The 111,846-nt window shown below is 72.7% G+C and carries 102 protein-coding genes, 2 pseudogenes and 2 riboswitches (1 of these 106 only partly in view); of the genes and pseudogenes, 34 read left to right on the top strand and 70 right to left on the bottom strand.

Going from position 1 to position 111,846, the window contains the following annotated elements:
• The 4 genes from ACIQUT_RS29985 to ACIQUT_RS29970 form a co-directional block, all read right to left on the bottom strand.
• Positions 1-564, bottom strand: partial view of a branched-chain amino acid aminotransferase gene (locus ACIQUT_RS29985; RefSeq protein ID WP_403567350.1) — the 5' portion only. It extends 522 nt beyond the left edge of the window; only the first 564 of its 1,086 coding nucleotides appear in the window; its start codon is at positions 562-564; its stop codon lies off the left edge, out of view.
• 228 nt (positions 565-792) lie between these two features.
• The gene (locus ACIQUT_RS29980) at positions 793-1,833 is read right to left on the bottom strand and encodes a 3-isopropylmalate dehydrogenase (RefSeq protein WP_403567348.1); all 1,041 of its coding nucleotides are present in this window, start codon (positions 1,831-1,833) and stop codon (positions 793-795) included.
• Between the two features lie 90 nt (positions 1,834-1,923).
• Complete coding sequence (locus ACIQUT_RS29975) at positions 1,924-2,058, bottom strand: hypothetical protein (protein ID WP_403567347.1); 135 nt, start codon at positions 2,056-2,058, stop codon at positions 1,924-1,926.
• Between the two features lie 256 nt (positions 2,059-2,314).
• Positions 2,315-3,223, bottom strand: a complete 909-nt coding sequence (locus tag ACIQUT_RS29970; protein ID WP_403567345.1) for a LysR family transcriptional regulator — start codon at positions 3,221-3,223, stop codon at positions 2,315-2,317.
• Positions 3,224-3,324: 101 nt separating this feature from the next.
• Between ACIQUT_RS29970 and ACIQUT_RS29965 the strand changes: the two genes are divergently transcribed.
• A complete protein-coding gene (locus ACIQUT_RS29965; RefSeq protein WP_403567343.1) occupies positions 3,325-4,338 on the top strand; it encodes an NADP-dependent oxidoreductase in 1,014 nt (337 codons plus the stop codon).
• A gap of 137 nt (positions 4,339-4,475) precedes the next feature.
• On the opposite strand, the gene ACIQUT_RS29960 is transcribed toward ACIQUT_RS29965, so the two are convergent.
• A complete protein-coding gene (locus ACIQUT_RS29960; protein ID WP_403567341.1) occupies positions 4,476-5,027 on the bottom strand; it encodes a GNAT family N-acetyltransferase in 552 nt (183 codons plus the stop codon).
• Positions 5,024-5,731 (bottom strand): tyrosine-protein phosphatase, encoded by a 708-nt coding sequence (locus tag ACIQUT_RS29955; protein WP_403567339.1) that lies wholly within the window; start codon positions 5,729-5,731, stop codon positions 5,024-5,026. Before ACIQUT_RS29955 ends, ACIQUT_RS29960 begins: the two co-directional genes overlap by 4 nt.
• Before the next feature lie 87 nt (positions 5,732-5,818).
• On the opposite strand from ACIQUT_RS29955, the gene ACIQUT_RS29950 reads away from it, so the two are divergent.
• A complete protein-coding gene (locus tag ACIQUT_RS29950) occupies positions 5,819-6,520 on the top strand; it encodes a nitroreductase family protein (RefSeq protein ID WP_403567337.1) in 702 nt (233 codons plus the stop codon).
• Between the two features lie 114 nt (positions 6,521-6,634).
• Here ACIQUT_RS29950 and pruA read toward each other — a convergent pair whose 3' ends face one another.
• Together pruA and ACIQUT_RS29940 are read right to left on the bottom strand one after the other, a co-directional pair.
• Positions 6,635-8,266, bottom strand: a complete 1,632-nt coding sequence (gene pruA, locus ACIQUT_RS29945; protein ID WP_403567335.1) for an L-glutamate gamma-semialdehyde dehydrogenase — start codon at positions 8,264-8,266, stop codon at positions 6,635-6,637.
• Positions 8,267-8,286: 20 nt separating this feature from the next.
• Positions 8,287-9,213 carry a proline dehydrogenase family protein gene (locus tag ACIQUT_RS29940; RefSeq protein ID WP_403567333.1) on the bottom strand — a complete coding sequence of 309 codons (927 nt, stop codon included), beginning with the start codon at positions 9,211-9,213 and terminating at the stop codon, positions 8,287-8,289.
• A 201-nt stretch (positions 9,214-9,414) separates the two neighbouring features.
• On the opposite strand from ACIQUT_RS29940, the gene ACIQUT_RS29935 reads away from it, so the two are divergent.
• The gene (locus tag ACIQUT_RS29935; RefSeq protein ID WP_403567330.1) at positions 9,415-10,776 is read left to right on the top strand and encodes a PucR family transcriptional regulator; all 1,362 of its coding nucleotides are present in this window, start codon (positions 9,415-9,417) and stop codon (positions 10,774-10,776) included.
• 103 nt (positions 10,777-10,879) lie between these two features.
• Here ACIQUT_RS29935 and ACIQUT_RS29930 read toward each other — a convergent pair whose 3' ends face one another.
• Positions 10,880-11,512 carry a TetR/AcrR family transcriptional regulator gene (locus ACIQUT_RS29930; RefSeq protein WP_403567328.1) on the bottom strand — a complete coding sequence of 211 codons (633 nt, stop codon included), beginning with the start codon at positions 11,510-11,512 and terminating at the stop codon, positions 10,880-10,882.
• Positions 11,513-11,601: 89 nt separating this feature from the next.
• On the opposite strand from ACIQUT_RS29930, the gene ACIQUT_RS29925 reads away from it, so the two are divergent.
• Positions 11,602-13,176: an MFS transporter gene (locus ACIQUT_RS29925; protein ID WP_403567326.1), complete on the top strand. Its 1,575-nt coding sequence runs from the start codon at positions 11,602-11,604 to the stop codon at positions 13,174-13,176.
• A gap of 126 nt (positions 13,177-13,302) precedes the next feature.
• On the opposite strand, the gene serA is transcribed toward ACIQUT_RS29925, so the two are convergent.
• From serA to ACIQUT_RS29895, 6 genes are all read right to left on the bottom strand, one after another.
• Positions 13,303-14,895 (bottom strand): phosphoglycerate dehydrogenase, encoded by a 1,593-nt coding sequence (gene serA, locus ACIQUT_RS29920; RefSeq protein ID WP_403567324.1) that lies wholly within the window; start codon positions 14,893-14,895, stop codon positions 13,303-13,305.
• A 327-nt stretch (positions 14,896-15,222) separates the two neighbouring features.
• On the bottom strand, positions 15,223-16,224 hold the full coding sequence (ilvC, locus tag ACIQUT_RS29915) for a ketol-acid reductoisomerase (RefSeq protein WP_403567323.1): 1,002 nt from the start codon (positions 16,222-16,224) through the stop codon (positions 15,223-15,225).
• A gap of 115 nt (positions 16,225-16,339) precedes the next feature.
• Positions 16,340-16,864, bottom strand: coding sequence for an acetolactate synthase small subunit (gene ilvN, locus ACIQUT_RS29910; protein ID WP_403567321.1), 525 nt, complete (start codon positions 16,862-16,864; stop codon positions 16,340-16,342).
• A 31-nt stretch (positions 16,865-16,895) separates the two neighbouring features.
• Positions 16,896-18,782: an acetolactate synthase large subunit gene (locus ACIQUT_RS29905; protein WP_403567320.1), complete on the bottom strand. Its 1,887-nt coding sequence runs from the start codon at positions 18,780-18,782 to the stop codon at positions 16,896-16,898.
• Between the two features lie 204 nt (positions 18,783-18,986).
• Positions 18,987-21,941, bottom strand: coding sequence for a putative bifunctional diguanylate cyclase/phosphodiesterase (locus ACIQUT_RS29900; protein ID WP_403567318.1), 2,955 nt, complete (start codon positions 21,939-21,941; stop codon positions 18,987-18,989).
• A gap of 273 nt (positions 21,942-22,214) precedes the next feature.
• A complete protein-coding gene (locus ACIQUT_RS29895; RefSeq protein WP_403567317.1) occupies positions 22,215-23,162 on the bottom strand; it encodes a 2-hydroxyacid dehydrogenase in 948 nt (315 codons plus the stop codon).
• Between the two features lie 72 nt (positions 23,163-23,234).
• On the opposite strand from ACIQUT_RS29895, the gene ACIQUT_RS29890 reads away from it, so the two are divergent.
• The 3 genes from ACIQUT_RS29890 (at position 23,235) to ACIQUT_RS29880 (ending at position 25,879) form a co-directional block, all read left to right on the top strand.
• Positions 23,235-24,242, top strand: a complete 1,008-nt coding sequence (locus ACIQUT_RS29890; RefSeq protein ID WP_403567315.1) for an aldo/keto reductase — start codon at positions 23,235-23,237, stop codon at positions 24,240-24,242.
• A 120-nt stretch (positions 24,243-24,362) separates the two neighbouring features.
• Positions 24,363-25,658: a PQQ-dependent sugar dehydrogenase gene (locus ACIQUT_RS29885; RefSeq protein ID WP_403567314.1), complete on the top strand. Its 1,296-nt coding sequence runs from the start codon at positions 24,363-24,365 to the stop codon at positions 25,656-25,658.
• A gap of 41 nt (positions 25,659-25,699) precedes the next feature.
• Positions 25,700-25,879 (top strand): DUF6191 domain-containing protein, encoded by a 180-nt coding sequence (locus ACIQUT_RS29880; RefSeq protein WP_403567312.1) that lies wholly within the window; start codon positions 25,700-25,702, stop codon positions 25,877-25,879.
• Here ACIQUT_RS29880 and ACIQUT_RS29875 read toward each other — a convergent pair.
• From ACIQUT_RS29875 to ACIQUT_RS29820, 12 genes and pseudogenes are all read right to left on the bottom strand, one after another.
• Positions 25,842-26,441, bottom strand: coding sequence for a LuxR C-terminal-related transcriptional regulator (locus ACIQUT_RS29875; RefSeq protein ID WP_403567310.1), 600 nt, complete (start codon positions 26,439-26,441; stop codon positions 25,842-25,844). The two genes, ACIQUT_RS29880 and ACIQUT_RS29875, sit on opposite strands and share 38 nt — an antisense overlap.
• Positions 26,442-26,700: 259 nt before the next feature.
• A pseudogene (locus tag ACIQUT_RS29870) lies at positions 26,701-27,295 on the bottom strand (ATP-binding protein); the annotation flags it as partial.
• Positions 27,296-27,375: 80 nt separating this feature from the next.
• A complete protein-coding gene (locus ACIQUT_RS29865) occupies positions 27,376-27,528 on the bottom strand; it encodes a hypothetical protein (RefSeq protein WP_403567308.1) in 153 nt (50 codons plus the stop codon).
• Positions 27,529-27,728: 200 nt separating this feature from the next.
• Positions 27,729-28,922, bottom strand: a complete 1,194-nt coding sequence (locus tag ACIQUT_RS29860) for an argininosuccinate synthase-related protein (RefSeq protein ID WP_403567306.1) — start codon at positions 28,920-28,922, stop codon at positions 27,729-27,731.
• A 43-nt stretch (positions 28,923-28,965) separates the two neighbouring features.
• Positions 28,966-30,225 carry an MFS transporter gene (locus ACIQUT_RS29855; protein ID WP_403567304.1) on the bottom strand — a complete coding sequence of 420 codons (1,260 nt, stop codon included), beginning with the start codon at positions 30,223-30,225 and terminating at the stop codon, positions 28,966-28,968.
• The gene (locus tag ACIQUT_RS29850; protein WP_403567302.1) at positions 30,218-31,381 is read right to left on the bottom strand and encodes a hypothetical protein; all 1,164 of its coding nucleotides are present in this window, start codon (positions 31,379-31,381) and stop codon (positions 30,218-30,220) included. Before ACIQUT_RS29850 ends, ACIQUT_RS29855 begins: the two co-directional genes overlap by 8 nt.
• A gap of 23 nt (positions 31,382-31,404) precedes the next feature.
• The gene (locus ACIQUT_RS29845; RefSeq protein ID WP_403567301.1) at positions 31,405-32,922 is read right to left on the bottom strand and encodes an AMP-binding protein; all 1,518 of its coding nucleotides are present in this window, start codon (positions 32,920-32,922) and stop codon (positions 31,405-31,407) included.
• A 74-nt stretch (positions 32,923-32,996) separates the two neighbouring features.
• Entirely contained in the window at positions 32,997-33,245 is a 249-nt protein-coding gene (locus ACIQUT_RS29840; protein ID WP_403567299.1) for a phosphopantetheine-binding protein, read from the bottom strand.
• A gap of 57 nt (positions 33,246-33,302) precedes the next feature.
• Entirely contained in the window at positions 33,303-34,580 is a 1,278-nt protein-coding gene (locus ACIQUT_RS29835; RefSeq protein WP_403567297.1) for a condensation domain-containing protein, read from the bottom strand.
• Complete coding sequence (locus tag ACIQUT_RS29830) at positions 34,580-35,368, bottom strand: aldo/keto reductase (protein ID WP_403567295.1); 789 nt, start codon at positions 35,366-35,368, stop codon at positions 34,580-34,582. Before ACIQUT_RS29830 ends, ACIQUT_RS29835 begins: the two co-directional genes overlap by 1 nt.
• 2 nt (positions 35,369-35,370) lie before the next feature.
• Complete coding sequence (locus tag ACIQUT_RS29825; RefSeq protein ID WP_403567293.1) at positions 35,371-35,994, bottom strand: hypothetical protein; 624 nt, start codon at positions 35,992-35,994, stop codon at positions 35,371-35,373.
• A complete protein-coding gene (locus ACIQUT_RS29820) occupies positions 35,991-37,133 on the bottom strand; it encodes an FAD-dependent oxidoreductase (protein WP_403567291.1) in 1,143 nt (380 codons plus the stop codon). Before ACIQUT_RS29820 ends, ACIQUT_RS29825 begins: the two co-directional genes overlap by 4 nt.
• Positions 37,134-37,659: 526 nt before the next feature.
• Between ACIQUT_RS29820 and ACIQUT_RS29815 the strand changes: the two genes are divergently transcribed.
• Positions 37,660-38,925, top strand: a complete 1,266-nt coding sequence (locus tag ACIQUT_RS29815) for an ATP-grasp domain-containing protein (protein WP_403567289.1) — start codon at positions 37,660-37,662, stop codon at positions 38,923-38,925.
• 44 nt (positions 38,926-38,969) lie between these two features.
• Here ACIQUT_RS29815 and ACIQUT_RS29810 read toward each other — a convergent pair whose 3' ends face one another.
• The 3 genes from ACIQUT_RS29810 to ACIQUT_RS29800 all read right to left on the bottom strand — a co-directional run bounded on the left by ACIQUT_RS29810 (position 38,970) and on the right by ACIQUT_RS29800 (position 42,429).
• Positions 38,970-39,524 (bottom strand): GNAT family N-acetyltransferase, encoded by a 555-nt coding sequence (locus ACIQUT_RS29810; RefSeq protein ID WP_403567287.1) that lies wholly within the window; start codon positions 39,522-39,524, stop codon positions 38,970-38,972.
• Between the two features lie 39 nt (positions 39,525-39,563).
• Entirely contained in the window at positions 39,564-41,813 is a 2,250-nt protein-coding gene (locus ACIQUT_RS29805; protein WP_403567285.1) for an MMPL family transporter, read from the bottom strand.
• Between the two features lie 226 nt (positions 41,814-42,039).
• Positions 42,040-42,429, bottom strand: coding sequence for a signal peptidase I (locus ACIQUT_RS29800; protein ID WP_403567282.1), 390 nt, complete (start codon positions 42,427-42,429; stop codon positions 42,040-42,042).
• Between the two features lie 60 nt (positions 42,430-42,489).
• Between ACIQUT_RS29800 and ACIQUT_RS29795 the strand changes: the two genes are divergently transcribed.
• The 4 genes from ACIQUT_RS29795 to ACIQUT_RS29780 all read left to right on the top strand — a co-directional run bounded on the left by ACIQUT_RS29795 (position 42,490) and on the right by ACIQUT_RS29780 (position 46,758).
• Positions 42,490-43,299: a GNAT family N-acetyltransferase gene (locus ACIQUT_RS29795; RefSeq protein ID WP_403567377.1), complete on the top strand. Its 810-nt coding sequence runs from the start codon at positions 42,490-42,492 to the stop codon at positions 43,297-43,299.
• A 202-nt stretch (positions 43,300-43,501) separates the two neighbouring features.
• Entirely contained in the window at positions 43,502-44,002 is a 501-nt protein-coding gene (locus ACIQUT_RS29790; RefSeq protein WP_403567280.1) for a DinB family protein, read from the top strand.
• Between the two features lie 84 nt (positions 44,003-44,086).
• Positions 44,087-46,150: a penicillin acylase family protein gene (locus tag ACIQUT_RS29785; protein ID WP_403567278.1), complete on the top strand. Its 2,064-nt coding sequence runs from the start codon at positions 44,087-44,089 to the stop codon at positions 46,148-46,150.
• Complete coding sequence (locus ACIQUT_RS29780) at positions 46,147-46,758, top strand: GNAT family N-acetyltransferase (RefSeq protein WP_403567276.1); 612 nt, start codon at positions 46,147-46,149, stop codon at positions 46,756-46,758. Before ACIQUT_RS29785 ends, ACIQUT_RS29780 begins: the two co-directional genes overlap by 4 nt.
• Positions 46,759-46,866: 108 nt before the next feature.
• Here the strand turns inward: ACIQUT_RS29780 and gatB are convergent, their stop codons facing one another.
• The 10 genes from gatB to ACIQUT_RS29730 form a co-directional block, all read right to left on the bottom strand.
• Positions 46,867-48,318, bottom strand: coding sequence for an Asp-tRNA(Asn)/Glu-tRNA(Gln) amidotransferase subunit GatB (gene gatB, locus ACIQUT_RS29775; protein ID WP_403567375.1), 1,452 nt, complete (start codon positions 48,316-48,318; stop codon positions 46,867-46,869).
• Between the two features lie 73 nt (positions 48,319-48,391).
• Positions 48,392-48,631 (bottom strand): hypothetical protein, encoded by a 240-nt coding sequence (locus tag ACIQUT_RS29770; RefSeq protein ID WP_403567274.1) that lies wholly within the window; start codon positions 48,629-48,631, stop codon positions 48,392-48,394.
• Entirely contained in the window at positions 48,628-50,127 is a 1,500-nt protein-coding gene (gene gatA, locus ACIQUT_RS29765) for an Asp-tRNA(Asn)/Glu-tRNA(Gln) amidotransferase subunit GatA (RefSeq protein WP_403567273.1), read from the bottom strand. The genes ACIQUT_RS29770 and gatA overlap by 4 nt, the downstream gene beginning before the upstream one ends.
• Before the next feature lie 5 nt (positions 50,128-50,132).
• Entirely contained in the window at positions 50,133-50,429 is a 297-nt protein-coding gene (gatC, locus tag ACIQUT_RS29760; RefSeq protein WP_403567271.1) for an Asp-tRNA(Asn)/Glu-tRNA(Gln) amidotransferase subunit GatC, read from the bottom strand.
• A 182-nt stretch (positions 50,430-50,611) separates the two neighbouring features.
• Positions 50,612-52,810 (bottom strand): putative bifunctional diguanylate cyclase/phosphodiesterase, encoded by a 2,199-nt coding sequence (locus tag ACIQUT_RS29755; RefSeq protein WP_403567270.1) that lies wholly within the window; start codon positions 52,808-52,810, stop codon positions 50,612-50,614.
• A gap of 387 nt (positions 52,811-53,197) precedes the next feature.
• Positions 53,198-55,399 (bottom strand): NAD-dependent DNA ligase LigA, encoded by a 2,202-nt coding sequence (ligA, locus tag ACIQUT_RS29750; protein ID WP_403567268.1) that lies wholly within the window; start codon positions 55,397-55,399, stop codon positions 53,198-53,200.
• Between the two features lie 31 nt (positions 55,400-55,430).
• On the bottom strand, positions 55,431-56,414 hold the full coding sequence (locus ACIQUT_RS29745; RefSeq protein WP_403567266.1) for a methionine synthase: 984 nt from the start codon (positions 56,412-56,414) through the stop codon (positions 55,431-55,433).
• Entirely contained in the window at positions 56,411-57,100 is a 690-nt protein-coding gene (locus ACIQUT_RS29740; protein WP_403567264.1) for an SDR family oxidoreductase, read from the bottom strand. The genes ACIQUT_RS29745 and ACIQUT_RS29740 overlap by 4 nt, the downstream gene beginning before the upstream one ends.
• A complete protein-coding gene (locus ACIQUT_RS29735) occupies positions 57,085-57,252 on the bottom strand; it encodes a hypothetical protein (protein WP_403567263.1) in 168 nt (55 codons plus the stop codon). The genes ACIQUT_RS29740 and ACIQUT_RS29735 overlap by 16 nt, the downstream gene beginning before the upstream one ends.
• The gene (locus ACIQUT_RS29730; RefSeq protein ID WP_403567261.1) at positions 57,249-58,229 is read right to left on the bottom strand and encodes a GlxA family transcriptional regulator; all 981 of its coding nucleotides are present in this window, start codon (positions 58,227-58,229) and stop codon (positions 57,249-57,251) included. Before ACIQUT_RS29730 ends, ACIQUT_RS29735 begins: the two co-directional genes overlap by 4 nt.
• Positions 58,230-58,342: 113 nt before the next feature.
• Between ACIQUT_RS29730 and ACIQUT_RS29725 the strand changes: the two genes are divergently transcribed.
• Complete coding sequence (locus tag ACIQUT_RS29725) at positions 58,343-59,263, top strand: NADP-dependent oxidoreductase (protein ID WP_403567259.1); 921 nt, start codon at positions 58,343-58,345, stop codon at positions 59,261-59,263.
• 75 nt (positions 59,264-59,338) lie between these two features.
• On the opposite strand, the gene mnmA is transcribed toward ACIQUT_RS29725, so the two are convergent.
• The gene (gene mnmA, locus ACIQUT_RS29720; protein WP_403567258.1) at positions 59,339-60,472 is read right to left on the bottom strand and encodes a tRNA 2-thiouridine(34) synthase MnmA; all 1,134 of its coding nucleotides are present in this window, start codon (positions 60,470-60,472) and stop codon (positions 59,339-59,341) included.
• Between the two features lie 69 nt (positions 60,473-60,541).
• On the opposite strand from mnmA, the gene ACIQUT_RS29715 reads away from it, so the two are divergent.
• Both ACIQUT_RS29715 and ACIQUT_RS29710 read left to right on the top strand, forming a co-directional pair.
• Positions 60,542-61,225 (top strand): N-acetylmuramoyl-L-alanine amidase, encoded by a 684-nt coding sequence (locus tag ACIQUT_RS29715; RefSeq protein WP_403567256.1) that lies wholly within the window; start codon positions 60,542-60,544, stop codon positions 61,223-61,225.
• Between the two features lie 93 nt (positions 61,226-61,318).
• A complete protein-coding gene (locus tag ACIQUT_RS29710) occupies positions 61,319-62,068 on the top strand; it encodes a hypothetical protein (RefSeq protein ID WP_403567254.1) in 750 nt (249 codons plus the stop codon).
• Here the strand turns inward: ACIQUT_RS29710 and ACIQUT_RS29705 are convergent.
• The 11 genes from ACIQUT_RS29705 to ACIQUT_RS29655 form a co-directional block, all read right to left on the bottom strand.
• Complete coding sequence (locus ACIQUT_RS29705) at positions 62,065-63,228, bottom strand: cysteine desulfurase family protein (protein ID WP_403567252.1); 1,164 nt, start codon at positions 63,226-63,228, stop codon at positions 62,065-62,067. The two genes, ACIQUT_RS29710 and ACIQUT_RS29705, sit on opposite strands and share 4 nt — an antisense overlap.
• Positions 63,229-63,528: 300 nt before the next feature.
• Positions 63,529-64,383 (bottom strand): thioesterase family protein, encoded by an 855-nt coding sequence (locus ACIQUT_RS29700; RefSeq protein WP_403567249.1) that lies wholly within the window; start codon positions 64,381-64,383, stop codon positions 63,529-63,531.
• 58 nt (positions 64,384-64,441) lie between these two features.
• On the bottom strand, positions 64,442-65,098 hold the full coding sequence (locus ACIQUT_RS29695; protein WP_403567247.1) for a trimeric intracellular cation channel family protein: 657 nt from the start codon (positions 65,096-65,098) through the stop codon (positions 64,442-64,444).
• A gap of 95 nt (positions 65,099-65,193) precedes the next feature.
• Positions 65,194-66,312 (bottom strand): ABC transporter ATP-binding protein, encoded by a 1,119-nt coding sequence (locus tag ACIQUT_RS29690; protein ID WP_403567246.1) that lies wholly within the window; start codon positions 66,310-66,312, stop codon positions 65,194-65,196.
• Positions 66,309-67,448, bottom strand: a complete 1,140-nt coding sequence (locus tag ACIQUT_RS29685; RefSeq protein ID WP_403567244.1) for an ABC transporter ATP-binding protein — start codon at positions 67,446-67,448, stop codon at positions 66,309-66,311. Before ACIQUT_RS29685 ends, ACIQUT_RS29690 begins: the two co-directional genes overlap by 4 nt.
• Complete coding sequence (locus ACIQUT_RS29680) at positions 67,445-68,446, bottom strand: ABC transporter permease (protein WP_403567242.1); 1,002 nt, start codon at positions 68,444-68,446, stop codon at positions 67,445-67,447. The genes ACIQUT_RS29685 and ACIQUT_RS29680 overlap by 4 nt, the downstream gene beginning before the upstream one ends.
• A 141-nt stretch (positions 68,447-68,587) precedes the next feature.
• The gene (locus tag ACIQUT_RS29675; protein WP_403567240.1) at positions 68,588-70,351 is read right to left on the bottom strand and encodes an ABC transporter substrate-binding protein; all 1,764 of its coding nucleotides are present in this window, start codon (positions 70,349-70,351) and stop codon (positions 68,588-68,590) included.
• Positions 70,352-70,392: 41 nt separating this feature from the next.
• Complete coding sequence (locus tag ACIQUT_RS29670) at positions 70,393-71,385, bottom strand: ABC transporter permease (RefSeq protein ID WP_403567238.1); 993 nt, start codon at positions 71,383-71,385, stop codon at positions 70,393-70,395.
• 662 nt (positions 71,386-72,047) lie between these two features.
• Positions 72,048-72,788 (bottom strand): enhanced serine sensitivity protein SseB C-terminal domain-containing protein, encoded by a 741-nt coding sequence (locus ACIQUT_RS29665; protein ID WP_403567236.1) that lies wholly within the window; start codon positions 72,786-72,788, stop codon positions 72,048-72,050.
• 73 nt (positions 72,789-72,861) lie between these two features.
• Positions 72,862-73,596 (bottom strand): enhanced serine sensitivity protein SseB, encoded by a 735-nt coding sequence (locus ACIQUT_RS29660; protein ID WP_403567234.1) that lies wholly within the window; start codon positions 73,594-73,596, stop codon positions 72,862-72,864.
• Positions 73,597-73,983: 387 nt separating this feature from the next.
• Positions 73,984-74,649, bottom strand: coding sequence for an AAA family ATPase (locus ACIQUT_RS29655; protein ID WP_403567233.1), 666 nt, complete (start codon positions 74,647-74,649; stop codon positions 73,984-73,986).
• 265 nt (positions 74,650-74,914) lie between these two features.
• Positions 74,915-75,018: riboswitch (glycine riboswitch) on the top strand.
• 182 nt (positions 75,019-75,200) lie between these two features.
• Between ACIQUT_RS29655 and gcvT the strand changes: the two genes are divergently transcribed.
• The 6 genes from gcvT to ACIQUT_RS29625 all read left to right on the top strand — a co-directional run bounded on the left by gcvT (position 75,201) and on the right by ACIQUT_RS29625 (position 81,070).
• Positions 75,201-76,316, top strand: a complete 1,116-nt coding sequence (gcvT, locus tag ACIQUT_RS29650; RefSeq protein ID WP_403567232.1) for a glycine cleavage system aminomethyltransferase GcvT — start codon at positions 75,201-75,203, stop codon at positions 76,314-76,316.
• Between the two features lie 107 nt (positions 76,317-76,423).
• On the top strand, positions 76,424-76,804 hold the full coding sequence (gene gcvH, locus ACIQUT_RS29645; RefSeq protein ID WP_403567230.1) for a glycine cleavage system protein GcvH: 381 nt from the start codon (positions 76,424-76,426) through the stop codon (positions 76,802-76,804).
• A gap of 19 nt (positions 76,805-76,823) precedes the next feature.
• The gene (gene glyA, locus ACIQUT_RS29640) at positions 76,824-78,080 is read left to right on the top strand and encodes a serine hydroxymethyltransferase (protein WP_179176244.1); all 1,257 of its coding nucleotides are present in this window, start codon (positions 76,824-76,826) and stop codon (positions 78,078-78,080) included.
• A gap of 296 nt (positions 78,081-78,376) precedes the next feature.
• Positions 78,377-79,759 carry an L-serine ammonia-lyase gene (locus ACIQUT_RS29635; protein WP_360636027.1) on the top strand — a complete coding sequence of 461 codons (1,383 nt, stop codon included), beginning with the start codon at positions 78,377-78,379 and terminating at the stop codon, positions 79,757-79,759.
• Positions 79,760-80,059: 300 nt separating this feature from the next.
• Positions 80,060-80,371 carry a hypothetical protein gene (locus tag ACIQUT_RS29630; RefSeq protein ID WP_403567228.1) on the top strand — a complete coding sequence of 104 codons (312 nt, stop codon included), beginning with the start codon at positions 80,060-80,062 and terminating at the stop codon, positions 80,369-80,371.
• Between the two features lie 171 nt (positions 80,372-80,542).
• Positions 80,543-81,070: a hypothetical protein gene (locus ACIQUT_RS29625; protein WP_403567227.1), complete on the top strand. Its 528-nt coding sequence runs from the start codon at positions 80,543-80,545 to the stop codon at positions 81,068-81,070.
• A gap of 74 nt (positions 81,071-81,144) precedes the next feature.
• Here the strand turns inward: ACIQUT_RS29625 and ACIQUT_RS29620 are convergent, their stop codons facing one another.
• Positions 81,145-81,900 (bottom strand): flavodoxin family protein, encoded by a 756-nt coding sequence (locus ACIQUT_RS29620; protein WP_403567226.1) that lies wholly within the window; start codon positions 81,898-81,900, stop codon positions 81,145-81,147.
• Between the two features lie 17 nt (positions 81,901-81,917).
• Complete coding sequence (locus tag ACIQUT_RS29615) at positions 81,918-82,499, bottom strand: hypothetical protein (protein ID WP_403567225.1); 582 nt, start codon at positions 82,497-82,499, stop codon at positions 81,918-81,920.
• Between the two features lie 336 nt (positions 82,500-82,835).
• A riboswitch (cobalamin riboswitch) is annotated at positions 82,836-83,033 on the top strand.
• Between the two features lie 27 nt (positions 83,034-83,060).
• Between ACIQUT_RS29615 and ACIQUT_RS29610 the strand changes: the two genes are divergently transcribed.
• Genes ACIQUT_RS29610 through ACIQUT_RS29590 form a run of 5 tightly spaced genes read left to right on the top strand, consistent with a single transcriptional unit; the run spans position 83,061 to position 86,362 of the window.
• Positions 83,061-83,753 (top strand): energy-coupling factor ABC transporter permease, encoded by a 693-nt coding sequence (locus tag ACIQUT_RS29610; protein ID WP_403567224.1) that lies wholly within the window; start codon positions 83,061-83,063, stop codon positions 83,751-83,753.
• A 5-nt stretch (positions 83,754-83,758) separates the two neighbouring features.
• The gene (locus ACIQUT_RS29605; protein ID WP_403567373.1) at positions 83,759-84,160 is read left to right on the top strand and encodes an energy-coupling factor ABC transporter substrate-binding protein; all 402 of its coding nucleotides are present in this window, start codon (positions 83,759-83,761) and stop codon (positions 84,158-84,160) included.
• 3 nt (positions 84,161-84,163) lie between these two features.
• Positions 84,164-84,913, top strand: coding sequence for a cobalt ECF transporter T component CbiQ (cbiQ, locus tag ACIQUT_RS29600; RefSeq protein WP_403567223.1), 750 nt, complete (start codon positions 84,164-84,166; stop codon positions 84,911-84,913).
• Entirely contained in the window at positions 84,910-85,731 is an 822-nt protein-coding gene (locus tag ACIQUT_RS29595) for an energy-coupling factor ABC transporter ATP-binding protein (RefSeq protein ID WP_403567222.1), read from the top strand. Before cbiQ ends, ACIQUT_RS29595 begins: the two co-directional genes overlap by 4 nt.
• 34 nt (positions 85,732-85,765) lie before the next feature.
• Positions 85,766-86,362, top strand: coding sequence for a PadR family transcriptional regulator (locus ACIQUT_RS29590; RefSeq protein WP_403567221.1), 597 nt, complete (start codon positions 85,766-85,768; stop codon positions 86,360-86,362).
• A gap of 100 nt (positions 86,363-86,462) precedes the next feature.
• Here the strand turns inward: ACIQUT_RS29590 and ACIQUT_RS29585 are convergent, their stop codons facing one another.
• Positions 86,463-86,675, bottom strand: coding sequence for an EF-hand domain-containing protein (locus ACIQUT_RS29585; RefSeq protein WP_403567219.1), 213 nt, complete (start codon positions 86,673-86,675; stop codon positions 86,463-86,465).
• A gap of 401 nt (positions 86,676-87,076) precedes the next feature.
• On the opposite strand from ACIQUT_RS29585, the gene ACIQUT_RS29580 reads away from it, so the two are divergent.
• Positions 87,077-87,418, top strand: coding sequence for a tRNA-dependent cyclodipeptide synthase (locus ACIQUT_RS29580; RefSeq protein WP_403567371.1), 342 nt, complete (start codon positions 87,077-87,079; stop codon positions 87,416-87,418).
• Here the strand turns inward: ACIQUT_RS29580 and ACIQUT_RS29575 are convergent.
• The 7 genes from ACIQUT_RS29575 to ACIQUT_RS29545 form a co-directional block, all read right to left on the bottom strand.
• Complete coding sequence (locus ACIQUT_RS29575) at positions 87,415-88,608, bottom strand: YncE family protein (RefSeq protein WP_403567216.1); 1,194 nt, start codon at positions 88,606-88,608, stop codon at positions 87,415-87,417. The genes ACIQUT_RS29580 and ACIQUT_RS29575 overlap by 4 nt on opposite strands.
• On the bottom strand, positions 88,605-89,411 hold the full coding sequence (locus ACIQUT_RS29570) for a polysaccharide deacetylase family protein (protein WP_403567214.1): 807 nt from the start codon (positions 89,409-89,411) through the stop codon (positions 88,605-88,607). The genes ACIQUT_RS29575 and ACIQUT_RS29570 overlap by 4 nt, the downstream gene beginning before the upstream one ends.
• Positions 89,412-89,795: 384 nt before the next feature.
• Positions 89,796-90,299 (bottom strand): ATP-binding protein, encoded by a 504-nt coding sequence (locus ACIQUT_RS29565; RefSeq protein WP_403567212.1) that lies wholly within the window; start codon positions 90,297-90,299, stop codon positions 89,796-89,798.
• A 249-nt stretch (positions 90,300-90,548) separates the two neighbouring features.
• The gene (locus tag ACIQUT_RS29560) at positions 90,549-91,316 is read right to left on the bottom strand and encodes an enoyl-CoA hydratase/isomerase family protein (protein WP_179175537.1); all 768 of its coding nucleotides are present in this window, start codon (positions 91,314-91,316) and stop codon (positions 90,549-90,551) included.
• 107 nt (positions 91,317-91,423) lie between these two features.
• Positions 91,424-92,647 carry an Ig-like domain-containing protein gene (locus ACIQUT_RS29555; RefSeq protein ID WP_403567369.1) on the bottom strand — a complete coding sequence of 408 codons (1,224 nt, stop codon included), beginning with the start codon at positions 92,645-92,647 and terminating at the stop codon, positions 91,424-91,426.
• A 142-nt stretch (positions 92,648-92,789) separates the two neighbouring features.
• Positions 92,790-93,764: a collagen binding domain-containing protein gene (locus ACIQUT_RS29550; RefSeq protein WP_403567210.1), complete on the bottom strand. Its 975-nt coding sequence runs from the start codon at positions 93,762-93,764 to the stop codon at positions 92,790-92,792.
• A 170-nt stretch (positions 93,765-93,934) separates the two neighbouring features.
• Positions 93,935-95,155, bottom strand: a complete 1,221-nt coding sequence (locus ACIQUT_RS29545; protein WP_403567366.1) for an Ig-like domain-containing protein — start codon at positions 95,153-95,155, stop codon at positions 93,935-93,937.
• Between the two features lie 179 nt (positions 95,156-95,334).
• On the opposite strand from ACIQUT_RS29545, the gene glgX reads away from it, so the two are divergent.
• A complete protein-coding gene (gene glgX / locus ACIQUT_RS29540) occupies positions 95,335-97,611 on the top strand; it encodes a glycogen debranching protein GlgX (RefSeq protein WP_403567208.1) in 2,277 nt (758 codons plus the stop codon).
• A gap of 12 nt (positions 97,612-97,623) precedes the next feature.
• Here the strand turns inward: glgX and ACIQUT_RS29535 are convergent, their stop codons facing one another.
• The 3 genes from ACIQUT_RS29535 to ACIQUT_RS29525 are packed head-to-tail and all read right to left on the bottom strand — an operon-like array spanning position 97,624 to position 101,776.
• The gene (locus ACIQUT_RS29535; protein ID WP_403567207.1) at positions 97,624-98,841 is read right to left on the bottom strand and encodes a hypothetical protein; all 1,218 of its coding nucleotides are present in this window, start codon (positions 98,839-98,841) and stop codon (positions 97,624-97,626) included.
• Positions 98,838-100,574, bottom strand: a complete 1,737-nt coding sequence (locus tag ACIQUT_RS29530; protein WP_403567205.1) for a lipopolysaccharide biosynthesis protein — start codon at positions 100,572-100,574, stop codon at positions 98,838-98,840. The genes ACIQUT_RS29535 and ACIQUT_RS29530 overlap by 4 nt, the downstream gene beginning before the upstream one ends.
• Complete coding sequence (locus ACIQUT_RS29525; RefSeq protein WP_403567364.1) at positions 100,571-101,776, bottom strand: glycosyltransferase; 1,206 nt, start codon at positions 101,774-101,776, stop codon at positions 100,571-100,573. Before ACIQUT_RS29525 ends, ACIQUT_RS29530 begins: the two co-directional genes overlap by 4 nt.
• 157 nt (positions 101,777-101,933) lie before the next feature.
• On the opposite strand from ACIQUT_RS29525, the gene ACIQUT_RS29520 reads away from it, so the two are divergent.
• Complete coding sequence (locus tag ACIQUT_RS29520; RefSeq protein ID WP_403567203.1) at positions 101,934-102,431, top strand: adenylyltransferase/cytidyltransferase family protein; 498 nt, start codon at positions 101,934-101,936, stop codon at positions 102,429-102,431.
• Here the strand turns inward: ACIQUT_RS29520 and ACIQUT_RS29515 are convergent.
• On the bottom strand, positions 102,412-103,134 hold the full coding sequence (locus tag ACIQUT_RS29515; protein WP_403567201.1) for a CDP-alcohol phosphatidyltransferase family protein: 723 nt from the start codon (positions 103,132-103,134) through the stop codon (positions 102,412-102,414). The genes ACIQUT_RS29520 and ACIQUT_RS29515 overlap by 20 nt on opposite strands.
• A gap of 64 nt (positions 103,135-103,198) precedes the next feature.
• Positions 103,199-104,485: an MFS transporter gene (locus tag ACIQUT_RS29510; protein ID WP_403567199.1), complete on the bottom strand. Its 1,287-nt coding sequence runs from the start codon at positions 104,483-104,485 to the stop codon at positions 103,199-103,201.
• 72 nt (positions 104,486-104,557) lie between these two features.
• Between ACIQUT_RS29510 and ACIQUT_RS29505 the strand changes: the two genes are divergently transcribed.
• Positions 104,558-105,061: a MarR family winged helix-turn-helix transcriptional regulator gene (locus ACIQUT_RS29505; RefSeq protein WP_403567197.1), complete on the top strand. Its 504-nt coding sequence runs from the start codon at positions 104,558-104,560 to the stop codon at positions 105,059-105,061.
• A gap of 77 nt (positions 105,062-105,138) precedes the next feature.
• Here the strand turns inward: ACIQUT_RS29505 and ACIQUT_RS29500 are convergent, their stop codons facing one another.
• Positions 105,139-106,668 (bottom strand): hypothetical protein, encoded by a 1,530-nt coding sequence (locus ACIQUT_RS29500; protein ID WP_403567195.1) that lies wholly within the window; start codon positions 106,666-106,668, stop codon positions 105,139-105,141.
• A gap of 97 nt (positions 106,669-106,765) precedes the next feature.
• On the opposite strand from ACIQUT_RS29500, the gene ACIQUT_RS29495 reads away from it, so the two are divergent.
• The 4 genes from ACIQUT_RS29495 to ACIQUT_RS29480 all read left to right on the top strand — a co-directional run bounded on the left by ACIQUT_RS29495 (position 106,766) and on the right by ACIQUT_RS29480 (position 110,631).
• The gene (locus ACIQUT_RS29495; RefSeq protein ID WP_403567193.1) at positions 106,766-107,305 is read left to right on the top strand and encodes a WcaF family extracellular polysaccharide biosynthesis acetyltransferase; all 540 of its coding nucleotides are present in this window, start codon (positions 106,766-106,768) and stop codon (positions 107,303-107,305) included.
• Positions 107,302-108,420 (top strand): glycosyltransferase, encoded by a 1,119-nt coding sequence (locus tag ACIQUT_RS29490; RefSeq protein ID WP_403567192.1) that lies wholly within the window; start codon positions 107,302-107,304, stop codon positions 108,418-108,420. Before ACIQUT_RS29495 ends, ACIQUT_RS29490 begins: the two co-directional genes overlap by 4 nt.
• A gap of 131 nt (positions 108,421-108,551) precedes the next feature.
• Entirely contained in the window at positions 108,552-109,196 is a 645-nt protein-coding gene (locus tag ACIQUT_RS29485) for a hypothetical protein (RefSeq protein ID WP_403567190.1), read from the top strand.
• 31 nt (positions 109,197-109,227) lie between these two features.
• Complete coding sequence (locus ACIQUT_RS29480; RefSeq protein WP_403567188.1) at positions 109,228-110,631, top strand: CoA transferase; 1,404 nt, start codon at positions 109,228-109,230, stop codon at positions 110,629-110,631.
• A gap of 184 nt (positions 110,632-110,815) precedes the next feature.
• Here ACIQUT_RS29480 and ACIQUT_RS29475 read toward each other — a convergent pair whose 3' ends face one another.
• Both ACIQUT_RS29475 and ACIQUT_RS29470 read right to left on the bottom strand, forming a co-directional pair.
• Positions 110,816-111,493, bottom strand: coding sequence for a hypothetical protein (locus tag ACIQUT_RS29475; protein ID WP_403567186.1), 678 nt, complete (start codon positions 111,491-111,493; stop codon positions 110,816-110,818).
• Between the two features lie 91 nt (positions 111,494-111,584).
• Positions 111,585-111,846 (bottom strand): annotated as a pseudogene (locus tag ACIQUT_RS29470) (hypothetical protein); the annotation flags it as partial.

Below are 111,846 nucleotides of genomic sequence, written 5' to 3'. Positions count from 1 at the left end.
CTCCTCGGAGAGCCAGACGGAGACGGGCTTGACGCCGCCGGCGAAGTAGGCGCCCGCCGGGGAGGCGATGACCATGAAGAGGAACTCGTTGGCCGGGCGGACGCCGAGGCCGACCTCGGTGGCGAACATGAACGGCCGCAGGTAGAGGGAGGCCTCACCGGAGGAGGGCACCCAGGCGCTGTCCTGCTTGATGAGCGCGTCGCAGGCCTCGATGAACAGCTCGGTCGGCAGCTCCGGCATCGCCATGCGGCGGGCGGAGGCCTGGAAGCGCTCGGCGTTGGCCTCCGGGCGGAAGGTGGCGACGCTGCCGTCGGGCTGGCGGTAGGCCTTGAGCCCCTCGAAGATCGTCTGCGCGTAGTGCAGGGTCATGTTCGCCGGGTCCATCGACAGCGGCGCGTACGGGACCAGCTCCGCGTCGTGCCAGCCGCGGCCCTCGGTCCACTTGATCGTCACCATGTGGTCGGTGAAGTGGCGGCCGAAGCCGGGGCTGGCCAGGATCGCCTCGCGCTCCGTGTCGGACAGCGGGTTCGAGGAGGGCTTGAGCTCGATCGTGGGCATCGTCATGAGTGCATGTCCTTCACCGGTTGTGTATGGCGGACCGCGCTCACGGCGTACAGGACGTCCGAGCTTCCCCGCATTCCGCGGTCTCGCGTTCGATTATCGCGCGCGAGCCGTCCGCGGAGAAGCGGGGAGTGCGGCCCAGGGGAGATGGTGGCACCCGGGACCGCACAGGAAAAGCCGCCGGGTGCGTCAGTCGCGCGACCCGGCGGCTTCCTGGGTGGGGCTGCCGGGTCAGCCGGCTACTCGTGCGGCGATCGCGTCGCCGATCCGGTCGGTCGTGCGGAAGGTGCCGTCACGCTCCGCGAGGTCGGCGGAGACGGCGTCCTCGATGCGGGCGGCGCGGTCCTCGTGGCCGAGGTGGCGCAGCAGGAGGGCGACGGACAGGATCGCCGCGGTCGGGTCGGCCTTGCCGGTGCCGGCGATGTCCGGGGCCGAGCCGTGGACGGGCTCGAACATGGACGGGAAGGCGCCGGTCGGGTTGATGTTCCCGGAGGCGGCGAGGCCGATCCCGCCGGTCACGGCGGCGGCCAGGTCGGTGAGGATGTCGCCGAAGAGGTTGTCCGTGACGATCACGTCGAAGCGCTCGGGCTGGGTGACGAAGAAGATCGTCGCGGCGTCGACGTGCAGGTAGTCGGTGGTGACCTCGGGGTACTCCCGGCCGACCTTGTCGAAGATGCCCTTCCACAGGTGGCCCGCGTACACGAGGACGTTGTTCTTGTGGACCAGCGTCAGCTTCTTGCGCGGGCGGGCGTTGGCCCGCTCGTACGCGTCGCGGACGACGCGCTCGACGCCGTACGCGGTGTTGACGCTGACCTCGGTGGCCACCTCGGCGGGCGTGCCGGTGCGCAGGCTGCCGCCGTTGCCGGTGTACGGGCCCTCGGTGCCCTCGCGGACCACGACGAAGTCGATCTCCGGACGGCCGGCGAGCGGGGTCGCCGTGTTCGGGAAGAGCTTCGAGGGGCGCAGGTTGATGAAGTGGTCGAAGGCGAAGCGCAGTTTGAGCAGCAGCCCGCGCTCCAGGACGCCGGACGGGACCGACGGGTCGCCGATGGCGCCGAGCAGGATCGCGTCGTGCTGCTTGAGCGCCTCCAGCTCCGCGTCCGGGAGGGTCTCACCGGTGCGGTGCCAGCGGCGGGCGCCGAGGTCGTACTCCTTGGTCTCCAGCTTCACATCCTGGGGCAGGACCGCGGTAAGGACCTTGAGGCCCTGAGCCACGACTTCCTGGCCGATGCCATCACCGGGGATCACTGCGAGATTGATGCTGGTCGACATGTCGGAACCGTACTCCCTGTCCCAAGCTTCAGACATATTGCGTCCACCATGCGGACGCAATATGTCCCGCCCGGGTGGGGTGCGACGGGGTCAGTGGCCGGCCGAGCCGCCGTTGTCGCGGCGGTCGAGGGCGCGCTGCAGGGCGGCGGCGGCGTTCTTGCGGTCGGCGTCGGCCGTGGCGGAGCGGCGGACGCGGCGGGCGGAGGCGGGGGAGGTCTTCGTCATGGTGATCGACTCCTTGAGAGCGCGGCACGAGGGGCCGCATGAGGGAATCCTTCAAGGCGCCGGAAAGGGCGGGAGCGCTGCGCCGCAGGGGTTGCCTGCCGGGGGCGCGCGTCGTCGGCCGCCATTCGCCTGATCAGCGAGACGTTCGGCTCCTACAAAGCTAGGGCAGGTCCCGCTGTATGTCTCCGCAATTACTCGGACTTCCTACTATCTGAGACGCGCACGCCCTCGGAAGGATCTCCCCGGGCATCCGTTTTCAGGCCGTGGCGGAGCGAAGTTCCCTGATCAGAGCCCTGACGGCGAGAGTGGCAGCGGATTCCGGGGCAGTGACGTATCCCACGCGTCTCACCGGCCCCGACGGGCCCAGACCGGTGATGCCGACGGAGTCGTCCGCCTCGCGCAGCGACAGCTCGGGCATGATCGCCATCCCGATCCCGCGCCCGACCATGGTGAGCACCATCCCGTCGTCCTCCGCCTTGACCGTGGCGCAGGGGATCCAGTCCTGGGCCCGCCACCAGGCGCGGGTGTACGAGCCGCAGTTCTCGTCCCAGTCCAGCAGCGGCAGCGACCTCGGGTCGGCGTGTCCCGCCGGGTGGACCAGGGCGTACGCCTCCTCCACCAGCACCCCGCTCAGCAGGCCCGGCGGCAGCCCGGAGCCGTCCGCGTTCAGGGTGGCGACGGCCAGGTCGGCGCGGCCGGCGGCCACCTCCCCCGCCGTGCCGGCGCCGATCTCGCGCACCACCCGCACCTCCGGTCGGATGCCGGGGTACCGGGCCGCGAGCCGGTCCAGGGCGGGCGGCAGCAGGTGCAGGGCCGCGCTGCGGAAGGCCGCGATGCGCAGCACGCCCCGGAGGGCGTCGCGGTCGCCGCCGCCGGCCGCGGCCCCGGCTGCGCGCACCTCGGAGCCGAGGGTCTCGTACAGCCGGAGGATCCGCCGGGCGAGGGCCACGGCCCGCTCCCCCGCGGCGGTGGGCGAGGCACCGGCGCGGCCGCGGTCGAAGAGGACCGCGCCGATCTTGGCCTCGCTGCCGCGCACCGAGTGGGAGACGGCCGACTGGGTGAGGCCGAGGCGGACGGCGGCGGCGGAGAAGCCGCCGGTCTCGGCGACGGCGACCAGGATCCGCAGTTCGCGCGGGGCGAGTTCGGCCGGTCCGGGTGCGGTCATGGGGTCTCCCACCTCGTCCTGTGAGCAGGTTTCATGGAACTGCGACTTCCATGATCGCAACCCTCTGCCCGGCCCGCCGATTCCTTCCTACGGTCCTTCCCATGACCGCGAACACCGCTTACGCCGTGCACCAGACCGCCCGCCCCACCGGCTTCCCCGCCGCCTCCGACTTCGCCCTCGTGCGCACCGCCGTCCCGGAGCCGGCCCCGGGCACCGCCCTGGTGCAGAACCTGCTGCTCTCCGTGGACCCGTACCACCGCGGGCTGATGGACGGCGGCGAGGACGGCTTCGAGCTGGGCACCCCGCTGGAGGGCCGCTCGGTGGGCCGCGTGCTCGCCTCCCGCGACCCGGGGCTGCGCGAGGGCGACCTGGTCTTCCACCGCGAGGGCTGGCGCACCCACGCCCTCGTCACCCTCGGGGTGGAGGGCACCCGCCTCCTGCGGCCGTACGAGGGGGTCCCGCTGGAGGCGTACCTGAGCATCCTCGGCGGCACCGGCCTGACCGCGTACGCGGCCCTCACCCGGACCGCGGCCCTGCGCGAGGGCGAGGACCTCTTCGTCTCTGCCGCGGCGGGCGGCGTCGGCACCGCCGTCGGACACCTCGCCCGGCTGATGGGCGCCCGCCGGATCATCGGCAGCGCGGGCTCCGCGGCGAAGGTCCGGCACCTGACCGGGGTGCTCGGCTTCGACGCCGCCTTCGACTACCACGACGGGCCGGTCGGCGAGCAGCTGGCGCAGGCGGCTCCCGACGGCATCGACGTCTACGTGGACAACGTGGGCGGGGACCACCTGGAGGGCGCGATCGGCTCGCTGCGCGAGTTCGGGCGGATCGCCTGGGTCGGCGGCATCTCCATGTACAACGGCGACCGTTCGCCCGCCGCGCCGCGCAACCTCTTCGAGGTGGTGCACAAGTCACTGCGCCTGGAAGGGGTGCTGGTCCGCCACCACACCGATCTGCAGGAGGAGCTGGAGGAGTTCGTCGTCCCGCACCTGCGCAGCGGCCGCGTCGGCACCGACACCACCGTCGTCCAGGGGATCGACCGCACGGTGGAGGCCTTCCTCGGCGTGCTCCGCGGGGACAACACGGGCAAAATGCTGGTCCGTCTCGACGACTGAGACCGGCAGTCCGCAGCGGAGTCGACGGCGGTGCGGTACCGCGCCCCGCAAGGGGCGCGGGGAGCTGCGCGACCGGCCCCCACCGGCCCGCGGTTGTATGCCCGGACCACCGGCATGACCGGACCACCGGCGGAGCGTCAGAGCACGTCCCCGTCCCGCCAGTCGAACCACAGCCCCTCGGCGGGGTCCGGCAGGGCCGCGCCCTTGGGCACCCACACGTACGTCGTCCCCTCCTCCTCGGCGAGGCGGACCGGCCCGTCGGGCGAGAGCGCCCCGATCCGCCCGCCCCACACCGTCCAGCCGCGGCTCTCGTACAGCGCGGCCCCCTCGTCGGAGGCGGAGAGGGCGCCGAGCACGTACGCCCGGGCCGCGACCTCCTCCAGCTCCGCCATGACGGCGCCGCCCAGGCCCCGCCGCCGCGCCCCGGGGCGTACGGCCACGGCCTCGACGTAGCCGCAGCGCAGCGCCCGCCCGGCGTGCAGCACCCGCCGCTGGACGATGCTGCCGTGCGCGAGCAGTTCCCCGCCCGGCCCGTACGCCAGGGCGTGCATGCCGCCGAGGGCGTGCTCGAAGTCCTCCTCGCCGAAGTCCCCGTCGAAGGCCTCGTCGAGCAGCTGCCTGATCCCGTCGAGCTCGTCCTCCCCCAACTGCGAGGTGTGGGCGAGCCGTATCACCGGCGTATCGCTCATCCCCCCAGTCTCCGGCACAACCGCAGCAGCACCGGCGTGCTCAGGCCACCCGCGCGCAGGTACGGCCCGGGGTCCAGCCACCGCGCGGTGTCGCGGGCGAGCCGGTGCACGGTGGTTCCGAGCCCGGCGACGTACTCCTCGATCTCGGTGCTGTCGTACGCGCGCCCCCGCGCGGCGTACATCGCGCGGACCCGGGGCTCGCTCAGCCCGTGGTCGTCGGCGATCTCCCCGGGGTCCGCGCCCATCAGGCGCAGCAGCACGAGGGCGATGATGCCGGTGCGGTCGCGGCCCAGGCCGCAGTGGAAGGCCACGCCTCCGGGCGGGGCGTCGGCGACGGCCTCGGCGACGGCGGCGACACGCTCGGGGAAGCGGGAGAGGAAAGGCCGGAAATAGGCGGGGGTGCCGAAACCCGGACGCCCCCACCACTCGTCCCAGAACTCCCGGTCCTCGATCCCGTCGAGCGGGATGCGGACGGTCCTCAGCCCGGCCGGGCGGGGTGCGCGGTCCGCTTCCGCCTCGCCGTCGTTGCGCAGGTCGACGACGGTGCGCACCCCGTGGTCGGCCAGCGCGGTCCAGCCGCGGGCGGTGAGCCGGTCGAGGGCGTCGGCCCGGACCGCCCGGCCCGGCGCCACCTTCCCCAGGCCGCCCAGCTCGCGGACGTTGAAGCAGCCTTCCCAGTCCAGGAAACGGCCGGTGCTCGTCATCGCCAATACCCCCCTGTCGTCACACAACGGACAGACGTTCGGGACGCGGTCCTGGCCCGTGCGGTTCCCCCTCGGCACACTCGCCCCATGTCACCTAGCGCCCAGCACTGGACCCCGACCCACGGCGAGCCGTACCGGCCCGTCGCCTACCGGCCCGAGCGGATGCCGAGCAGCGAATCCCTGGTGCGCGCCGCCGAGTTGCGTACGCGGATGGACGAGCGGCGCACCGTACGCCACTTCTCCTCCGACCCGGTACCCGAGCAGGTCGTCCGCGATGCCGTCGCGTGCGCGGCGACCGCGCCGTCCGGGGCGCACCAGCAGCCGTGGACCTTCGTCCTGGTCAAGGACCCGGCCGTGCGCCGGCGGATCCGCGCCGCGGCCGAGCAGGAGGAGGAGATCTCCTACGACGGCCGGCTCGGCGACGAGTGGCTGGCGGCGCTGCGCCCCCTCGGCACGGACGCGGTCAAGACCCACCTCACCGATGCCCCGGCCCTGATCGTCGTCTTCCAACAGCGCTACTGGCTGGGCGCCGACGGCGAGAAGCGCAAGCACTACTACGTGGACGAGTCGGTCGGCATCGCGGTCGGGATGCTCCTGACGGCCCTGCACCTGTCGGGCCTGGCCGCCATGGTCCACACGCCGAGCCCGATGCGCTTCCTCTCCCACGTGCTGGGCCGCCCGGAGAACGAGAAGGCCTTCGCCGTGATCCCGGTCGGCTACCCGGCCGACGACTGCGAGGTCCCCGGCCTGGTCCGCAAGTCCCTGGACCAGGTCCTGTTCGAGGTCTGAGCCGCACCACGGCGGGGTGGGCGGGCCCGGAAATGGATACCGCCCCCGCTCCGGGCTTGGGGGTACCGGAGCGGGGGCGGGGTTCGGCGGGGCGGTCGGCCCTGCCGAGGACGGTCAGCCCATGTGGGGGTAGCCGTACTCGGTCGGCGGGACCAGGGTCTCCTTGATGGAGCGGGTGGAGACCCAGCGCTGCAGGTTGCTCGCGGCGCCCGCCTTGTCGTTGGTGCCGGAGGCGCGGCCGCCGCCGAAGGGCTGCTGGCCGACGACGGCGCCGGTGGACTTGTCGTTGATGTAGAAGTTGCCCGCGGCGAAGCGGAGCTTCTCCATCGCGTCGGCGGCGGCGTGGCGGTCGCCGGCGATGATCGAGCCGGTCAGCGCGTAGGCGGACACCGACTCCATCTGGGCCAGCATCTCGTCGAACGTGTCGTCCTCGTAGACGTGCACGGCGAGGATCGGGCCGAAGTACTCGGTCGTGAAGACCTCGTTCTCCGGGTCGGTGCACTCGATGACGGTCGGGCGGACGAAGTAGCCCTCGGAGTCGTCGTACGTGCCGCCGGCGACGATCGTGCAGGTCGGGTCGGCCTTGGCGCGGTCGATCGCGGCCTTGTTCTTCGCGAAGGAGCGGTCGTCGATGACGGCGCCGATGAAGTTGGTCAGGTCGCGGACGTCACCCATGGAGATGCCGTCGACCTCGGCCGCGAAGGCCTCCTTGAAGCCGTCGTTCCAGATGGAGGCCGGGACGTAGGCGCGCGAGGACGCCGAGCACTTCTGGCCCTGGAACTCGAAGGAGCCGCGGGTCAGGGCGGTCTTCAGGACGGCGCGGTCCGCGGAGGGGTGCGCGACGACGAAGTCCTTGCCGCCGGTCTCGCCGACCAGGCGCGGGTAGGACCGGTAGTTCTCGATGTTGTTGCCGACCGTCTTCCACAGGTACTGGAAGGTCTTGGTCGAGCCGGTGAAGTGGATGCCGGCGAGCTCGGGGTGGTTCAGGGCCACCTCGGAGACGGCGATGCCGTCGCCCGTCACCAGGTTGATGACGCCCTTGGGCAGGCCGGCCTCCTCCAGGAGCTCCATCAGGAGGACCGCGGAGTGGGTCTGCGTCGGGGACGGCTTCCAGACGACCACGTTGCCCATGAGGGCGGGGGCGGTCGGCAGGTTGCCGGCGATGGCGGTGAAGTTGAACGGGGTGATCGCGTACACGAAGCCCTCGAGCGGGCGGTGGTCGCTGCGGTTCCACACGCCGGCGGAGTTCGCGACCGGCTGCTCGGCCAGGATCTGGCGGGCGAAGTGGACGTTGAAGCGCCAGAAGTCGACGAGCTCGCAGGGGGTGTCGATCTCGGCCTGCTGGGCGGTCTTCGACTGGCCCAGCATGGTGGACGCGGCCAGCTTCTCGCGCCACGGGCCGGCCAGCAGCTCGGCGGCGCGGAGGATGATCGCGGCGCGGTCGTCGAAGGACAGCGCACGCCAGGACGGGGCGGCCGCGAGGGCGGCGTCGATGGCCTCCTGGGCGTCGGCCCGGTTGGCGTTGCCGTAGGTGCCGATCACCGACTTGTGGTCGTGCGGCTGGACCACGTCGAAGCGCTCGCCGCCGCCCATCCGCTTGATGCCGTTGATCGTCATCGGCAGGTCGATCGGGTTCTCGGACAGCTGCTTGAGCTGCGCTTCGAGACGCGTGCGCTCGGCGCTGCCGGGGGCGTACGAGTGGACCGGCTCGTTGACCGGCGCGGGGACCTGGGTCACAGCATCCATGGGTCGGGTAACTCCTTGACCTAGTTCTTGGTGATCATCGAGCGGAGGAAGAAGAGCAGGTTGGCGGGCTTTTCCGCCAGGCGGCGCATGAAGTAGCCGTACCAGTCCGTCCCGTACGCGGTGTAGACGCGCATGCGGTGGCCCTCGGCGGCGAGCCGCAGGTGCTCCTCGCTGCGGATGCCGTACAGCATCTGGAATTCGTACTCGTCCAGCTTGCGCCCGGCGGCCCGGGCGAGCTCCTGCCCGATGGCGATCAGGCGCGGGTCGTGCGACCCGATCATCGGGTAGCCCTCGCCGTCCATCAGGATCTTCAGGATGCGGACGTACGCCTTGTCGATCTCGCCCTTGTCCTGGTACGCGACCTCGGCGGGCTCCTTGTAGGCGCCCTTCACGATGCGGACGCGGCTGCCGTTGGCAGCCAGGCGGCGGGCGTCGGCCTCGGTGCGGAAGAGGTACGCCTGGATGACGCATCCGGTCTGCGGGAAGTCCTTCCGCAGCTCCTCGTGGATGGCGAACATCGAGTCGAGGGTCGTGTGGTCCTCGGCGTCGAGGGTGACGGTGGTGCCGATCGCGGCGGCGGCCTCGACGACCGGGCGGACGTTGGCGAGGGCGAGCTCGTGGCCGCCCTCCAGCGCCTGGCCGAACATGGAGAGCTTGACCGACATCTCGGCCCGCTCGCCCAGCTCCAGCTCCTTCAGCCGGCCGATGAGCTCCAGGTAGGCGTCACGGGCGGCGTAGGACTGCTCCACCGTGGTGATGTCCTCGCCGACCACGTCGAGGGTGACCTCCAGCCCCTTCTGCGCGAGGTCCTCGACGATCGGGATGACCTGGTCGACCGTCTCGCCGGGGATGAACCGGGTCACCACGGGCTTGGTCACCGGGGCGGCAGAGACGATTCGGCGCATCTTGTCGCTGCGCGAGGCGGCGAGGATCGCGGGACCCAGCACGGGGCACCTCCAACAGGTGGCAGAAGCGGCGTCCGGCACCCCGTCGGGGGTGGCGCGGAGGCCGTCAGGAAAACGCAAGCAAAACCACCGTGAAACCTAAGGATGGACCCGATCCTCGGCCATCGACAGCTGTCACGCATCCGTGGCCGCGATCTCATACATGTGTCTGAAGCCCCTGCTCCGCGGTGGGAGAATGTCCGGGTGAAGGGCGATTACCAGGATCTGGTGGACGAGATTTCGGCGCTGCTCGGCGCCCCGGCGACGCTGGAGAACCGGGACTTCCGCCTGATCGCCTTCGGCGCGCACGACAGCGACGACGACCTCGCCATGGACCCGGTGCGCACCCGCTCGATCCTGACCCGCCAGTCCACGGCGGCCGTGCGGTCCTGGTTCGAGGGCTTCGGCATCGCCCGGGCCACCGGCCCGGTGCGGATCCCGGCGGCGCCGGACGCCGGGGTCTTCCGGGGGCGGATCTGCCTGCCGGTGCGCTACCGCGGGATCGTCCAGGGCTACGTGTGGCTGCTCGACCGGGAACCCGGCCCGGGCCCGGAGGCGCTGGCCGCCGCCATGGAGGTGGCCGACCGGATCGGGGTCCTGCTCGCGCAGGAGGCGAAGGCCGGGGCCGACCTGTCCCGGGAGTTCCTGGCCGTCATCACGGCCGGGCGGGGCTGGCAGCAGGACATGGCCGTGGCCGCGCTGCGGGCCGCCCTGGGCCCCGCTGCGGCGGACGGGCTGCACGCGGTGGTGTGCGTGGCCCCCTGGTCCGGCGAGGCCCCGGCGTCGGTGCCGGGCGCGGCCGCGGTGTGCGTGGTTCCGGGGCGGGGGCGCGGCGAGGGCGCCGCCGCCGCGGTGGGCGGCCCCGAGCAGGCGCTGGCGGTGCTGGTCCGGCTGCGCTCGGCGGACGTCCTCACCCCGGCCGAGGCGGTCGCGGCCCGGCTGCTCCCGCCCGGCACCGGCCCGGGAGCCGCGGGCGGCGCCCGTACCGCCGCGGCCCCGGCCGCCCGGGCGGCAGCGGCGGCGCACGCGGCCGCCCCCGGCAGCCCGGCCGGAGCCCCGGCCCGTACGCCGGCCCCGGAGCGGGCGGCGGGGGCCGCGGGCACGTCCCCGGCCGGAACCGGGCCGGCGGCCGGGATCGCCGAGCCGTCGGCGGGGCTGGCGCGGCTGGCCGACGCCTGGGAGCAGGCCGCGGCGGCGGCCCGGGCGGCCGCTGCCCAGCCGCGGCTCGGGCCGGTGGCCCGCTGGTCGCAGATCGGCCCGTACCGGATGCTGTCCGCGCTGGCGGCCGCGGAACCGGCGGACGACCCGGCGGTCCGCACCCTGCTCTCCCCCGCCCACGGGGAACTGGTCCGCACCGCCGAGGTGTTCCTGGACTGCGCCGGCCAGGCGGGCCGCGCGGCGGCTGCGCTGGGCATCCACCGCCAGACCCTGTACTACCGGCTGTCCCGCGTGGAGCAGCTGACCGGGCTCGACCTGGACGAGGGCGAGGACCGCCTGCTGCTCCACATGTCCCTCAAGACGTCCCGCCTGCACGGCCACCAAAACCCGCAGCCACGCCAACGCTGAACCGGCAGCACCCCTCAGGGGCGCGGGGAACTGCGCGCCCAGCCCCCACCGGCCCGCAGTGTCATGACCGGACTCCCCGCGGAGCGCACAGACCGACGGCCCGTCAGCCCTCAACGCCCCCCTCACCCTTGGCGCCCACGGCTCCCTCGGCTCCCTTGGCCCCCTCGACACCCACCACGCCTTCCGCCACCCGCCGCATCGCCTCGGTCAGCTCCTCCGCGGTGACCGCGCTCTCGGGGTCGTACAGCCACTGCGCCATGACGCCGGTCAGCAGGGCCTGGTACAGCCCGCCGAGCGTGCGCACGTCCCGCTCTTCGAGCTCGTCCTCCGGAATCCCGGTGAACATCGAGGCCAGCCCCCTGCGGCCCTCCGGCTCCGCCGCCAGGAGCATCTCGCGCAGTTCCGGCAGCGCGTCGCGGCTGAGCGCGATCTCCATGCTGGCCGCCCACATGGGGGCCGCCTGCTCGCGCCGGCCGAGGATGCCGTCCCAGACGGACCGGAAGCGCTCCAGCGATCCGCCCTCACCCGTGACGTCCGGCGTGAAGGCGTCGCCCCATTCCTGGGCGAGCTCGACGAACGCCTGCGTCAGCAGGGCGTCCTTGGAGCCGTAGTGGTAGCCGATCGACGCGAGGTTCGCGCCCGACGCATTGACGATGTCCCGCGCGGTCGTCCGCACGAAACCCTTCTCGGCCAGGCATTTCTTGGCGCCTTCAAGGAGGTCTTCGCGGTGTCCCATGCGCCCACCGTAGCAAGACAAGCGTCCAAGACAAACGATCCACACAGACGTCCTAGACAAGCGTTTATGACGCTTGTACATTTCTCGTCATGACGAACTCCGCCGTACGCCGCGCCGGCCGCCGGGAATGGACCGCGTTCACCGTCCTCCTGCTGCCCCTGCTCCTGGTTTCGATGGACGCCTCCGTCCTCTACTTCGCCATCCCGGCCATCACCCGGGAGCTCGACCCGAGCGCCACCCAGCAGCTCTGGATCTTCGACAGCTACGCCTTCGCCCTGTCCGGACTGCTCATCACCATGGGCTCGCTCGGCGACCGGATCGGCCGCCGCAGGCTGCTGCTGATCGGCGCGGCCGCCTTCGGCCTCGCCTCCGTGCTCGCCGCCTACGCGCCCAGCGCCGAACTCCTCATCGCCGCCCGCATCCTGCTCGGCATCGGCGGTGCGACCCTGATGCCCTCCACGCTCGGCCTCGTCCGGAACCTCTTCCCCGACGACCGGCAGCGCGCCCAGGCCATCGGCATCTGGTCCGCGGCCATGACCGGCGGCATCGCGCTCGGCTCGGTCATGAGCGGCGTCATGCTGAACCACTTCTGGTGGGGCTCGATCTTCCTCGTCAACGTGCCCGCGATGCTGCTCCTGCTGACGCTCGCCCCTGTCCTGGTGCCCGAGTTCAAGGACCCGGCGCCCGGCCGGTTCGACCTGCTGAGCGTGCCGCTGTCCATGGGCGCCGTCCTGCCCGTCGTGTACGGCCTCAAGGAGATCGCCGCCGAGGGCTTCACCGCGGCCCGGGGCCTGTGCATCGGCGCCGGCCTGGTCGTCGGGTACGCCTTCCTGCGCCGCCAGCGCAGCCGCGAGGACGCCATGATCAACCGGTCGCTGTTCCGCAGCCGGGTCTTCGGCACGGGCATCGCACTCAACGCCGTCGCCGCGTTCGCCGCCCTGGGCTCGGCCTACTTCACCACCCAGTACCTGCAGTCGGTGCTCGGCATGGGCACCCTGGAGGCCGCGCTCTGGAGCCTCGCGCCGTCGGTCGCCATCGGCGCCGCCGCACCCGTCGCCGGCGTCCTCGCCCGGAAGACCGACCGGGCGTACGTCATCGCCGGCGGCTTCGTCCTCGCCGCCGCCGGCTTCGCCATGATCAGCCTGGTCGGCACCGACTCCCTGTGGCTGCTGCTCACCGCCGCCGGAGTGCTGTCCTCCGGCATCGTCACGGTGATGTCCCTGGTCTCGGACCTGGCCCTGGGCGCGGCCCCGGCCGAGAAGGCCGGCTCGGCCGCCTCCCTGCTGGAGACCGGCACGGAGTTCGGCGGCGCCCTGGGCATGGCCCTCCTGGGCAGCATCGGCACCGCCGTCTACCGGGCCGACCTGGCCGGCGCCGACCCTGCCGCACGGGAGACCCTCGGCGGTGCGGTCGCCACCGCCCAGCGGCTCGGCGGTCCCGCCGGCGAGCGGGTACTGGCCCTGGCCCGCGAGGCCTTCGTGCACGGGATGGCGTACGCGGCCCTGGGCGGAGCGGCCCTGCTGCTGGTGACGGCCGTGCTCGCGGCGGCGCTGCTGCGCCGGTCCGCCGGTCCCGCCGCGGCTGCCGAAGGCCACGCCGCAGGGATGCCCGCCGCCGAGGCCCCCGCCGCCGGAGCGCCCGGCCTCGCGGAGGCCGCCCGCTGACCGGCCACGGCGAGCAGGCCGCGGCGAGCGCGTACACGCGGGAAGGGCCCGGGGACACTCCCCGGGCCCTTCCCGTATGCCGATGCCGATCGATACCGCCCGCGGCGGGCCGCGGTCGGCGCGCCGTCAGGCGACCAGGTTCACCGACCGGGCCGAGGTGGCGCCGATCTCCTCCGCGATCTCCGTGAGCACGGCCTGCGGAACGGTGTCGTCCACGGTGAGGACGGCGAGCGCCTCGCCGTGCTCCTCCGCACGGGCCACCTGCATGCCCGCGATGTTCAGCCCGCCCTCGCCGAGGATCCGGCCGACGGTGCCGACGACGCCCGGGCGGTCGGTGTAGCGCAGGACGACCATGTGGTCGGCGAGCGCGAGGTCCACGTCGTAGTCGCCGACGCCGACGATCTTCTGCAGGTGCTTGGGGCCGGCCAGGGTGCCGGAGACCGAGACTTCCTGACCGTCCGACAGGGTGCCGCGCACGGTCACCACGTTGCGGTGGTCCGGGGACTCCGAGCTGGTGGTCAGGCGGACCTCGACGCCGCGCTCCTGTGCGAACAGCGGGGCGTTGACGTACGAGACGGTCTCGTCGACGACGTCCTCGAACACACCCTTGAGGGCGGAGAGTTCCAGCACCTTGACGTCGTGCTGGGTGATCTCGCCGCGGACCTCCACGTCCAGGCGGACCGAGACCTCGCCCGCGAGGGCCGTGAAGATGCGGCCGAGCTTCTCGGCGAGCGGCAGGCCCGGGCGGACGTCCTCGGCGATGACACCGCCCTGGACGTTGACCGCGTCCGGCACGAGCTCGCCGGCGAGCGCGAGGCGCACCGACTTGGCGACCGAGATGCCGGCCTTCTCCTGGGCCTCGTCCGTGGACGCGCCGAGGTGCGGGGTGCAGACGACCTGGTCGAGCTCGAAGAGCGGGGAGTCCGTGCAGGGCTCCTTCGCGTACACGTCGAGGCCGGCGCCGGCGACGCGGCCCTCCTTCAGCGCCGCGTACAGGGCGGCCTCGTCCACGATCCCGCCGCGCGCGGCGTTCACGATGCGGACGGACGGCTTCACCTTGTGCAGGGCCTCGTCCCCGATGAGACCGATGGTCTCGGGGGTCTTGGGCAGGTGCACCGTGATGAAGTCGGCGACCTCCAGCAGCTCGTCCAGCGTCAGCATCTTGACGCCCATCTGGGCGGCGCGCGCGGGCTGCACGTACGGGTCGTAGGCGACGACCTTCATGCCGAAGGCGGACATGCGCTGGGCGACCAGCACGCCGATGCGGCCGAGGCCGACGACGCCGAGGGTCTTCTCGCTGAGCTCGACGCCGGTGTACTTGCTGCGCTTCCACTCGCCGTTCTTCAGGGCCGTGTTGGCCTGCGGGATGTGGCGGGCAGAGGCGACGAGCAGGCCGCAGGCGAGCTCGGCGGCGGTGACGATGTTGGAGGTCGGGGCGTTCACGACCATCACGCCGGCCTTGGTGGCGGCGGAGACGTCGACGTTGTCGAGGCCGACGCCGGCGCGGGCGACCACCTTCAGCTTCCGCGCGACGGCGATGGCCTCCGCGTCGACCTTGGTGGCCGAGCGCACGAGGATGGCGTCGACGTCGGCGATCGCCGGGATCAGCTCGGCGCGGTCGGCGCCGTTGCAGTGTCGGATCTCGAAGTCCGGGCCGAGCGCCTCGACGGTGGCGGGCGACAGCTCTTCGGCGATGAGTACGACAGGTTTCGAGCTCACGTGGGTCCTCACAAGTCCAGTGCGGACGGCCGTCCCGACGGCCGCAGGCGGTGGAGGGGGTAGCCGCGTGGAAGACGCACGACACTGTGGGCCTGACGCGTTGTGTTGAGCAGTGTAGTAGCGGATCCCGACCGGATTTCCGCCTGTGCGGAAGGATCACCCGTCCGAGCTTGGCCGGGGTGGACAAGCCGCACTACAGGATGTCCATGTTCTCGGCGTGTCGGCGTAGTGGCGCGGCGGCGCAGCGGCATGTCCGCGCGTCAGCGTGTCGGCGCGCCGGAATGCGGCGCGGGGCCGGGACGGCAGGCGTCCCGGCCCCGCGGGCGATCAGCTCTCCTCGCTGTCGACCCAGCTCATCAGCTTGCGCAGCTTCTTGCCGGTGGTCTCCAGCAGGTGCTCCTCGTCGGCCTTCTTGTACTCGTTGTACTTCGGCAGACCGGCCTTGTACTCGGCCATCCAGGTGTTGGCGAACTCGCCGTTCTGGATCTCGGCGAGGACCTTCTTCATCTCGGCCTTGGTGGCGTCGGTGATGATGCGGGGGCCGGTGACGTAGTCGCCCCACTCGGCGGTCTCGGAGACCGACCAGCGCATCTTCTCCAGGCCGCCCTCGTACATGAGGTCCACGATGAGCTTCAGCTCGTGCAGGCACTCGAAGTAGGCGATCTCCGGCTGGTAGCCGGCCTCGGTCAGGGTCTCGAAACCGGCCTTGACCAGGGCGGAGGCGCCACCGCAGAGGACGGCCTGCTCACCGAACAGGTCGGTCTCGGTCTCCTCCTTGAAGGTGGTCTTGATGACGCCGGCGCGGGTGCCGCCGATGCCGGCCGCGTAGGAGAGCGCGAGGTCGAAGGCCTTGCCCGTGGCGTCCTGCTCGACGGCGGCGATGCACGGAACGCCGCGGCCCTCCTCGTACTGGCGGCGGACCAGGTGGCCCGGGCCCTTCGGGGCGACCAGGGCGACGTCCACGTTGGACGGGGGCTTGATGAAGCCGTAGCGGACGTTGAAGCCGTGGCCGAAGAAGAGCGCGTCGCCCTCCTTCAGGTGGTCCTTGACGGACTCCTCGTAGATCTCGGCCTGGAGCGGGTCCGGCGTCAGGATCATGATGACGTTCGCCCACTCGGCGGCCTCCGCCACGGGCAGGACCTTCAGGCCCTGCTCCTCGGCCTTGGCCTTGGACTTCGAGCCCTCCTTCAGGCCGACGACGACATCGACGCCGGAGTCGCGCAGCGACAGCGCGTGGGCGTGGCCCTGGCTGCCGTAGCCGATGACCGCGACCTTGCGGCCCTGAATGATGGACAGGTCGGCGTCGTTCTCGTAGAACAGCTCGGCCACTGGGATATCTCCTTGGTGCGCTGGTGTTGCTCCCACCGTACGGCGGGGAACGTGGACGAAGTTTCCTGGTCTCGCCATGCGAGAGGCAAAGAGGCGCGGGCCTCCGGACGGACGGTCAGGCGCTGCGGTCGAGGGCGCGCAGGCTGCGGTCCGTGATGGACCGTCCGCCGCGCCCGATGGCGATCGTGCCCGACTGGACGAGTTCCTTGATGCCGAACGGCTCCAGCATCTTGAGCATGGCGCCCAGCTTGTCGGCGCCGCCGGTGGCCTCGATGGTGACCGCCTCAGGCGAGACGTCGACCGTCTTGGCGCGGAACAGCTGGACGATCTCGATGATCTGGGACCGGGTCTCGTTGTCGGCCCGGACCTTCACCAGCACGAGTTCGCGCTCGATGGCACCGGACGGCTCCAGCTCCACGATCTTGAGCACGTTGACCAGCTTGTTCAGCTGCTTGGTCACCTGCTCCAGCGGGAGGTCCTCGACGTTCACGACGATGGTGATGCGCGAGATGTCGGGGTGTTCGGTGACGCCGACCGCGAGGGAGTCGATGTTGAACCCGCGGCGGGAGAACAGGGCGGCGATCCGGGCGAGGATGCCGGGTGTGTTCTCGACCAGGACGGAGAGCGTGTGCTTGGACATGTGAGGCGTTCTCTCTCTCGGCTCTCTCGGCTCAGTCGTCTTCGTTGTCGCCGAAGTCGGGACGGACGCCCCGGGCGGCCATGACCTCGTCGTTGGAGGTGCCGGCGGCGACCATCGGCCACACCATGGCGTCCTCGTGGACGATGAAGTCGATCACGACGGGCCGGTCGTTGATCGCGTTGGCCTCGGCGATGACCTTGTCCAGGTCCGCCGGGTCCTCGCAGCGCAGCGCCACGCAGCCCATGGCCTCGGACAGCTTGACGAAGTCCGGGACGCGGGTGCCCTTGCGGGGGGCGGTGGACTCGCCGACCTGGGAGCCGACCGTGTCGTGGCCGGTCTCGTCGGCGTGCAGCACCGTGTTGGAGTAACGCTGGTTGTAGAACAGGGTCTGCCACTGACGGACCATGCCCAGCGCGCCGTTGTTGATGATCGCGACCTTGATCGGGATGTCGTTCAGCGCGCAGGTGACCAGTTCCTGATTGGTCATCTGGAAGCAGCCGTCGCCGTCGATCGCCCAGACGGTGCGCTCCGGCATGCCGACCTTGGCGCCCATCGCGGCGGGGACCGCGTAGCCCATGGTGCCGGCGCCGCCGGAGTTCAGCCAGGTGCGGGGCTCCTCGTAGTCGATGAAGTGCGAGGCCCACATCTGGTGCTGGCCGACGCCCGCCGCGAAGACGGTGTGCTCCGGGGCGAGTTCGCCGATGCGCTGGATGACCTGCTGCGGGGAGAGCATGCCGTCGTCGGGGGTCTCGTAGCCCAGCGGGTAGGTCTCGCGCCAGCGGTTGAGGTCCTTCCACCAGGCAGAGTAGTCACCGGCGTTGCCCTCGGTGTGCTCGGCCTGGAGCGCCTGGATCAGGTCGGCGATGACCTCGCGGGCGTCGCCGACGATCGGGACGTCGACCTCGCGGTTCTTGCCGATCTCGGCGGGGTCGATGTCCGCGTGGATGACCTTGGCGTAGGGCGCGAAGCTGTCGAGCTTGCCGGTGACGCGGTCGTCGAAGCGGGTGCCGAGCGCGATCAGCAGGTCGGACTTCTGCAGGGCGGTGACGGCGGTGACCGAGCCGTGCATGCCGGGCATGCCGATGTGCAGCGGGTGGCTGTCGGGGAACGAGCCCAGGGCCATCAGGGTGGTGGTGACCGGGACACCGGACAGCTCGGCGAGGACCTTCAGCTCGGCGGTCGCGCCGGACTTCATCACGCCGCCGCCGACGTACAGGACGGGGCGCTTGGACTGGCAGATGAGCTTGGCGGCCTCGCGGATCTGCTTGGCGTGCGGCTTGGTGACCGGCCGGTAGCCGGGCAGGTCCTGGCTCGGCGGCCAGGAGAAGGTGGTCTTCGCCTGCAGCGCGTCCTTGGCGATGTCGACGAGGACGGGGCCGGGGCGGCCGGTGGAGGCGATGTGGAACGCCTCGGCGATCGTCCTCGGGATGTCCTCGGCCTTGGTGACCAGGAAGTTGTGCTTGGTGATCGGCATGGTGATGCCGACGATGTCCGCCTCCTGGAAGGCGTCGGTGCCGATCGCCTTGGAGGAGACCTGGCCGGTGATGGCGACGAGCGGGACGGAGTCCATGTGGGCGTCGGCGATCGGGGTGACCAGGTTGGTGGCGCCCGGGCCGGAGGTCGCCATGCAGACGCCGACCTTGCCGGTGGCCTGGGCGTAGCCGGTCGCGGCGTGGCCGGCGCCCTGCTCGTGCCGGACCAGGATGTGGCGGACCTTGGTGCTGTCCATCATCGGGTCGTACGCCGGGAGGATCGCTCCGCCCGGAATGCCGAAAACGGTGTCGCACCCCACCTCTTCGAGAGAGCGGATGAGGGACTGGGCACCCGTGACGTGCTCAACTGCGGCGGGCTGTGCTCCGCCGGAACGGGGCCGCGGCTGCGGATGCTGGGCCCCGGAGGCCTGCTCGGTCATCGGCATTCTCTTCTCGAAGCTGAGGGTTTTACGACGGTTCGAAGGTGTGCCAGTGCAACAAAAAACCCCTCGTGCCGGATGGCAAGCGAGGGGAGCGCGTCGGGTGCACGGAGCGGGGATGTAGGGGTCCCGGCTTCAGCCGACGCGCTTTCCAAGTACGAGAATTCGGGTGCGCATGGCACTGACCCTCCCTCCGGCGGGAGGGCGATGTCAAGTGGGTGGGACGGGCGTCTCATTATGTGAGCCTCTCCGGATGGCCATCGAGCCCCCGGACGAACCACCGGCCAAGGCGGGCTGGACCGCCCCGCCCGGTACTGGGAACGTACCGCGCACGAGCGCCCGGCGCAGCCTGTACTCGTCGAGGGGGCCGGAAAACGCCAGTCCCTGGCCGTGTGTGCACCCCATGGCGCGCAGGGCCAGGACCTGCTCGGGCAGGTCCACCCCCTCGGCCACCGACTGCATGCCCAGGTCATTTGCGATGCGCAACAGGCCTGCGGTGATCTTGCGGAGGCGGGCGGACTCGACCACGCCCTCGACCAGGCCCCGGTCGAGCTTCAGGACGTCCACCGGCAGCCGCCGCAGGGCGCTGACGGCGGCATAGCCGCTGCCGAAGCCGTCCAGGGCCACCAGGACGCCGAGGCGGCGCAGGGCCGCGAGGCGGCGCTCCAGCTCATCGAAGGGGACTCTGGGGTCGCTGTCGGCGAGTTCGATCACCAGGGCGCCGGGGGGCAGCCCGTGCCGGCCCAGCAGCGCTTCCACGAAGCCCGGGGACATCGCCACGTCGGCCGCGCCCGGCGGTGTCCCCGGGTCGAGCAGCCGCTGGGCGCTCGTCCGGACGGCCACCTGTACGCCGTGTCCGGCGCGGTGCCGTTCGGCGGCCTGGGCGACGGCCTGCTCCAGTACCCAGCGCCCGAGCTCCTCGGCGCGGGCGGGGGCGGGGGACCCGGCCGCGGGGCCCGCGGGGCCGGGTGGGCCCGGTGGGCCGTCCGGGCGGGCCGCCGCCGGGGCCCCCCGGTGGTCGGCGATCCGGAAGAACTCGGCCGGGGTGAAGAGGATGCCGCGGGTGGAGCGCCAGCGGGCCACTGCCGCCGCGGCCGTGACCTCGCCGGTCTCCAGCGAGACCACGGGCTGGTGCAGCAGGGCGAACTCGCCGTCGTGGAGTGCGGTGCGCAGCCGGCCCGCCCGCTCCGCCTTGCGTACGACCTCGTCCTGCATCTGGGGGACGTACAGCTCGACCCGGTCCTTGCCGCCGGCCTTGGCCCGGTACATCGCGAGATCCGCGTTGCGCATCAGGTCCGAAGGGGTGATGCCGGGGTCGGCGAAGGCCACGCCGATGCTGGCGGCGACCCGGACCTCGCTCCCGCCGATCCGGTACGGCCGGGCGAGCGTGGCGCGCAGCCGGTCCGCGATCTCGTGGACCTGGTACTCGCGGGCGCTGCGGTCGCGGCTGCCGTCGCCGAGGATGAGCGCCGCGAACTCGTCGCCGCCGAGGCGGGCGGCCGTGTCCCCGGCGCGGACGGAGTCCTGGAGCCGGCGCGCGGCCTCGACCAGGAGTTCGTCGCCGGCCTGGTGGCCGATGGTGTCGTTGACCGCCTTGAACCCGTCGAGGTCGATGAAGAGCACGGCGGTGCTGTGGTCGCCCGCGCGGCGGCCGCTCAGCGCCTGGCGGACCCGGCGGGTGAACAGGGCCCGGTTGGGCAGGTCGGTCAGCGGGTCGTGCTCGGCGCTGTGCTGGAGCTGCGCCTGGAGGCGGACCCGCTCGGTGACGTCACGGCTGTTGAGGATGAGGCCGCCCTGGTGGCGGTTGACGGTGGACTCCACGTTGAGCCACTCGCCGCTGCCGGACTTGAAGCGGCACTCGATCCGGGTGGTGGGTTCCTCGGTGGGCGGCGAGGCGAGGAAGCGGCGCACCTCGTGGACGACGCGGCCGAGGTCGTGCGGGTGGATGAGGCTGGCGAGCTCGGTGCCGACGAGTTCCTCGGCGTCGCGGCCGTACACCCCGGCGGCGGCGGGGCTGACGTAGTGCAGGGTCCCGGTGGGGGCGGCGATCATGATGACGTCGCTGGATCCCTGGACCAGGGAGCGGAAGTGGTTCTCCTTCTGGGCCAGTTCCTGGGTCAGCGCGATGTTGTCGAGGAGCATGATGCCCTGCCGGATGACGAGGGCGAGCACGACGGTGCAGCCGGTGAGGACGACCACCCGGTCGACCTTCCGGCCGTCGACGACGTTGTACAGGATCCCCAGGGTGCAGACGGCGGCCGCGAGGTAGGGAGTGAGGGCGGGCAGCGAGCCGGTGATGGGACGGCTGACGGACCGCTCGGCGCGCGGGGGGCCGGGGGTGCCGGCGGCCGCGGGCAGGCGCCGGGCGCCCCAGGGCGCGTAGGCGAGGAGCAGCGAGCCGGCGAACCAGCCGGCGTCGAGCAGCTGCCCCGACTGGTAGCCGGCGCTGAGCAGCGGCGAGGTGAACAGGGCGTCGCTGAGCACGGTCAGCGCGAGGGCGGCGATGGCGGTGTTGACGGCGGAGCGGTTGATCTCCGAGCGCCGGAAGTGCAGGACGAGCACCATCGAGACGAGGGCGATGTCGAGCAGCGGGTAGGCGAGGGAGAAGGCGGCCTGCGGGACGCTGCCGGAGGTGCCGGACTGGGCGGTCCGCGCGGCGTTCGCGAGGGCCAGGCTCCAGGACAGGGTGAGCAGGGACCCGCCGATGAGCCAGGAGTCGAGCGCGAGGCAGACCCAGCCGGCCCGGGTGACGGGCCGCTTGGCGAGGACGAGCAGGCCGACGATGGCGGGCGGGGCGAAGCAGAGGAAGGCGACGTCGGCGAGGGAGGGTTTGGGCATGGGCACGCCGAGGATCACCTCGTACCAGCCCCAGACGGCGTTGCCGCAGGCGCCCATGAGGGAGGAGAAGGCGAACAGCAGCCAGGCCGGGCGCTCGCGGCTGTCGATGGTCCGCGCGTAGGTGTAGCAGGAGACGGCGGCGAGCAGCGCGGCCGCACTGAGCCCGAAGTCGCCCATGATCTCGGCGAGTTCCTCGGAGCCCCAGCCCAGGGCGGCGCCGACGGCGTATGCGGCGCTGACGACGGCGAGGAGCAGCTGCATCGCCAGGCTTCTGCCCCCGTTCGAGGCGGCCTGCCGGACCGGCAGGGCCGCCCCTTGTGCACTCACCGGTCCCCCTCGCCGGCTGGTTCCGGCGCACCCCATCGTCGCCCCCGGCGGCTGTACCGCAGCGGATCCTTCGTCCATTGGCCGTGCATCGCCCGTCGCCCCCCAAAGTGTCCGATCATCCCAGCGCCAGACGTTCGTGGCGCAGCCCCTTGTTCCCGGACGATACACCACTTTCGTCACTCAGGGACATAGATGGCCTACTCTCCGTGACCACATGGGGAGTTGATGCCACTGTGCGCATCCGGACGGATGCGGAGCGTGTCGGTCGGTGGGTCAGTCGGTGATCAGGACCGTGTTCTCCAGGGGCTCCCCCGCGGCGAACCGGGTGAGCTGGCGGGCCACCAGGCGCTTGGCCCGCGGCTCGAACGCCGAGCTGCTGCCGCCGACATGGGGCGTGATCAGGACGTTCGGAGCATGCCACAGAGGGTGGCCGGCGGGCAGCGGTTCCGGGTCGGTGACGTCGAGCGCGGCGCGCAGCCGGCCCGACTCCAGTTCGGCCAGCAGGGCGGCGGTGTCCACGACGGGGCCGCGCGCCACGTTCACGAGCAGGGCGCCGTCCTTCATGCGCTGCAGGAAGTCGGAGCCGGCCAGGCCGCGGGTCTCGTCGGTCAGCGGCGTGGACAGGATCACCACGTCGGCCTCCAGGAGGAGCCGGGGCAGGTCGGCGAGTCCCTCGACCGGGCCGCGCACGGTGGTGCGCGCCGAGCGTGCGACCCGCGTGATCCGCGCGCACTCGAAGGGCGCGAGCCGGTCCTCGACGGCCGCGCCGATGGATCCGTAGCCGACGATGAGGACGGACTTGTCGGCGAGGGCGTCGTAGAAGCCGGAGAGCCACTGCTCGCCGTCCTGGCCGCGCACCATGCCGGGGATGCCGCGCAGGGAGGCGAGGGTCAGGGTGAGCGCCAGCTCGGCGGTGCTCGCCTCGTGGACGCCGCGGGCGTTGCACAGCCGTACGCCGGGACGCAGCAGGTCGAGGCCGCCGAGGACGTGGTCGACGCCGGCGGTGAGGGTCTGCACGACCTCCAGGTCGGGCATGGCCGCCAGCGGGCGCAGGGTGACCTCGTCGGACTTCATGTAGGGGGTGACGTAGAAGGTGCAGGCGGCCGGGTCGGCCGGGAAGGTCTCCTCGCCGTCCCAGTGGTGGTAGCGGAAGGAGTCGGGGAGTCCTTCGACCTGCTCCGCGGGGAACGGGAGCCACACGTCCGGGGTCTTTGCAGTCATGATCACGAGGCTATGCCAAGGGATCCTGATCAACCCGTTACTTTGATGGCCGGATGTGAGGGGGACACACGGGTGGAGCGCAGGTCGATCGGGGCGGGGGCGCTGGCGGTGGGCGCCGTCGGGCTCGGGTGCATGCCGATGAGCTGGGCGTACGCGCCCTCCCGGCGGCGCGGCGAGGAGTCGCTGGCCGCGGTGCACACGGCCCTGGACCTGGGGGCCAGCCTGCTCGACACGGCGGACCTGTACGGGCCCTTCACCAACGAGCTGCTGCTGGGGCGCGTGCTGCGGGAGCGCAGGGCCGAGGCCTTCGTGTCGGCCAAGGTGGGGCTGCGGGCGGGCGAGCAGCACGTGGTGGCCTGCGGGCGGCCCGAGTACCTGCGGCGGGCCTGCGACGCGTCGCTGCGGCGGCTGCGGACGGACGTGATCGACCTCTACCAGCTGCACCGGGTGGACCCCGAGGTCCCGGTGGAGGAGACCTGGGGGGCCATGGCGGAACTGGTGGGCGCCGGGAAGGTGCGGGCGCTGGGGTTCTGTGCGCTGGGTGCGGGGGCCGGGCCGGGAGCGGGGCGGCGGGGAGACCGGGAGTACCGGACGACGCTGCGCCACCTGGAGCGCGTGCAGCAGGTGTTCCCGGTCAGCGCCGTGCAGGCGGAGCTGTCGGTGTGGTCGCCGGAGGCGGCGCGGCAGCTGCTGCCGTGGTGCGCGGCGCGCGGGGTGGGGTTCCTGGCGGCGATGCCGCTGGGCAGCGGGTTCCTGACCGGGACGCTCACCCCGGGGGAGGGCTTCGAGTGGGAGGACGTCCGGGCCCGGCACCCGCGGTTCACGGCGGAGGCGATGGCGACGAACCAGGTGCTGATCGCGGGGCTGCGGCGGGTGGCCCGGCGGCACGGGCCCGCGGCGACGGCGGCGCAGGTGGCGCTGGCGTGGGTGCTGGCGCAGGGGCCGCAGGTGGTGCCGGTGCCGGGGGCGGACCGGGCGACCTGGGCTGCGGAGAACGCGGCCGCCGCCGAGGTGCGGCTGACGGCCGGGGACCTGGCCGAGATCGCCGCGCTGCCGGCGGCGGTGGGGGCCTGGGACTGAACCCACAACCACTCGATCGGGTGTACGAGTGGCGGAACTTCGGGGGCCGCGCTGTCTGTTGAGACGGATGACGGGCACGATCGCGGAGGGCGGTCGCGCGGACCGGAGGGGAGCAGGGCGATGCGACAGCGGCGGTGGGACGGACACCGGTTCGGCCGGGCGTACGGCGGCGGGGCCGGTGGCGGGGCGTACGGCGGTGGGCTCGACGGCGGGGCCGGCCGTGGGGCGTTGGGGCGGGGCCGCGGGGGTCCGGCCGGCGCGCTGCTGGCGGGGTGTGCGGTCCTGCTGGCGGCGGGGTGCAGTCCGGCGGGCGGCCCCGGGGCCGCGCCGGGGAGCTCGCCACCGCGGGGCGCGCCCAGCGCGTCGGCTTCGGGCTCGACGGGCGGCGCGTCCGGTGCGGCGCAGAGCCCGGGGCCGCCGGCCAAGGGCTCGGTGACGGTGACGGGGGAGATCGCCAAGGACCTCGCCTCCCCGTGGGGGGTGGCCCCGCTGCCCGACGGGGACCTGCTGGTCGCCTCGCGGGACAAGGGCACGATCAGCAGGGTCGCCCCGGAATCGGGGAAGGTGACGCAGATCGGAGAGGTGCCGGGGGTGGACCCCGGCGGCGAGGGCGGCCTGCTGGGCCTGGCGGTGTCCCCGTCGTTCGCCTCGGACCGGATGGTGTACGCCTACTTCACGACGGCGTCGGACAACCGCATCGCCCGCATGCGGTACGACGAGCACCGGGACCCCGGGCAGCAGCTGGGCGCGCCGGACACCGTGCTGCGCGGCATCCCCAAGGGCGTCTTCCACAACGGCGGCCGGATCGCCTTCGGCCCGGACCGGATGCTGTACGCGGGGACGGGGGAGACCGGTGACCCCGGGCTCGCGCAGGACAGGAAGTCGCTGGGCGGCAAGATCCTGCGGATGACGCCGGACGGGAAGCCGGTGCACGGCAACCCCGAGGCCGACTCGGTCGTCTACTCGTACGGGCACCGCAATGTGCAGGGCCTCGCCTGGGACCAGGACAAGCGGCTGTGGGCCTCCGAGTTCGGCCAGCACACCTGGGACGAGCTGAACCTGATCGAGCCCGGCGGGAACTACGGCTGGCCCGAGGCGGAGGGCAAGGCGGGCAGACCTGGCCTGCGCGACCCGGTGGCGGTGTGGAGACCGGACGAGGCCTCGCCGAGCGGGATCGCCTGGGCGCAGGGCTCGGTGTGGATGGCCGGGCTGAAGGGCGAGCGGCTGTGGCGGATCCCGATGGCGGGGGCTGTGCCGGCGGCCGCGCCGGAAGCCTTCCTGGAGGGGAAGTACGGCCGGCTGCGCTCGGTGATCGCCCTCGGCGGGGACAGGCTGCTGCTGGTGACGAGCGAGACGGACGGACGCGGATCGCCGCAGGCCGGCGACGACAGGATCCTGACACTGACGGTGCGGTGACGGCACGCCCTGCGGGGAGGGGCGGCAGGAGGGGTGGGCACGTGTTCAACATGTTCGAGGAGCTCTTCAACCCGGGACGCAAGCACACGGACGAGGAGCGCAAGCGGCTGGAGCTGTCCCGGACCGACGTGAGCGACGGCGATCCGGGACGGGGTCCCATAGACCTGGACTCCGGGAAGGTGCTCATACGCGTCGAGGAGGAGCCCCCGCCGCAGCCGTGACGGACCCCAACAGGCGCAGCCGGTGCGCGAGGACGGCCGCCTCGCCCCGGCCGGCGACGCCCAGCTTGGCCAGGATGTTCGACACGTGCACGCTGGCCGTCTTCGGGGAGATGAAGAGCTCCTCGGCGATCTGGCGGTTGCTGTGGCCCGCCGCGACCAGCCGCAGGACGTCGCGTTCGCGGCTGGTCAGGCCCAGGGCCTCGACCGGGTCGGCGTCCGGGGCAGGTGTGGTCGCGGGGGTGCCGGCCGCGGGGGTGTCGGTCGCGGTGAGCGGGAGTCGTGCGCGCTGGGCGAGCAGGGACAGGTCCTCGCGCAGCCGGCGTGCGCCGAGTTGCCCGGCGGTAGCGTAGGCCTCGCGGAGCAGGGTGGTCGCGGGCTCCCGGTCGCCGCCGGCGGCCAGCGTCGCCTCGGCGAGCCGGTGGCGGACGCGGGCCAGCAGGTACGGACGCTCCAGCGGGCGGACGGCCTCCTCCACCTCGGCCCAGTGGGCGACGGTGTCCCCGGCCTCGGCGCGCAGCAGCTCGGCGCGGAAGAACTCGGCGTGCGCGACCCACACGGGCACGGGGGTGGCCAGGGTGCGGGCGACCGCGCGCAGGGCGGCCAGGGCGGCTTCGCGTCCGGCGTCGGCGACGGGCAGTCCCCGGGCGTCCGCCTCGGCGGAGGCGGCGGCGAGCAGCAGCGGCCAGGCGTAGCGGTGCTGCCCGAGCGGGAAGCCGTAGTCGATCGCGGCGGCGGTCTCCGTGCGGACGTCGGCGATGCGGCCCTCCCCCGCGTCGATGCCGATGGCGAGGCGGAAGAGCGGTATGCGGTGCTGGGGCTGGCAGCGGGTGGCGGCGGTGGACGTCGTCCGCGCGGTAGGTGGCGACGAGGACCAGCCAGCCGCTGGTGAGTGTGCGGAACAGGTAGGACAGCAGGTGCCGGGTGGAAGTGTCGGCCCAGTGCAGGTCCTCCAGGACGAGGACGACGGTGCGGTCGGCGGCGAGTCTTTCCAGCATCCGCGCCGTCAACTCGAAGAGCCGGGCGGTGCTTTCCTCGTCGGGGGGCCGCGCGGCGTGTCGCCGAGTTCGGGCAGGATCCGGGCGAGTTCGTCCTCCTGGCCGGCGCCCGCGGCCGCCAACTCCCCTGGGAGCAGCCGGTGCAGGGTGCGCAGGGCGGTCGAGAACGGGGCGAAGGGCAGCCCCTCCGTCCCGATTTCCACGCAGCCTCCGACGGCGACCACGGCACCACTGCGGGCCGCCTCGCCGAGGAACTCCTCGGTGAGGCGGGTCCTTCCGACTCCGGCCCCTCTCCCCCGATGAGCAGCGCCTGGGGCTCCCGGTCGGCGGCGCGCCCCAATGCGTCGGCGAGGACGCCCAGTTCGCCGGCCCGGCCGACCGACACCGGGCTGACAGTCCTGCTCTCCACGCCGCCGAGCATCGCACAGGACTCCTGGCCGGCGGCACCCGATATCGCCGTGTCGCGGCCGGTGCGCCGGTCACCTCGGAGGGCGGCGCCGTTCACGCGGCGCGGACGAAGCGGCTCCGGTTTCTGCTCACCGGCCCTTCATGGTCCTGGCCGCGCGAAGAGGCGCGGTGCGCCTCCTCGGCCTCGCGGATCCGGCGGTACCGGTCGGCCTCGCGGATGAGGTCGGCGCGGCGGGCGGCGGCCATCTCCTACTCGAACGTACTGTTCTCCCGGGCTGCGGATTCTCGGTCACCTCGTTCGGTGTGGTCCGAGTCTCGCCCGCCGGGTGGTGCCAGCACATCGGGAGGATGCCGCATCCATGAGGGGCGCGGGTCCTTGGGTCCGGCCGGACGGATCCCGAGGCCGCGCTCACCGCAGACCGGCCAGCCCGGCGGATGGCGTGCGCCTAAGCCATGGCGTAGGGCTCGTTCTCCGTGAGGACCGACTGCTTTTCCCACGCCTCCCTGTCCCTCAGGTAGCGAGGGTCGTCGGCCACGATCGCGCGGGTCTCCGCCGTGCCGGGCGTCAGCTTCCAGCGCACCGTGCCGGTAACCCGCAGGGCGCAGGTGTCCATGAAGCACTGGAGGGCGCCGCGCAGCTCGCCGAACCAGCGGCCTTCCAGGGCTTCGCGCACCCAGAGCTGCTCCAGGTGCATCTTCTCCCGGATCGTTTCCGCGCCGAGGACGGCGGTCTCCAGGTGGCGGTAGGAACGCAGCAGCAGCCATGCCGCCGGCATCTCGCGGATCTCCAGCACCTTCTCGCCGTTGTCGAGGTGTTCGAGGCCGCTGTAGCGGCCGAGCCCGAACGCCCCCACCCGCCCGTTCAGGTGTTCGATCACGTCGAGGAGAGGCATCTCCACACCGTCGACGGCCGTGGGAACGCCTTCCCGGAAGCGCACCTCGACCGTGTCGGAGGCGTCGGGCGCACCCACTGCGCTCCAGCGGTACATGTACTCCGGGACGGCGTGGTCCTCGGGATCGTCGAGGATGCCGGACTCGAACTCGCGGCACCACAGGTTCGAGTCCCCGCTGACGATGCGCTCGCTCATCCGATCCAGGCCGGCTTCCTTGAGCTCCTGGATCTTCTCGTCGCGGTCGACGGGGTCGAGGTCGTACGGGCTGCCGTACCGGCCGTCGAAGCCCAGGAGGGCGAGGGCTCCGTTCAGGCGGCGCAGGGTGTTCTGTGACCGGTTCGCGGTGTGCAGAATGGCTGCCGCGCCCAGGTTCCGTGCCAGGTCCACGGCGAAGCGGGCGATGAGCGGGCGGCTCAGGGTCGAGCTGACCGGGTGGGTGCCGAGGTAGACGGCCTGCGCGCTGATGGCGGCGCGGACGAACTCGCCGGCGAAGGCCTGGCGCCCGTCGATGATGTGGAGCGTCGCACCCAGCGCGTCGGCGATCTGCTGCTTCTCCTGGCTGCTTTCGTCCTCACCGAGGTCGACGCTGACGGCGTGGATGTTGCGGAAGCCGGCGTTCTTGAGCCTGAGCAACAGATAGCTGCTGTCGAGGCCGCCGCTGAACAGGGTGACGATGGGCAAGTCCGGTGCCAGGACGTCGGTCCTGAGCTGGCGGAACGAACGGATGAGTTTTCCTTGATGGCGCACGGGACACTTTCCGGGTCGGCGTCGGAACGGATGAACAGGGTGGTTACGTCCGTGTGGTGACGCGGGCATCACGCTGCGTACGGGTGAGCAGCAGCGTGAACAGGCAGAAGGAGAGGATCAGTCCGAGACAGGCGCACGCGATGGACGTCCGCAGGGAGAGCGCTTCGGCCAGGACGCCGGCGAACCCGGCGCCCAGGGCCACCGAGGAGAAGGCGCTGGTACGGAAGACGGCGGCGAGACGGCCCTGCAGCTCCCGCGGGGCGAGCTCGTGGCGGATCGTGTTCGAGTGGACGTTGAAGACGGTGAGCCCGAATCCGTAGAAGCAGAACGTGATGCTGCTCATGACCATGGCGAGCACGGTCGAACCTTGCGGGATGAGGGGCAGGAGGACCGGGGTGACGGAGGCGAGTCCGATCGACAGGATCAGGATCTGAGTCACTCCCTTCGCGGTCTTGAACCTGGGGGCGACGGCGGCGCCGACGACGGAACCGACGGCCCCCGCTCCGAGCACCAGGCCGACCTGTGCCGAGGTCAGCCCCAGGTCGCGCAGGGCGAACAGCATGAAGAGGGTGATCACCGCCTGTTCGAAGAAGTTGAACAGGGTCATCTGCAGCAGCAGCACCCACAGGGTCGTGGTCTGCCGGACGAAGCGTGCTCCTGCCGCGAACGACCGGAGCCACGGCTCCCTCGTCCGGTCCGTGTCCGCTACCCGGGGCACACGGGTACGCATGATCATCACCGCGGCCAAGGCGAAGGCCGCGGCGATGGCGAACAGCACCAGGTCGCCCGAGAAGGCGAGCAGAAGGCCCGCGAGGGAGGGCCCGATCACCTGGGTGACCGACATGGACAGCTGGAGCCTGCTGTTGGCCTTCGCCACTCCCCCCTCGGGGGCAAGGTCGGGAACGAGCGCCATGGTGCCCACGCTGGCCAGGGCGTTGAGCGCGCCGGCGAGCAGCACGGTGCCCCAGAGCACGGGCGCGGTGAGGTGGCCGGCCCCTGCCAGCAGTCCCGCCCCCAACAGGAGCAGTCCGCGGACCGCGTGGGACAGCTGTACCAGCCTGACCCGGTGGACCCGGTCGACGATCAGGCCGGCGATCGGGGTGATGACGAGGTACGGGATGAACTGGAGCGCTGTCGTGGCGGCGACCTCCGACGGCCGCAGCTTCAGGAATTCGGCCGCCAGCAACGGGAAGCCGACATTGAGCACCTGCCCCGCGGCCTGGGCGAATGACTGGCTCACCCAGTAGCGGTTGAATGCTCCCCAGCCAACGGGCGTCTCCGGGGCCGTGGTGGTGCTAGTCATGGTCGACCGCCCAATGTGAGATCGATTCCGCAGAGAGCTTGGGAATCGTCGCGCTGATGTCCGCGAGGCGTGCGCGGTCACCGCCCGGCACCCGCTCCACCGGGAGGCCGTCGGGGAGCCTCACGAGGCTGTACAGCGGCACGGCCCGGGCTCCGCGCAGCAGCTTGGCGAAGAGAGCGCCGGTGCCGAGGTCGATGACGCCCACGCCCGACCGCATGGCGTACAGCAGCGGCTCGTACATCAGCAGCCGGGGATACTCCTTCGGCCGCTCGCCGAGGCTCTCGTAGTCGAAGCCGGTGACCCGCACCGACATGAGGTTTTCGTCCTGGACGGCCAGTGAGAAGGCCTTCGGCCGTGTCGTCCCGCCGGTGAGGAACAGCTGCGGCTGGAGGCCGGAGTGGGCGGTCGCCCGGATGTAGGAGGCCATGCTCGCCTCGTCGGCCGGCTGTCCGTGCCGCCGGTGGAGGTTTGCCAGGAGGGGGGCCAGGACCGGGGCCAGCCGCTCGATGGCCGCGGCGTCCTCGATCCTGTCGACGGGGTCGTCCTCGACGCCGCGCAGTTCGGCGCGGATGCGCCCCCGGGCGCGGCTGTCGGCAACGGTGGACAGGAAGGACCCGATGCCCGACCCCGCGGCCGGGACGGCCAGTTCGCCCGCCGCGTCGACGAAGTAGCCGTCCCAGTCCGGGAGCTCGGCGGTCAGCGCCCGCATCAGTTCGCGGTCCAGGTACAGCATGCCCACCACACTCGAGCGGTGGGCGTCCGCGATGGCGGTCAGCAGCTTGCCTGCTGCCCCGTCGCAGGGACGGCCCGAGGACACGAAGCCGTTGTGCTGGCCGTTGCGCGTACCGATGAGCACGTGCGGGCGGGACCGGTGGTCGCTCCCGGCAGCCGGGACGAGGTCGCGCCGGTGCAGTGACCACACATCGTACGTGTAGCGGGCGGGGGCCTCGGGGTAGATGTGCACCGGGATGCCGAGCAGGCAGCCGCCGGCATCCCGGACGGCCCAGAACTCCACGGGCACACGGTCGTTCGAGCTCCGCAGCGTCAGACTCCAGCCGCGCGAGGTGAACAGGGAGCGGCTGTGCGAGAGGTCGGCCCACACCTGGGCCGGGACCTCTTCGATCCGCTCGAACCTCAGAATTTCTAGATCGTTCACTGGGGTACCTCTTCGGCGGCGGGTCAGCTGCGCGGGGAGAGACGCATCTTGTGATTCGCGTCCAGAACCGCCTCGGTGAACCGGACGGCCGAGGGAACTGCGTGTCCGGGCAGTTGGGCGGAGAGGTGCCGGCGGAGCTCCGGTGCGGTGACCGCCTCCGGTTCGCCCGCCACCACCTGGAGCGCGAGGACGTCTCCGAGTGGTCCCGTGCGGAAGGTCGCCTCGGCGTGTGCGACCGCCGGGTGCCGCAGGGCAGCGGCCTCGACCTCCTCCAGGGCGACCCGGTGGCCGTTGACCGACACCTGCCGGTCGGCCCGGCCGGCGACGTACAGCTCCCCGTCGGCGCCGCGCGTGCCGAGGTCCCCGGTGCGGTAGACGCGATAGCCGGGTTCGCCCGCCGGGTCCGGCATGAACCGGTCGTTCGACCGCTCTGTGCCGACATAGCCGACGGCAAGGCTCCTGCTGCGTACGACGATCTCGTCGGCTGCGGCCGCGGTACCGGGCAGTTCGCGTCCGAGGACGACCGATGCGCCCGCGACACCGGTGCCGATGGGAAGCAGATCCCCGTCCGTCCCCTCGGCACAGACCGGTGGACGCACCTCGTGGGCCGCTGCGATCTGCGGTGTCTCGGTTGCCCCGTACACGTTGAGCAGCCTGGCTGACGGCCAGCGGAGCAGGACCCGGGCCGCGAGTCCGCGGGAGAGCGGCGCGCCGCCGGACAGGATGAGGCGCGGCCCTGCCGTGCCGGCGTCCGGTTCCGGGCCGCTCAGGAGTCCGAACTCGATGAGTGCGGGGGTGGCGTGGAGGATCGTGGGACGGGTCGCGGCCGACCACTGGGCCAGCCGTCCGGGGACCTGGAGCACGGCCTGCTCGGGAATGACGAGTGTGGCTGCGCCCATGAGGGCGGCCGTCACGTCCCGCAGCAGCGGATCGTGGCCCAGGCCGCCCAGCAGCGCGACCCGGTCGTCGTGCCGCGGGGCGAACTTGCTCCCGTACCAGTGGGCCATGGAGCGGAGCGGCCCGTCGGTGACCGCCACGGCGGCCGGCCGGCCCGTAGTCCCGGAAGTGAACAGGATGTGGCTCAGCGGATCCGGGGTGCTGTCTTCCGGCCCTTCCGCGCGGTCCTGTTCCGGGCAGTCCCCATCGTGCCGTTGCAGGTCCGGTCCGGTGCTGCCGTCTGCGCCGAGGTCGGAGGAAGCGGTCCACCGGGCCTGCGCCGCGGTCTCGTACGCGCGGATCCTGGCAGGGGGATGCCCGCCGTCGACCGGGGCCGGAACGGCCCCTGCCCGCCACGCCGCGAGCAGGGTGATGACGAACACGGCCGTCCGCTCGCCCTTCAGGACGATCCGGTCCCCCGGCCGGACGCCCGATGCGGTCAGCCGGGCGGCTGTGCGCTCGACCCTGGCTGCGAGTTCGCGATACGTGATGCCGTCGGCGGACGTCTCGATGGCCGGCCGGTCCGGATGGGCGGCGACGGCTGCGTCGAGATGGCCGAGAACGGAATGTCCGCCGGATGACGGTACGCGCTGGTGCGCGGTCAAGTGGATCCCCCGTTGCGCTCGTGGGACGGGTACCTGTCGGTCGGTGGTACCCGTCGGTCGGTCGTACCTGCCGGTCAGAGGACGCGGGCGCCCAGTTCTGTCAGGGCGGCGGCCATGCCGCGCGGCGTCGGGTTGTCGAAGACCACCCCGATGCTCGGCTCGACCCCGAAGCGGTCGGCGATCACGGGCAGCAGACGGATCGCCGTGATGGAGCTGCCTCCGAGGTTGAAGAAGTCCTCGTCGGCACCCACGCTGTCGAGCCCGAGGGACTCGGCCCACAGCTCCGCGATTTCCTTCTCGATGATGTCCAGGTCGGATGCCATGCGTGCTCTCCTTGTTCGGCCTGCCGCGGCGGGCAGGCAAGTGTGGTTCGGGTGCGTTCAGTCGGTGACGGCGAGGGCGGCGAGCGCTTCGAGGCGCTGCCCGAAGCCGTCGACGAGGCGGGCCGCCTGCTCCTCGCCGAGGGCGTCGGAGCGGACGATCACGGTGGCGGTCACCGCGTCGTCGTCGTAGGAGCCGATGAAGTTGACCGGCCGGCGTGCGGACAGGCTCTTCTTCGCCGGGCTGACCTTCCGGGTCTGCAGTCCGGGCAGCTTGAGCTGCCGTTCGGTCAGCTCGGCTGGCTGGAAGGCGAACTTCACGGGGTAGAGGTCTTCCGCCCCGTATCGGGCCAGGTGGTCTTCCCACTGGATGCGCGGCGCGTTGTACCAGCGGCGGAGTCCGCCGCTGACGGCTGCGATCAGATCCTCGACGTGCTCGTGGGCATCGAGGTCCTCGCCCACGAACAGCGTCGTCGAGTAGTAGCCGACGGCCCCGGTGGCGGCCGCCGTGGTACGGCCCGCGTAGGCGGAGCCGAACATCGTCTGGGAGTCCCCGAAGGTGTCCCCGAGTGCCTGGAGCATCGCGACGGACGCAATGGCGAAGGGGGTGACGGAGAAATGCCTGGCCGCCGCCGCGACCCCCGCGGACAGTCCTGCCCAGCTCCGGCGGTGCACAGCGCCTGGGCCCTTCGGCGATTCGGCGGCGGCGTCCAGTGCACGGATGGCCCGGTAGCCGCGGTCGAAAAGTTCTCCCCAGCCTTCGAGGGCGGCCGGGTCCGGGGCGGCCTGTGCCTCGGCGTACTGGCGCGGGCGGGTCCGCACGCTGCCGCCTGCCCGTACGCCGCGGTACTCCGCAGCCAGGTCCTCGTAGAACAGCATGAACGTCCATGCGTCGAACACCAGGTGGTGTCCGCAGACGATCACGGCGGTCGTGTCCTCGTCGAGGGAGCTCAGCCAGACGCGGAGCGGCGGCTCCTTGTCGAGCCGCATCGGCCGCGCCGCTTCCTCCAGGCCGGCCGCGAATGCTTCGTCGGCCGAGGTGTACGCGCGGTCGCGGGCCTCGGTCCAGACAGTGCCGATCAGCTCCGCACCCGTGCCGGCGACGGCGTAGCCATCGCGGTCCGGCGGGTACACCGCACGGAGCACATCGTGCCGGTCCAGGACGTTGCCCAGTGCGGCCCGCAGGGCAGCGACGTCGAGTTCGCCGGTGAGCACGAACGCTTCCGTCATGAGGTAGTACGAGTCCACCCGGCCGCCGATGAATTCGAGCATCGTCCGCTGCTGCGTCGTGAGCGGGTGCAGGGGGACCGCGGCCTCCTGGGTGTGATCGGCGGTCATCAGAACTCCTTGGGTGACGGCACGGCCGCGACCGCCTCGTCGAAGAGGGCCTTGTTCCTGGCGAGGTGGACCGTGTTCGTGGTGCCGGTCAGGACGACCCCACGGCGGAACGTGTCCGCGTGGAACCGGAACGGGTTGGGCGAGTCCGCGAGTGCTCCGGATGCCATCGGCCGGTTCAGGAGCGGCAAACAGCCGGTGCTCTCCTGGGCATAGGCTTCGGAAAGCACCGTGCCGGACTGGTTCGCCGGGAACTGGACCGTGTCGAAGACCTCCGTTGCCACCGCAGCACGCAGTGCCTCCGGAGTGGAGACGCTGACGCCGATGGCGCCCACCCGCCCGGCAGCTCTCAGCGAGGTGAACCATGCGAGGAGGGAGTCGTCCCGCATGTCGTCCACGGTGCACTTGTGCAGCTGCAGCAGATCGATCCGGCCCAGCAGCCCGGCCGACCGGTCGAAGCTGGCCTCCAGGGCACCGATCGAGTGGTCGACGGCGTCGGCCTCGGCTTTGGGCCACACCTCACCGCATTTCGTGGCGATCAGCAGTTCCGCGCGCTGTTCCCCGGGGATGGTGCGGAGGTATTCGCCGAGGACGCGCTCACTGCTTCCGTAGGCTGCTGCCGTGTCGAAGAAGCGGATGCCCAGTCCGATGGCCTGATCGAGCAGTGTCCACGCCTGCTCGACGGAGCAGACGGCGTCCTCGTCGCGGGGCCAGGGCCGGCCTATGCCGATGAGCCCGAGTCCCAGCTCGAGCCGGGGGGTGTCTTCCGGGTGCGGCACGGTGTCCGGCACGTTCATCCTGTGGCCCTCGGGTGGTAGGAAAGCTGGCGTTCGACGGGTGCCGCGGCGAAGTCCCCGGCTCCGTTGGCGACATCGCCCACGCCGAGGCGAATGCCCCGGGCGAGGCCGAAGCCCTTGAGCACGGCGCCGCGGGTGTCCGGGTCCGGCCCCTCGAAGTCGTCGCCCCCGGCGAGCGACACGCTCTGCGCCGCTACGGCGCCGATGATCTGGGAACCGCTGCCGAGCGTGCTGGAGCCGACGACCTCGGCTCCGTTGAGCACGCGGACACGGTCGCCGACCTGCAGATCGGTCCCGGGCCGGTTGGCCTTGAACTGCACACCGCCCGGTCCGAACGTGCATCCGTCACCGATGGTGATCCGGCCGCCGGCTTCCGCGAGGAGCAGGGTCGACGGGAAGAAGGTGTTGTCCCGTCCGATGGTGCAGGCGCCGCCGTCGCAGCGGACGATGACACCGGGGTAGAAGGTGTTGCCCGGCCCGATCTCGGCTTCCTTGGCGATCAAGGTCGAGCCGAGGTCGAAGAAGGTGTTCGTCTCCGCGAGTTCCGCCATTTCGGCGACGGTGCGGAATCCGTGGCGGCGGCGGTGCTCGTCGATCCGTTCGTGTGCCGTGGCATTCATCGGACGGCTGCCTGCCCGACGAGTTCGTACGAGTCCATGGGCCGCCCGGTCACGCTGCCCTGGCCCAGCATGTCGAAGACGTGGCTGGCGACGACGTTCGCGCTGAAGGGCGCCTCCGTCATCTTGCCCGGCAGGACGACCACGGCGTCGCCCGTCACCGGCAGCATCCGGACGTTCAGCGACCGGGCGCTGTTCGCGTCGGGCGCGTAGTCCACCTTGACGCAGGCGGTGCGCCGCGTCGCTTTCATGTCGGCCGCGGGGAAGCGCCGGCGGACGGCTTCCTCCAACCGGTCGGCCACGGCGGGGTCGACCTCGAACGTCGGTGCGTCGACGACGGTCGCGTCCTCGTTGAAGCCGATGATGCTCCATGCGCCGTGGTTGATCATCGCTGCCTGCTGCGCGGCCACCCCGAACACGGAGAGCGGGGCGACCCGGGGCAGCGTGACGAGGTGGCTGCGCCAGAGGCGGACCGGTGTCGGCGGCAGGCCGAGCTGGGCGCAGGCGCGCTCCGTCGAGTAGCCGGCGGCGCACACGACGAACCGGTGCTCCAGTGCGTGCGTCTCGCCGTGTGCGTGGAGGCGCAGCAAGCCGTCGGCCCGTCCGAGGATCTCGGCGCCGAGGAAGACCCGGACACCGCGGGTGCGCAGCTCGGACAACAGGCTGGCGGCCAGCATCCGCGTGTTGATCCCCGTGTCGTCGACCGAGAACGCGGCCTCGTCCCGTCCGATACTGACGTATCCGTCCAGCTGCTCGTACTGGGTCGGCGTCAGGGGGGTGTGCCCCACTTGCGCTTCCTCCCAGCGGCTCAGCGACTCGGCCAGCGAGGACTCCGGGACGATGGCGACGGCCTTGCCCTTCTCCACCTCCACGCACTCGGGGAACCGCCTCTGGATCTCCTCCCAGCCGAGGCGGCAGCGCTTCGCCACTGCCATGGCCTCACGGCGCTGGGGGATCGAGAGGGCGTGGTACGTGCCGGCGTGCAGCCATCCCTCGTTCCGGCTGCTCGTGCCCGCCAATGTCGCTTCGGCCTTCTCCACGATCGCCACCCGGTACCCGAGCCGCGACAGCCTGTCCGCGCACATCAGACCAGCAAACCCGGCACCGACCACGACGACGTCGAAGCGGAGCGTGGAATGCATATGGATTCCCCCAATGAATAGTCACAGAAGTCGATGCGGGCGCCACGGCCACTGGTCAGGCGGCAGGCGGCATCCACCACCGCGGAACGGCGGGAATTGAGCCAGGAAAACTTGGCACCGGAGCGCGCAGCCCGGGAAACCGTCATCGACGACATGATGAACAGAAGTTAACGTACAGGAAAGATCAAGGTTTCCAAACGATGAACGGCACATGCTGACCTCGACCTTCTCCGCAACCGCGCAGCAGCGGCCGGCCACCCGTCACATCACACGAGCAATCCCCACCCACAGGTCAGAACCGGCCGGAGAGCGTGGTAGCTTCACCATCCACACCGGCCCGTTCACCTCAATAAACGGAATTGGCAATTCAACTTTCTGGCTTGGATGGCGAATTCGCATAGGGCTGGCTTGAAGTGTCCGGACGGCGCGCACTCCGACCTTTTCGGGCGCCCCTGAGCCGGGACAGAATGAAGCGATTCAGGACATCAGTCGTTGTTGTCCGAATTTCGACAGGGGGAACTCATCCATGTCCGCTGACGGACACCTGCTCATCATCGGCAGCGGCACACGGGAATACCGGGAGCAGTTGTTCGAGTCGCTCGCAGACGACAACATCTGGCTCATATCGGACCAGGAGCCCACCTGGCAGAAGCAGTACACGGCCGGCCACACCACACTGCCCCGGCTGAACGCCGCCCAGGTGAGCACCAACCTCTCGTTCCTCCACGACTGCGTGCGCAGCCTCGCCTCCTCCGTCAGGATCCGCGGAGTCCTGACGTTCGAGGAGATGTTCCTGCCCGCCGCGAACCAGGTCGCGGAGATGCTGGGCCTGCCCTCGCTCGGCCGGGGAGTCGCGGAGAACTGCCGTGACAAGGAGCGGTCGCGGCGCCTGCTGACCGACGCGGGCCTGCGGCAGCCGCGCTTCGCCTTCGCCCCGACCGCGGACGCGGCGGAGGCGATCGGCGCGGACTTCGGCTATCCCGTGGTGCTCAAGCCGCGCGGCCTCGCGGGCAGTGTCGGCGTGGTTCTCGTCCGCAGCGCGCAGGAGATGGCGGCGGGATTCTCCGTGGCGGCCTCCGCCGCCCGCGACGGCGCGCAGCGGCACGGCGGCGGGGCCCTGGTGGAGGAGTTCCTCGTCGGTCCCGAGGTCGCGGTGGACAGCGCCATCGTGGACGGCGTGATCACGCCGCTGTTCCTCGTGCGCAAGCGCTTCGGCCCGGAACCCTTCTTCGAGGAGACCGGCCAGAGCATGGACGCGGCCGACCCTCTGCCGGCCGACGAAGCGCTCGTCTCCATGCTGCAGGCGGCACACAGCGCTCTCGGCATCCGCAACGGGATGACCCACACGGAGGTCCGGCTCACCGCGGACGGGCCTGTGATCGTCGAGGTCAACGGCCGTCTGGCGGGCGACTTCGTACCCCACCTCGCCAAGCTGGCCATGGGTCTGGACGCGGCGCGGATCGCCGCCGCGGTCGCCTGTGGAGAGCCTCTGCCGCTGGAGAGGACGCGCCGCCGCGCCGCCGCGCACCAGATCGCGTACGCCGACCGCGACGGGGTGTTCAACGGAATCTCACTGCCGATCCGGGCGGCGCACCCGAACCTCGTCGACACCGGCACCCTGCTCGCCCCCGGCACGGCCGTCGCGCTCCCACCCCGCGGTTACATGGCCCGCTGCGGTTACGTGCTCGTCTCCGCCGGGACGATGGAGGAGTGCGAACGGTCCCTGACGGCCGCCGTTGCCGACATGGCCGTGGACATCACTCCGGCCGACGGCCCCGAGGGCGGCCGGTAGGTTCGGCGCCCTTGCGGATCCCCCGCCCGCGGTGGCGGCGCGGGTCAGGCCGTCGGGGCCGGGGGCCATTCGTGGGCCAGGACCGCCCAGACCTCGGTGTCCTGGCGGATCCCGTGGTGGGGCTGGTTCTGCCGCAGGACGCCCTCGCGGGTCATGCCGAGGCGCTCGGCGACGGCGAGGCTCTTCTTGTTGGCGGAGGAGGCATACCACTCGGCGCGGTGCATGCCGCGCTCGTGGAAGGCCCAGTCGAGCAGCACGCGGCAGGCCTTGGTCACCAGGCCCCGGCCGGCGGAGGTCGGCTCCAGCCAGCAGCCGACCTCGCAGGTCCCGGTCCGGGCGTCGAAGGTGCGGAACAGGACGCCGCCGACGAGGGTGCCGCCGTCGCGGATGCCGTAGATGCGTCCGCCGTCGGCGGCCGTCTTCTGCGCGTAGTCGGACAGGAATCCGCGCGCCGTGTCGAGGTCCGTGACGACGTCCGCCAGGGCGATGTGCTCGCCGATGTACTCCCGGCCGCGGTCCATGTGGGCCAGGAACTCCTCCGCGTGCCAGGCCTCCAGGGAAAAGAGGTGGGCATCGTCGGCGAGGGGTATCGAGAACATGCGGCTACGTCCTTGGGTCTCGTGCGGCGGGTTGCCGGATCACCGGGAGGGCGCAGCGGGCTCGACGCCGTCCTCGCTCGTGGCGGCTTCCGCGCCGGTCCGCTGCGCGGGAAGTGTCGCATGCGGGAGGGAATCCGGCGGCTCAATACTGATCTTGGGCAGCACGCGGTCCAGCCAGGCGGGCAGCCACCAGTTGGCGCCGCCGAGCATGTGCATCAGCGCGGGGACGAGGAGGGTGCGCAGGACGAACGCGTCGAGTGCCACGGCAGCGGCGAGGGCGATGCCGAACATCGCGATGATCCGGTCGCCGCTGAGCACGAAGGCGAGGAAGACGGAGATCATGATGACCGCGGCCGAGTTGATGACCCGGCTGGTCTCGGCGAGGCCGACGCGGACGGCCCGCCGGTTGTCGCCGGTCTCCAGCCACTCCTCGTACATCCGGCTGACCAGGAAGACCTGGTAGTCCATGGAGAGTCCGAAGAGGACCGACACCATGATCACCGGCAGGAAGGGCTCGATGGGGCCGGCGCTGCCCAGGCCCATCGGCTCGCTCCCCCAGCCCCACTGGAAGATCGCGACGACGACGCCGAAGGAGGAGGCGACGGCGGCGACGTTCATGGCCGCGGCCTTGAGGGGGATCCCGATGGACCGGAAGGCCAGCAGGAGCAGGATGCAGCCGAGGGCGATGACCACCCCGACGAAGAGGGGCAGTTTGCCGACGATGACGTCGGCGAAGTCGTCGTAGCCGGCGGTCACGCCGCCGACGTGGACCTCCATGGTGCTGCCGTGCGCGGCGCGCGGGATGACGTCCTCGCGCAGCTCGGTGACGAGGTCGCTGGTGTCCCGGGACTGCGGGGACGAGTCGGGTATGACGGTCACCACGGCGGTGTCGCCGCTGCGGTTGAAGACCGCCGGTCCGGCGGAGGCGACGCCTTCGGCCGAGCGGAGCGACTCGGCCAGCTTCTCCACGGCGAGCCGGTCGCCGGCCCCGTCGAGGCGGGCGACGACCGAGAGCGGGCCGTTCACGCCGGGGCCGAAGCCTTCGGCGAGCAGGTCGTAGGCCTGCCGGGTGGTGGAGGTCTCCGGGTTGTTGCCCTGGTCGGAGGTGCCCAGGTGGAGCGAGAGGGTGGGCAGCGCCAGCCCTGCCATGACCAGGACGGCCACCAGGCCGAGGAGCTTGGGGTGCCGTTCGACGAAGGCGGACCAGCGGGCGGCGAACCCGGTGGGCAGCTCGGGCTGCGGGCCGTGCTCGGCGAGCCGGCGGCGCTCGCGGCGCGAGAGGGCGCGCATGCCGATGTACGACAGCAGGGAGGGCAGCAGTGTCACCGAGGCGGCGACGGTGAGGACCACGGTGAGGGAGGCGGCTATCGCGACGCCGCCCAGGAAGTTCAGCCGCAGGACCAGCATGCCGAGCAGGGCGATGCAGACGGTCGCGCCGGCGAAGACGACGGCCCGGCCGGTGGTGGCGACCGCCTGTTCGGCCGCCTCGTGGACGGCAACGCCCCGTTTGAGGGACTTGCGGTGCCGGGTGACGATGAACAGCGCGTAGTCGATGCCGACGCCGAGTCCGACGAGGGTGCCGAGCATGGGGGCGAAGTCGGCGACCGCCATGGCGTGCCCGAGCAGGGTGATGCCGAAGTAGGCGGTGCCGACGCTGACCAGGGCGGTCGCGATGGGAAGCGTGCTCGCGGCGAGCGAGCCGAAGGCGAGGAAGAGGACCAGGGCGGCGACGGCCACGCCGATGGCCTCGGCGAGGTGGGCCGTGGGCGCCTCGGTCAGGCCTATGGCCCGGCCGCCGAGCTCGACCCGCATGCCGTCCGCCTCGGTGGCCGCGTTCTTGGCGGCGTCGACGACGGCCTTGGCCTGCGCCTTGGGCACGGCGTCGGCCGGCCGGTCGAAGGACACCACGGCGTACGCGGTGCGCCCGTCGGCGCTGATCCGGGCGGCGTTCTCGGGGCCGGGGCCGTACGGGCCGGCGACCGATCCGACGCCGGGCAGCTCGGCGATGGCGGCGAGGGCCCGGGTCATGCGTTCCTCGACGGCGGGGGTGCGGGCCGTCTGGTGCGCGGGGGTCCGCCAGACCACGGTGTCGGTGTCGCCGCCCTGGCCGGGGAAGCCTTCGCGCAGGAGTGCGTGGGCCCGGCTGGACTCGGTGCCGGGGACCTCGTAGTCGTTGGAGAACGCCGTTCCGGCGGTGACGGCTGCCGTGGCGGTCCCGCCGAGGGCGAGCAGCCAGATCAGGACGGCCACCAGTCGGTGCCGCATGCACCACCGTGCGATTGCTGCCAAGGGACGTGCTCCCTGAGGGTTCGGATCTTTACCGGGAGGCCGCCCGACGCAAAGAACGCCGGAACTCGTGAAGGCACGGCCGAGGGCCCGGGAGGGTCGCTCCGGGCTCGGGCCGAGATGTTCTGCCACGTCACGATCGCAGCGTTTCGTGATCGTTGGCCCGTTTCGTGTGCATCGTCACAGCGCCGGCGGGAACCGGGCGGAGGTGCGCGGTGCGCGGTGCGGGTCAGCCGGCGGGCGGGCCGCCCGGTTCGTCGACGCGGTAGCCGGGGACGGAGGGCCAGCGGACCGTGAGGACCACCGACTCCTCCTCCGCGTACCAGGAATGGTCGACGCCCCGGCCCCAGACCACGTAGTCCCCCTGCTCGTCGAGGACGACGCTGCGGCCGGGGAAGTCCATCCGGAAGCGCCCGCTGATGAGGACCAGGAGGGCGGTGCGCTGCTCCCCGGCCGTCCATTGGGCCCGCTCGTCGCCCTTGGGGTGGACGCCCCACTTGATCTCCACGTCCTTGCTGTGGCGGGGGTCGGCGGGGTCCTTGAAGTGGCCGAGGAGCCAGCCTCGGTCGGCGGCGGCGTCGGGGGTGGCCTTGCCGGTGTGGATGTAGACGTCGGTCACGGGGTGAGGTTAATGCAGTTGCGCGGGCCTCCGGCCCGGTGGTCGGCTGCACCCGTGACGATGGATCATGGCGAACTGGTGCGGGTGCGGGCGGAGTACGACCGGGAGCTGCGGCGCGACGCGGCCCCGGACACGGCGCGGGCCCGGGTGGATCGGGCGGGTGCCGTCGTGCGGCAGACCGCGCCGGGGCGGGGATGGAACGGCGTGCTCTGGTCGGACCTCGACGAGGACACCGCGGACGCGGAGATCGCGGCGCAGGTGGCGTACTTCGCGGGTCGCGGGTCCGGGTTCGAGTGGAAGCTGTACGGCCATGACCGGCCGGCGGACCTCGGGGCGCGGCTGCGGGCGGCGGGCTTCGTGCCGGAGCCGGCCGAGACCGTGCTGGTGGGCCGGGTGGACGAGCTGGCCGCGCTGCCGGTCGAGCCGCCGGAGGGGATCACCCTGCGCGCGGTGGAGGACGAGGCCGGCGTGGAGCTGATGGTGGACGTCCACGCGAAGGCGTTCGGAACGCACCGGCCCGGCATCCGGGAGCTGCTGCTCACGCTGGTGCGGGACGAGCCAGAGACGGTGGCGGCGGTCGTGGCGATGGCCGGGGACACCCCGGTGAGCGCGGCCCGGATGGAGATGCGCCCCGGCTGCTCGTTCGCGGGCCTGTGGGGCGGCGGCACCCTCCCCGAGTGGCGGGGCAGGGGCCTCTACCGCCTGCTGGTCGCCCACCGGGCCCGGATCGCCGCGGAGCGCGGGATCCGCCGGCTCCACGTGGACGCGTCGGAGGACAGCCGCCCGATCCTCCAGCGCCTGGGCTTCGAGGTACTGGGCCGGACCGTCCCCTACACGTGGGAGCCCGGCGCCGCCCCCGCACAGCCCTGATCCCGCAGTCCCCGGGCACGCCCCCCTGGGCCCGCACAGCCCGCGGCCCGGCACGGCTCCCTGCCCGCGCAGCCGAGCACTCTGCGGAGGTGCGGCGACCGGGCCCGGCGATCGCCTGCGGACCGGTGGCGGCCGGTCGCGCAGTTCCCCGCGCCCCTGCGGGGCGTTGCCCGCAGCCACCGCGGTGCGAAAGGATCACGGCATGGAACGGATCTCCCCACCCCTGACCGGCGGCGAGCGCGAGACCCTGCGCGCCTACCTCGACTACCACCGCGCCACCCTCGCCTGGAAGTGCGAGGGGCTGACGGACGAGGAGCTGCGCCGCCCCTCGATGCCGCCGTCCACGCTGTCCCTGCTGGGCCTGGTCCGGCACATGGCCGAGGTCGAGCGGCAGTGGTTCCGGCGCACCCTGGCCGGCGAGGACCTCCCCCACGTCTGGTCCGACCGGCACGACTTCCAGGCCGCCTACGACGCCTCCGGCGCCACCCGCGAGGAGGCCTTCGCCGCCTGGGAGGCGGAGGTGGCGCACGCCCGGCGCATCGAGGCCGCCGCGGAGTCCCTCGATGTGACGGCGTACGTGAAGAGCTGGCAGAAGGAGGCTTCGCTGCGCCTGGTCATGCTGCACCTGATCCACGAGTACGCCCGGCACAACGGCCACGCCGACTTCCTGCGGGAGGCCGTCGACGGGGCGACCGGCGCCTGACGCCCCGTCCGGCCCGGTCCACCCACCCCAACCCCTATAGTTAGGGCAGCCTAACCTAATCGCCTTGGGGAAGAGTGTGAGCCTGTGACCGACGCGGACGACTTCGAGCTGTACCGGGACGACTGGGGCATCCCCCACCTGCGCGCCCCCGACGCCCTCCGCCTCGCCTACGCCCAGGGCCGAGCCACCGCCCTGGACCGGGCCTGGCAGCTGGAGGTCGAGCGCCACCGCTCCCAGGGCTCCAGCGCCGCGTTCCTCGGCCCGGAGTCCGTCGCCTGGGACCGGTTCGCCCGGCAGAGCCGCCTCGACGACACGGCCCGCCGCTGCCACGAGGCACTCGACCCGGAGACCGCCGCCTGGGTCGGGGCGTACGTCGACGGCGTCAACGACGGCCTGGCCGCCGGGGCCGCCCGCGACGAGCGCTTCGCCCGCACCGGCCACACCCCCGCGCCCTGGGAGCCGTGGGTCCCGCTCGGCATCTGGATCGCCACCCACATCCTGTTCGCCGGCTTCGCCACCAAGCTGTGGCGCGAGCGCGCGGCGAGCGCCCTGGGGCCGGAGGCGGCCACCCTCTTCGCCACCGACGGCCCCGGCACCGCCGGCAGCAACGGCTGGCTCGTCCCGGGCGACCGCACGGCCACCGGCGCGGCGATCATCGCGGGCGACCCGCACCGCTTCATCGAGGACCCGGGCGTCTACCAGCAGATCCGCCTGTCCTGCCCCGAGTACGACGTCCTCGGCCTCGCGGTCCCCGGCATCCCCGGCCTGGCCCACTTCGGCCACACCGGAAGCGCCGCCTGGGCGATCACCAACGCCATGGCCGACTACCAGGACCTGTACGTCGAGCGGCTGCGCACCGCCGCGGACGGCGTGTCCGTGGAGGCGCTGGGCCCCGACGGCGCCTGGGAGCCCGTCCACCGGCACACCGAGACCATCGCCGTCGCCGGAGCCGATCCCGTCGAGGTGGAGGTCCTGGAGACCGCCCGCGGCCCGGTCGTCACCCGCGAGGAGACCGCGGACCGGACGCTCTCGCTGCGCTACCCGCCGCGGGTCCGCCGCGACCTCGGCTTCGCCGTCCTGCCGGCCCTGCTGCGCGCCCGTACCGTCGCCGACATCGACCGGGCCCTCGACGGCTGGGCCGAGCCCGTGAACGTCGTCCACGCCGCCGACACCGGGGGCGGCCTGCTGCACCGCGTCGCCGGCGCGGTCCCGCTGCGCGACCCGGCCAACCGGCTGCGCCCCGTGCCCGCCTGGGACGCCCGGTACGCCTGGCAGGGCTGGGCCGAGACCCCGGCCGAGCCGGTGGAGGGCTTCGCCGTCATGGCGAACGCCCGCGGCATCGCCTCGCCGCTCGGCGTGGAGTTCGCGCCCCCGCACCGCGCCGACCGGATCCGCGCGCTGCTGTCCGGCTCGGCGGACTGGTCCCCGAAGGCGATGGCGGACGTGCACCGCGACACCTACCTGGGCTCGGCCGGGCCGCTGCTCGCCCTGCTGCCCGCCCTGGAGGGGCTGTCCCCGGCCGCGGAGGCGCTGCGTACCCGGCTGCTGGCCTGGGACCGGCATATGGAGGCGGAGAGCACGGACGCGACCGTCTTCTCCGCGCTGCGGACGGCCACCGTGCGCCGCTTCGCCGCCGACCCCGCCCTCACCGCCCTGGCGGGCGCCCCGACCGGCCCCGAGGTGTTCCACCCCTGGCTGTACCTGGTCCCCCGGGTCGGCTACGCCCTCGAAGGCCTGCTGGCCACGGAGCTGCTGCCGGACCTGGACCGGGCGGCGCACGTACGGGCCGCCCTGGAGGAGACGGCCGCGGCCGGCGCCCCCGACGTCCCGTGGTCGCAGGTGCACCGCCTCGCGCCCTGGTCGGCGCTGCCGGACCCGGACGCCGAGTGGCCGGGCCTCGGCGGCGACCACGACTGCGTGAACGCCACCTCCTCCGTCCCCGGCTTCACCGACCTGACCGCCCGCGCGTCCGCGGCACGCTACGTGTGGGACCTCGGCCGCCGCGAGGACAGCCTCTGGGCGGTCCCGCTCGGCGCGGACGGCGTCGCCGGCAGCGCCCACCACCGCGACCAGCTCGCGCTGTGGGCGCGGTGCGAACTCGTCCCCGTCGTCACCGACTGGGCCCGGCTCACCAAGGAGTCCGTATGACCGGCCCCGCCGCCGGCCCCCGGCAGCCCGTGTTCACCCGTGCCGTCGAGGGCTTCGGCACGGTGACCTTCACGCCGGTCGACCCGGCCGCCGACGCCGCGCTGATCCACGGCTGGGTGAGCCAGGAGCGGGCCCGCTTCTGGGGCATGACCGAGGCGGGCCCGGACCTCGTCCGGGAGATCTACGAGGACGTCGACCGCCGCACCACGCACCACGCGTTCATCGCGCGCCGCGACGGGGTGCCGGCCGCACTCTTCCAGTCGTACGCGTGCGCGGCGGACCGGGTCTCCGAGTGCTACGAGGTGCAGCCCGGCGACACCGGCGTGCACATGCTGCTGGCCCCGGCGCAGGCCGGGGCCGAGCGCGGCTTCAGCGCCCGGCTCATCGACGTCTTCCTGGACTTCCTCCGCTCGGACGGCACCACGCGCCGGATCGTCGCCGAGCCGGACGCCCGCAACGCCAAGGCGATCGCCCGGCTGGAGCGCAGCGGCTTCGTCCTCGGCCCGGAGGTGGAGCTGCCGGAGATCGACCTGCCCGAGGTCTTCATCCCGGCGAAGCACGCCCGGCTGGCCTTCCTCGGCGGCGGGCCCGTACCGGGAGGCCGGTGACCGGGAGGAAAGAACCGAACGGCCCGCTCCCCTTCCGGGGTGCGGGCCGTTCGTGTGCTGCGGAGCCGTACGGCGCCGGGCAGCCGGGCCGGCTCTCGGAGACCGGGCCTACTCGGAGACGCCCAGCTTCTCCAGGATGAGCTCCTTGACGCGGGCCGCGTCGGCCTGGCCGCGGGTGGCCTTCATGACCGCGCCGACCAGGGCGCCGACGGCGGCGACCTTGCCGCCGCGGATCTTGTCGGCGATGGCCGCGTTGCCGGCGATGGCCTCGTCCACGGCCGTGCCGAGCGCGCCCTCGTCGGAGACGACCTTCAGGCCGCGCTTCTCGACGACCTCGTCCGGGGTGCCCTCGCCGGCGAGGACGCCCTCGATGACCTGGCGGGCCAGCTTGTCGTTGAGCGAGCCGTCCGCGACGAGCGCGGCCACCCGCGCCACCTGGGCCGGGGTGATCGGCAGCTCGTCGACGGAGATGCCCTGCTCGTTGGCGTTGCGGGCCAGCTCGCCCATCCACCACTTGCGGGCGGCGGCCGAGTCGGCGCCCTCCTCGATGGTGGCGACGATGGAGTCCACCGCGCCCGCGTTGAGGATGGACTGCATGTCGTGCTCGTTGACGCCCCACTCCTCGCGGAGGCGGTTGCGGCGCACGCGCGGCATCTCGGGCAGGGTCGCGCGCAGTTCCTCGACCCATGCGCGGGCCGGGGCCACGGGGACGAGGTCGGGCTCCGGGAAGTACCGGTAGTCCTCGGCGTTGTCCTTGATGCGGCCGGAGGTGGTGGAGCCGTCCTCCTCGTGGAAGTGACGGGTCTCCTGCACGATGGCGCCGCCGGACGACAGGACGGCCGCGTGCCGCTGGATCTCGAAGCGCGCCGCGCGCTCGACGGAGCGCAGCGAGTTGACGTTCTTCGTCTCCGAGCGGGTGCCGAACTCCTTCGTCCCGTTCGGGCGCAGCGACAGGTTCACGTCGCAGCGCATCTGGCCCTTGTCCATGCGGGCCTCGGAGACGCCGAGGGCCTTGATGACCTCGCGGAGCTCGGCCACGTACGCCTTGGCGACCTCGGGGGCCCGGGCGCCGGCGCCCTCGATCGGCTTGGTGACGATCTCGATGAGCGGGATGCCGGCGCGGTTGTAGTCCAGCAGGGAGTGGGAGGCGCCGTGGATACGGCCGGTGGCACCGCCGACGTGCAGCGACTTGCCGGTGTCCTCCTCCATGTGGGCGCGCTCGATCTCCACGCGGAAGACCTCGCCGTCCTCCAGCTGGACGTCCAGGTAGCCGTTGAAGGCGATCGGCTCGTCGTACTGAGAGGTCTGGAAGTTCTTCGGCATGTCCGGATAGAAGTAGTTCTTCCGGGCGAAGCGGCACCATTCGGCGATCTCGCAGTTCAGCGCGAGGCCGATCTTGATCGCGGACTCGACGCCGGTCGCGTTGACCACCGGGAGCGAGCCGGGCAGGCCGAGACAGGTCGGGCAGGTCTGCGAGTTGGGCTCGGCGCCCAGCTCGGTGGAGCAGCCGCAGAACATCTTGGTCCTGGTGCCGAGCTCGACATGGACCTCCAGGCCCATGACGGGGTCGTACGACGCGAGGGCGTCCTCGTACGACAGCAGTTCGGTGACGGTCACAGTGAAAACTTCCCTCTCAGCCCAGCAGGACGTCGTCGTCGCCGAAGCGCTTCAGCTCGCGGTACAGGATCGCGAGACCGGTGACGATGGCGGCGGCGGACACAACGGCGTCGACCAGCTGGAGCGTGTCCTGCTCCGTGCGGGCCCTCTTGGCCTGCTTGATCACGCTGATGGCACCGAAAGCGGTGGTCGCGATCGACAGGTACGTACCGGACTTCGACTTCTTGAAGCCCTTGGCCTTGGACAGTGCGCTCACAGGGACGGAGCCTCCTCAAGCAGGGGGTGGCCCCAGCGCTCGACGAAGGCGGCCTCGACGGCGGCACCGACCTTGTACAGGCGGTCGTCCTTCATCGCAGGGGCGATGATCTGCAGTCCGACCGGGAGGCCGTCCTCCGGCGCCAGGCCGCACGGGAGCGACATGGCGGCGTTGCCGGCCAGGTTGGTCGGGATGGTGCACAGGTCCGCGAGGTACATCGCGAGCGGGTCGTCGCTGCGCTCGCCGATCGCGAAGGCGGTGGTCGGGGTCGTCGGGGAGACGATCACGTCGACCTGCTCGAAGGACTTCTCGAAGTCCCGGGTGATCAGCGTGCGGACCTTCTGGGCCGAGCCGTAGTAGGCGTCGTAGTAGCCGGAGCTGAGGGCGTACGTGCCGAGGATGACGCGGCGCTTGACCTCGTCGCCGAAGCCGGCGTCGCGGGTGAGCGCGGTGACCTCCTCGGCGGACTTCGTGCCGTCGTCGCCGACGCGCAGGCCGTAGCGCATGGCGTCGAAGCGGGCCAGGTTCGAGGAGCACTCGGACGGCGCGATCAGGTAGTACGCGGCCATCGCGAGGTCGAAGGACGGGCAGTCCAGCTCGACGATCTCGGCACCGAGCTCCTTGAGCAGCTCGACGGACTCGTCGAAGCGCTGCACGACGCCGGCCTGGTAGCCCTCGCCGCGGAACTGCTTGACAACGCCGATGCGCAGGCCGGCGACGGAGCCGTTGCGGGCCGCCTCGACGACCGGCGGGACCGGGGCGTCGATGGAGGTGGAGTCCAGCGGGTCGTGGCCGGCGATGACCTCGTGCAGCAGGGCCGCGTCCAGGACCGTACGGGCGCACGGGCCACCCTGGTCGAGGGAGGAGGAGAAGGCGACCATGCCGTAGCGGGAGACGCCGCCGTACGTGGGCTTCACGCCGACGGTGCCGGTGACGGAGGCGGGCTGGCGGATGGAGCCGCCGGTGTCCGTGCCGATCGCCAGCGGCGCCTGGAAGGCGGCCAGCGCGGCCGCGGAGCCGCCGCCGGAGCCGCCCGGGATGCGGGTGAGGTCCCACGGGTTGGAGGTGGGGCCGTAGGCGCTGTTCTCGGTGGAGGAGCCCATGGCGAACTCGTCCATGTTGGTCTTGCCGAGGATGACGACGTCGGCTTCCTTCAGCTTGCGCGTCAGGGTGGCGTCGTACGGCGGGATCCAGCCTTCGAGGATCTTCGAACCGACGGTGGTCGGGACCCCGACGGTGGTGAAGATGTCCTTGAGGGCCAGCGGGACGCCGGCCAGCGGGCCGAGCTTCTCGCCGCGCTCGCGCTTGGCGTCGACGGCACGGGCCTGGGCCAGGGCGCCCTCGCGGTCGACGTGCAGGAAGGCGTGGACCTTCTCGTCGGTCGCGTCGATGCGGGCCAGGTGGGCCTCGGTGACCTCGACGGCCGTGAGCTCGCCGGAGGCGATCTTCTCGGCGGTCTCGGCGGCCGTCAGCTTGATGATGTTGGTGTCAGCCATGGTGATTAGTCCTCCCCCAGGATCTGCGGCACCTTGAAACGCTGCTGCTCCTGGGCGGGGGCGCCGGAGAGCGCCTGCGCGGGGGTGAGCGACGGTCGGACCTCGTCCGCGCGCATGACGTTGGTCAGCGGCAGCGGGTGCGAGGTCGGCGGGACGTCTTGGTCGGCGACCTCGGACACGCGGGCGACCGCGCCGATGATGTCGTCGAGCTGTCCGGCGAAGTGAACGAGCTCTTCGTCGGACAGTTCCATACGTGCCAGCCGAGCGAGGTGGGCGACCTCCTCGCGCGAAATGCCAGGCATGCAGCGATCCTCTGGGGGTGGTGAGTGAGTGGTTTCGTGCCCAATCCTATGGGGCCGGGCCCCTGAGCCACGAAACCCTTTCCCGCCCGGGACGGCCGCGAGCCCCCGGCGGCGTGGTTCCGCCACCGGGGGCCAAGGGATCGGAGCCGCGCGGCCGGGCCTGCGGGGCCGGGGCTGCGGGGCTACGGGGCCGGGGACTCCGCCTTGGCCGGGGCCGACGAGAGCTCCCGCGTGATGTCCGCGGGGCGTCGCCAGCCGCGCTCGCCGCGGGCCAGCAGCCAGGCCGTGGCCTCCTGCGGGGGCATGGCCGCCGCGACCAGCCAGCCCTGGACGGCGTCGCAGCCCAGGTCGCGCAGCCGCTCCCAGGTCTCGTCGTCCTCGACGCCCTCGGCGACCACGAGCAGGCCCAGGGAGTGGGCGAGGTCCACGGTGCAGCGCACGATCTCCGCGTCCTGGGCGTCGACCGCGAGCCGCGCCACGAAGGAGCGGTCGATCTTCAGCTCGCTGACCGGGAGCCGGCGCAGGTGGACCAGGGAGGAGTAGCCGGTGCCGAAGTCGTCCAGGGACATCTTCACGCCGTGGCCGGTCAGGCCCGCCATGGTGTCCGCGGCCCGCTGCGGGTCCTCCAGCAGCACGTGCTCCGTTATCTCCAGCTGCAGGCCGCTCGCCGGCACGCCGTGCCGGGCGAGCCGGGCCGCGACGGCGCCCGCGAAGCCGGGGGTGTGGACGTCGCGGGGCGAGACGTTGACCGCCACCGGGACCTTCAGGCCCTGCTTCCGCCACCGGGCCACCTGGGCGAGGGCGGTCTCCAGCACGTACTCGGTGAGGTGGGGCATCAGCCCCGAGGTCTCGGCGATCGCGATGAACTCGTCCGGGGAGACCCGCCCGCGCTCCGGGTGCACCCAGCGGACCAGCGCCTCCAGCCCGGCCACCTGCCCGTCGAAGCGGACCTTGGGCTGGTAGTGGAGCTCCACCTCGCCGGCGTCGAGGGCGCGGCGCAGGTCGCCGAGGAGGCCGAGCCGGTCGGGGGTGTTGCTGTCGCGCTTGGACTCGTACACCTCGACGCCCGTGCGGTCCCGCTTCGCCTGGTACATGGCCACGTCGGCGCGGCGCAGCAGCCCCTCCGCGTCCAGCGCGTGGTCGGGGAAGACGGCGAGGCCGGCGCTGGCCTCCAGGACGAGGGTGAGGCCGTCCAGGTCGAGCGGGGAGCTGAGCTCGGCGACCAGGTGGCGGGCGACCCGCTGGGCGCTGGTGGTGGAGTCGGCGACGGGCAGGAGGACGGCGAACTCGTCGCCGCCGAGCCGCGCGGCCTCGGCCTCCTCGGGCAGGGCCTGCCGCAGCCGGTCGGCGATCTGGAGCAGCAGCCGGTCGCCCGCGAGGTGGCCGAGGGTGTCGTTGACCGCCCGGAACCGGTCCAGGTCGATCAGGACGAGGGCCGACCGCGTGCCCAGGCGTTCGGCCTCGTCCAGTGCGGACCAGGCCCGCTCCAGCAGCCACTGCCGGTTCGGCAGCCCGGTCAGCGGGTCCCGCAGCTGCTCCTCGGCGCGGGCCCGGGCGATCCACAGGGTGGAGTCCAAGGCGATCAGCGGTACGGCGAACAGCGGCAGCAGCACCGGCTGTGCGACGGCCACCACGCAGATCAGCGGGGCGATGCCGAGCAGTGCGACGGCGACTAAGGCCTGCCGGAGCAGCGCCGCACGGGCCGCGGTGCGCAGGCCCCCGGCACGCGGCGCCTGCGCGAGCCACAGCAGCAGCCGGCTGGCCAGCAGGTAGGACACGGCGACCAGGGCGACCTCGGGGGCGGCCTCCAGCCCCCAGCCGGTGGGCCGCCAGGGCGATTCGACGGTGGGCGCCTCCCCGAAGGCGGCGAGGACGAGGGCCCCCGCGCCGATGCCGAGGATGTCGGCGGCGCCGTGCAGCAGCCCCTGTCGCCAGCGGTGCCGGCGCGCGGCCCCGACCAGGGTGACCACGGCGAGGGAGACGAGCCCGGCGGGCACCCAGCCGTAGAGGAGGAGCACGCCGAGGGTGAGGGCCGCGCCGGATCCGGTGCCGCCCCACCAGCGGTCCCGGCCGAGGGCGACCAGGTGGCCGACGATGATGCCGGTCAGCAGGGCGAGCGCCCAGCCGACCGTGCCGCCGGGGAACAGGGCGTGACGGCCGGTCAGGGTGGAGGCGATGCCCGCCACGAGGACCGCGGCGGCCAGGCCCACGACGGTGAAGGGCAGCACGGTGCGCTGCTTCGCCCCGCCCGGACCCGGTCCGGTGTCGAGCGGGTGCCGGTCCCGTGTCCCGGCACGCGGGACCCCGGGCCGGCCCGTCCGCATGGGCGGGATCTCCCCGCCGGAATCAGGTGACGGGTCGGCGCTTTCGGTGGGTTTCATGCCCGTCCCTCTCACAGCCGGCACTGCCGATGCCACGCGATGGCCCCGATGACATGCCATCACGGCTGGATTCGCATCACGCAGCCGTGCGCGACAGGCGCACCCCTCAACAGTAGGACGCGAGAGGCTCCCAGGGGCACCGGTCGGCGGCGGTTGCCCGAATGCGACCCAGCCATCCTCATCAGTACGGTATCCGCCGAACAGGTGAGTTGGGACCAGGACCCCCGGGCCACCCATCCGATGATCCGACAGCCGACTGTCCTGGGAACAGCCTTGTACCGGCCGTTTACCACCGCCTGTCGCGCCGGGCGTGCGCCCGCCCGTACGGCCGCACGCCACGCATCGGTTCGCGTTCTCCGGTTCCCGGGTCGGGCTTGTCCGGCCGTGCTATTCCGCCGCGGCGCCGCCGTCCGGCGGGAGCGCCGCCTCGCGCGCCGCGTCGGGGCCCTGCTCCAGCAGCACGGCGAAACCCGCCTCGTCGAGAATGGCCAGCTTCAGCTGCACCGCCTTGTCGTACTTGGAGCCGGGGTTGTCGCCGACCACGACGAAGGAGGTCTTCTTGGAGACCGATCCGGTCACCTTGGCGCCCCGGCTCTGCAGGGCGTCCTTCGCACCGTCCCGGGTGTGGTTCTGCAGGGTGCCGGTGACGACGACGGTGAGGCCTTCCAGGGGGCGCGGGCCCTCCTCCTCGCCGGAGCCCTCCTCCTCCAGCCGGACGCCGGCGGCCCGCCACTTGCGCAGGATCTCCCGGTGCCAGTCGACGGCGAACCACTCCTTGAGGGAGGCGGCGATGATCGAGCCGACCCCCTCGGTCGCGGCGAGCTCCTCCTCGGTGGCCTGCTCGATCCGCTCGACGGAGCGGAACTCGCGGGCCAGCGCCTCGGCGGCCACCGGGCCCACGTGACGGATCGACAGGCCGTTGATGACGCGGGCGAGCGGCCGCTCCTTGGCCGCGGCGATGTTCTCCAGCATCGCCAGGGTGTTCTTCTTCGGCTCGCCCTTCTGGTTGGCGAAGACCGTGACGATCTTCTCCTCGCCGGTCTTCGGGTCGCGCTTGGGCAGCCCGCTGTCGGCGTCGAGGACGTACGCCTTGATGGGCAGCAGCTGCTCGATGGTGAGGTCGAACAGGTCGCCCTCGTCGCGCAGCGGCGGTTCGGCCGGCTCCAGCGGGTCGGTGAGCGCGGCCGCGGCCACCGCGCCGAAGTTCTCGATGTCCAGGCACTGCCGGCCGCCCAGGTAGAACAGCCGCTCGCGCAGCTGCGCCGGGCAGGTCTGCCCGTTCGGGCAGCGGAGGTCGATGTCGCCCTCCTTCATCGGGCGCAGCGGGGTGCCGCACTCGGGGCACTCGGCCGGCATCACGAACTCCCGCTCGGTGCCGTCGCGCAGGTCGACGACGGGGCCGAGGATCTCCGGGATGACGTCGCCCGCCTTGCGCAGCACGACCGTGTCGCCGATGAGGACGCCCTTGGCCTTGACGACCTCCTGGTTGTGCAGGGTGGCGAACTCCACCTCGGACCCGGCCACCGTCACCGGCTCCACCTGCGCGTACGGGGTCACGCGCCCGGTGCGGCCGACGCCGACCTTGATGTCCACCAGCTTGGTGTTGACCTCTTCCGGCGCGTACTTCCAGGCGATGGCCCAGCGCGGGGCGCGCGCGGTGGAGCCCAGCCGCCCCTGGAGCGGGATCTCGTCGAGCTTGACGACGACACCGTCGATCTCGTGCTCCACGGAGTGCCGGTTCTCGCCGAACCGGTCGATGAACGCCCGGACTTCCTCCAGGCTGCCCACGACCTCGTTGTGCCGGGCGGTGGGCAGCCCCCACGCGTGCAGCAGCGCGTACGCCTCGGACAGGCGGCCGATCTCGAAGCCCTCGCGGGCGCCGAGGCCGTGCACCACCATGTGCAGCGGGCGGGTGGCGGTGACCTTCGGGTCCTTCTGGCGCAGCGAACCGGCGGCCGCGTTGCGCGGGTTGGCGAAGGGCTTGTCCCCGGCCGCGACCAGCCGGGCGTTGAGCTCCTCGAACTTCTCCATCGGGAAGAAGACTTCGCCGCGGATCTCCACCAGCGCCGGGATCCGGTCGCCCGCCAGCCGGTCCGGGATGTCCGCGATGGTGCGCACGTTCGGGGTGATGTCCTCGCCGGTGCGGCCGTCGCCGCGGGTGGCGGCCCGGGTGAGCCGCCCGTTCTCGTACGTGAGGTTGACGGCGAGGCCGTCGACCTTGAGCTCGCACAGGTAGTGGTACGCCGAGGAGCCCACGTCCCGGGCGACCCGGTCGGCCCAGGCCGAGAGCTCCTCGTCGTCGAAGGCGTTGTCGAGGGACATCATGCGCTGGCGGTGCTCGACGGAGGCGAAGTCCGTCTCGTACGACCCGGCCACCTTCTGGGTGGGCGAGTCGGGCGTGCGCAGCTCCGGGTACTGCTCCTCCAGCGCCTCCAGGGAGCGCAGCAGCTGGTCGAACTCGGCGTCGCTGACGACCGGCTGGTCCTTCACGTAGTACCGGAAGCGGTGCTCCTCGACCTGCTCGGCCAGCAGCTGGTGCTGCTCGCGCACCTCCACCGGTACCGCCGTGTCCTGCTGTTCGGCTGCCATGCCGTGTCCTCCCGTGCCCCGTCTCGGTCCGTCACTCAGGGTTGTCGGCGAGCGATCGCGCCGCCCTGGCGCAGTGCGCCTGCACCGCGCGGGCGTAGGCGGGCGAGGCGCCCGCCAGACCGCATGCCGGGGTGACCACGACGGACTCCGCCAGAGTCCCCGGAGCCAGCCCCAGCCTGCGCCAAAGCTTCCTGACACCCATGACGCTACCGCCCGGGTCCGACAGCGGGGCATCGGTGCCCGGCACCACTCCGGCGAAGAGTTTCATGCCGCTCTCGACGGCTTCGCCGAGGGCGTCGTCCTCGCGCTCCGTGAGCAGGGAGAAATCGAACGACACCCCCGCGGCGCCGGCGCGCCGCAGCATGCCGAAGGGGACCTCGGGCGCGCAGGAGTGCACGACCACCTCCCCGTCGTGCACGGCGAACAGCTCGCGCAGGGCACCCTCGACCACCTGCCGGTCCACGGCCCGGTAGGTCTGGTACCCGCTGGCGGTCCGCACCCGTCCGCGCAGGACGGAGGTCAGCGACGGCTCGTCGAACTGGAGGACGATCTCGGCGCCGGGGATCCGCTTGCGGACGTCGGCGAGGTGGGCGCGCAGCCCCTCGGCGAGCGAGGCGGCGAGGTCGCGGCAGGCGCCGGCGTCCCGGAGCACGGCCTCGCCGCTGTGCAGCTCCAGGGCGGCGGCCAGGGTCCACGGGCCGACGGCCTGGACCTTGAGCTTCCCCTGGTACCCCTGGGTGAACTCCTCCAGGGCGTCGAGGTCCTCGCCGAGCCAGGACCGGGAGCGGCGGGTGTCGCGGCCGGGCCGGTCGCTGATCCGCCAGCCGCTGGGCTCGACGTGCGCGTACAGGTCGACGAGCAGCCCGAGGGAGCGGCCGATCATGTCGGCGCCGGGCCCGCGGGCGGGCAGCTCGGGCAGGTACGGGAAGTCCTCGAAGGACCCGGTGGCGGTCTTGGCGGCCTCGCGGGCGTCGCCGCCGGGCAGGGAGCCGACGCCGGTGGCGCTGGCGGTCACCGGCCGGGCCTCACGGTCAGGTCGTTGACCTCGGCGTCGCGGGGCAGGTCGACGGCCATCAGGATCGTGGTCGCCACGGACTCCGGGTCGATCCAGGCGGACGGGTCGTACTCCTTGCCCTCCTGGGAGTGGACCTTGGCCTGCATCGCGGTGGCGGTGCGGCCCGGGTAGACGGAGGTGACGCGGATGCCGTTGGCCCGCTCCTCGGCGCGCAGCGAGTCGGCGAGCGCCTTGAGGCCGTGCTTGGAGGCGGCGTACGCGCTCCAGTCGGCGTGGGCGTTCAGGCCGGCGCCGGAGTTCACGAAGACGACGGTGGCCTTGGAGGCGCGCAGGGTCGGCAGGAGCAGCCGGGTGACCTCGGCGGGGGCGACCAGGTTCACGTTGAGCTGCTCGTGCCAGGTCTTGGGGCCCAGCTCCCCGACCGGCCCGAGTTCGACGATCCCGGCGATGTGCAGCAGGGAGTCGATGCGGTCGGGGACGGCCTGGTGGGAGAAGGCCCAGGACAGCCGGTCGGGGTCGGCGAGGTCCCCGACGAGCGTGCGGGCGCCGGGGTAGCGCTCGACGAGCTGCCGGGCGCGGGCGGCGTCGCGGGCGAGCAGGATCAGGTCGTCGCCGCGGGCGTGCAGCCGGTTCGCGACGGCGGCGCCGATGCCGGCCCCGGCACCGGTGATCAGATGAGTAGCCATACCGCCCATGCTCGCACCTCGGCGCCCGTGCCCCGGGCCCCGGTCCGCCGCACCCGGCCCGGGCGCGGCGGCAGCGTCACAGGCCTGCTCTCCTGGTAGGCGTCGGAGGCGTACCAGGCGCGGGCGCGCTCCATGGTGACCTGTCGGGTCATGCCGCCGCGGGCGGCCGGCTGCCCGGGCTGAAGGTGCGGCGGTAGGCGATCGGGGAGATGCCGAGCGAGCTGCGCATGTGCTGGCGCAGGGAGTTGGCGGAGCCGAAGCCGGAGCGGTGGGCGACGAGGTCCACGGGCAGGTCGCTGGATTCCAGCAGGTGGCGCGCCAGGTCGAGGCGTTGGGCGGTCAGCCACTGCACGGGGGTCATGCCGACCTCGTCGCGGAAGCGCCGGGTGAAAGTGCGCAGGCTCATCCGGGCCTGCGCGGCGAGCTGGCCCAGGGTGAGCGGTTCGTCGAGGTGTTCCAGGGCCCAGGCGCGGGCCTCGGTGGTGGTGGCGACGGTGGGCTCGGGGACGGGCCGGTCGATGTACTGGGCCTGCCCGCCGTCGCGCCACGGCGGTACGACGCACAGCCGGGCGGCGCGGTTGGCGACGGCGGTGCCGTGGTCGGCGCGCACCAGGTAGAGGCAGAGGTCGATGCCGGCGGCGACGCCGGCGGAGGTGAGGATGTCGCCGTCGTCGACGAAGAGGACGTCCTCGTCGACCTTGACCCGCGGGAAGGCCCGCTGGAACTCCAGCGCCTTGAGCCAGTGGGTGGTCGCGGGCCGGCCGTCGAGCATCCCGGCGGCAGCGAGCACGTACGAGCCGGTACAGATCGACACGATCCGGGTGCCGGGGCGGATTCGGGCGAGGGCGTCGACATGCGCCTGCGACAGGGGCGCGCCCTGGAGGAGCTCGCCCAGGGCGTGCGTGGGCGGGATGACCACGGTGTCGGCGACCGCGAGCGCCTCGGGGCCGGCCGAGACGCCGATCGTGAACCCGGCGTCGCTGGCCACGGGCTGCCCGTCGGCGGTGCAGACGGTGACCTCGTAGAGCGGGTTCCCGGAGTCGTCGTAGGCGTTGCCGAAGACCCGGGAGGGCATTCCGAGCTCAAACGGAGGGACGCCTTCGAGGGCGAGTACGGCGACACGGTGCATGGCCAGATTCTGTCACATAGTGGCTGTCCGGCCAGTACTGCGCGGGCCCGGCGGCGCCGAAGCTGGTGCCGTCACCGGGAAAACCGGTGTGGAACAGACATAAGGAGACATCCATGCGCGCCGTCGTCGTCAGCCAGTGGGGCGGTCCCGAGGTCCTCACCGAGACCGAGGTGGACCGGCCCGAGCCGGGACTGGGCGAGATCCTCGTACGGGTGCACGCGGCCGGCGTGAACCCCGTGGACTGGAAGACCCGCGCCAGCGGCGCCTTCATCGGCTGGGGCCCGGTCCCGACGGTCGGCTGGGATGTCTCCGGCACCGTCGAGGCGGTCGGACCGGGTGTGACCCTGTACCGTCCGGGCGACGAGGTGTACGGGATGCCCCGCTTCCCGCAGCAGGCGGGCGGTTACGCCGAGTATGTGACGGCCCCGGCGCGGCATTTCGCGCGCAAGCCTGCTTCCCTCGACCATGTGCAGGCGGCCGCGCTGCCGCTGGCGGCGCTGACCGCCTGGCAGGCGCTGGTCGACACGGCCGGGGTCGCGGCCGGGCAGCGGGTGCTGGTCCACGCGGCAGCCGGCGGTGTCGGCCACTTGGCCGTGCAGATCGCCAAGGCCCGCGGCGCGTACGTCATCGGCACCGCCAGCGCGGCCAAGCACGAGGTGCTGCGCGAGCTCGGCGCCGACGAACTGATCGACTACCGCGCCGGGGACTTCGCCGAGGCTGTCTCGGACGTGGACGTGGTGCTGGACGCGCTCGGCGGGGAGGTCGCGCAGCGCTCCCTGAAGGTGCTGAAGCCCGGCGGCCACCTGGTGACACTGCTCGGACCGGATGTCCCGGCCGGGGCGGACGGGGTGCACGCTTCCTTCGTCATGGTGGAGCCCGACCTCAAGGGCCTGGAGGAGATCGCCGCCCTGGTGGAACAGGGGCTGCTCAGGCCGCTGGTCGAGACGGTGCTGCCGCTGGAGCAGGCGGCGAGGGCCCACGAGATCGGCGAGCGGGGCCGCACCACCGGCAAGATCGTCCTGACGGTGGCCTGACCAGGCCCGGGGGCTGCGCTGGTACCGGTCCCGGTCCCTGGACCGGTCCCTGGACCGGTCCCTGGACCGGCCCGGTCAGACGGACGCGGCGGTGGCGCGGGTGGTCGTGGCGATCGTGGCGGAGCCGACCACGCGGGTGTCGTCGTAGAGGACGATCGCCTGGCCCGGGGCGACGCCGCGGACCGGCTCGGTGAAGCGCACCCGCAGCTCGCCGTCCACGACCTCGGCGAAGACCTCGGTCTCGCCGCCGTGGGCACGCAGCTGCGCCGTGTACGTGCCCGGGGCGGCGGGCGTGGAGCCGCACCAGCGGGGGCGGATCGCGGTGAGGGCGCTGACGTCGAGGGCCTCGGCGGGGCCGACGGTGACCGTGTTGTTCACCGGCGAGATATCGAGGACGTAGCGCGGCTTGCCGTCGGGCGCGGGGTGGCCGATGCGCAGGCCCTTGCGCTGGCCGATGGTGAAACCGTACGCGCCGTCGTGGCTGCCGACCTTGGTGCCGGACTCGTCGACGATGTCGCCCTCGGCCTTGCCGAGGCGCTTCGCGAGGAAGCCCTGGGTGTCGCCGTCGGCGATGAAGCAGATGTCGTGGCTGTCGGGCTTCTTCGCGACGGCGAGGCCGCGGCGCTCCGCCTCGGCGCGGATCTCGTCCTTGGTGGTGACCGTGTCGCCGAGCGGGAAGAGCGCGTGGGCGAGCTGCTTCTCGTCGAGGACGCCGAGGACGTACGACTGGTCCTTGGCCATGTCGGAGGCGCGGTGCAGCTCGCGGGTGCCGTCCTCGTTGACCACGACCGTCGCGTAGTGGCCGGTGCAGACGGCGTCGAAGCCGAGGGCGAGGGCCTTGTCGAGCAGCGCCGCGAACTTGATCTTCTCGTTGCAGCGCAGGCAGGGGTTCGGGGTGCGCCCGGCCTCGTACTCGGCGACGAAGTCCTCGACGACGTCCTCGCGGAAGCGCTCGGCGAGGTCCCAGCAGTAGAAGGGGATGCCGATGACGTCGGCGGCGCGGCGGGCGTCGCGGGAGTCCTCGATGGTGCAGCAGCCGCGCGCGCCGGTCCGGAAGGACTGGGGGTTCGCGGAGAGCGCCAGGTGGACCCCGGTCACGTCGTGCCCGGCTTCGACCGCGCGGGCTGCTGCGACGGCGGAGTCCACGCCGCCGGACATGGCGGCCAGGACGCGGAGGGGGCGGGCGGTGCGCTGCGGGTTCTCAGTCATAGCGCCTTCCAGAGTACGGGGGAACTGCCCGGGGTCACAGCGCGTTGTCGAGTGCAGGGGGTGGATCACGTGGCGGACAAGGGAACGGCGACGGGGGCTGCGGCCGGGGCGGGCAGGAGCAGGACGCGCCGGGCGGTGCTGTTCGGAGGTCTCGGCGTCCTCACGGTCGCGGGGGTGGCCGGGGCAGACGAGGTGCGGCGGCTGTGGTGGCTGCTGCCCGGGGTGTCCAAGCCGCGCAAGGAGGGCGAGCTGGACTACGCGGGCGCGGGCTGGACGGCGGCCTCGCCGGCGAACTGGCGGCTGGCGGACCGGCCGGACGACTACCGGGTGGACCGCATCGTGGTGCATGTGACACAGGGCGGCTTCGCGTCCTCGGTGGACGCCTTCAAGAACCCGTGGCACAGGGCGTCCGCGCACTACATCGTCCGCCAGGACGGCCATGTCGAGCAGATGGTGCGGGAGCTCGACGTCGCCTTCCACTCCGGGAACCGCTCGATGAACGAGCGGAGCATCGGCATCGAGCACGTGGGCTTCGTGGAGCGGCCGCAGGACTTCACGGACGCGATGTACGCGTCCTCGGCGCGGCTGGCCGCCGACATCTGCCGGAGGTACCGCATACCCGTCGACCGGAAGCACTTCCTGGCGCACTCCGAGGTGCCGGGCACCGACCACACGGACCCGGGGCGGCACTGGGACTGGGACAGGTACCTGCGCCTGGTGCAGGCCGAGCTGGACGGGCCCCGCACCGGCTGAGGCGCCCCGGGCCGGGCGCCGGGCCCGGGCTGCGGAGCCCGCCCGCCCGGCCTACGCTGATCTTGCGGCGTGCCCCGCGTCGGAGGTGAGGCCATGGCCGTGTCCAGGCTCGCGGTGGCCGTGGCGGCGGCCGGCACCCTGCTGGTGGGGACGGCGGCGCCCGGCGGGAACGGCATCGAGGACGAGCCCGCCCATGTGATCGCGGAGAAGGGGCGGCAGTCGCTCCTCACTGCCCGGTCCCTGCACTGGGAGGGGCAGACCAAGGACGCGACGGGGACCTACGCCGTGGACTTCCGCCTCGACGCCGGCGGCAACTGCGTCGGCAGCGTCGCGGTGGTTCCCAAGGGGGGCCGTATGAAGATCATCAAGCGCGGGCAGGACGTCTGGATGAAGCCGGATGAGGCGTTCATGAAAGCGCAGGTCCCGGGGCCGGCCGGGCAGGAGACGGCCGAGCTGCTGCGCGGGCGGTGGATGCACGGCCGCGCCGACGACCCCTCGCTGCGCGAGTTCTCCGCCTCCTGCGACGTGTCCCACCTCCAGCAGGCGTACCTGCCGGTGCCGTTCGCCGAGGACGACGTGGAGAAGGGCGCGAAGGCCCTCGTCAAGGGCGTGCCCGCGATCACGGTCACCGGCCGCTCCGGGGCCGACTGGGTCACGCTCTACGTCGCCACCGAGGGCAAGCCCCACCTGCTCCGGGTCCAGGGGCAGATCGACGGCGTCCGGGGCGAGGCCGACTTCTCCGAGTACGGCAAGCCCGTCCCGTCGCGGACGCCGCCGCCCGCCGAGAGCGTCGACGTGTCCGACCTGCAGCAGCAGGGCGGCGCGGCCTTGGGCACCGGCTAGCTGAGGCCTGCCGTGCGGGCGCGTTCCACCGCCGGGCCGATGGCCGCGGCCAGGGCGGCGACGTCCTCCGCGGTGGAGGTGTGGCCGAGGGAGAAGCGCAGGGTGCCGCGGGCGAGCTGCGGGTCGGTGCCGGTGGCCAGCAGGACGTGGCTGGGCTGGGCCACGCCCGCGGTGCAGGCGGAGCCGGTCGAGCACTCGATGCCCTGGGCGTCCAGCAGGAGCAGCAGGGAGTCGCCCTCGCAGCCGGGGAAGCTGAAGTGGGCGTTGGCGGGGAGCCGGTTGTCGGGGTCCCCGCCGAGGACGGCGTCGGGGACGGCCGCGAGCACGGCGCGGATCAGCTCGTCCCGCAGCCGCCCGACCTCGGCGGCGAACCGCTCGCGCCGCTCGGCGGCGAGGACGGCGGCCACCGCGAAGGCGGCGATCGCGGGCACGTCGAGGGTGCCGGAGCGCACGTGCCGCTCCTGGCCGCCGCCGTGCAGGACGGGTACGGGGGTCTGGTCGCGGCCGAGGAGCAGCGCGCCGATGCCGTACGGGCCGCCGATCTTGTGGCCGCTGACGGTCATCGCGGCGAGGCCGCTGTCGCCGAAGCGGACGTCGAGCTGGCCCACGGCCTGGACCGCGTCGGAGTGCAGCGGGACGCCGGACTCGCGTGCCACGGCGGCCAGTTCGCGGACCGGCATGACGGTGCCGATCTCGTTGTTGGCCCACATCACGGTGGCCAGGGCGACGTCGTCGGGGTTGCGGGCGATGGCCTCGCGCAGGTCCTCGGGGCCGACCCGGCCGTAGCGGTCCACGGGCAGGTACTCGACCTGCGCGCCCTCGTGCTCGGCGAGCCAGTGGACGGCGTCGAGGACGGCGTGGTGCTCGACGGGGCTGGCGAGCACCCGGGTGCGGGCGGGGTCCTGGCTGCGGCGGGCCCAGTACAGGCCCTTGACGGCGAGGTTGTCGGCCTCGGTGCCGCCGGCGGTGAAGACCACCTCGCTGGGGCGGGCGCCGAGTGCCTCGGCGAGTGCCTCGCGGGCCTCCTCGACGGTGCGGCGGGCGCGGCGGCCGGCGGCGTGCAGGGAGGACGCGTTACCCGTGACGGCGAACTGCGCGGTCATCGCCGCAGCGGCCTCCGGGAGCATCGGGGTGGTGGCGGCGTGGTCGAGGTAGGCCATGATCCCCCGATTCTACGAGCCCCCCGGCACCCGCAGCCCCCGGCACCCGCAGCCCTCGACCACCGCCCCCGGAACCGCCCCGGAACCGGCCCCGCGGGAACGGCCCGGCCCCGGCCCCGCACAGCGGGCCGGGGCCGGGAAGCCGCACGGACGACGGGGCCGGAAGCCGCACGGGGCCGGCGCCGGGAAGCCCCGCGGGCGGCGGGCCGGGGCACGGAGCCGCGCGGGCGGCGGGCCGGGGCACGGAGCCGCGCGGGCGGCGGGGCCGGAGGCCGTCGGGCTGCGTGGCGGGGCGCCGGGTCAGGGGCGGGGGGCGCGGGCCAGCTGGCGGGACTGCGCGACCAGGCGGTCCTCGGAGTCCCAGACCTCGGCGTCCTCCTCCAGGAAGCCGCCGGCCAGGTTCCGCGTGGTGATCGCGATCCGCAGCGGGCCGGGCGCCGGTCGGCGGCGGATGTGCGTGGTCAGTTCCACGGTCGGGCTCCAGCCCATCAGGCCCAGGTCGAAGCAGGTCGGCGGGAGCGCGTCGACGGCGAGCAGCAGGGAGAGCGGGTCCGCGTCCCGGCCGTCGGCCAGTTCGAACCAGGCCCGCATCTCGCCCTTGCCGGAGGGCGCGCCGAGCGCCCAGCCGGCGGTGGCCGGGTCCAGCCGCAGCCGGAGCCGGTCGACGATCGCGGTGCTGCCGGGGATGGGGGCCGGGCCGGCCTCCGGGCCGAGGCAGGCCTCGTACGGCGGGATCGCCGGCGGGTTGGCGGTGGTACGGACGTCGTCCGGCAGGGAGGCGAGGTCGCCGTAGGAGGCGACGACCCGGATCCGCTCGACCTCGGTGCCGTTCTCGTCGAACTGGAACAGGGAGGCCTGGCCGGTGGACAGGGTCCGGCCGACCCGGACGACCTCGGTGCGGATGACCGCGGGGCCGGGCTCGGAGGAGGTGAGGTAGTGGGCGGAGACGGTGAACGGGTCCGGGTGCGGCAGGGCCGCGGACAGGGCCCGGCCGACCAGGGCCAGCAGATAGCCGCCGTTGACGGCGGTGATGATCGTCCATCCGGCGGAGAGCTCCGCGTCGTACACCCCGGGTTCGCCCGCGCGCGCGGTGAGGGTGGTGTCGCGGTCGAACTCGCTGTCGCCGATGGAGGCCTGGGCCGCTGCGTATGCCATGGAATCGAGCCTACAACGCAAGGCTACTAAGCGGTAGCTTTCCGGGGTGACGTGCGGATCACGGCTCTTCGGAGACCGCGGAGCGGCGGTTCCAGGCCAACGGCGCCCGCCAGTGGAACTGCATGGCGAGCAGCCTCAGCACGAAGGTGGTGACGATCGCGATGGCCGTCGTCAGCGCGTTGAGGATGCCGAGGCCGATGGAGACGGCCACCATCGCGGCGCCGACGGTGGCGGGCACGGCGTACATCTCGCGGTCGCGCAGCAGCGAGGGCACCTCGTTGGCGAGGACGTCGCGCAGGACGCCGCCGCCGACGGCCGTGGCCAGGCCCAGCGCGGCGGACGCGGTCAGCCCGAGGCCGTACTCGTACGCCTTCGTCGTGCCGCTGACGCAGAAGAGGGCAAGGCCGGCGGCGTCGAAGACGTTGATGGCGCGGTTGATCCGCTGCACCTCGGGGTGCATGAAGAAGACGATGGCCGCGGCGATCAGCGGGGTGACGAAGAAGCTGAGCTCGCCGAAGGCGGCCGGCGGGACGGCGCCGATGACCAGGTCGCGGAAGAGGCCGCCGCCCAGGGCGGTGACCTCGGCGAGGACGGCGATGCCGAAGATGTCGAAGTTCTTGCGTACGGCGAGCAGGGCGCCGGCGGTGGCGAAGACGAAGATGCCCGCGAGGTCCAGCGCGTGCTGGATATCCGGGGTGAAGAGATCGTGGAGCACCGCCCCATTGTGAACGGGAAAGACCGGTGGCCCGGTCACCGACCGCTACTCGGTGACCGGACCACCGGACGTATCGTGCCCAGGCGGGCCCGCGCCTACTCCGAGACCTTGGCCAGAGCCTCCGCGGCCCCCGGCAGGGCGGGGTCGCCCGGCGCCTGGTCGGGTGCGTTCTCGGGATGGTGGCAGGCCACCTGGTGGCCGGCGGCCGGAGCGACCGTCGGCGGCTCCTGCACGGCGCAGATCTGCGTGGCCTTCCAGCAGCGCGTGTGGAAGCGGCAGCCGCTCGGCGGGGAGATCGGCGAGGGCACGTCGCCCGTGAGCAGGATGCGGCCGCTCTTCGCGCCGCGCCGGCGCGGGTCCGGCACCGGCACGGCCGACAGCAGCGCCTTGGTGTACGGGTGCATCGGGCTGGTGTAGAGCGAGGTCCGGTCGGCCAGCTCCACGATCTTGCCGAGGTACATCACCGCGATGCGGTCCGAGACGTGCCGGATGACCGACAGGTCGTGCGCGATGATCACGTACGTGAGGCCGAGCTCCGCCTGGAGGTCGTCCAGCAGGTTGACCACCTGGGCCTGGATCGACACGTCCAGCGCCGAGACCGGCTCGTCGGCGACGACCAGCTTCGGCTTCAGGGCCAGGGCCCGGGCGATGCCGATGCGCTGGCGCTGGCCGCCGGAGAACTCGTGCGGGTAGCGGTTGTAGTGCTCGGGGTTGAGGCCCACCAGCGACAGCAGCCGCTGCACCTCCGCCTTGAGCCCGCCCTCCGGCTCCACGCCCTGGAGCTTGAAGGGGGCGCTGACGATCGTGCCGACCGTGTGCCGCGGGTTCAGGGAGCCGTACGGGTCCTGGAAGATCATCTGGACGTCGCGGCGCAGCGGGCGCATCCCGGCGACCCCGAGGTGCGTGATGTCCCGCCCCTCGAACTCGACCGTGCCGCCCGTCGGCTCCAGCAGCCGGGTGATCAGCCGGCCCATGGTCGACTTGCCGCAGCCGGACTCGCCGACCACGCCGAGGGTCTCGCCGCGCCGGACCTCGAAGTCGATCCCGTCGACGGCCTTGACGGCCCCGACCTGGCGGCGCAGCAGCCCCTTGTTGATGGGGAAGTGCTTGACCAGGCCGGTCACCTTCAGCAGCGGCTCACCGGCCGGCGCCTGCGCGGCCGGCGCCGGCGCATCCGCCGCGGGCCCGTCCGCCTTCTTCTTCATGTCGGTCACAGCTTCGGCGCAATCTCTTCGGTCCAGATCCGGGTCCGCTCCTCCTGCGACATGTGGCAGGCGGACCAGTGCCCGCCGCCGTCCTCGGTCAGCTCGGGCCGCCGGGTGCGGGTGATGCCGCCCTTGGGGACGTCGGCGTACGGGCAGCGCGGGTTGAAGGCGCAGCCGCTCGGGATGTTGATGAGGCTGGGCGGCGAGCCCTTGACCGGGATGAGGCGCTCGGTCTGCTCGCGGTCGATGCGCGGCATGGAGCCGAGCAGCCCCCAGGTGTAGGGGTGGCGGGGCTCGTAGAAGACCTTCTCCGCGGTGCCGCGCTCGACGCACCGGCCGCCGTACATGACGAGGATGTCGTCGGCCATCTCGGCGACCACGCCCAGGTCGTGCGTGATCATGATGACGGCGGAGCCGAACTCTTTCTGCAGGTCGCGGATCAGGTCGAGGATCTGCGCTTGGACGGTGACGTCCAGGGCGGTGGTCGGCTCGTCCGCGATGAGCAGCTCGGGGTTGTTGACCAGCGCCATCGCGATCATCGCGCGCTGGCGCATGCCGCCGGAGAACTCGTGCGGGTAGGCGTCCACGCGCCGGTGGGGCTCGGGGATGCCGACCCGGTCGAGCATCTCGACGGCGCGCCGCCGGGCGGCCTTCCTGTCCGCGTCGTGGTGGGTGCGGTACGCCTCGACGATCTGCTTGCCGACCGTGTAGTACGGGTGCATCGCGGACAGCGGGTCCTGGAAGACCATCGCCATCTTGCGCCCGCGCAGCTTGCGCACGTGGTCGGCGTCGGCCTTGACGAGGTCCTCGCCGTCGAGGACGACCTCGCCGGAGATGTGCGGGCGGCTGCGCGCGTTGCCGGTGCGGTGCAGGCCCATGATGGCCAGCGAGGTCACCGACTTGCCGGAGCCGGACTCGCCGACGATGCCGAGGGTCTTGCCCCGCTCCAGGTCGAAGGAGAGCCCGTCGACGGACTTGACGAGGCCGTCGTCGGTCGGGAAGTGGACCTTGAGGTCGCGTACGGACAGGAAGGCGCCGCTGTCGCGGGGCCCGGACTGTTCGGGGACGAACGCGGGCCCGTCGGCGGGGGTCTCGCCCGCGCCGGCGCCGGCCGCGGAGCCGGAAGTGGGGTGGTTCTCGGTCACGTCAGCCTCACGCGCGGGTCGATGACGGCGTACAGCAGGTCCACGATCAGGTTGGCCATCACCACGAAGAGCGCGGCGAGCAGGGTGACGCCCATGATCACGGGGAGGTCGCCCTGGCCGATGGCGGCGACGGCCGCCGTCCCCAGACCCTGGAAGTTGAAGGTCGTCTCGGTGAGCACCGCGCCGCCGAGGAGTCCGCCGAGGTCGAGGCCGAACATCGTGACGATCGGGGTGAGGGTGGAGCGCAGGGCGTGCTTGCGGATGACCACGCCCTCCTTGAGGCCCTTGGCCCGGGCGGTGCGGATGTAGTCCTCGCCGAGCACCTCCAGCATCGTGGCGCGCGTGATGCGGGCGTAGGTGGCGGCGAAGAGGAAGGCCAGGGTGACCCACGGCAGGATCAGGGAGTTGAGCCAGGCCCCGGGATCCTCCGTGAGGGGTTTGTAGTTGGACACGTCCAGCCAGCCGAGGCTGTAGACGAAGATCGCGGGGGCCACCATGCCGGTGAAGAAGATCGGCAGGGAGACGCCGGCGAGGGCGCCGACCATGACGGTGCGGTCGATGGCGGTGCGGCGTTTGAGGGCCGAGACCACGCCGGTGGCCACACCGGCGAGCACCCAGATGACGGCCGCGCCGAGGGCGAGCGAGAGGGTGACCGGCATCCGGTCGGCCATGGTCTCCCAAACGGGCGCCTCGGTCTTGAACGAGTAGCCGAAGCAGGGCGCCTCGCAGTGGGTGACCTCGGTGCCGCCGTCGTAGTCGCGGCCGGCGAAGATGCCCTTGACGAAGGTCAGGTACTGCTCGGAGATGGGCTTGTCGAAGCCCATCTTCACGCGGATGCCCGCCAGGGCGGTCTCGTTGGTCTCGCGGCCGGCGTACATGAGGGCCGGATCGCTGCCCGTGAGCTTCGGGACCGCGAAGAAGATGCCGAAGGTGACCACGGAGACCACCAGCAGCGTGGCGACGACGTTGAACAGTCGCCGTATGAGGTAGACGAGCACTGCAGTCGGCCGCCCGGGGCGGGCGGCTGCCGTCCCTCGCGGGGACGGCAGCCGCCGCCTGCGGCCTTCACCTGCCCTTCGGACTAGCGCATGTGCGGTGAAGGCACTTGCCTGTTGTTACGTGACGACTCGACTACCGGATCACTTGCCGACGCCGATGACGGCGAGGTCGATCTTGCCGAGGGAGTCGTTGAAGTAGACGTTCGTCAGCCGCGGGTTGTGGTAGACGAAGGCCTTGTCGAAGTTGATGGGAAGGTAGAGCGCCTTCTCCATGACCTTCTTGTTGATGTCCGTGTAGAACGGGGCGGCGGCTTCCGGCGTGGCGGCGGCAGCGGCCTTGTCGAACAGCCCGTTGATCTCCGGGTCGTTCAGCTCGGTGTAGTTGTTGTTGCCGTTCGGCAGGATGAACGATCCGTCGACCAGCGGCTGCAGGAAGCCCGAGCCGGAGTTGTAGTCGGCGCCCCAGCCCATGACGATGATGCCGTAGTTCTTCTTCTTCACGTTCTCGGGCGAACCGATCGTGGAGGAGGAGAGCTTGCCGTCGTACTGGTCGATCGTGGCCTTGATGCCGACCTTGGCGAGCGAGGCCTGCAGGGACTCGGCCGTCTTCACCTCGGGGGCGCGGTTGTTGCGGACCGCGATGGTGGTCTCGAAGCCGTCCGGCTTGCCGCAGGCCTTGAGGGCCTCCTTGGCCTTGTCCTCCTGCGGCTGGCCCTTCGTCAGGCCGAACGGGTCGAAGGACTTGTCGGAGCCGGGGATGCCGGGCGGCAGCATGTTGGCGCCGAGGTCACCGCTGGTCGGGCCGCCGCGGGCGGTCTGCAGGGACTTCGGGTCGGCCGCGTAGATGACGGCCTTGCGGCACTCGATGTTGTCGAACGGCGCGACGGTCTGCGGGAAGGCGAAGTAGCGGATGTAGCCCGTGAACGGGTTGTCCGCGTTCTTCTTGAGCTTCTCGTCCTTGAGGATCTTGTTCTTCGCGGCCTGCTGCACACCGGTGCCGTCGACGGCGAGGTCGATGTCGCCGGACAGCAGGCGGGCGTCCATGTCGTCCGGGTTGGTCGTCACCGTGAAGGAGACCTTGTCCGGCAGACCCGTGCGGATGGTGTCCGTCTTCGGGTCCCAGTTCTCGTTGCGGACGAAGGTCGCACCCTTGCCGGCGGTGAAGCTCTCCACCTTGTACGGGCCGGTGGCGATCGGCTTGTTGGTGTACGTGGCGCCGGTGTCCTTGGCCGCCGGGACCGGCGAGGAGGACGGCATGGCCAGCAGGTAGCTGAAGTCGGAGTTGGCGCTCGCCAGGTTGAAGACGATCGTCTTGTCGTCCGGCGTCTCGACGGACTTCAGACCCATCTTGTTGGGGTCGGTGTCCTTGTACGGGCCGGGGTACTTCTGGCCCTGGTCGAGCAGGTCGATCAGGTAGGTGGGACCGCCGGACAGCACGTCCTGCGCGAAGACGCGCTCGATGCCGTACTTGATGTCCTTCGAGGTGATCGGCGTGCCGTCCTCGAACTTCACGCCGTCCTTGAGCTTGACGGTGTACGTCTTGCCGTCGTTGCTGAGGACGGGCAGGGCCTCGGCGAGGTCCGGGACCAGCTTGGTGCCCGCCTCGCCCGGCTTGCTGTCGTACGCCAGCAGCTGGCGGATGTAGAGGCGCTGCATGTTCCACACGAAGCCGTAGTAGGCACGCGCCGGGTCGAGGTAGTCGACGTCCTGCGGCGACCAGAGCCTGAGCTCGCCGCCCTTCTCGGTGGACGGGTTCACGACGCCGGTGGTGGCGGCGTTGAAGGCCGCGTTGCCGCCGCCCTTGCCCTCGGTCTTCTTCTCCCCGTCGTTGCCGCCGCACGCGGCGGTCAGCGACAGGGCGGCGATCACGGCGGTGATCGCGAGTGCCTGCTTTCTGCGGATCACGTTGGTCCAACCTCCAGAGGTGGGTGAATCGATGGAGCGGTTCAGCTGCCCTTGGGGTCGAGTGCGTCACGCAGCCCGTCCCCGAAGAGGTTGAACGCCAGGACGGTGATGAAGATCGTCATACCCGGGACCACCATGTACATGGGGTCGTCCTGGTAGATGGGGACGGCGTCGGAGAGCATCTTTCCCCAGGACGCGGTCGGCGGCTTGACGCCGGCGCCGAGGAAGCTGAGCGCCGCCTCCGTCAGGATGTTGGTCGGAATGATCAGCGTCGCGTAGACCAGGATCGGCGCGACCAGGTTGGGCAGCAGCTCCTTGATCAGGATGTAGCCGCGGCCGGCGCCGAGGCTGCGCGCCGCCTCCACGTACTCGCGCTCGCGCAGGGAGATCGTCTGGCCGCGGACGATGCGGCCGATGTACGGCCACCCGAAGAAGCCGATCACGACGATCAGCACGCCCATCCGGACACCCGAACCCTCGAACCCCCAGAGGGAGTTGGGGACGACCGACACCAGCGCGATGGTGAACAGCAGCTGCGGGAAGGCCAGCAGCAGGTCCATCAGGCGGCTGATGACGCCGTCCACCCAGCCGCCGAGGAACCCGGCGAGCGCGCCGAGCAGGCTGCCGATGGCGACCGAGACGAACGCGGCCAGGAAGGCGACGACCAGCGAGATGCGGGCGCCGTAGACGATCCGGCTGAACACGTCGCGCCCGTTGGTGGGTTCGACGCCCAGCAGGAAGTCGGAGCTGATGCCGCCCCAGGAGCCGATCGGCGTGCCGAGGTCCGGGTCGATCATGTCCTCGTGGAACTCGTTGGGCGGGTGGCCCAGCAGGCTCACGATCTGCGGCGCGAAGACCGCCACGAGGATCAGGAGGATCACGACCACGCCGCCGGTCAGCGCGACCTTGTCGCGCTTGAGCCGCATCCAGGCGATACGGCCGGGCGAGCGGCCTTCGATGGCCTTCGCAGGGACGTCGGCTACGGCCACGGGTGCGGCAGGTTCCGCGCTCGTGTCATGCAGTGGTGCCGTCATCGTGGTGGGGACCCCTCTCGGCCGACGGGTTGCCGGCCCATGCCCGCCGCTGTGGCGGCGTTGGTGCGGAGTGGCGCTCTTGTGCGTGGTGACACGCAGGACTGTGCCGAGGTGCGGGAAGTGCGGAGGTGCGGGTGGTGCTCGGTGCAGTGGTGCTCGGTGCAGTGGTGCTCGGTGCGTGTGCGGGCGTGCGCGGTGCGTGATCATGCGTGCCCGGGTGCGCTCGGTGCGGTGCTGATGCGGTGCGGGTGTCGGTGCGGTGCAGGTGCTGTGCTGGTGCCGTGCGGAAAGCCGTGCGGAAGTGCGCGAAAAGCGGTGCGGAACGACAAGCGACGTGCAGGGAGCCGAACCGTTTCCGCGGGGACCCAGCGGCTCTTGGGTGGGGAGTCTTCAACGGCGCTGCGATCAGCCGCCAGACCCGCAGATGAATGGATGCGCAACCGTGATGTGAGGGTCGGGTTCCCGTTATCCGGACTGCCGTGTCGGCTCAGCGGAGCAACACCGCCCGTTCGGTGCACAATCGGACAACGCGCCCAACTCGCGGTAGGAGTATGCCTTTTGGGCGCGCATCAGCGAAGAAATCCGGACAAGAAGAAGGCCGCGGGGAACGGTCTGTTCCCCGCGGCCTGAGCGTCGCGCGACGCGGTTGTCCCGACTGCCGGTCAGTAGGCCGGCGCCTGTCCCTCGCGGTCGTAGAAGGGCCGCGTCTGTGACCGGAGCCACATCGCGACGGGGTCGTGCTCGTCGGCCAGCGCCACCGTGCACACCGGCACGCCCTCGGGCACCGCGCCGACGGACTGGCGCATCATCTCCCGTACGGACTCCAGCGCGGGCGCGGAGGCGTCGTACAGGTCGAGCCCGACGGCGAGGTACGGCGACCCCAGCGCGGGCTGCACCCAGGCGCGGCGCAGCGAGCGCACGGCCGGCGTGCGGTGCGCGTGCTGGGTCAGCAGCCCGTAGAACTGCGGGAGCTCCAGGGCGGGCTCGGACAGCCGCAGCGGGCCCGCCGGCATCCGGTCCAGGCCGGTCGCGATCCGGCGCAGGTCGGCCCAGGGGATGCCGAGGCCGCCGCCCTGGGCGTGCGGATTGAGCCACAGGCCCCAGCGGTCGGGATAGAGGGCGCGCGCGATGTCCCGGCCGGTGACCACCTCGTAGCCGCGGTTCCAGCCGCTGGCGGCCAGCTCCTGCGGGGAGGTCACGCAGGGCGCGTACCCGAGGCCCTCCAGCTCCATGCCGCCGTACTGGGCGTCCGCCGAGCCCGGGCTGCCCTGCCAGAGCAGCATCCACAGCCGGCCCTCGGCGAGGGCGCGCAGAAGCGACTCGTAGCTCTCGTAGCGCCCGGGAGTCACCTGGCGCATGATGTGCTCGACCTGCCCGGCCGCGGCAGTGCCTGACGCACTCACCGGTACCCCTCCTCGTCCGCACGCGTGTCCAGGCCACCCGTGCGGCCAGGAGATGTCACCAGCTTAAGCGTCGCTAGGGCACGAAGAAGGGGCGTACGCGCGCAACGATGAAGTCGACCACCGGGTCTTCCACCGCGTCCAGCAGGACCAGCTGCACCGGCCAGGGCGCCGGAACCCGGGCCAGGGCCCGGGCGAGGGCCTCGCGCGGCGCGTTCTGCGCGGCGGGGTCCCGTCTCGACAGGCGGACACCGATGCACAGTTCCGGGTCGCCGCCCTCGACGCTGGCGAGGCAGCGGTGGGCGGCCACGACCAGGCCGGTCGTCCGGAACTCCTCGGCCGCGGCGGCCAGGAAGTCCACCGGGTCGTCCTGCCAGTCGGGCTCGAAGAGGCGGACGCGGCCGCCGGTGGCGGGCCCGTCGAGCTCGCTCCGGCCGATCCGGCACAGCTGGGCGACGGCGGGCGGGGGCAGCGGCACGCCGACGGCGCCGTCCGGGTTCACGGCGATGCCCAGCTGCGGGGGCAGGCCGCGGGCGAACTCGACGGCGGGGGCCACGGCGAAGTCCATGCCGGGGCCGGCGCAGGCGCGGAACTGGCCCTCGGAGCTGTAGACGGGGACGTACGGCGCCCCGCCGATCTCCATGGTGGGCAGGGTGAGGGAGGGGCTGTCGGGGCCGCCTCCGCCGGGCAGCGGCACCCACACGTGGCTCCGGCCCAGCACCTGGACGATCCTCGGGCCGGCATCGGCCGTGCCCAGGGCCGCCCCGAGCACCTGCTCCAGCTCGTTCTCCGGCCAGCCGCCGCCGTCCATCTCCGCCTCCGCTTGTCGCGCCGTATACGGGCTGAGGGTAGCCGCCCGCGCACCCCTCCCGGACCCGGCCGCCCGGCAGGGCCCACCGCCCGGACCCGGTCTCGCACCGCCCGGCCGCCCGCCGTCCGGCCCTCCCGACGCCCGCCGGGGCCCGCGAAGCCCACCCGCCGGGACCCGCGCCGACCAGCGCCCCGAAGGCACACCGCGGCCCCGGCCGCCCGCCGCGGCCCACCGCCCGGCCCTCCCCGCGCCCGCCAGGGCCCGCGAAGCCCGCCAGGGCCGCCTCCCGGACCCGGCCTTGCCGTCCGGCAGCCGCACCGCCCGGCGCGCGCCCTCCGGTCCTCCCCGCGCCCGCCAGGGCCCGCCGTGGCCCCGTCCGGCCCCGGTTCAGGCGGTGTCGGGTTCCGTGGGGCGGAAGGCTATGCGGGTCAGACGTGCGGCCGCGGCCCGGTCCAGCAGGACCACCGAGGTGCAGCCCGGCGGCAGCGGACCGGACTCCGCGGCCCGTACCAGCCGGCGCACCGCGGCCCGGTGCCGGGCGAAGGCGTAGGACGACACGCCGCGGCCCCGCGCCGCCTGCCCGGAGAGGGCCTCCTGCGGGGTGGCGTCCAGGATCAGCAGGTGCAGGGCCCGGCCGCGGCGCCGCGCCGTCGCCGCCAGCAGCCCGCGCACCCAGCGCTGCGTACCGCAGTCGTGGACGACGGCCGAGGCCCCGGAGCGCAGGATCCGCCACAGCCCCCAGTAGTGCGCGATCCGCACCAGCGGGCGGTAGACGGCGTACGGGAGCCCTGCGGGCATGCGCTGCTCCCAGCGCTCGCGCACGTCCTGGGAGTCGATGCCGCTGCCTTCGGCGGCCCGCTTGATCAGCGTGCTCTTGCCGCCGCCGGGCAGGCCGGAGACCACGACGATGTCGCCCTCGGCGAAGCCGAGCCAGCGCGGCCCGCGGTCCCCCCGGCCGCGCAGGTCGCGGACCGGTCCGTGGTGCTCGCGCGCCCGCTGCGCGGGCACGCCGTCCGCGGTCCCGGCGGTCGCCAGTACTCCGAATCTCCGCACAAGATCGCCTCCCCCGTGTCGGGCCTCGAAGACCCCATGCCCACTGAGTGTAAAGAGACGGTAATCCGACACCGCCGGTTCCGGCCCGGCCGTCCGCCCACCGGACACCGCCCGTCACCGACGGACACCGCCCGCCGACAGGACACCGCCCACCGGACCCTGCCCGCGGCTGAGCGAATGACACAGTCTTTCGGGCCCGCCCACCCGATCCGCGGTACGGCGTGCAATGATGTGCGCCATCTGGACCAACTGCATACCGGCCGCTTGAATCCGCGCGGGAGAGTCCCGGCAGGCCGCGAGGCCGCGTCCGGGCGCCGAAGGAGCAAGTACCTCCCTTGAATCTCTCAGGCCCCGTACCGCGTGGATGAGGCAGATCTGAAAAGCGAGCCGCGCCCCTCCCGTCCCCCGCGACGGACCGGGGTGTGCTCCACCCAAGGTGCAAGTCGGTGTTCCCGTTCCCGCGGGACTCTCGGCGAACCTCTCAGGTTCCGATGACAGATGGGGAGGATCGTCCTCGTCATGTCATGCCCTGGGACCCGGGAGCCACACCCATGAGCACTGCCCCCCGCCTGACCGCCCTCGATGCGCTGCACCGCTCGCTCGGTGCGACCATGACCGACTTCGCGGGCTGGGACATGCCGCTGCGGTACGGCAGCGAGCGCGACGAACACAACGCCGTGCGCACCAAGGCCGGCCTCTTCGACCTCTCCCACATGGGCGAGATCACCGTGACCGGTCCGGAGGCCGTGAAGCTCCTGGACTACGCCCTGGTCGGCAACATCTCCACCGTCGGCGTCGGCCGCGCCCGCTACACGCACATCTGCCGGGAGGACGGCGGGATCCTCGACGACCTGATCGTCTACCGCCTGGCCGAGACCGAGTACATGGTCGTCGCCAACGCCTCCAACGCCCAGGTCGTCCTCGACGCCCTCACCGAGCGCGCCGACGGCTTCGACGCCGAGGTCCGCGACGACCGCGACGCGTACGCGCTGATCGCCGTCCAGGGCCCGGAGTCCCCCGGCATCCTGGCCTCGCTCACCGACGCCGACCTGGACAACCTGAAGTACTACGCCGGCCTGCCGGGCACCGTCGCCGGCGTGCCCGCGCTGATCGCGCGTACGGGCTACACCGGCGAGGACGGCTTCGAGCTGTTCGTCTCCCCCGAGCACGCCGTGGAGCTGTGGCAGGCGCTGGCCAAGGCCGGCGAGGGCGCCGGCCTGGTGCCGTGCGGCCTGTCCTGCCGCGACACGCTGCGCCTGGAGGCGGGCATGCCGCTGTACGGGCACGAGCTGACCACCTCCCTCACCCCGTTCGACGCGGGTCTGGGCCGGGTCGTGAAGTTCGAGAAGGAGGGCGACTTCGTGGGCCGCGCCGCCCTGGAGGCCGCCGCCGAGCGTGCCGCCACGAACCCGCCGCGCAAGCTGGTCGGCCTGGTCGCCGAGGGCCGCCGCGTCCCGCGCGCCGGGTTCCAGGTCGTGGCGGGCGGCGAGGTGATCGGCGAGGTCACCTCCGGCGCCCCGTCCCCGACCCTGGGCAAGCCGATCGCGATGGCGTACGTGGACGCCGCCCACGCCGCGCCCGGCACCTCCGGCGTCGGCGTGGACATCCGCGGTACGCATGAGCCGTACGAGGTCGTCGCCCTGCCCTTCTACAAGCGGCAGAAGTAGCGCCCGCGCGGCGGCCCCGGCCGCCGACCGCCGGCCACAGGCCGAGGCGTCTCACCACGCAAGACCACTGTTCGTCCGCACTCCCCCGCATCCAGGAGAATCAGGTCATGAGCAACCCCCAGCAGCTGCGTTTCAGCAAGGAGCACGAGTGGCTGTCGGCCGCCGAGAACGGCGTCGCCACGGTCGGCATCACGGAGTTCGCGGCCACCGCGCTCGGTGACGTCGTCTACGCCCAGCTCCCCGAGGTCGGCGACACGGTGACTGCGGGCGAGACCTGTGGCGAGCTGGAGTCGACCAAGTCGGTCAGCGACCTGTACTCCCCCGTCACCGGCGAGGTCGTCGAGTCCAACCAGGACGTCGTGGACGACCCCAGCCTCGTGAACTCCGCTCCGTTCGAGGGCGGCTGGCTGTTCAAGGTCCGCGTCGCGGAGGAGCCGGCCGACCTGCTCTCCGCCGACGAGTACGCCCAGCTCACCGCCGGTAAGTAACTGACCACAGGGGATCCTGATGTCCGTTCTGAACACCCCTCTCCACGAGCTTGACCCGGACGTCGCCGCCGCCGTCGACGCCGAGCTCGTACGCCAGCAGTCCACCCTGGAGATGATCGCGTCGGAGAACTTCGCTCCGGTCGCCGTCATGGAGGCCCAGGGCTCGGTCCTGACCAACAAGTACGCCGAGGGCTACCCGGGCCGCCGCTACTACGGCGGCTGCGAGCACGTCGACGTCGTCGAGCAGATCGCGATCGACCGGATCAAGGCGCTCTTCGGCGCCGAGGCCGCGAACGTCCAGCCGCACTCGGGTGCGCAGGCCAACGCCGCCGCGATGTTCGCGCTGCTGAAGCCGGGCGACACCATCATGGGCCTGAACCTGGCCCACGGCGGCCACCTGACCCACGGCATGAAGATCAACTTCTCCGGCAAGCTCTACAACGTGGTCCCCTACCACGTCGGTGAGGACGGCCAGGTCGACATGGCCGAGGTCGAGCGCCTCGCCAAGGAGTCCAAGCCGCAGCTGATCGTCGCCGGCTGGTCGGCGTACCCGCGCCAGCTGGACTTCGCCGCCTTCCGCCGCATCGCGGACGAGGTCGGCGCGTACCTGATGGTCGACATGGCCCACTTCGCGGGCCTGGTCGCCGCGGGCCTGCACCCGAACCCGGTGCCGCACGCCCACGTCGTGACCACCACCACGCACAAGACCCTGGGCGGTCCGCGCGGCGGTGTCATCCTGTCGACACAGGAGCTCGCCAAGAAGATCAACTCCGCGGTCTTCCCCGGTCAGCAGGGCGGCCCGCTGGAGCACGTGATCGCCGCCAAGGCGGTCTCCTTCAAGGTGGCGGCCTCGCCCGAGTTCAAGGAGCGCCAGGAGCGCACCCTGGCGGGCGCGAGGATCATCGCCGAGCGCCTGGTCCAGGACGACGTCAAGGCCGTGGGCGTGGACGTGCTCACCGGCGGCACCGACGTGCACCTGGTCCTGGTGGACCTGCGCAACTCGGAGCTGGACGGCCAGCAGGCCGAGGACCGCCTCCACGAGATCGGCATCACGGTCAACCGCAACGCCATCCCGAACGACCCGCGGCCGCCGATGGTCACCTCGGGTCTGCGGATCGGCACGCCGGCCCTGGCCACCCGCGGTTTCGGCGCCGAGGACTTCACCGAGGTCGCCGACATCATCGCGGAGGCCCTGAAGCCGGCGTACGACGGCGAGGCCCTCAAGGCGCGCGTCTCGGCGCTCGCCGCGAAGTTCCCGCTGTACCCGTCGCTGTAGGCCATGGCTTGGGGGGCCCGGCCTTGTGTCACACAGGGCCGGGCCTTTCTCATGGCCCGGGGGCCGCGGTCCGGACGTCGGGACCGCGACAGCCCCCGTACAGGCCGGCGTAACCGGCACCCCCACGAACTGACGTACGCTGATGAACCGGGCATGGGCGCCCACGAGGTGATCTTTGCCCGCAATCCCCGCAAGATCCGCCCCCTCCGTCGGCCGCCTCGTCCCGCTGCGAGACCGGCAGGACGGTCCGCTCCCCGCCACCCGCGGGGGTGAATAACTCCCGGGAGTCCGCCACCGTGGCCATTTCGGTTTTCGATCTCTTCTCGATCGGCATCGGTCCCTCCAGCTCGCACACCGTGGGTCCGATGCGTGCCGCCCGCATGTTCGTCACGCGGCTGAAGAAGGACGGTGTGCTCGCGCAGACCGCCTCCGTCCGGGCCGAGCTGTACGGCTCGCTCGGCGCCACCGGCCACGGCCACGGCACCCCGAAGGCGGTGCTGCTCGGCCTGGAGGGCCACTCCCCGCGCACGGTGGACGTGGAGACCGCCGACGACGAGGTGGAGCGCATCCGGCAGACCGGCCGGCTGCGCCTGCTCGGCACGGAGATAGGGAGCGCGCACGAGATCGCGTTCGACGAGCCGAGCCAGCTGATCCTGCACCGCCGCCGGGCCCTGCCGTACCACGCGAACGGCATGACCCTCTTCGCGTACGACGCCTCGGGCGCCCCGCTGCTGGAGAAGACCTACTACTCGGTCGGCGGCGGCTTCGTCGTCGACGAGGACGCGGTCGGCGAGGACCGGATCAAGCTCGACGACACCGTGCTGAAGTACCCCTTCCGCTCCGGTGACGAGATGCTGCGCCTGGCCAAGGAGACGGGCCTGTCGATCTCCTCGCTGATGCTGGAGAACGAGAAGGCCTGGCGCACGGAGGAGGAGATCCGCGCGGGCCTGCTGGAGATCTGGCGGGTCATGCAGGCCTGCGTCGCGCGCGGCATGTCCCGCGAGGGCATCCTCCCGGGCGGCCTGCGGGTCAAGCGCCGCGCGGCGTCCACGGCGCGCCAGCTGCGCACCGAGGGCGACCCGATGCTGCACCGCAGCGAGTGGACGACGATCTACGCGATGGCGGTGAACGAGGAGAACGCGGCCGGCGGCCGCGTCGTCACGGCCCCGACGAACGGCGCGGCGGGTGTCCTCCCGGCCGTCCTGCACTACTACGTGAACTTCGTGCCCGGCGCGGACGAGGACGGCGTGGTCCGCTTCCTCCTCGCCGCGGGCGCGATCGGCATGCTGTTCAAGGAGAACGCCTCGATCTCCGGCGCCGAGGTCGGCTGCCAGGGCGAGGTCGGCTCCGCCTGCTCGATGGCGGCGGGCGCGCTGGCCGAGGTCCTGGGCGGCACCCCGGAGCAGGTCGAGAACGCGGCCGAGATCGGCATGGAGCACAACCTGGGCCTGACCTGCGACCCGGTCGGCGGCCTGGTCCAGATCCCGTGCATCGAGCGCAACGGCATGGCGGCGGTCAAGGCGGTCACGGCCGCGAAGATGGCGATGCGCGGCGACGGCAGCCACAAGGTCTCCCTGGACAAGGTCATCAAGACCATGAAGGAGACCGGCGCCGACATGAAGATCAAGTACAAGGAGACGGCGCGCGGCGGTCTCGCCGTCAACGTCATCGAATGCTGACCTGATCCGATCCGATCCGATCCGATCTGGTTTCTGCAGGGACGGGACCCCGGGCGCCGCGGCGCCCGGGGTCCCGTGCGTTCCCCTCCGGCCGCTCCCCCGACCTGCGGCAACCGTCCCGATTTTCCCGGGCGTTGAGGTTTGGCGTGGATTGGTCACGCTTCAGGGCGAACCGCGGGGGATGGGGGTGGTACGGGCGATCCCCGTGCGCAAGGGTGATCACGTGACGTCGCGGCCACACCCCCCGGCGGCCGGCCAACCGCCGCGGACCGCAGCCCTTTCCCCACGGAGGACTTCACCATGACAAGCACCCGCAGCGCCCGCGTGATCGCCGCTCTTGCCGCACTCCCCCTCGCCGCCCTGCTCTGCTCGGGCACCGCCCAGGCCGACAGCGGCGCCGGTGCGGGGATCTCGTCGAACGCGGCCGCCGCCGAGATCGTCGGCAGCGGCGTCTTCGGTGCCAACGCCGGCAACTCCTCCACCACCCAGCAGGTCGCCACCGGCTCCGGGTCGACGAACCAGAGCAACGGGGTGCAGCTCAACGGCACCGGCTCGGCCACCGTCGGACAGTCCAACGGGAACGTGCCGGTCTTCCCCGAGCCCGCCCCGTAGCCGCCCGCCGGCCCCGCGGGCCCGCCCTCCGGCCGGGGGGCGGGCCCACTCCCGTCGGCGATTTCAGATGATTGGGAAGTTTGGGCGGTTTTGCCGCAACCATGGGGGCGCGAGCAGTGTCTCCTGCAGTGACACCACCAGTCCCCGCCCCTCCAGAAACAGGGGGACGTCATGAACCATCTCCGCCGCCGGCAGACCGTGGCCCTGGCCACGGGGGCGCTCCTCACCGCCGGAATCGCCCTCGCCGCGCCCGCCTCCACCGCCCAGGCCCCGGCCGCGACCGCCGGGCGCACCGCCGTCCCGCACGTCGTGAACGCCCGCTGGGCCGGGCACTGCGCGTACGACCGGATCGTCATCGACCTCCGGGGCCGTGTCCCCGGCGTCGAGGTCACCCGCGTCCCGCGGCTGTACCGGGACGGCTCCGGCGAGCCCGTACCGCTCGCCGGGAAGTACTTCCTCCAGATCCGCCTGCACCCCGCCGACGCGCACCTGGGCTCCGGCGAGAGCACCTACCGCGGGCCGAAGCTCGCCCGGATCGACCTGCCCGCACTGAAGGGCTTCGCCATGACGGGCGACTTCGAGGGCTACGTCACCTTCGGCGCCGCCTTCGACAAGAAGCCGTCCTACACGTCGTTCACCCTGCGCTCGCCCGACCGGTTCGTGCTGGACGTCGCGCACCGGAACGTGTGCTGCGGCTGAGCGGCTGAGCGCCCGCACGGCCGGGCGGCCGGACGGCGGGCATCCGTCCGTCCGCCCGGCCCGGCCCGGACGCGTCAGCGGTGCTCGGGGTTGGGGAAGTCGAAGCGGCAGCCGGCGTCCCACCCGGAGCGCTGGTTGCCGTGGGCGGGGACGCCGCCGGAGCGCTTGAGCAGGGCGGCCAGATGCATGAGGTTCCACGACATGAAGGCCGTGTTCCGGTTGGTGAAGTCGTTCTCCGGCCCGCCCGACCCCGGGTCGAGGTACGAGGGGCCGGGCCCCGCCTCGCCGATCCAGCCGGCGTCGGCCTGCGGCGGGATGGTGTACCCGAGGTGCTGGAGGCTGTAGAGGATGTTCATGGCGCAGTGCTTCACGCCGTCCTCGTTGCCCGTGATCAGCGCCCCGCCGACGCGCCCGTAGTACGCGTACTGGCCCTGCTCGTTCAGGATCGAGGAGCAGGCGTAGAGCCGCTCGATAACCTGCTTCATCACGGAGCTGTTGTCGCCGAGCCAGATCGGCCCGCACAGCACGAGGATGTCGGCGGCCATGATCTCGCTGTACAGGACGGGCCACTGGTCGGTTTCCCAGCCGTGCTCGGTCATGTCCGGCCAGACGCCGGTGGCGATGTCGTGGTCGACGGCGCGGATCAGCGAGGTCCGGGCGCCTGCCGCCTCCATGACGGCGCGGCTCCGCGTGATCAGGCCCTCCGTGTTGCTGGTCTCGGGCGAGCGCTTGAGCGTGCAATTGACGTAGACGGCGGTCAGGTCGGAGTAGTCGAACGCCCCGGCGTTCGCCCCCGGCTGCGGTGTCGCGGTGTCGTGTTCGGCAGGCACCCTCCCAGTGTCTCTGATCAGCTGAGCGATCCCGTGCGAACCGTGGGGTTCGGCGTGGCTTCTGCCCACCTGGGTCGGGCGGCGTGAGCGTGGAGGTGGAATCCCGCGCCCAGTGCTGCTCCTCGCGGCCGGTGTCGGCGGGTGGTGGGTGTGCTGATCGTGTGCACGCCCTGGTGCCGGTGGGCTGCGCGGGGCAGCGTCCTCCGGCCCGTTGGTGCGTGTCCCTCCGGACGCTGGCCGGCACGGCCCGGAAGCCGGGCCGGGGAGGGAACCCCGCGTCGCCTGGGCGCGGGGCGGTTGGTGCGCGGCCGGGTGGGGCCGGTCTTGGACCGGTCCGTCCGGCTGGTCTTCGGATGGGCCGTGACGACGGCCTTGGCCTCCATCGTGTCCACCACGGCGCGGATCACCATGGTGCCGCTGGTGCGGTCCACCACGGTCCTGGCCTGGTGGGCGAGGCCGCGTGCGGCGATACGGCGCCAGGCACCCTGGTCCCGGTCGCCCTGCCAGCCGCACCCGGGGCTGGGGCAGACGGCCCACTTCCAGCCGGACACGGTGGGCCGGTCGGGGGCCTTGCGATGCCGCAGCGGCGTGAGGCACATGGGGCAGTGCCTGGAGGTGAAACACGTGAGCCTGCGGGGCACCGGACCCTACGGCGACCGGAAGGCGCCCGTCCGGGGGTGAGCACCCCCGGACGCCGTCCCCCGGCCGCCGCTCCCCGCGCACGCCCGGCGGCGCCGGTTGGAGCGCGGGAGCGGAAGAGCGCCGCAGCGCGCGCCGGACCGCCCGCGGCCGCGGCCGGACACCGGAACTTCCGTGGCCCCGCCACGGTTTCGATCCGCCCGCCCGGAGCGCGCCGGCCCGCAACCGCCCCGAAGCGGAATCCCCGGGCCCAACAGGCGGCCCACGTCCGGGTTGTTACGGGTCCACAAGGCGGATTAGGGTCATCAGGCCTTGGTGTACGGGAAACCGGTGGAAAACCGGTGCGGCCCTCGCCACTGTGAACGGGAAGTCCGGCTCCACTCCTGCGGGAAAGCCACTGGGCAGCGCGGGAGGGACCCGCACCGCCCGGGAAGGCGGAGCCAGGGCATCAGTACCCGTGAGCCAGGAGACCGGCCAGGGCGCGTTGTCCATCCACGAGGTGCTGGAGAGGTCTCCCACTCATGCATATAGCCGAGGGGTTTCTGCCCCCATGGCACGCGGTCGCCTGGGGCGCCGCGTCCGCTCCCTTCGTCGTCCACGGGGTGCGCGCCCTCACCCGCGAGGTGAAGGCCAACCCGGAGAGCACCCTGCTGCTCGGCGCGTCCGGTGCGTTCACGTTCGTCCTGTCCGCGCTGAAGATCCCGTCGGTGACGGGCAGCTGCTCGCACCCGACCGGGACCGGGCTCGGCGCGATCCTGTTCCGGCCGCCCGTCATGGCGGTGCTCGGCACGATCACCCTCCTCTTCCAGGCGCTGCTGCTCGCGCACGGCGGACTGACCACCCTCGGCGCCAACGTCTTCTCGATGGCCATCGCCGGACCGTGGTCGGGCTACTGCATCTACCTGCTGCTGCGGCGCTTCAACGCCCCGCTGATGGTGTCCGTGTTCTTCGGCGCCTTCTTCGCCGACCTCGTCACCTACTGCGTGACCTCCGTGCAGCTGGCGCTGGCCTTCCCGGACCAGGGCACGGGCTTCTTCGGCGCGCTCGCGAAGTTCGGCGGCATCTTCGCCGTCACCCAGATCCCGCTCGCCGTGAGCGAGGGCCTGCTGACGGTCCTGGTGATGCGGCTGCTGATGCAGTCCAGCAAGTCCGACCTGGTCCGGCTGGGCGTCGCGAAGCTCGCCGGCCGCTCCGCGCAGAAGGCGGCGGTGTGACGCGCATGAACCCGAGCCGGAACGCGAAGATCAACGGCCTGCTGCTGCTCCTGGTGGCGGCGCTGGCCGTACTGCCCCTGGCCCTGGGCCTAGGCGAGGGCAAGGAGGAGCCGTTCACGGGCGCCGACGCGCAGGCGGAGGCGGCCATCAGCGAGCTGAATCCGGACTACGAGCCCTGGTTCTCCCCGCTGTACGAGCCCCCGTCCGGGGAGATCGAGTCGGCCCTGTTCGCCCTCCAGGCGGCGCTGGGCGCGGGCGTGCTCGCGTACTACTTCGGCGTCCGCCGGGGCCGCCGCCAGGGCGCGGCTACGGCCGCCGCGGCGGCCGGTGCGGCCCCGGCCGAGGCGGCCGCCCCGGCCTCCGCATCCGCCTCCGCATCCGCAGCGGCGCCCGCCGCGGAGTCGTAGCCGGTGCTGCCGATCGACGTGGCCGCGCACAGCAGCCGCTGGCGGGGCCGCCATCCACTGGAGAAGGCGCTGCTCGGGCTCGGCCTGACGGTCAGCGCCCTGTGCCTGCCGCCCTGGCCCGGCGGACCGCTCGTCGCCGCCGCGACCCTCGCCGTGCTCCTCGGGCCGGCCGGGGTCGCCGGGCGGCAGCTGTGGCGGGCCTTCCGGATCCCGCTGGGGTTCTGCTTCACCGGGGCGCTGCCGCTGCTCGTCGCGGTCGGCGGCCCGGCCGGCCCGGTCTCCCTGGCCCCGGACGGGCCGCGGCTCGCCGTCGAACTGCTGCTGCGCACCTCGGCGGCCTCCCTCGGCCTGCTGCTGTTCGCGTTCACCACGCCGGTGTCGGACGTGCTGCCCCGGCTGGTCCGGGCCGGGGTGCCGGCGCCCGTGGTGGACGTGGCGCTGGTCATGTACCGGATCGGATTCCTGCTGCTCGACTCCCTGGCCCAGGTGCGGCGCGCGCAGGCGGCCCGCCTGGGGCACGCGGGCCGGGCGGCGGCCTGGCGCTCGGTGGCCGGGCTCGCCGCCACCTCGTTCGTACGGGCCTTCGACCGTGCGGCGCGGCTCCAGTCGGGCCTGGCCGGGCGCGGCTACGACGGCGCGCTGCGGGTCCTCGTCCCCGAGGCGACCCTGTCCTGGCGCTTCCTCGCGGCGTCGGCGGCCCTGCTCGCGGCCGTGGCCGCACTGACCCTCACCCTGAAGGGGCTCTACCTGTGAACCCGTTGGTGGAACTGGCCGGGGCCGGCTATGCGTACGAGGACGGCCCGGCAGTGCTGGCCGACGTGGACTTCGCCATCGCCGAGGGCCGGGCGCTGGTCCTGCTCGGCCGCAACGGCAGCGGCAAGACCACGCTGATGCGGCTGCTCAGCGGCGGCCTGCGGCCCGGCTCGGGCGAGCTGCGCCTGGACGGGACGCCGGTCGGGTACGACCGGGCGGGCCTGACCCGGCTGCGGACGGCCGTCCAGCTGGTGGTGCAGGACCCGGACGACCAGCTCTTCGCCGCCTCGGTGGAGCAGGACGTGTCCTTCGGCCCGATGAACCTCGGCCTGCCCGCGGACGAGGTGCGGGCCCGGGTGGAGTCCGCGCTCGCCGCGCTCGACATCACCCGGCTGCGGGACCGCCCGACGCACCTGCTCTCGTACGGGCAGCGCAAGCGCGCGGCGATCGCGGGCGCGGTGGCGATGGCCCCGCGGGTGCTGATCCTCGACGAGCCGACGGCCGGCCTCGACCCGGACGGGCAGGAGCGGCTGCTGGACACCCTGGCGGGGCTGCGCTCGCGCGGCACCACGGTGGTGATGGCCACGCACGACGTCGACCTGGCGGTGCGCTGGGCCGACGACGCGGCGGTCCTGACCCCGGCCGGGATCCGTTTCGGCCCGGCCGCGCAGCTGCTGGCCGACCCGGAACTGCTCGCCGAGGCGGGCCTGCGCCAGGCCTGGTCGCCGGCCGTGGCTGCCTTCCTGCGGGCCCGGGACCTGCTCGGCCCCGGCGCCCCGGGCCCGGGCACCCCCGAGGCGCTGGCCGCCTGGCACTGACCCGGACGGCGTGCGGCGAACCTAGGATGACGGCATGTCGCTGCCGCACGCCATCCTCACCGCCCTGCTCGAAAAGCCCTCGTCCGGGCTGGAGCTGACCCGGCGGTTCGACAGGTCGATCGGGTACTTCTGGTCCGCGACGCACCAGCAGATCTACCGCGAGCTGGGCCGGCTGGAGGAGGCCGGGCTGATCCGGGCCCTGCCGAGCGAGGTGCCCGTGCGGGGGCAGAAGAAGGAGTACGAGGTCCTGCCCGCCGGCAGTGCGGAGCTCGCGCGGTGGATCGGCGAGAGCCAGGACCCGAAGGCCATCCGGGACCCGCTGCTGCTGCGGATCCGGGCCGCGGGCGTGGTCGGCGTGCAGGGGCTGGCCGGGGAGCTGCGGCGGCACCTGGAGCTGCACCGGCGGCAGCTGGCGCTGTACGAGGCCATCGAGGAGAAGGACTTCCCCCCGGAGCGGGATTCCGACGAGGACCGGCTGCGCCGGCTCGTGCTGCACGGCGGCATCGGCCTGGAGACGTTCTGGCTGCGCTGGCTGGAGGAGGCCCTGGGCGAGGTCGGGGACATGACGGGGCCGGGCGGTGCTGCGGATACCGCCCCGGACGCCCCGGCCGGGGCCGACGGCGCGCCGTAGGGCGCGGTCCGCGGGAGGCGGGCACCCCGCACCGCACCGCGGGCGGGCAGGCCGAAGCCCCCGTACGGCCTGCGGGGCGGTACGGGGGGCTGCGCGCGCCTTACTTGTTCAGGGAGGCCCAGAACTCGTCGAAGCTCAGCAGGCCGTCGCCGTTCACGTCCTTGGCGGCGATCACGGAGTCCGCGACCGGGCCCGTGACGAACGGGTCGCCCATCTCCGCCATGGCCCGGCGGAACTCGTCTGCCGTGACGAAGCCGTCGCCGTCCGCGTCGAACCTGCCGAACGCCATCCGTGCGCTCTCGATGTCCGCCACTGGGATCCACCCCTTCTTGGTGCTCGTTGACCGGCTCAGGGTAGCGGCAGCCGGGAACGGCCGCCGCTACCGGGTCCCGTTCGGACGGCAGAAAGAAATTCAATGACCGTTCCGCAGCACGGAAGTCGTGATTCCGACCAAGAAATCCACCTCGGACTCGTCGCATTCCTGAGTCGCCGCATAACGTACCGGCATTGCCGCCACACCAGGAGCGCAGGGCCGCCAGGGACAAGCGGCAACAAGGGCGATCACACAGGTGACGATCACGGCAGACGCATCATTCGAAGTTCTGCCCTTCACCCGCGTGTGCCGCCCTATCCGGTATGAGGGGGACCCTGCGCCCATCGAAGTGAGTCCTCGGTCAAGGCGGTTCGGCGGCCGGTCCTCAAGGGTGTCGGGGAATCAGGGCACCCGTCTGCGGGGTCCGCGTACGGGCACTTTCGGAGTTCCAGTCCCATCCCGTTCACCGACTGCCGCACCGGCGGGTACTCCATTTCCCGGAAACCGACGACGAATTCCGCAAGGGATGCGAGGAGACGGCCCTCCATTTCGTCGGGTCGGAGTTGCCGGAAGGTGAATCCATCACGGCGGACCGGTTGCAGGTCTGTTTCGGCTACCTCGTCCTCGTCCTGCTGGAGGGGGCCGATGGTGAGGGCGCGGCGGCGTCCCGGGAGGCCGTGCGGGCTCCCGGGGCGCCGTGCGGTGCCGTGCGGTGCGGTGGAGTGCGGTGGGGCGGGCTCTAGCGGAAGACGCCGGTGTGGCCGAGGGAGTAGCGGCCGGGCTGCGGGTAGACGGCCAGGCCGTGCGGGCCGCCGCCCACCGGGATCCGGGCGAGCTGCCGGCCGGTGGCGGTGTCGATCGCGTAGACCTCGCCGTCGTAGCGGCCCGACAGCCACAGCACCTTGCCGTCGGCGGAGACGCCGCCCATGTCGGGGCTGCCGCCGTCCGGCAGCTGCCACTTCTTGGTGAGCCTGCCCTGCTGGAAGTCGTAGACCGAGATGCTGCCCTCGCCGCGGTTGGAGATGTACATCTCGCGGGAGTCGCGGCTGACGTACAGGCCGTGGCAGCCCTTGCCGGTGGGCAGCAGCTTGGGGGTGTCGAACTGCTCGCCGCTGAACACCCACATGCCGTGCGCCATCATGTCGGCGACGTAGAAGGTCTTGCCGTCCGGGGAGATCTTGACGTCCTGCGGCATGGCGCCCTCGTAGGGCAGCTTCTGCTGGGCGACGACCTCCATCTTCTCGGTGTCGACCTTGAGGAGTTCGCCGGAGAACTCGCACGAGACGATGAAGTAGCGGCCGTCCGCGGAGAAGTCGGCGTGGTTGACGCCGAAGCAGGTCACCGGGACGGTCTTGACCCGGTTCATGGTGCGCGGGTCGCGGAAGACGAGCTCCTTGTCCATCGAGGCCATGACCACCGCGTACTTGCCGTTCGGCGTGAAGTACAGGTTGTACGGGTCGTGCACCTCGACGGGCTCGCCGGCCTCGCCGGTCGCGGGGTTGATCGGGGTGAGGGTGTGTCCGCGGTTGTTGTTGACCCACAGGGTCTTCAAGTCCCAGGACGGGACCACGTGCTGGGGCTGGATGCCGACCGGGATGGTGTCGATGACCTTGTACGTGGCGGGGTCGATGACGGACACCGTGTTGGAGGTGGTGTTCGGCACGTAGACCCGGGACGGGAAGTCCTTGACCACCGGGGAGAGCTGGTTCGGCCGGTCGGCCGCGTACACGTCGTTCGGGTCGAGGAGCGGCGGCATGCCGGCGAGGCCGGGCGGGACCGCCGGGACGGCCTTGACGGGCGGCTGGGCCGCGGCTTCGGAGCCGAGCGCCTCGGCGGGGCCCTTGCCGCCGGCCGATCCGCAGCCGGCCAGGGCGGCGAGGACCAGACCGGCCAGGAGCACGGTGGCCTTCCGGGGAAGGCGGGTGGTCGTCATGGGGTCAGCAGCTCCGTGGTGGTCACCGCGCGCAGTTCGCGGCGCGCGAGTTCTTCGAGGAGGGGCGGCATCGCGTCGACCGTGTCCGCGTAGCCGAAGTGCAGGCTCACCACCGATCCGCTGCGGATCGTCCCGGTGACGGTGCGGATGACGGCCGCCGCGCCGGGCGAGGTGAAGTCGAGGGAGTCCACGTCGTACGAGAGGACGTGCGGGTAGCCCGCCCGCCGGGCCAGCCTCCGGACGAGCGGGGTGGCGTACTGCGTCCGCGAGGGGCGGAACCAGGTGCCGATGGAGCCGGTGAGGCGCTTCAGCCGCCGGGCGCAGCCGGTGATCTCGGCGTAGGCCTCGGCCTCGGCCATGTCGTTGATCGCAAGGTGGCGCTGGGTGTGGTTGCCGAGCTCGTGGCCGCCGTCCAGGACCCGGCGGGCGATGTCCGGGTACGTGTCGAGCCAGGCGCCGATCGCGAGGACGGTGACCCGGGCGCCCGCGCGTTCGGCCTCGGCGAGCACGGCCCGGGCGGTGGCGGGGTCTCCGTTGCCGTGGAAGGTGAGGGCGACCCGGGGGCGGTTGCGGGGGCCGTGCCCGATCTCCTCGGGCTGTCCGGGGAAGCGGCGCGGGGCCGGTGCCGGGGCGGGGGCGGCGCCCGGCGGGCGGGCGGGGACGGCCGGTGCGGGTTCGGCCTGCGGGGTGTGCGGGGCGGGGGCCGGGCCGCCCGCCGCGGCTCCGCACGCGGCGGCGAGGGCGGCGGTGGCGGCCGCCGTGCCGGCGCGGAGGGCGGATCGGCGGTCCGGGTAGCAGAGCACCCGCCCATTTAAGTGGGAAATTCCCCCAAAGATAACGATTGACCCATTTCGGGACTCCGGTCGAAGTGAACCCGTATGGCGGCCCACCCGCCACAGGATCAAGGAATCACACGGAGGAGTGGATACCTATTCACTGATTACGAGGTAGGCGGCCGGCCTCGCCTGGGATTTAGATGCAAACTCTTGGGATTTGCACACTTATGTCCAAGTTGGGACTTTTGGCATTCGGTCCCCCGTCTGCCATAGTCGGAAGCACGGCTTCCCCATTGACCCGAGCGAAGTCGCCCCGCCGAGGATCACACCCCCTTCGATCCTCGGCGCACCCATGGAGCCCCCACGCGCCGCACTACGGCGAACGGGGGCTTCAGGCGTTCACGGACCGGTTCAGCGGTCGGCCACCCGCATCTCGAACCAGGTGATCTTGCCGCGCGGCAGCAGGTCGGCGCCCCAGCGGTCGGAGAGCTTGTCGACGAGGAAGAGGCCCCGGCCGGTGGTGTCCAGCTCGTGGACCGGCATCAGACAGGGCAGCCCGCGCGAGGGGTCGCGCACCTCGACCCGGATCCAGCCGCGCCGCCGCTGCATCCGTAAGCCGAAGGAGCGGGCGCCGGTGTGCCGCACCGCGTTCCCGACGAGCTCGGAGACGAGCAGGACGGTGTGCTCGGACACCTGCGGCGAGAAACCCCAGAAGCGGATCACCACGTACTGGGTGAGCCGGCGGGCCGTGCCGGCCGACTCCGGCATGGACGGCAGCGTCACCTCCCCCTCGGCCGGATTCCCGTACAACTCCAGGGCCCTGAGGCCCTGTTCGTCCTCCAGAGCCGCCGTCGGCCGTGCGGCGGAAGCGCTGCTGCGCTGCCGCGGCTGTTCCACACCCTCCAGGCCCGCCATGAACCCATCATGGACGGCCGGTGCGCCCGTCCGGGCCGTTCCGCAGGAAAACACCCCCTGCGGCGACGGCCCCCAAAACACTGCCCCGGCATATGCGTTGGGCAATCGGACACCGGCACAACCACCCTGATCTGCGGTGACGCACCGCGCGGCGACGACCCCCCGGAGTGGACCGCCGGCCCTCCTTAACCCTGCTTTAAGGCGGGGCTAATCCACCCCCAGGGAGGACCGGCGAGAACCGGACACGTATCAGAGGAACTTGGCCTTGCCCGGGCCCTCCTCGACGAAGCTGCGCATGCCGCGCTCGCGGTCCTCGGTGGCGAACAGGCCCGCGAACCAGTTGCGTTCGATGGTCAGGCCCGTGTCGATGTCCGCCTCCAGGCCCGCGTCCACGCACTCCTTGGCGGCGCGCAGCGCGATGGCCGGGCCCTGGGCGAGCTTCGCGGCCCAGGCGTGCGCCTGCTCGTACACCTCGGCGGCGGGCACGACGCGGTCCACGAGGCCGAGGGCGAGCGCCTCGTCGGCCTTGACCATGCGGCCGGTGAAGATGAGGTCCTTGGCCTTGGAGGGGCCGATGAGCCGGGACAGCCGCTGGGTGCCGCCGGCGCCCGGGATCAGGCCGAGCAGGATCTCGGGCTGGCCGAGCTTCGCGTTGTCGGCGGCGATGCGGTAGTCGGCGCACAGGGCCAGCTCGCAGCCGCCGCCCAGGGCGTAGCCGGTGACGGCCGCGACGACCGGCTTGGGGATCCGGGCCACGGCGGTGAAGGCGTCCTGCAGCGCGCGGGACCGGGCGACCATCGCCGCGTGGTCCATCGTCTGCATCTCCTTGATGTCCGCGCCGGCCGCGAACACCTTCTCGCCGCCGTAGATGATGACGGCGCGGACGTCGGACCGGTCGGTCGCCTCCACCGCCAGCTCGCGCAGCCGGTCCTGGGTGGCGATGTCCAGGGCGTTCATGGGCGGCCGGTCCAGGCGGATGGTGCCGACACCTTCGGAGACTTCGAGAGAGAGGGTCATACGGGGAAGGTTAGCCCCGGTTAACACCGGTTAACAGAAGTGGCCCGGTGCTGTGGGTCACAGCACCGGGCCGCTTCGGGGCAGGTCCGACTACGCGGCGGCGGGGACTACTTGATCCACTCCGCCCAGTCCATGTTCCAGCCGTTGAGGCCGTTGTCGGGGGCGATCTGCTTGTCCTTCGAGTTCTTCACGACGACCACGTCGCCGATCAGCGACTCGTTGAAGAACCAGGCGGCGGGCTGGTTGCCGTCGCCGGCGCCGCGGACGTCCTTCAGGCCGATGCAGCCGTGGCTGACGTTCTCCGAGCCGAAGGTGCTCGACGAGGCCCAGTAGTTGCCGTGGACGAAGGTGCCCGAGTTCGACAGGCGCATCGCGTGCGGGACGTCGGAGATGTCGTACTCGCCGCCGAAGCCGACGGTCGCGCCGTTCATCCGGGTCACCTTGTACTTCTCGCTGATGACCATCTGCCCGTTGTAGGTGGTCGTCGCCGGGGCGCCCGCGGTGATCGGGATGTTCTTGATGACCTGGCCGTCGCGGACGACCTGCATGGTGTGCTCGGCCGCGTCGACCGTGGCGACCTGCGAGCGGCCGACGGTGAACGTGACCGTCCGGGTCTGCTTGCCGTAGACGCCGGGACGGCCCTCGACACCGTCGAGCGCGATCTTCACGGTGACCTTGGTGCCCGCGGCCCAGTACTTCTCCGGGCGGAAGTCGAGGCGGTCGTTGCCGAACCAGTGGCCCTCGATCGGGACCGACGGCTCGGCCGTGACCGTGATGGCCTTCTCGACGGCCTCGGGGTTGGTGATGCCGCGGGTGAAGTTGAACGACACCGGCATGCCCACGCCGACGGTCTGGCCGTCCTCCGGCATGTAGTGGCCGACGAAGGTGTTCTTCGGGGTGAGGGTGGTGAAGGTGGTGTCCTTGGCGGACTCCCGGCCCGCCTCGTCCTTGGCGACGGCGTGCACCTTGTACTCGGTGGCCGACGCCAGGTGGCGCGCCGGCTCCCAGCTCGTCCCGTCGGCGGCGAGCTTGCCCTCCACCGCATTGCCCTTGGTGTCGGCGACCGTCACCGTCGTGAGCTTGCCGCCCGTGCTCGTTATCTTCAGGACGCCGCTGGTCTCGACTTCCTTGGAGCCGTCGTCCGGCTTGACGCTGACGACGGCCTTCGACGCCTCGTTGCCGGCCTTGCCTCCCCCGGCGGCGCCGCCGTTGCCGGCCCCCGAACCGCCACCCGACCCGCCGCCGCTGCACGCGCTGGTGAACAGCAGCGCCGCTCCCAGCAGGAGGGCCGGCAGGCCGGTACGGCGGGCGCGGCCGCGTATCGGCTGCAGGTTCACTTTTCTCTTCTCCCCATGTCCCCCGCGCGCGGACGGTCGCGCGCATGCCGACAGCAAATCACAGGGAGATATCACGAAGAGAAACGGTCATGTCACCGTTCCGTCCCAAGACGTGCGGTATGGCGGGGCGGGGTGGTCAGGCGGGCCACTCCGGCCCCGGGAGGTCCGGGCCGGGCATCGGCTCCGTGCCGTTGTCCGGGTGCTCCCGCTCCTCTCCGTTGCCCTTGTCCTCCGCCTTGTCCTTGTCCTCCGCCTTGTCCTTGTCCTCGCTCTTTTCCTCGCCCTTGCCCTTTTCCTCTCCCCTGTCCTCGCCCTTGTCCTTGTCCTCGCCCTTGCCCTTGCCCTGGTGGTCGCGGTCGTTGTGCAGCGTCACATCGAGCGTTCCGCCCGGAGTGTTCGCGTCGAGCCGCAACGGGCCGGTGACCCGGTTCGGCGGAAGGGCGTAGTCCTCGGGGACGGCAGTCTCCCGCAGGTAGTACGAGCCCTCCTCCAGCCCGTCGAAGGCGCAGGCGCCCCCGGTGTCCGTCGCACAGCCCGGGTGGACGAGGAGGTCCGCGCTGCCGCCCTTGGTCTGCAGGCCCGCCGTGCCGTTCGCCTCCTTCCAGAGCTCGAACACGGCACCCCGCAGCGGCTGCCCCGTCGTGCGGTCCTTCTTCAGGACCCGGATCCCGCCCCCGGTCTCCTCGCGGGTGCCGGGGACGGTCACCGTGACCCCGACGGCCGCGTTCGCCTCGGTCAGGACGACGGTGACCACCGGCTGTTCGGGCAGCTCGTACCCGGTGGGCGGGGCGGTCTCGCGCCAGTGGTACGTGCCGACCGGGGCCACCCCTTGGCAGAGGCCGTCGGCGCCGGTCACGCAGGAGCCCCTGACGAGCTCGTCGCGGGCGGTGCCGTCCACCTGGAGGCCTTCGACGCCGTTCGCCTCCCGCCACAGCTGGAAGGTCGCGCCGGAGAGGGCGGTGCCCTCGGCGTCGACCTTGCGGACGGCGACCGTCCCGGTGGGGGCGGGCGGGGTGGCGGTGCCGGGTGCGGCCGCGAGGGCGCCGGCGGGCGCCGCCGCGGCCAGGACGGCTCCGATCGCGATCCCGAGGGCCCAGTTCCTTGCTGCCATGACGCTCCGTCTCCGTCGCCTGCGCTGATGTGCCCTGACAGGCTGGACGCAGGAGGCGGGCGGGGCGTGCGGGGACACTCGCCCGCTACGGCATTCCGATCACACGGATCACCCGTGCGGGCAGCGGCGGGGCCGGGCCGGCCGGTGCGCGCGGTGCCGGCCGATCCGGGTCAGGCGATGGCGGAGCCGGCCACCCAGTCGGCCCAGGACATGTTCCAGCCGCCGAGGCCGTTGTTCGGGGCCACCGTCTTGTCCGTCGAGTTGACGACCTCCACCACGTCCCCGACCAGGGTCCGGTCGAAGAACCAGCCGGCGGGGGTGTCCGAGCCGCCGCCCTTGTCGTCGCGGAGGCCGACGCAGCCGTGGCTGACGTTGGTGGAGCCGAAGCTGTCGGGGCTCGCCCAGTAGTTTCCGTGGAGGAAGGTCCCGGAGGTGGTCAGCCGCATCGCGTGGGGGACGTCGGGGATGTCGTACTCGCCGCCGAAGCCGACGGTCTGGCCGTTCATGCGGGTGACGTCGAACATCTCCATCACCACCATCTTCCCGTTGTAGGTGGTGTTCTCGGGCGCGCCGGCGGTGATCGGGACGGTGGAGACGAGCTGCCCGTCGCGGCGGACCTCCATGGTGTGCGCGGCCGCGTCCACGGTGGAGACCTGGGAGCGGCCGACGGTGAACCGGACGGTCTTGTCCTGGATGCCGTACGCGCCGGGGGCGCCCTGGACGTCGCGCAGCCGCATCCTGACGGAGACCTCGGTGCCCGGCTCCCAGTACTGCTTGGGCCGGAAGTCGAGGCGGTTGCGGCCGAACCAGTGGCCGGAGACCTCCACGGCCGGGTCGGCGGTGACGGTGATGGCCCGCTCCACTTCGGCCCGGTTCTCGATGGGGCGGCTGAAGTTGAACGAGACGATCATGCCGACGCCGACGGTGGAGCGGTTCTCGGGCTTGAAGTAGCCGATGAAGCGCTCCCCGGGCACGAAGGTGGTGAACGTGGTGTGCCGGGCCTGGCGGCGGTCGTGGCCGTCGCGGGCGACGGCGTCGACGGTGTACTTGGCGGCGAGGGCGAGCCTCCCGGCCTTCGGGTCGGGGCTCCAGCTCAGGCCGTCGGGGGCGATGCTGCCGGGGACGTGCTCCTCCTGGGCGTCCTCCACCTTGGTGACCACGACCCGCTCCAGACGCCCCTCGGGCACGCGGACGGTCAGCGGGCCGTCGGCGGGGACCCCCTTGGCGTTGTCCTCGGGAGTGATCCGGATGGCCTCCTCGGGCGCCCGGGGTTTGCCGGGCAGCTGGATCTCGACCGGTGAGCGGCCCTCCCCGGTGCATCCGGCCAGGCCGCCCAGCAGGCACGCCCATGCCGCCACGGCGGTCCAGCCCGCCCCTGCCCGCCTCGTCACAAGTCTCACGCCCCCTCCAACGACCGGGCCCCCCGGGGGAAACGTGGCCGCGGGCCACGTTCCGGGGGGAACTGTCCGGGCAGAACAGTGGGAAGGACCAGACGGGGGCGGGACCGGGCCGGGACGCCCGGGCCGCACAGCCCTGCCCCCGCCGGTACCCAGAGCCGTGGAGGCGGGCAGTGTCGAGCGCAGCCGAGCAAGAGGCGGTGGATGCCGCAGCCGTGGGGGCAGTCGGGGCCCCGGGCGTTGTCGCGCAGGGCCGGGAGCCGGTGCGGCGGGCCGCGCCGCCCGAGGGGCCCCCGGTGTGGCCGGGGTCCTCGCACCCGCTGGGGGCGCGGTTCCGGGCCGGGCCGGACGGGACGGCGGGCACCAACTTCGCGTTGTGGGCGCAGGGCGCGGAGGCCGTGGAGGTCTGCCTGTTCGACGCGGACGGGGCCGAGACGCGGTGTGCGCTGACCGAGCTGACGCACGAGATCTGGCACGGCTTCCTGCCGGGTGTGCGGCCCGGGCAGCGGTACGGCTTCCGGGTGCACGGCCGCTGGGACCCCTGGACGGGGGCCCGGTTCAATCCGGCGAAGCTGCTGCTGGACCCGTACGCGCGGGCCGTCGACGGCGGCAGGGGGAATGACTACGGCGTGCTGCCGCCGGAGGTGTACGGGCACGTCCGGGACTGGCCGCAGCAGTACATCGCGGACACGGTGCGCGACGACCGGGACTCGGCACCGTTCGTGCCCAAGGGGGTGGTGGTCCACGATGACGACGACTGGGCGGACGACGTCCGGCCGAAGACCCCGTGGGCCGACTCGGTCATCTACGAGCTGCACGTGCGCGGGTTCACGATGCGCCATCCGGGGATCCCGGAGGAGCTGCGCGGCACGTACGCGGGCCTGGCCCATCCGGCGGCGGTCGAGCACCTGACCCGGCTCGGGGTGACCGCGGTCGAGCTGCTGCCGGTGCACCAGTTCGCGCACGAGGACCACCTGCTGCGCCGGGGGCTGCGCAACTACTGGGGCTACAACTCGATCGGCTACTTCGCCCCGCACGCCGGCTACTCCGCGTCGGGTACGGCCGGGCAGCAGGTCGGCGAGTTCAAGCGGATGGTGAAGGCGCTGCACGCGGCGGGGATCGAGGTCATCCTCGACGTGGTCTACAACCACACGGCGGAGGCGGGCGAGCTGGGCCCGACCCTGTCGCTGCGCGGCATCGACAACCGCGGCTACTACCGGCTCCAGTCCGACCAGCGCCGCTACGCGGACTACACCGGCTGCGGGAACACCCTGCACGCGGGCCGCCCCCACGTCCTCCGCCTGATCACGGACTCCCTGCGCTACTGGGTGACGGAGATGGGGGTGGACGGCTTCCGCTTCGATCTGGCGGCGGCGCTGGCCCGGTCGATGCACGACGTGGACATGCTCTCGCCGTTCCTCGCGGTGATCGCCCAGGACCCGGTCCTCAGGCGGGTCAAGCTGATCGCCGAGCCGTGGGACGTCGGCTCGGGCGGCTACCAGGTGGGGGCCTTCCCGCCGCTGTGGACGGAGTGGAACGACCGCTACCGGGATGCGGTGCGGGACTTCTGGCGGGGCGCTCTGCCGGACGTACGGGACCTGGGGTACCGGCTGTCGGGGTCGAGCGACCTGTACGCGTGGGGCGGGCGGCGGCCGTACGCCTCGGTGAACTTCGTGACCGCCCACGACGGCTTCACCCTGCGCGACCTGGTGTCGTACGAGCGCAAGCACAACGAGGCCAACGGCGAGGCGGGCCGGGACGGCACGAACGACAACCGCTCGTGGAACTGCGGTGCGGAGGGCGAGACGGACGACGCCCGGATCCGCCGGCTGCGGCGGCGGCAGCTGCGCAACCTGCTGACCACGCTGCTGCTGTCCACGGGGGTGCCGATGCTGGTGGCGGGCGACGAGTTCGGGCGCACGCAGGACGGCAACAACAACGCGTACTGCCAGGACAACGAGACGGGCTGGGTGGACTGGTCGCTGCTGGACGATCCGGCCTGGCGGAAGCTGTGCACGCTGACCGCGCGGCTGGTGGAGCTGCGCCGGCGGCACCCGGTGCTGCGCCGGCGGGCGTTCTTCTCGGGCCGGGCGCAGGGCGCGGACGGGCTGCGGGACCTGGCCTGGTTCACTCCGGCGGGCGCCGAGATGACGGAGCGGGACTGGTACGCGCCGACCGCCGCCCTCGGCATGTACCTGTCCGGGCGGGACATTCCGGGGCGGGACGCGCAGGGCCGGCAGGTCGGCGACGACAGCTTCCTCGCGCTGCTGCACGCCGGGGACCGGCCGCTGCCGTGGGTGCTGCCGGGGCCGCCGTGGGCGCGGGAGTACGAGCTGCTGCTGGACACCGCGCGGGAGGACCAGGCGGAGCCGCCGGGCACCCGGCACCGCGGCGGGCAGACGCTCACGGTGCCGGCCCGGTCGGTGCTGCTGCTGCGGGTGGCGGACTGAGGGGGCGCGGGGTCAGGCGGCGGTGGCCGGCGGCTCGGCGGGGGCCCGGAGGCGGGCCACCCGCAGCCAGCCGGCCGCGGCCTTGAGCGCGGAGCCCGCCGCCAGCCCCCAGGCCGCCCCGGTGACGCCGAAGGCCGCGTAGCCGCCGAGCAGGAACACCACGGACAGCAGGGAGAAGACCACCTGGAGGGAGAGGGTGGCCTTCGGGGCGAGGACCCGCAGGGTGAGCAGGGCGCAGGTGCCCAGGCCCATGACCGCGTACTGCGCGCCGGTCGCGGGCAGCAGCGCGGCGGCCGCCCCCCAGGTGTCGCCGAGCAGCTGCCGGCCCGTCCGGTCGGGCAGCGCGTACAGCACGGCCGCCCAGCCGGCGCCGAGGACGGCGAGGGCGGCGCCCAAGAGCAGGGTCAGCCGGACCACGCCGCGCTTGCCGGAGGCCCGGCCCACCACGGGCGGGCCGAAGGCGTTCGCCGAGTTGAACAGGACGTTCAGCGGCCCGAAGAGGGTGGTGGCGCCGCGCAGCGCGCCGACCGCGAGCGGGGTCGCGAAGACGCCGAGGCCCAGCACCGCGAGCTGGCTGGAGCCGTTGCCGACGGCGAACTCCACCACGAACCGCTGCCCGAGGTGGCCGCGCCGCAGGTACGGGCGCAGGTCCGCCCGCGCCCCGCGCACGTACGGGCGGAGCAGCAGCAGGCCGAGCCCCAGCGCCGGGAGCGCGGACAGCCCCCACACCAGCACCAGCCGTCCGGGCGAGGCCCCTTCGGGCTGGGCGAGCAGGGCCCCGACGACGCACACCAGCCGCAGCGCGTCCGCGGCGAGGGCCCGCTCGGGGGTGCGCAGTGCGGAGAAGCAGTACCGCAGGCCGTCCTGGACGAGGACGATCGGCAGGACCAGGCCCAGGGCGAGGAAGGCCCGTCCGACGGCGCCGGGCAGGGCCAGGCCGGCGGCGGCGAGGACCGCGCCGGCGGCGGCCGCGGCGGCCGCGGTGAACCCGGCCGCCGAGCGGCACACGGCGCCGAGCCGGCCGCCGTCCTTCTCCAGGACCACCGTCTGGCCGACGTACGCCATGTTCAGCCCGAGGAGCACGCTGAACGCCACGTACACCATGGAGAAGTCGGCGAAGCCGGCCGCCGGGGACAGCCGGGCCGCCAGCACCAGCACGAGGATGTTGGTGGCGCTGGAGGCGGCCTGGTCGAGGACGGAGGAGACGGCGGCGAGGGCCCGCCGGCTCACCTGTTGCCCATGCGGACGGTACGCAGGGCGACGGTGTCGGTGCCGTCGCCCGGGATGTGCTGGTCGTGCCCGGCCGGCTGCCGGGTCAGCGGCTCGGGCCGGGGCTGCTGCCGGGGCGCGGGCGCCGGGGCCTGGGCCTGGGCCGGGGAGGCGCCCTTGGACTTGCCGCCGCGGCCGCGCTTCTCGACCGGCAGCGGGGCGTGCACGACGGCACCGAGCACGGTGCCTCCGGCGCCGGTGATCAGCTCGCGGATCCGGCTCAGGTCGCTGCGGTGGACGGCGCGCGGGTCGCAGACGACGAGGACGCCGTCGACGCGGTCGACGAGGGCGAGGGCGTCGGCGTACGACAGGACGGGCGGGGCGAGCACCACGACGGTGGAGTTGGGGGAGTCGGCCTCGGAGATCAGCCGGGTGGCGCGCGGGGAGGTCAGCGCGCGGGCCACGTTGCGGACGCGGTCGCCGGGGATCAGGTCGAAGGCGCCGGACTCGCCGGCGTCGACGACGAGCTGGCGGCCGTCGGGCCAGTCGGAGTCGCCCTGCGCGGGGGTGTCCGGCATCTGGCGCCGCCGGCCGCCGGCGTCGGTGGGCAGCTGGCTGGCCAGGACGGGGGTGCGCAGGTCGGCTTCGATGAGCAGGACGTCCTTGCCGGTCTCCGCGAAGGAGGCGGCCAGGTTCACGGCCACGGCGGCGGCGATCTCGCTGCTGCCGCGCGGGGCGACGACGAGCAGGCGGCGCCGGTCGGCGAAGCGGGAGTCGTAGGCGAGCCGGAAGGCGACCTGGCGGAACTCCTCCGCGAGGCGGGGGTCTTCCTCGCCGGCCGCGAGCAGCGGCCCGCCGGCGCTCTTGTCCCGCGGCAGGGAGCCCAGGACGGGGGCGCGCAGGGCGCGCGCGACGTCGCCCTCGGAGCGCGGCGCCGGGTCGAAGACGAGCCGGACCCAGGCGGCGAGGAGGCCGAGGGCGAGGCCCACGGCTGCGCCGAGGGCGAGGGACATGGGGATGCCGGGGCCGTCGCCGTCGCTGGGCGGGGTGGCGGCGCTGGTGACCCGGCCGGGGGTCATGTCCAGGGCCTGGAGCTTGGCGATGTTGCCGTTGAGGGTGTTGAGCTTGCTCTGCAGGTCGGTCTTGGAGGAGTAGGCGGTGTCGCGCGCCGGGCCGGCCGGCATGCCGTTGATCTGCTTGACGAGTTCGTCGAGCTGCTTGGCGACGGGGTCGCGCTGGTCCTGGTAGCCCTTGACCATCGTGTCGCGGGTGACGTCGAGCGATTCCTGCCGCTTGTGCAGGTAGGCGTCGGTCATCGCGTTGGCGCGCTTCGCGGCCTCCTTCGGGGAGGAGGCGGTGTAGGTGAAGCGCAGGACCATGGTCTGCGGCGGGTTGGTCACCTGGAGGCCGGCGCGCAGGGCGGCGAAGTCCTTGGCGGAGACGCCGAGTTTCTTGGCGGCCTCGTTGGCGATGGAGCTGGAGAGGGCGACCTGGCGCTCGGAGCCGATGTTGATCGCCTTGTCGGGGGCGAGGCTCGGGTTGAACGGGTCGTCGGTGGGCGCGCGCAGGACCACGTCCGTGGTCGCGACGTAGGTGTCGGCGGTGGAGATGCCGAGGTAGACACCGCCCAGCAGTCCGATGCCCATGCCCGCGCCGATGAGCCGTCGGTAGCGCAGGAGTTGGCGGAACTGGTCCCGGAGGAGGTCGGGTTCGTCCTCGGTGGGGACCGCTGCGGGGCGGTTCGTCTCGATCACTGCTGCGGACCCCCAAGTGCTTCGTCTATCAGTGCGTCGATGCGGGCCAGGCCCGCGTCACGGCTCAGGTGGGCCGCCACGTGGCGGGGCCCGGCCGCCCCCAGTGCGTCGGCGCCCTCGGGGTCCTCGGCGAGGACCCGTACGGCCTTCAGCAGGGCCCCGGGGTCCTCCGGCGGTACGAGCACCCCGGCGCCCGAACGTTCCACTTCCTGGGCGGTGCCGCCCTCCGCCGCCACGGAGGCGACGACGGGACGGCCGGCCTGGAAGTAGGAGGTCAGTTTGGACGGCACGCTCATGTCGAGCACGGCCGCATGCTGTGTGACGGCGAGTACGTCCGCCGCCGCGAGGATATCCGGGAACTCTCCGTCGGCGGCAGGGGGGATGATGTCCAGGTTGGGGACGTCGGCCGACAGGGCCTCCAGGGCGGGGCGCTGGCTGCCGTCGCCCATCAGGACGAAGCGGACGTCCGGGTCGAGGCGGGCGGCGCCGACGAGGACCTCCAGGCCTTGCTTGAGGCCCATGTTGCCGGAGTGCAGCACGACGGTCTGGCCGGGTGCCCAGCCGAGGTGGTGGCGGGTCTCGCCGCGCGGCTTGGTCGGCTGGGGCACGTGGGACCAGTTGGGCACGAGGCGGATCTTCTTCGGGTCCACGCCCATGCCGACGACGCGGTCGACGAAGGTCTCGTGGATGACGCCGACGAGGGTGGCCCGCTTCAGGGCGTAGGCCTCCGCGCGTCCGGCGAGGGCGGCCGCCTTGTCGCCGCCGCTGATGCCGCTCTGTGCGGCGGCGGCGCCCATCAGGTCCTGGACGACCGGGACGAAGGGCACCTTCCACTTCGCGGCGAGGCGGGCGGCGAGCACACCGCCGGCCAGGCTGGGCATCTGGGCCATGACCGCGTGCGGGCGGCGCATCCGGGGCGGGGCGGCGGCACCGTGGAGAAGAATCGATCCTTCGAACAGGGCGCGCTTCACGGCGGTTTGGACGGCGGGCACGGTGTGCGCACGCCGGTGCACGGTGACTCCCGCACGCCGTTCCGTGCGCCGCAGTGCGCCCTTGTACTCCGGTTCGAGCGACCACGACGGGTAGTGCGGCATGCCGGCGAGGACGTGCGCCTCGTGGCCGAGATCCGCCCAGTGCTCCGCGATCTGGGTGGCGTACGGGCCGATTCCCGCGTGCTCGGGAGCGTAGTTGGTGGAAACCAGCAGCAGGCGCCGGTGACCGGATGTGGACACGTGAGGTCCCCTTCTCCCCAGGATGATGCGCACGTCACCCTATGCGTTCACCCGCACGCCGCGGAACGTGCACGCTATTGTCTGCTAATCCACCACACCGGGGGGTGTGGTTGCTGGGGGGTCACTCATGACGGAGCGGGACATGTCCGAACTGGGCGCGGGGGCGCGCCGACCGTATCGAGTCGGCTACGCGCCGGGCGCGTACGACCTCTTCCACATCGGACACCTCAACATCCTTCGGCACGCCCGGAGTCAGTGCGACTACCTGGTGGCGGGCGTGGTCTCCGACGAGATGGCCGAACTGGCCAAGGGGCGGCGCCCGATGATCCCGCTGGTGGAGCGGCTGGAGATCGTCCGCAGTGTGAAGTACGTGGACGCCGCGTTCGTCGAGACCGTTCCCGACAAGGTGGAGACCTGGAAGCAGGTCCGCTTCGACGTGCTCTTCAAGGGCGACGACTGGCGGGGCACGGCCAAGGGCGACAAGCTGGAACGGGACTTCGCGGCCGTCGGCGTCGACGTCGTGTACTTCCCCTACACGGTGCACACGTCCAGCACCCAGCTGCGCCGGGCCCTGGACGCGCTCGCCGAGCCGCCCGCGGATTCCGTCACCGCGGAACGGCGTTGAGCTCCCGGTACCACTTCGCGAGGAACGCCAGCAGGAACAGCACCGCGACGGCGCCCAGTCCGGCGTACGCCCAGCGGAACAGCCCCCCGCCGCCCAGCAGCAGGAAGACCAGGCAGAACACCCCGTAGTCCACGGGCAGCAACGCCACCGCGCGCAGCGTCGAGGGTGCGGCGGCGGGGCTGCCGGGGGCGGGCTTGGGCTTGAGCTTCTCGGTCAGCAGCCCGCCGAAGAAGGTGACGACCGCGGCGAACTGGAAGCCCAGCGGCACCAGCAGCCAGCCGGCGCCGCCCGTCCCGTACGCATCGGGGAAGCGGTGGAAGGCGATGAGCACGCAGGTGTGCAGGGCCGTCAGTTTGGCGCAGTCCACGACGTGGTCGAGCCATTCGCCGGCCGCGCTGCCCCCGCCCCGCAGCCGGGCGAGCTGCCCGTCGGCGGAGTCGAAGGCGAAGCCGACGGCCAGGGCCGCCCACACGGCGACCCCCAGCCCCCAGGAGGGCGCGGCCAGGGCGACGGCGGCCACGGCGGCGAAGCTGAAGGCGGCGCTGACCAGGGTCACCTGATTCGGGGTCAGTCCGAGGACGTGGGAGGAGGCCGCCAGGTACCGCCCCGCGGGCCGGTTGACGAACCGCGAGTAGAGCGAGACCCCCTTCGCCGACTTCTGCGCCCCGCGCAGCTCCCGCAGCGCGGCTCCGAAACGTGACATGCGTACCCCTGATCCCGGCGTCGGCACACGTGCACGGGTGAGGCACGTGTGTACGAAGGCCACATCATCGCAGGGCGGAAACGGGCTCCCGCTCCGCCGGCCGCCGACGGATGTCCGGAAGCAGCAGGACCCCGAGGTTCGCGGCGGCGCTCAGCACGGCGGCGGCCAGCAGCGGCGCCGCGGTGCCGGTGACCCCCGCCAGCGGAGCGGCCACCGCCAGGCCCAACGGGCGGGCCGCGAACGAGATGAGGGTGTCGAAGGAGCCGACCCGGCCCAGCGCCTCCAGCGGGATGCGGCGCTGCAACTCGGTCTCCCACAGGGGGCTGAGCACCCCCAGCCCGAACATCGCGACGCAGAGGGCCGCCGCCGTCACGGGCACCGGCAGCCGCAGCGCGAAGGCGGCGAGCGGCAGGGCCTGGGCGGCGGCCCCGACGGCCACGCCGTGCAGCGGCCTGCGGATCGGGAGCCGGCCGGCCGCCCAGACCCCGGCGAGCATCCCGACCGTGCCCGCCTGGGCGATGACGACCCAGGAGCCGGCCCCGCCGAGGCTCTCCACGGCGATCAGCGGCCCGAGGGTGAGCAGCAGTCCGGCCGCGAGGTGCCAGACGCCGTGGGCGAGGACGTTGGCCAGGAACCAGGGGTGGCGCCGGGCCTCGGCCCAGCCGCCCCGCAGCTCGGCGGCGAAGCCGGCCCGGGCGGCGGGGGCAGCGGGGGCGGCGGGGGCAGCGGGGGCGGCTGCCGGGGTGGCGGCCGGGGCGGCGGACGCGGGGCCGCCGGCCGGGGCGGCAGCGGTCGGAGCGGGGGGCCGCAGTCCGCCGAGGGTGAGCGCGGAGGCGGTGAACAGGGCGGCGGTGAGGAGGGAGGACCAGCCGGCCCCGAGGGCCAGCATCATGCCGCCGGCCGCGGCGGGTCCGGCGATCTGGGCGAGCCCGCCGGCCACCGCCAGCCGGGAGTTGACGCGCAGCCGGTCCGGCGCCGGGACGACGGCGGCGACGAGCGTGCGGGCGGAGGGCGTGCCGAAGGCGACGCCGGCGCCGGTGACGGCGGCGAGCACGGCGAGCCAGCCGATCCGCACGGGGCCGGCCAACAGCAGGACTCCGATGGCGACTTGGGCGGCGGCGCGGACCAGGTCGGCGGCGAGCACGACCCGCCGGGCGGGGTGGCGGTCGGCGACGACGCCGGCGACGGGCAGCAGGAGCAGCATCGGCAGCAGCTCGCTCGCGAGCACGATGCCGAGGTCGCCGGCCGAACCGGTGCGCACGACGGCCAGGGTGAGGGTGGTGGGGATGAGGGCGGTGGCGAGGGCCGCGGCGGTACGGCCGGCGAGGAGCCGCCTGATCGGCGAGGTCATGGCGGCGAGGTTATTTCGCCAGCGAATCATTCGTCAACGAAAATATGCGTGCGGGAGTGCGATACTTCCGGCATGGACGCAGTGGACCCCGAGGACTCAGTCGACCGCCACATCGCCCGCTGGAGCGGCAAGGTGCCCTTCGACGTGCCCACCGAGGGGGTCATCACCCGGATCCAACTGCTGGCCAAGCACGTCAAGTACGGCAAGGAGCGGGCCCTGGCCGAGACCGGCCTGCAGGAGTTCGAGTTCGAGACCATGCACCGGCTCGCCTCCCGCGGCACGCCCTGGCGGGCCCCCTCCGCCGAGCTCGCCGCCGAACTGCTGCTGTCCCCCGCCGGGATGACCGGCCGCCTCGACAGCCTGGAGCGGGCCGGGCTGGTCCGCCGGGTGCGCGCCGCGGGCGACCGCCGCCGGGTCGACGTCGAGCTGACCGACACCGGCCACCGGCGGTGGGGCGAGGCCATGCGCTGGCGGGGCATCGCCGAGGCGGAGATGATCGAGCCCCTCGACGACGCGGAGCGCGCAGCGCTCTCGGCCCTCCTCAAGCGGATGCTCCTCCACGTCGAGTCGAAGTAACCGGACCTACCCTCCGCCCGGCGGGACCCTCCGCCCGGCCGGACCCTCCGCCCGGCGCCGGAGCCCCGCCCGGCGGCTCAGCGCAGGGTGGTGGACTTGTCCGTCCGGTACGTCGCCACCAGCGCCAGGCACAGCGCGGCGATCGCCACCCGGCCCGAGGCCTGCAGCAGCGGCCCGCGCAGCAGGATGAACGAGTACCCGGCGACCAGCGGGACGACCACCGAGATCAGGCTCCCCGAGGGGGCCCGGCGGGTGGCCCGCTTGGCGTAGCGCCGGTCCACGCGCGCGGCCGCGTACCCCATGCCGAGCAGTCCGGCCCCCATGCCGAGGGGGCCGAAGTCGATCCACAGCTCCGCCCAGATCGGGGAGGAGAGGTTGGTGTTGACCGTGCCCATCCACTGGCCGACCATCACGCCGGTGTCCCGCGGTTTGCCGGGCCAGACCGAGCGCGGCACCGCGAAGAACACCGACCCCGCGAGCTGACGGCCGTAGAAGTGGCCCGGCCCGGACTCGGAGAAGGTGATCGTGTTCGCGAACATGCCGATCTGGTCGTAGTCCTTGAGCGCCAGCGGCTCCAGGAACGAGGTCGTCTCGACCGGCCTGTAGTTCTTCTCGTCGTACCGGAAGCGGTCCGCGAAGGGGAAGAGCAGCAGGGCCACCACCACCGCCATCGACAGCGCGACCCGGTACATCGCGGCGCTCACCGGGAAGACGGTGAAGAGCAGCGCGAACATGACCGTGAGGAACCAGTAGCGCGGGTTCGAGACCGGGTTGTTGACGATCAGGTTCAGCACGCACAGCGCCGCCCAGGCCACGATGATCGAGACCTTGCGGCGGGCGTACTCCGAGGTGATCAGCCAGCGCGTGTACAGCAGCAGCGCGAGCAGCGCCGGCACGGTGCCGAAGCCGCGCAGGAACGCCTGGCCGGCCTGGCCGTCGCCGTTGGAGACGCCCGCCTCCTCGATGCCCGCGATGATCTCCTGGCGGCTGGAGAAGAACACCGCCGGGCCGCCGAGCTTGACGATGAAGACACTGCTGCACAGGAAGGCCAGCACCGTCAGCAGCTGCAGGCGGCGCCGGTGCGCCATCACCGGGCGGCGCTCCTTGCGGGAGCCGCCCGCCCGACCCGCCGGGCGGTGCCGGGCGAGCAGCACGCCGACGTCGAACGCGGTGCAGCCGAGCAGCACCAGGCCGATGGCGAGCGTGAGGTCCGAGCGGGGGCCGACCACCGGGGTCGGCACCCGGCCCAGGACCGCCTGGGCGAGCGGGGCCACCCCCATCGCCATGTACACGAACAGCCAGAAGGAGCCCTGGAGCAGTTTGCGGCGGCTGGTCAGCACCATCGCCGAGAGGCGGGCGCCCGCGTACATGGTGAGCAGCAGCTGGAGCCAGAAGGCAGCATCGCGCTGGCCGTCGCCGGGCCGGCTGGCGACGAACAGCGGCAGGAAGACGGTGAATCCGAGGATGAGCGGGACCGACAGCGCGCGGGAGAGCAGCGTGCGGGGGCTGGTGACGCGGCCCCAGCGGTTCGCGTCCGCCTCCTCGAAGGGGTTGCGCGCCTCCGGCCGGAACGCCGCAAGGAGGGGGTTGCGTACGTCCGTTGCCACTGCTGCCCCCACCCCATGTGCCTGGTCCGCGCGCAGTCTAGTCTGAGCGGGCCGCGCCGGGGAGGCGCGGCCGGGGCGGAACGACGAGGGGCGAGCGGTGCGTGATCTTCCTGCCTTCACGCTGGCCGGATACGACAAAGGACGCGGGCTGCTGACCCAGGCGCTCTGGTTCGCCGTCATGAACACGGTGTTCATGGCGTGGTTCTGCCCGGCCCGGCTGCGGGTGGCGCTGCTGCGCGCGTTCGGCGCGCGGATCGGCGAGGGCGTCCTCATACGCCACCGGGTGCGGGTGCTGTGGCCGTGGAAGCTCACCGTCGGCGACCACACGTGGATCGGCGAGGGGGCCTGGCTGCTCAACCTGGAGCCGGTCACCATCGGTTCGCACGTGTGCATCTCGCAGGAGGCCATGCTGTGCACGGGCTCCCACGACCACCGTGCCGCCGACTTCCGCTACCGCAACGCGCCGATCACCGTCGAGGACGGCGCATGGGTCGCGGTACGGGCGACGGTGCTGGCCGGCGTCACGGTCGGCCGCTGCGCGGTGGCGGGCGCCGGAGCGGTGGTCCACAAGGACCTCCCCGCGCTGACCCTGCAGACCCTGGACGGGCAGCGCCGCCCGGTGGAGGAGCCGAAGTGAGAGTCCTGCACGCCGTCACCCTGCACTCTCCCGCGAACGCCTTCGGCGGGCCGGTGCGGGTCGCGCTCAACCTCGCCAAGGGGCTGCGGGCGCGCGGCCACGAGGCCGGCCTGGTGGCCCTCGGCGAAGGCTTCGGCGACCCCTGGCCCACCTCGGTCGAGGGCGTCCCCGCGCGGCTGTTCCCGGCCCGCCGGCTGCTCCCCCTCGGCTTCAGCGGCATCACCTCGCCCGCCCTGCTGGCCTCGGCCGGGCGCCTCGTACGCGACGCCGACGTGGTCCACGTCCACCTGGCCCGGGACCTCGTCACCCTGCCCGTGGCCCTGGCGGCGCTGCGCGCCGGACGGCCCCTCGTGCTCCAGACCCACGGCATGGTGGACCCGAGCGGCAAACTGCTCGCCAAGGTCCTCGACGCGCTGGCCGTACGCCGGCTGCTGCGCGGCGCGGACGCGGTCCTGCACCTCACCCCGTACGAGCGCGACGGCCTCGACGCCGTCGCGGGCGGCCCGCTGCCGGGCGCGGTCCGGCTGGTCAACGGCACCCCGGAGCAGGACGCCCGCCCGGCCCCGAGCGGACCGCCGCGCATCCTGTACTCGGCCCGGCTGCAGGCCCGCAAGCGGCCGGTGGACTTCGTCGACGCCGCCCCGGCCGTCCTCGCCGCGCACCCGGACGCCGAGTTCGTGGTCGCGGGCCCCGACGAGGGCGAGCGTGCCGCCGTCCTCGCACGCATCGCGGAGCTCGGCCTGGCGGACCGGTTCACCGTGCCGGGGGCGCTGTCCGGCGCCGAGGTGCAGGCCGAGCTGCGGCGGGCCCACGTGTACGTGCTGCCGTCGGTGGACGAGCCGTTCCCGATGTCGGTGCTGGAGGCCCTCGCCGTGGGCGTCCCGAGCGTGGTGACCCACTCCAACGGCCTGGCCAAGGACGTCGCGGCGGCCGGAGCCGGCCTCGCGGTCGAGCCGGGGCCGGAGGGCGTGGCCGCGGCGGTCCTGTCGCTGCTGGACCCGGCGGCGAACGCGGCCGCCTCCCGCTCGGCGCGGAGCCTGGCCGCGGACTCCTTCTCGATGGACGCGGTCCTCGACACCCTCCTGCCCGTCTACGAGGCCGCGCGGCGCCGCTGAGCCCCGGCCGCTGTCGGCGGCCCGCCTGAGCGTTCCGAGGGAAGTCCGGTCATGACACCGCGGGCCGGTGGGGGCTGGTCCCGCAGTTCCCCGCGCCCCTGCGGGGCGCTGCCGCGGCTTAGCCTGGGCGCATGGGGATCTACGTGGTGGACGTGGAAGCGGCCGCATGGGCGAACGGGGAGGTCTACGGCCCCCTCGGCACCGCCCTCGACGAGGAGTTGGCGCGGCGGGGGCTCCGCTCCTTCACCCCGGCCGCCACCGCACCGGGGCCGGGGCCGGGCGGGATGCTGGGCGGGATGCTGGGCCGGTTCGGCCGGCGGAACCGGCCGGTACAGCGGGAGGACCGGTTCGAGGAGAAGGTGAACCGGCCCTACGACGGCCTGGAGGCGCTGTGCCGGGCCCAGCCCGCCGACTGGCGGTGCGAGGAGGCCCTGCTGGACTGGGACGTGCTGGTGCCGGTCGACTTCCACGGCGTCATCGAACTGCCGGTCCCGGCCGAGCCGGACGGCGACGGGGCCCGGGTCCGCAGCGCGCACCGCACCGCCGAGGCGGGCCGGCGGCTCGCCGCGGTACTGGGGCTGCCGGACGGCGTGCCGCGGGACGCCGGGAGTCTCGCGCTGACGAACTGGTTCCACGACCTGGACGCGGAGCGGGCCGCCGCCGCGCACGGCGCCGGCCCCTGGCTGGACGACGTGGACGCCGCCTGCTTCACCGCGCTGTACCTGGGGGCCGCGGAGCACGCACTGCGCCGCGGCTGCGCCATCGCCTACAGCTGACAGCCGGGTCCCGGCGACCGAGAATAAACGGATGATCATCGATGACGACACGGACCCGGCGACCCGGCAGGCGTGGACGGCGCTCGGCGGTGCGCCCGGGCTGACCGGGCGGGTGGGGTACCGGGGCGCCGGGGCACTGGGCGCGTCCCGGCTGCCGGTGCCCGAACTGGCCCGGGCGACCGTGGGGGTGTGCTCCCTTGCCGCCGCCGAGCTGGCGGCCGTACGGGCGGGAAGGCCGGTGACGGACCTGCCCGGCCTGGTGGTCGACGAGGGGGCCGTGTCGACCGCGTTCACCAGTGAGCGGCACCTGCGGGTCGACGGACGCGCCCCGGTGTCCTTCGCACCGCTGTCCGGGTTCTGGCGCACCGCCGACGGATGGCTGCGCACCCACGCCAACTACCCGCACCACCGGGCCGCGCTGGAACGCGCGCTCGGAGCCGGGGCCGGGGCCGGAGCCGGCGGGCTGACGCCGGAGCGGCTGCGGGCCGAACTCGCCGGGCGGAAGGCCGTCGAGGTGCAGGAGGCCGTGTACGCGGCGGGCGGGCTGGCGGTCGCCGTGGCGCAGGGGTTCGGGGCGCCGCAGCCGCTGGTGGAGGTGCGGGAGACCGGCGGGCGCGGGCGGGAGCTCGGGCCGGGCCGGCTGCCCGCCTCGGGGGTGCGGGTCCTCGACCTGACCCGGGTGATCGCCGGGCCGGTGGCCACCCGCACGCTCGGGCTGCTCGGCGCCGACGTACTGCGGGTCGACCCGCCCGGGCTGCCCGAGGCGGACGACGCCCACGCCGACACCGGCTTCGGGAAGCGTTCGACGCGCCTGGACCTCGCCGACCGGGCGGACCGGGAGGTCTTCGAGGAGCTGCTGGCGGAGGCCGACGTGGTGGTCGCGGGGTACCGGCCCGGAGCCCTCGACCGGTACGGCCTGGCCGCCGGGCAACTCGTGGCGCGCCGGACGGGGCTGGTGGTGGCCCAGGTGTGCGCCTGGGGGTGGCACGGCCCGTGGGCGGGACGGCGGGGCTTCGACTCGCTGGTCCAGGCGGGGTACGGGATCGCCGCGGCGGAGGCCGGCCCCGACGGGACGCCCGGGGTGCTGCCGGCTCAGGCGCTGGACCACGGGACGGGGTACCTGCTGGCCGCCGGGGTGCTGCGCGCGCTGGCGGACGGCGGCGGGCGGGTGCTGCGGTTCTCGCTGGCCGGGACGGCCTCCTGGCTGGTCCGGGAGGTGCCGCGGCGGCCGGCCGGCTCCGGCGGGTCCGCGGATGCCGCCGACGGGCCCGGCGCGCCCGAGCCCGGGGCGTGGCTGCGGGAGACCCCGTCGGCGTACGGCACGCTGCGGTACGCGGCGCCGCCGCTGGCCGCGGGTCCGGGCGACTGGCCCGCGGGCCCTTCCCGCTGGGGCACCGACCCGGCCCGCTGGCTCCCGGCCGGCGAACGACCGTAGCGGGAGGCCTCAGCGCCCGGGCCGGGCCCTGCGCCCGGGCCGGGCCCTGCGCCCGGGCCGGGCCGGGCCTGCATCCTGCCCCCGTCCGGGCCCTGCAGTGCGGCCTGCGCCGCATACGGCAGCGCCCCCGCGGGCCCGGTGGTCCGGGGCCGCGGGGGCGCTGGTCGTGGTGTGGTGGTGCGGGTCAGGCCGGGATCCAGGCGTAGCAGCCCGTGGAGGTGAACTCCGCGCCGCCCGCCGGGACCGCGGCCGTGATCTTGTCGCCCGGCTTCGGGGCCGTCTCCGGGCCGGAGGCCAGCACCGCGCCGTCCTTGCCCTTGACCTGCCAGGTGCAGGCCGTGCCCTGGGTGGTCAGCGCCCGGTAGGTGCCCTGCGCGGGCGCCGGGCGGGTGCCGTCCGGGAAGCCCTTCTCGGCGGCGGCCAGGATCGGCTTCTGCTCCGGGCACAGGTGGTTGATCGCGTTCGTCGCGTCGGGGATCTCGCCGGCGATGACGGCTCCGGTTGCCGCGTCCTTGTCGCGCTTGGCCGTGCGCTCCACCCTCTGGCAGGACTCCTGTCCGGTCTGCAGGTAGGCCGCCGGGTCCATCTTCTCGGGCACGCGGCCGCTGAGGTACTTCTTCTCCTTGTCCGTGAAGGTGCCCGTCTTCGGGGTGAGCTTCGCGTCCGGGAGGACGGGGCCCGTCGGCTTCGCCTCCGGCGAGGGGGGCGTTCCGGTGGCGTCCGCCGGGTCCGGGACCGGCGAGGAGGCCGGCGGCTTGGGCTTGGCGGCCTCGTCGGACCTGCTGTCGCCGCCGGAGCTGCAGGCGGTCAGGGTCAGGGCTGCGGCCAGCAGAACAGCAGCCGCGGCGGAGCGTCGGTACATCAGGAGGGCTCCTGTACTTGCCGGTTGTTCGGGAGGCGGAGCGAGCGCGGGGCCCGGCGTCGGACGGCCGGGCCCCGCGCTCCCCGTGCGGTTACTTCGGGCCGAAGGTGAGGATCAGCTGCGGGGCGGCGTCCGCGGCGGTCGCCTCCTTGGACCACAGCCACAGCGGGTCGGTGCCCGGGCTGGTCAGCGCCATGCTGTAGCTGGTGCCGAGCGCCGCGGTGACGGCGGCGGTGTCCAGCGGGGCGGTGTGCAGGGCCGAGCCGTCCGGGATGGCGGCGAAGCTGCCCAGCGGGGTGGTGCCCACGGCCGGCTTGGTGGTGTAGGAGGTGGTGTCTCCGCTCCAGGTGCCG

The organism is Streptomyces sp. NPDC090445 (assembly GCF_044769385.1).
Classification (GTDB): Bacteria; Actinomycetota; Actinomycetes; order Streptomycetales; family Streptomycetaceae; genus Streptomyces.
Note: the sequence above shows the minus strand (reverse complement) of the source record. Positions and strands in the feature narration are given on the sequence as shown.

What these genes read in the sequence shown, in the direction of transcription:
- ACIQUT_RS29700 (WP_403567249.1), bottom strand. Translation starts at nt 64,383, where the DNA reads ATGGCATACGCAGCGGCCCAGGCCTCCATCGGCGACAGCGAGTTCGAC.
- ACIQUT_RS29660 (WP_403567234.1), bottom strand. Translation starts at nt 73,596, where the DNA reads ATGGACGGCGGCGGCTGGCCGGAGAACGAGCTGGAGCAGGTGCTCGGG.
- ACIQUT_RS29965 (WP_403567343.1), top strand. Translation starts at nt 3,325, where the DNA reads ATGACCGCGAACACCGCTTACGCCGTGCACCAGACCGCCCGCCCCACC.
- ACIQUT_RS29970 (WP_403567345.1), bottom strand. Translation starts at nt 3,223, where the DNA reads ATGACCGCACCCGGACCGGCCGAACTCGCCCCGCGCGAACTGCGGATC.
- ACIQUT_RS29565 (WP_403567212.1), bottom strand. Translation starts at nt 90,299, where the DNA reads ATGGCGGGCCTGGAGGGTGTGGAACAGCCGCGGCAGCGCAGCAGCGCT.
- ACIQUT_RS29975 (WP_403567347.1), bottom strand. Translation starts at nt 2,058, where the DNA reads ATGACGAAGACCTCCCCCGCCTCCGCCCGCCGCGTCCGCCGCTCCGCC.
- gcvH (WP_403567230.1), top strand. Translation starts at nt 76,424, where the DNA reads ATGAGCAACCCCCAGCAGCTGCGTTTCAGCAAGGAGCACGAGTGGCTG.
- ACIQUT_RS29605 (WP_403567373.1), top strand. Translation starts at nt 83,759, where the DNA reads ATGAACCCGAGCCGGAACGCGAAGATCAACGGCCTGCTGCTGCTCCTG.
- ACIQUT_RS29815 (WP_403567289.1), top strand. Translation starts at nt 37,660, where the DNA reads ATGTCCGCTGACGGACACCTGCTCATCATCGGCAGCGGCACACGGGAA.
- gatC (WP_403567271.1), bottom strand. Translation starts at nt 50,429, where the DNA reads ATGCCTGGCATTTCGCGCGAGGAGGTCGCCCACCTCGCTCGGCTGGCA.
- ACIQUT_RS29855 (WP_403567304.1), bottom strand. Translation starts at nt 30,225, where the DNA reads ATGACTAGCACCACCACGGCCCCGGAGACGCCCGTTGGCTGGGGAGCA.
- ACIQUT_RS29820 (WP_403567291.1), bottom strand. Translation starts at nt 37,133, where the DNA reads ATGCATTCCACGCTCCGCTTCGACGTCGTCGTGGTCGGTGCCGGGTTT.
- ACIQUT_RS29840 (WP_403567299.1), bottom strand. Translation starts at nt 33,245, where the DNA reads ATGGCATCCGACCTGGACATCATCGAGAAGGAAATCGCGGAGCTGTGG.
- ACIQUT_RS29735 (WP_403567263.1), bottom strand. Translation starts at nt 57,252, where the DNA reads ATGACCCGACAGGTCACCATGGAGCGCGCCCGCGCCTGGTACGCCTCC.
- ACIQUT_RS29520 (WP_403567203.1), top strand. Translation starts at nt 101,934, where the DNA reads ATGACGGAGCGGGACATGTCCGAACTGGGCGCGGGGGCGCGCCGACCG.
- ACIQUT_RS29790 (WP_403567280.1), top strand. Translation starts at nt 43,502, where the DNA reads ATGGAACGGATCTCCCCACCCCTGACCGGCGGCGAGCGCGAGACCCTG.
- ACIQUT_RS29905 (WP_403567320.1), bottom strand. Translation starts at nt 18,782, where the DNA reads ATGCCGATGACCGAGCAGGCCTCCGGGGCCCAGCATCCGCAGCCGCGG.
- ACIQUT_RS29630 (WP_403567228.1), top strand. Translation starts at nt 80,060, where the DNA reads ATGACAAGCACCCGCAGCGCCCGCGTGATCGCCGCTCTTGCCGCACTC.
- ligA (WP_403567268.1), bottom strand. Translation starts at nt 55,399, where the DNA reads ATGGCAGCCGAACAGCAGGACACGGCGGTACCGGTGGAGGTGCGCGAG.
- ACIQUT_RS29755 (WP_403567270.1), bottom strand. Translation starts at nt 52,810, where the DNA reads ATGAAACCCACCGAAAGCGCCGACCCGTCACCTGATTCCGGCGGGGAG.
- ACIQUT_RS29835 (WP_403567297.1), bottom strand. Translation starts at nt 34,580, where the DNA reads ATGACCGCCGATCACACCCAGGAGGCCGCGGTCCCCCTGCACCCGCTC.
- ACIQUT_RS29575 (WP_403567216.1), bottom strand. Translation starts at nt 88,608, where the DNA reads ATGACGACCACCCGCCTTCCCCGGAAGGCCACCGTGCTCCTGGCCGGT.
- ACIQUT_RS29480 (WP_403567188.1), top strand. Translation starts at nt 109,228, where the DNA reads ATGATCATCGATGACGACACGGACCCGGCGACCCGGCAGGCGTGGACG.
- ACIQUT_RS29730 (WP_403567261.1), bottom strand. Translation starts at nt 58,229, where the DNA reads ATGCACCGTGTCGCCGTACTCGCCCTCGAAGGCGTCCCTCCGTTTGAG.
- ACIQUT_RS29615 (WP_403567225.1), bottom strand. Translation starts at nt 82,499, where the DNA reads ATGTGCCTCACGCCGCTGCGGCATCGCAAGGCCCCCGACCGGCCCACC.
- ACIQUT_RS29705 (WP_403567252.1), bottom strand. Translation starts at nt 63,228, where the DNA reads ATGGCCTACCTCGACCACGCCGCCACCACCCCGATGCTCCCGGAGGCC.
- glyA (WP_179176244.1), top strand. Translation starts at nt 76,824, where the DNA reads ATGTCCGTTCTGAACACCCCTCTCCACGAGCTTGACCCGGACGTCGCC.
- ACIQUT_RS29625 (WP_403567227.1), top strand. Translation starts at nt 80,543, where the DNA reads ATGAACCATCTCCGCCGCCGGCAGACCGTGGCCCTGGCCACGGGGGCG.
- ACIQUT_RS29780 (WP_403567276.1), top strand. Translation starts at nt 46,147, where the DNA reads ATGACCGGCCCCGCCGCCGGCCCCCGGCAGCCCGTGTTCACCCGTGCC.
- ACIQUT_RS29810 (WP_403567287.1), bottom strand. Translation starts at nt 39,524, where the DNA reads ATGTTCTCGATACCCCTCGCCGACGATGCCCACCTCTTTTCCCTGGAG.
- ACIQUT_RS29725 (WP_403567259.1), top strand. Translation starts at nt 58,343, where the DNA reads ATGCGCGCCGTCGTCGTCAGCCAGTGGGGCGGTCCCGAGGTCCTCACC.
- ilvN (WP_403567321.1), bottom strand. Translation starts at nt 16,864, where the DNA reads ATGTCCAAGCACACGCTCTCCGTCCTGGTCGAGAACACACCCGGCATC.
- ACIQUT_RS29795 (WP_403567377.1), top strand. Translation starts at nt 42,490, where the DNA reads ATGGATCATGGCGAACTGGTGCGGGTGCGGGCGGAGTACGACCGGGAG.
- ACIQUT_RS29590 (WP_403567221.1), top strand. Translation starts at nt 85,766, where the DNA reads ATGTCGCTGCCGCACGCCATCCTCACCGCCCTGCTCGAAAAGCCCTCG.
- mnmA (WP_403567258.1), bottom strand. Translation starts at nt 60,472, where the DNA reads ATGACTGAGAACCCGCAGCGCACCGCCCGCCCCCTCCGCGTCCTGGCC.
- ACIQUT_RS29560 (WP_179175537.1), bottom strand. Translation starts at nt 91,316, where the DNA reads ATGACCCTCTCTCTCGAAGTCTCCGAAGGTGTCGGCACCATCCGCCTG.
- ACIQUT_RS29980 (WP_403567348.1), bottom strand. Translation starts at nt 1,833, where the DNA reads ATGTCGACCAGCATCAATCTCGCAGTGATCCCCGGTGATGGCATCGGC.
- ACIQUT_RS29925 (WP_403567326.1), top strand. Translation starts at nt 11,602, where the DNA reads ATGACGAACTCCGCCGTACGCCGCGCCGGCCGCCGGGAATGGACCGCG.
- ACIQUT_RS29510 (WP_403567199.1), bottom strand. Translation starts at nt 104,485, where the DNA reads ATGACCTCGCCGATCAGGCGGCTCCTCGCCGGCCGTACCGCCGCGGCC.
- ACIQUT_RS29740 (WP_403567264.1), bottom strand. Translation starts at nt 57,100, where the DNA reads ATGGCTACTCATCTGATCACCGGTGCCGGGGCCGGCATCGGCGCCGCC.
- ACIQUT_RS29710 (WP_403567254.1), top strand. Translation starts at nt 61,319, where the DNA reads ATGGCCGTGTCCAGGCTCGCGGTGGCCGTGGCGGCGGCCGGCACCCTG.
- ACIQUT_RS29885 (WP_403567314.1), top strand. Translation starts at nt 24,363, where the DNA reads ATGCGACAGCGGCGGTGGGACGGACACCGGTTCGGCCGGGCGTACGGC.
- ACIQUT_RS29950 (WP_403567337.1), top strand. Translation starts at nt 5,819, where the DNA reads ATGTCACCTAGCGCCCAGCACTGGACCCCGACCCACGGCGAGCCGTAC.
- ACIQUT_RS29515 (WP_403567201.1), bottom strand. Translation starts at nt 103,134, where the DNA reads ATGTCACGTTTCGGAGCCGCGCTGCGGGAGCTGCGCGGGGCGCAGAAG.
- ACIQUT_RS29670 (WP_403567238.1), bottom strand. Translation starts at nt 71,385, where the DNA reads ATGACGGCACCACTGCATGACACGAGCGCGGAACCTGCCGCACCCGTG.
- ACIQUT_RS29505 (WP_403567197.1), top strand. Translation starts at nt 104,558, where the DNA reads ATGGACGCAGTGGACCCCGAGGACTCAGTCGACCGCCACATCGCCCGC.
- ACIQUT_RS29865 (WP_403567308.1), bottom strand. Translation starts at nt 27,528, where the DNA reads ATGGCCGCCGCCCGCCGCGCCGACCTCATCCGCGAGGCCGACCGGTAC.
- gcvT (WP_403567232.1), top strand. Translation starts at nt 75,201, where the DNA reads ATGAGCACTGCCCCCCGCCTGACCGCCCTCGATGCGCTGCACCGCTCG.
- ACIQUT_RS29550 (WP_403567210.1), bottom strand. Translation starts at nt 93,764, where the DNA reads ATGGCAGCAAGGAACTGGGCCCTCGGGATCGCGATCGGAGCCGTCCTG.
- pruA (WP_403567335.1), bottom strand. Translation starts at nt 8,266, where the DNA reads ATGGATGCTGTGACCCAGGTCCCCGCGCCGGTCAACGAGCCGGTCCAC.
- ACIQUT_RS29825 (WP_403567293.1), bottom strand. Translation starts at nt 35,994, where the DNA reads ATGAATGCCACGGCACACGAACGGATCGACGAGCACCGCCGCCGCCAC.
- ACIQUT_RS29610 (WP_403567224.1), top strand. Translation starts at nt 83,061, where the DNA reads ATGCATATAGCCGAGGGGTTTCTGCCCCCATGGCACGCGGTCGCCTGG.
- ACIQUT_RS29930 (WP_403567328.1), bottom strand. Translation starts at nt 11,512, where the DNA reads ATGGGACACCGCGAAGACCTCCTTGAAGGCGCCAAGAAATGCCTGGCC.
- ACIQUT_RS29895 (WP_403567317.1), bottom strand. Translation starts at nt 23,162, where the DNA reads ATGACTGCAAAGACCCCGGACGTGTGGCTCCCGTTCCCCGCGGAGCAG.
- gatB (WP_403567375.1), bottom strand. Translation starts at nt 48,318, where the DNA reads ATGGGCCTGGAGGTCCATGTCGAGCTCGGCACCAGGACCAAGATGTTC.
- ACIQUT_RS29960 (WP_403567341.1), bottom strand. Translation starts at nt 5,027, where the DNA reads ATGAGCGATACGCCGGTGATACGGCTCGCCCACACCTCGCAGTTGGGG.
- ACIQUT_RS29955 (WP_403567339.1), bottom strand. Translation starts at nt 5,731, where the DNA reads ATGACGAGCACCGGCCGTTTCCTGGACTGGGAAGGCTGCTTCAACGTC.
- ACIQUT_RS29485 (WP_403567190.1), top strand. Translation starts at nt 108,552, where the DNA reads ATGGGGATCTACGTGGTGGACGTGGAAGCGGCCGCATGGGCGAACGGG.
- gatA (WP_403567273.1), bottom strand. Translation starts at nt 50,127, where the DNA reads ATGGCTGACACCAACATCATCAAGCTGACGGCCGCCGAGACCGCCGAG.
- ACIQUT_RS29475 (WP_403567186.1), bottom strand. Translation starts at nt 111,493, where the DNA reads ATGTACCGACGCTCCGCCGCGGCTGCTGTTCTGCTGGCCGCAGCCCTG.